Origin of the sequence: Vibrio sp. 10N.247.311.12, assembly GCF_041467515.1 — a bacterium.
GTDB classification, from domain to species: Bacteria; Pseudomonadota; Gammaproteobacteria; order Enterobacterales; family Vibrionaceae; genus Vibrio; species Vibrio crassostreae_C.
In genome coordinates this window covers 1-105,998 of record NZ_JBFSUV010000010.1, presented here as the reverse complement: position 1 = coordinate 105,998, position 105,998 = coordinate 1, and the positions used below count along the sequence as shown (strand labels likewise).

Annotated in this window: 94 protein-coding genes and 2 pseudogenes; 35 read left to right on the top strand and 61 right to left on the bottom strand. The window is 42.1% G+C overall.

The genetic code is table 11. The features are described 5' to 3' along the window. Positions 1–234 precede the first annotated feature (234 nt). Positions 235–780 carry an oligoribonuclease gene (orn, locus tag AB6E30_RS06815; protein ID WP_010434065.1) on the bottom strand — a complete coding sequence of 182 codons (546 nt, stop codon included), beginning with the start codon at positions 778–780 and terminating at the stop codon, positions 235–237. Between the two features lie 150 nt (positions 781–930). On the opposite strand from orn, the gene rsgA reads away from it, so the two are divergent. From rsgA to AB6E30_RS06790, 5 genes are all read left to right on the top strand, one after another. Beyond that, a complete protein-coding gene (gene rsgA / locus AB6E30_RS06810) occupies positions 931–1,986 on the top strand; it encodes a small ribosomal subunit biogenesis GTPase RsgA (RefSeq protein ID WP_017061306.1) in 1,056 nt (351 codons plus the stop codon). 125 nt (positions 1,987–2,111) lie between these two features. Further along, positions 2,112–3,032 (top strand): archaetidylserine decarboxylase, encoded by a 921-nt coding sequence (asd, locus tag AB6E30_RS06805; RefSeq protein ID WP_372103040.1) that lies wholly within the window; start codon positions 2,112–2,114, stop codon positions 3,030–3,032. A gap of 308 nt (positions 3,033–3,340) precedes the next feature. Continuing rightward, complete coding sequence (locus AB6E30_RS06800) at positions 3,341–4,756, top strand: DASS family sodium-coupled anion symporter (protein WP_017061303.1); 1,416 nt, start codon at positions 3,341–3,343, stop codon at positions 4,754–4,756. A 292-nt stretch (positions 4,757–5,048) separates the two neighbouring features. Then, complete coding sequence (locus tag AB6E30_RS06795) at positions 5,049–6,929, top strand: methyl-accepting chemotaxis protein (protein WP_372103038.1); 1,881 nt, start codon at positions 5,049–5,051, stop codon at positions 6,927–6,929. Positions 6,930–7,090: 161 nt separating this feature from the next. Then, entirely contained in the window at positions 7,091–7,978 is an 888-nt protein-coding gene (locus AB6E30_RS06790; RefSeq protein ID WP_017071213.1) for a DMT family transporter, read from the top strand. Positions 7,979–8,063: 85 nt separating this feature from the next. Here AB6E30_RS06790 and epmA read toward each other — a convergent pair whose 3' ends face one another. Continuing rightward, positions 8,064–9,035, bottom strand: coding sequence for an elongation factor P--(R)-beta-lysine ligase (gene epmA, locus AB6E30_RS06785; protein ID WP_372103036.1), 972 nt, complete (start codon positions 9,033–9,035; stop codon positions 8,064–8,066). A gap of 451 nt (positions 9,036–9,486) precedes the next feature. Here epmA and frdA point away from each other — a divergent pair, with 451 nt between their 5' ends. The 9 genes from frdA to AB6E30_RS06740 all read left to right on the top strand — a co-directional run bounded on the left by frdA (position 9,487) and on the right by AB6E30_RS06740 (position 19,577). Further along, entirely contained in the window at positions 9,487–11,310 is a 1,824-nt protein-coding gene (frdA, locus tag AB6E30_RS06780; protein ID WP_372103035.1) for a fumarate reductase (quinol) flavoprotein subunit, read from the top strand. Next, complete coding sequence (locus AB6E30_RS06775) at positions 11,310–12,074, top strand: succinate dehydrogenase/fumarate reductase iron-sulfur subunit (RefSeq protein ID WP_009847917.1); 765 nt, start codon at positions 11,310–11,312, stop codon at positions 12,072–12,074. The genes frdA and AB6E30_RS06775 overlap by 1 nt, the downstream gene beginning before the upstream one ends. A 1-nt stretch (position 12,075) precedes the next feature. Further along, a complete protein-coding gene (gene frdC, locus AB6E30_RS06770; RefSeq protein WP_017061300.1) occupies positions 12,076–12,459 on the top strand; it encodes a fumarate reductase subunit FrdC in 384 nt (127 codons plus the stop codon). 12 nt (positions 12,460–12,471) lie between these two features. Then, entirely contained in the window at positions 12,472–12,858 is a 387-nt protein-coding gene (gene frdD / locus AB6E30_RS06765; protein WP_102332658.1) for a fumarate reductase subunit FrdD, read from the top strand. 522 nt (positions 12,859–13,380) lie between these two features. Beyond that, a complete protein-coding gene (locus AB6E30_RS06760; protein WP_133151369.1) occupies positions 13,381–13,800 on the top strand; it encodes a hypothetical protein in 420 nt (139 codons plus the stop codon). Next, complete coding sequence (locus AB6E30_RS06755; protein WP_102320029.1) at positions 13,787–15,328, top strand: OmpA family protein; 1,542 nt, start codon at positions 13,787–13,789, stop codon at positions 15,326–15,328. The genes AB6E30_RS06760 and AB6E30_RS06755 overlap by 14 nt, the downstream gene beginning before the upstream one ends. Positions 15,329–15,330: 2 nt before the next feature. Next, entirely contained in the window at positions 15,331–16,935 is a 1,605-nt protein-coding gene (locus AB6E30_RS06750; RefSeq protein ID WP_241910576.1) for a hypothetical protein, read from the top strand. A gap of 10 nt (positions 16,936–16,945) precedes the next feature. After that, positions 16,946–17,782, top strand: a complete 837-nt coding sequence (locus AB6E30_RS06745; protein WP_102320028.1) for a hypothetical protein — start codon at positions 16,946–16,948, stop codon at positions 17,780–17,782. Positions 17,783–17,840: 58 nt separating this feature from the next. Then, positions 17,841–19,577: a hypothetical protein gene (locus AB6E30_RS06740; protein ID WP_102320027.1), complete on the top strand. Its 1,737-nt coding sequence runs from the start codon at positions 17,841–17,843 to the stop codon at positions 19,575–19,577. 234 nt (positions 19,578–19,811) lie between these two features. On the opposite strand, the gene efp is transcribed toward AB6E30_RS06740, so the two are convergent. After that, complete coding sequence (efp, locus tag AB6E30_RS06735) at positions 19,812–20,378, bottom strand: elongation factor P (RefSeq protein ID WP_372051577.1); 567 nt, start codon at positions 20,376–20,378, stop codon at positions 19,812–19,814. A 33-nt stretch (positions 20,379–20,411) separates the two neighbouring features. Here efp and epmB point away from each other — a divergent pair, with 33 nt between their 5' ends. The 3 genes from epmB to AB6E30_RS06720 all read left to right on the top strand — a co-directional run bounded on the left by epmB (position 20,412) and on the right by AB6E30_RS06720 (position 22,587). Continuing rightward, on the top strand, positions 20,412–21,434 hold the full coding sequence (gene epmB, locus AB6E30_RS06730; RefSeq protein WP_136987099.1) for an EF-P beta-lysylation protein EpmB: 1,023 nt from the start codon (positions 20,412–20,414) through the stop codon (positions 21,432–21,434). A gap of 13 nt (positions 21,435–21,447) precedes the next feature. After that, positions 21,448–21,993: a prepilin-type N-terminal cleavage/methylation domain-containing protein gene (locus AB6E30_RS06725; RefSeq protein ID WP_372103033.1), complete on the top strand. Its 546-nt coding sequence runs from the start codon at positions 21,448–21,450 to the stop codon at positions 21,991–21,993. Positions 21,994–22,098: 105 nt separating this feature from the next. After that, positions 22,099–22,587: an MgtC/SapB family protein gene (locus AB6E30_RS06720; RefSeq protein ID WP_004733333.1), complete on the top strand. Its 489-nt coding sequence runs from the start codon at positions 22,099–22,101 to the stop codon at positions 22,585–22,587. Positions 22,588–22,652: 65 nt separating this feature from the next. Here AB6E30_RS06720 and AB6E30_RS06715 read toward each other — a convergent pair whose 3' ends face one another. Continuing rightward, positions 22,653–24,131: a diguanylate cyclase gene (locus AB6E30_RS06715; protein ID WP_136999139.1), complete on the bottom strand. Its 1,479-nt coding sequence runs from the start codon at positions 24,129–24,131 to the stop codon at positions 22,653–22,655. 255 nt (positions 24,132–24,386) lie between these two features. Further along, positions 24,387–24,944 carry a VC2662 family protein gene (locus tag AB6E30_RS06710; protein ID WP_017068001.1) on the bottom strand — a complete coding sequence of 186 codons (558 nt, stop codon included), beginning with the start codon at positions 24,942–24,944 and terminating at the stop codon, positions 24,387–24,389. A gap of 441 nt (positions 24,945–25,385) precedes the next feature. Here AB6E30_RS06710 and AB6E30_RS06705 point away from each other — a divergent pair, with 441 nt between their 5' ends. Beyond that, positions 25,386–27,806 (top strand): ATP-binding protein, encoded by a 2,421-nt coding sequence (locus tag AB6E30_RS06705; RefSeq protein ID WP_136975773.1) that lies wholly within the window; start codon positions 25,386–25,388, stop codon positions 27,804–27,806. 153 nt (positions 27,807–27,959) lie between these two features. Here AB6E30_RS06705 and groL read toward each other — a convergent pair whose 3' ends face one another. Then, positions 27,960–29,606, bottom strand: a complete 1,647-nt coding sequence (gene groL, locus AB6E30_RS06700; protein WP_017061290.1) for a chaperonin GroEL — start codon at positions 29,604–29,606, stop codon at positions 27,960–27,962. 206 nt (positions 29,607–29,812) lie between these two features. Continuing rightward, positions 29,813–30,103 carry a co-chaperone GroES gene (locus AB6E30_RS06695; RefSeq protein WP_010433998.1) on the bottom strand — a complete coding sequence of 97 codons (291 nt, stop codon included), beginning with the start codon at positions 30,101–30,103 and terminating at the stop codon, positions 29,813–29,815. Positions 30,104–30,321: 218 nt separating this feature from the next. Here AB6E30_RS06695 and AB6E30_RS06690 point away from each other — a divergent pair, with 218 nt between their 5' ends. Continuing rightward, positions 30,322–31,671, top strand: coding sequence for an MATE family efflux transporter (locus tag AB6E30_RS06690; protein ID WP_102393334.1), 1,350 nt, complete (start codon positions 30,322–30,324; stop codon positions 31,669–31,671). Positions 31,672–31,733: 62 nt separating this feature from the next. On the opposite strand, the gene AB6E30_RS06685 is transcribed toward AB6E30_RS06690, so the two are convergent. Both AB6E30_RS06685 and AB6E30_RS06680 read right to left on the bottom strand, forming a co-directional pair. Then, complete coding sequence (locus AB6E30_RS06685; protein ID WP_017067998.1) at positions 31,734–32,030, bottom strand: HigA family addiction module antitoxin; 297 nt, start codon at positions 32,028–32,030, stop codon at positions 31,734–31,736. Further along, the gene (locus tag AB6E30_RS06680; RefSeq protein WP_136982271.1) at positions 32,030–32,308 is read right to left on the bottom strand and encodes a type II toxin-antitoxin system RelE/ParE family toxin; all 279 of its coding nucleotides are present in this window, start codon (positions 32,306–32,308) and stop codon (positions 32,030–32,032) included. Before AB6E30_RS06680 ends, AB6E30_RS06685 begins: the two co-directional genes overlap by 1 nt. A 148-nt stretch (positions 32,309–32,456) precedes the next feature. On the opposite strand from AB6E30_RS06680, the gene AB6E30_RS06675 reads away from it, so the two are divergent. Both AB6E30_RS06675 and AB6E30_RS06670 read left to right on the top strand, forming a co-directional pair. Continuing rightward, positions 32,457–32,942 (top strand): methylated-DNA--[protein]-cysteine S-methyltransferase, encoded by a 486-nt coding sequence (locus tag AB6E30_RS06675; protein ID WP_372103031.1) that lies wholly within the window; start codon positions 32,457–32,459, stop codon positions 32,940–32,942. A gap of 171 nt (positions 32,943–33,113) precedes the next feature. Then, positions 33,114–33,239 carry a hypothetical protein gene (locus AB6E30_RS06670; protein ID WP_260302023.1) on the top strand — a complete coding sequence of 42 codons (126 nt, stop codon included), beginning with the start codon at positions 33,114–33,116 and terminating at the stop codon, positions 33,237–33,239. 15 nt (positions 33,240–33,254) lie between these two features. Here the strand turns inward: AB6E30_RS06670 and AB6E30_RS06665 are convergent, their stop codons facing one another. The 29 genes and pseudogenes from AB6E30_RS06665 to AB6E30_RS06525 form a co-directional block, all read right to left on the bottom strand. Further along, the gene (locus tag AB6E30_RS06665; protein WP_102320021.1) at positions 33,255–33,578 is read right to left on the bottom strand and encodes a nucleotidyltransferase family protein; all 324 of its coding nucleotides are present in this window, start codon (positions 33,576–33,578) and stop codon (positions 33,255–33,257) included. Beyond that, positions 33,568–34,014, bottom strand: coding sequence for an HI0074 family nucleotidyltransferase substrate-binding subunit (locus tag AB6E30_RS06660; RefSeq protein ID WP_102320020.1), 447 nt, complete (start codon positions 34,012–34,014; stop codon positions 33,568–33,570). The genes AB6E30_RS06665 and AB6E30_RS06660 overlap by 11 nt, the downstream gene beginning before the upstream one ends. A 348-nt stretch (positions 34,015–34,362) precedes the next feature. Beyond that, positions 34,363–35,895, bottom strand: coding sequence for a 2,3-bisphosphoglycerate-independent phosphoglycerate mutase (gpmM, locus tag AB6E30_RS06655; protein ID WP_136982268.1), 1,533 nt, complete (start codon positions 35,893–35,895; stop codon positions 34,363–34,365). Positions 35,896–36,121: 226 nt separating this feature from the next. After that, on the bottom strand, positions 36,122–36,304 hold the full coding sequence (locus AB6E30_RS06650; RefSeq protein WP_017063154.1) for a hypothetical protein: 183 nt from the start codon (positions 36,302–36,304) through the stop codon (positions 36,122–36,124). A gap of 144 nt (positions 36,305–36,448) precedes the next feature. Next, positions 36,449–38,392, bottom strand: a complete 1,944-nt coding sequence (locus AB6E30_RS06645; RefSeq protein WP_372103029.1) for a polysaccharide biosynthesis protein — start codon at positions 38,390–38,392, stop codon at positions 36,449–36,451. A gap of 306 nt (positions 38,393–38,698) precedes the next feature. Continuing rightward, complete coding sequence (locus AB6E30_RS06640) at positions 38,699–39,247, bottom strand: sugar transferase (protein ID WP_372103027.1); 549 nt, start codon at positions 39,245–39,247, stop codon at positions 38,699–38,701. 1 nt (position 39,248) lies between these two features. Continuing rightward, positions 39,249–40,202, bottom strand: a complete 954-nt coding sequence (locus AB6E30_RS06635) for a UDP-glucose 4-epimerase family protein (protein WP_372103025.1) — start codon at positions 40,200–40,202, stop codon at positions 39,249–39,251. A gap of 5 nt (positions 40,203–40,207) precedes the next feature. Further along, complete coding sequence (locus tag AB6E30_RS06630) at positions 40,208–41,368, bottom strand: glycosyltransferase family 4 protein (protein ID WP_372103023.1); 1,161 nt, start codon at positions 41,366–41,368, stop codon at positions 40,208–40,210. Beyond that, entirely contained in the window at positions 41,365–42,849 is a 1,485-nt protein-coding gene (locus tag AB6E30_RS06625; protein ID WP_372103021.1) for a heparinase II/III family protein, read from the bottom strand. Before AB6E30_RS06625 ends, AB6E30_RS06630 begins: the two co-directional genes overlap by 4 nt. A 142-nt stretch (positions 42,850–42,991) precedes the next feature. Beyond that, positions 42,992–44,230, bottom strand: coding sequence for a hypothetical protein (locus AB6E30_RS06620; protein WP_372103019.1), 1,239 nt, complete (start codon positions 44,228–44,230; stop codon positions 42,992–42,994). 16 nt (positions 44,231–44,246) lie between these two features. Then, complete coding sequence (locus AB6E30_RS06615; RefSeq protein ID WP_372103017.1) at positions 44,247–45,962, bottom strand: hypothetical protein; 1,716 nt, start codon at positions 45,960–45,962, stop codon at positions 44,247–44,249. Then, on the bottom strand, positions 45,955–47,223 hold the full coding sequence (locus AB6E30_RS06610; protein ID WP_372103015.1) for an oligosaccharide flippase family protein: 1,269 nt from the start codon (positions 47,221–47,223) through the stop codon (positions 45,955–45,957). Before AB6E30_RS06610 ends, AB6E30_RS06615 begins: the two co-directional genes overlap by 8 nt. Continuing rightward, a complete protein-coding gene (locus tag AB6E30_RS06605) occupies positions 47,220–47,879 on the bottom strand; it encodes a hypothetical protein (protein ID WP_372103013.1) in 660 nt (219 codons plus the stop codon). Before AB6E30_RS06605 ends, AB6E30_RS06610 begins: the two co-directional genes overlap by 4 nt. Before the next feature lie 643 nt (positions 47,880–48,522). After that, a pseudogene (locus AB6E30_RS06600) lies at positions 48,523–49,556 on the bottom strand (ISAs1 family transposase). 196 nt (positions 49,557–49,752) lie between these two features. Further along, positions 49,753–50,691, bottom strand: a complete 939-nt coding sequence (locus AB6E30_RS06595; RefSeq protein ID WP_372103011.1) for a Gfo/Idh/MocA family protein — start codon at positions 50,689–50,691, stop codon at positions 49,753–49,755. Between the two features lie 9 nt (positions 50,692–50,700). Beyond that, positions 50,701–51,681, bottom strand: a complete 981-nt coding sequence (locus tag AB6E30_RS06590) for a Gfo/Idh/MocA family oxidoreductase (RefSeq protein ID WP_372103009.1) — start codon at positions 51,679–51,681, stop codon at positions 50,701–50,703. A 42-nt stretch (positions 51,682–51,723) separates the two neighbouring features. Then, the gene (locus AB6E30_RS06585) at positions 51,724–52,497 is read right to left on the bottom strand and encodes an oxidoreductase (protein ID WP_372103007.1); all 774 of its coding nucleotides are present in this window, start codon (positions 52,495–52,497) and stop codon (positions 51,724–51,726) included. Further along, positions 52,498–53,187 (bottom strand): cytidylyltransferase domain-containing protein, encoded by a 690-nt coding sequence (locus AB6E30_RS06580; protein WP_372103006.1) that lies wholly within the window; start codon positions 53,185–53,187, stop codon positions 52,498–52,500. Positions 53,188–53,211: 24 nt separating this feature from the next. Continuing rightward, the gene (locus tag AB6E30_RS06575) at positions 53,212–54,174 is read right to left on the bottom strand and encodes a Gfo/Idh/MocA family protein (RefSeq protein ID WP_372103004.1); all 963 of its coding nucleotides are present in this window, start codon (positions 54,172–54,174) and stop codon (positions 53,212–53,214) included. A gap of 3 nt (positions 54,175–54,177) precedes the next feature. Continuing rightward, positions 54,178–55,239: a nucleotidyltransferase family protein gene (locus tag AB6E30_RS06570; RefSeq protein ID WP_372103002.1), complete on the bottom strand. Its 1,062-nt coding sequence runs from the start codon at positions 55,237–55,239 to the stop codon at positions 54,178–54,180. Further along, entirely contained in the window at positions 55,229–55,864 is a 636-nt protein-coding gene (locus AB6E30_RS06565) for an acetyltransferase (protein ID WP_372103042.1), read from the bottom strand. The genes AB6E30_RS06570 and AB6E30_RS06565 overlap by 11 nt, the downstream gene beginning before the upstream one ends. Positions 55,865–55,886: 22 nt before the next feature. Next, positions 55,887–56,960: an N-acetylneuraminate synthase gene (neuB, locus tag AB6E30_RS06560; RefSeq protein WP_372103000.1), complete on the bottom strand. Its 1,074-nt coding sequence runs from the start codon at positions 56,958–56,960 to the stop codon at positions 55,887–55,889. Positions 56,961–56,967: 7 nt separating this feature from the next. After that, positions 56,968–58,158, bottom strand: coding sequence for a UDP-N-acetylglucosamine 2-epimerase (gene neuC / locus AB6E30_RS06555; protein ID WP_372102998.1), 1,191 nt, complete (start codon positions 58,156–58,158; stop codon positions 56,968–56,970). Between the two features lie 16 nt (positions 58,159–58,174). Then, positions 58,175–59,326 carry a LegC family aminotransferase gene (locus AB6E30_RS06550; protein WP_372102996.1) on the bottom strand — a complete coding sequence of 384 codons (1,152 nt, stop codon included), beginning with the start codon at positions 59,324–59,326 and terminating at the stop codon, positions 58,175–58,177. 12 nt (positions 59,327–59,338) lie between these two features. After that, the gene (locus AB6E30_RS06545) at positions 59,339–60,529 is read right to left on the bottom strand and encodes a UDP-N-acetylglucosamine 4,6-dehydratase (protein WP_102320638.1); all 1,191 of its coding nucleotides are present in this window, start codon (positions 60,527–60,529) and stop codon (positions 59,339–59,341) included. Beyond that, a complete protein-coding gene (gene wecC, locus AB6E30_RS06540) occupies positions 60,529–61,794 on the bottom strand; it encodes a UDP-N-acetyl-D-mannosamine dehydrogenase (protein WP_102320639.1) in 1,266 nt (421 codons plus the stop codon). Before wecC ends, AB6E30_RS06545 begins: the two co-directional genes overlap by 1 nt. A gap of 17 nt (positions 61,795–61,811) precedes the next feature. Beyond that, positions 61,812–62,936 (bottom strand): non-hydrolyzing UDP-N-acetylglucosamine 2-epimerase, encoded by a 1,125-nt coding sequence (gene wecB / locus AB6E30_RS06535; RefSeq protein ID WP_102320640.1) that lies wholly within the window; start codon positions 62,934–62,936, stop codon positions 61,812–61,814. Positions 62,937–63,330: 394 nt separating this feature from the next. Further along, the gene (locus AB6E30_RS06530; RefSeq protein WP_102398552.1) at positions 63,331–63,651 is read right to left on the bottom strand and encodes a hypothetical protein; all 321 of its coding nucleotides are present in this window, start codon (positions 63,649–63,651) and stop codon (positions 63,331–63,333) included. Between the two features lie 163 nt (positions 63,652–63,814). Beyond that, a complete protein-coding gene (locus AB6E30_RS06525; protein WP_372102994.1) occupies positions 63,815–64,894 on the bottom strand; it encodes a helix-turn-helix domain-containing protein in 1,080 nt (359 codons plus the stop codon). Positions 64,895–65,180: 286 nt separating this feature from the next. Between AB6E30_RS06525 and AB6E30_RS06520 the strand changes: the two genes are divergently transcribed. From AB6E30_RS06520 to AB6E30_RS06510, 3 genes are all read left to right on the top strand, one after another. After that, positions 65,181–65,654 (top strand): hypothetical protein, encoded by a 474-nt coding sequence (locus tag AB6E30_RS06520; protein WP_372102992.1) that lies wholly within the window; start codon positions 65,181–65,183, stop codon positions 65,652–65,654. Continuing rightward, positions 65,606–66,211 (top strand): N-acetylmuramoyl-L-alanine amidase, encoded by a 606-nt coding sequence (locus tag AB6E30_RS06515; protein WP_372102991.1) that lies wholly within the window; start codon positions 65,606–65,608, stop codon positions 66,209–66,211. Before AB6E30_RS06520 ends, AB6E30_RS06515 begins: the two co-directional genes overlap by 49 nt. A gap of 524 nt (positions 66,212–66,735) precedes the next feature. Then, positions 66,736–67,071, top strand: coding sequence for a hypothetical protein (locus AB6E30_RS06510; RefSeq protein ID WP_004733275.1), 336 nt, complete (start codon positions 66,736–66,738; stop codon positions 67,069–67,071). 462 nt (positions 67,072–67,533) lie between these two features. Here the strand turns inward: AB6E30_RS06510 and AB6E30_RS06505 are convergent, their stop codons facing one another. From AB6E30_RS06505 to AB6E30_RS06470, 8 genes are all read right to left on the bottom strand, one after another. Next, entirely contained in the window at positions 67,534–69,705 is a 2,172-nt protein-coding gene (locus tag AB6E30_RS06505; protein ID WP_372102989.1) for a polysaccharide biosynthesis tyrosine autokinase, read from the bottom strand. A gap of 168 nt (positions 69,706–69,873) precedes the next feature. After that, entirely contained in the window at positions 69,874–70,314 is a 441-nt protein-coding gene (locus tag AB6E30_RS06500) for a low molecular weight protein-tyrosine-phosphatase (RefSeq protein ID WP_017069276.1), read from the bottom strand. A gap of 116 nt (positions 70,315–70,430) precedes the next feature. Then, positions 70,431–71,564, bottom strand: coding sequence for a polysaccharide export protein (locus AB6E30_RS06495; RefSeq protein WP_372102987.1), 1,134 nt, complete (start codon positions 71,562–71,564; stop codon positions 70,431–70,433). A gap of 717 nt (positions 71,565–72,281) precedes the next feature. Further along, the gene (locus AB6E30_RS06490; RefSeq protein WP_372102985.1) at positions 72,282–74,549 is read right to left on the bottom strand and encodes a YjbH domain-containing protein; all 2,268 of its coding nucleotides are present in this window, start codon (positions 74,547–74,549) and stop codon (positions 72,282–72,284) included. Next, positions 74,549–75,484 (bottom strand): capsule biosynthesis GfcC family protein, encoded by a 936-nt coding sequence (locus AB6E30_RS06485; RefSeq protein ID WP_372102984.1) that lies wholly within the window; start codon positions 75,482–75,484, stop codon positions 74,549–74,551. Before AB6E30_RS06485 ends, AB6E30_RS06490 begins: the two co-directional genes overlap by 1 nt. Before the next feature lie 21 nt (positions 75,485–75,505). Next, a complete protein-coding gene (locus AB6E30_RS06480) occupies positions 75,506–76,210 on the bottom strand; it encodes a YjbF family lipoprotein (protein WP_372102982.1) in 705 nt (234 codons plus the stop codon). A gap of 120 nt (positions 76,211–76,330) precedes the next feature. Then, positions 76,331–76,576: a hypothetical protein gene (locus tag AB6E30_RS06475; protein WP_017060480.1), complete on the bottom strand. Its 246-nt coding sequence runs from the start codon at positions 76,574–76,576 to the stop codon at positions 76,331–76,333. 457 nt (positions 76,577–77,033) lie between these two features. Next, positions 77,034–78,158 carry an LPS O-antigen chain length determinant protein WzzB gene (locus AB6E30_RS06470; protein ID WP_029235106.1) on the bottom strand — a complete coding sequence of 375 codons (1,125 nt, stop codon included), beginning with the start codon at positions 78,156–78,158 and terminating at the stop codon, positions 77,034–77,036. A 163-nt stretch (positions 78,159–78,321) separates the two neighbouring features. Between AB6E30_RS06470 and AB6E30_RS06465 the strand changes: the two are divergent. Next, positions 78,322–78,510 (top strand): annotated as a pseudogene (locus AB6E30_RS06465) (MATE family efflux transporter); the annotation flags it as partial. A 369-nt stretch (positions 78,511–78,879) separates the two neighbouring features. Continuing rightward, positions 78,880–79,941, top strand: a complete 1,062-nt coding sequence (gene wecA, locus AB6E30_RS06460) for a UDP-N-acetylglucosamine--undecaprenyl-phosphate N-acetylglucosaminephosphotransferase (protein WP_372102980.1) — start codon at positions 78,880–78,882, stop codon at positions 79,939–79,941. A 401-nt stretch (positions 79,942–80,342) separates the two neighbouring features. Here wecA and AB6E30_RS06455 read toward each other — a convergent pair whose 3' ends face one another. The 12 genes from AB6E30_RS06455 to tviB all read right to left on the bottom strand — a co-directional run bounded on the left by AB6E30_RS06455 (position 80,343) and on the right by tviB (position 93,936). Beyond that, positions 80,343–81,506 (bottom strand): O-antigen ligase, encoded by a 1,164-nt coding sequence (locus AB6E30_RS06455; RefSeq protein WP_102320651.1) that lies wholly within the window; start codon positions 81,504–81,506, stop codon positions 80,343–80,345. 389 nt (positions 81,507–81,895) lie between these two features. Further along, entirely contained in the window at positions 81,896–82,957 is a 1,062-nt protein-coding gene (locus tag AB6E30_RS06450; protein ID WP_017063119.1) for a DUF1972 domain-containing protein, read from the bottom strand. Next, on the bottom strand, positions 82,954–83,511 hold the full coding sequence (gene rfbC / locus AB6E30_RS06445) for a dTDP-4-dehydrorhamnose 3,5-epimerase (RefSeq protein WP_017063118.1): 558 nt from the start codon (positions 83,509–83,511) through the stop codon (positions 82,954–82,956). Before rfbC ends, AB6E30_RS06450 begins: the two co-directional genes overlap by 4 nt. Positions 83,512–83,515: 4 nt before the next feature. After that, a complete protein-coding gene (gene rfbD / locus AB6E30_RS06440; protein WP_017063117.1) occupies positions 83,516–84,397 on the bottom strand; it encodes a dTDP-4-dehydrorhamnose reductase in 882 nt (293 codons plus the stop codon). Further along, positions 84,397–85,284 carry a glucose-1-phosphate thymidylyltransferase RfbA gene (gene rfbA, locus AB6E30_RS06435; RefSeq protein ID WP_017063116.1) on the bottom strand — a complete coding sequence of 296 codons (888 nt, stop codon included), beginning with the start codon at positions 85,282–85,284 and terminating at the stop codon, positions 84,397–84,399. The genes rfbD and rfbA overlap by 1 nt, the downstream gene beginning before the upstream one ends. Further along, positions 85,284–86,381 (bottom strand): dTDP-glucose 4,6-dehydratase, encoded by a 1,098-nt coding sequence (gene rfbB, locus AB6E30_RS06430; protein WP_017063115.1) that lies wholly within the window; start codon positions 86,379–86,381, stop codon positions 85,284–85,286. Before rfbB ends, rfbA begins: the two co-directional genes overlap by 1 nt. A 7-nt stretch (positions 86,382–86,388) precedes the next feature. Beyond that, complete coding sequence (locus AB6E30_RS06425) at positions 86,389–87,552, bottom strand: glycosyltransferase family 4 protein (protein WP_017063114.1); 1,164 nt, start codon at positions 87,550–87,552, stop codon at positions 86,389–86,391. Further along, positions 87,545–88,633: a glycosyltransferase family 4 protein gene (locus AB6E30_RS06420; protein WP_017063113.1), complete on the bottom strand. Its 1,089-nt coding sequence runs from the start codon at positions 88,631–88,633 to the stop codon at positions 87,545–87,547. Before AB6E30_RS06420 ends, AB6E30_RS06425 begins: the two co-directional genes overlap by 8 nt. Then, positions 88,608–89,813 (bottom strand): hypothetical protein, encoded by a 1,206-nt coding sequence (locus AB6E30_RS06415; protein ID WP_017063112.1) that lies wholly within the window; start codon positions 89,811–89,813, stop codon positions 88,608–88,610. Before AB6E30_RS06415 ends, AB6E30_RS06420 begins: the two co-directional genes overlap by 26 nt. Beyond that, positions 89,788–91,071 (bottom strand): O-antigen polymerase, encoded by a 1,284-nt coding sequence (locus tag AB6E30_RS06410; protein ID WP_017063111.1) that lies wholly within the window; start codon positions 91,069–91,071, stop codon positions 89,788–89,790. The genes AB6E30_RS06415 and AB6E30_RS06410 overlap by 26 nt, the downstream gene beginning before the upstream one ends. A 437-nt stretch (positions 91,072–91,508) precedes the next feature. Then, positions 91,509–92,549: an NAD-dependent epimerase/dehydratase family protein gene (locus tag AB6E30_RS06405; protein ID WP_017063110.1), complete on the bottom strand. Its 1,041-nt coding sequence runs from the start codon at positions 92,547–92,549 to the stop codon at positions 91,509–91,511. Between the two features lie 106 nt (positions 92,550–92,655). Further along, a complete protein-coding gene (gene tviB / locus AB6E30_RS06400) occupies positions 92,656–93,936 on the bottom strand; it encodes a Vi polysaccharide biosynthesis UDP-N-acetylglucosamine C-6 dehydrogenase TviB (protein WP_017063109.1) in 1,281 nt (426 codons plus the stop codon). 503 nt (positions 93,937–94,439) lie between these two features. On the opposite strand from tviB, the gene AB6E30_RS06395 reads away from it, so the two are divergent. From AB6E30_RS06395 to AB6E30_RS06375, 5 genes are all read left to right on the top strand, one after another. Continuing rightward, positions 94,440–94,874: a rhodanese-like domain-containing protein gene (locus AB6E30_RS06395; protein WP_017063108.1), complete on the top strand. Its 435-nt coding sequence runs from the start codon at positions 94,440–94,442 to the stop codon at positions 94,872–94,874. A gap of 122 nt (positions 94,875–94,996) precedes the next feature. Continuing rightward, positions 94,997–95,464: a protein-export chaperone SecB gene (secB, locus tag AB6E30_RS06390; RefSeq protein ID WP_009847959.1), complete on the top strand. Its 468-nt coding sequence runs from the start codon at positions 94,997–94,999 to the stop codon at positions 95,462–95,464. Positions 95,465–95,641: 177 nt separating this feature from the next. Continuing rightward, complete coding sequence (gene gpsA / locus AB6E30_RS06385) at positions 95,642–96,706, top strand: NAD(P)H-dependent glycerol-3-phosphate dehydrogenase (RefSeq protein ID WP_372102978.1); 1,065 nt, start codon at positions 95,642–95,644, stop codon at positions 96,704–96,706. 47 nt (positions 96,707–96,753) lie between these two features. Further along, positions 96,754–97,575: a serine O-acetyltransferase gene (cysE, locus tag AB6E30_RS06380; protein ID WP_009847961.1), complete on the top strand. Its 822-nt coding sequence runs from the start codon at positions 96,754–96,756 to the stop codon at positions 97,573–97,575. Between the two features lie 90 nt (positions 97,576–97,665). Then, complete coding sequence (locus tag AB6E30_RS06375; protein WP_017066282.1) at positions 97,666–98,817, top strand: murein hydrolase activator EnvC; 1,152 nt, start codon at positions 97,666–97,668, stop codon at positions 98,815–98,817. A 62-nt stretch (positions 98,818–98,879) separates the two neighbouring features. On the opposite strand, the gene AB6E30_RS06370 is transcribed toward AB6E30_RS06375, so the two are convergent. Together AB6E30_RS06370 and AB6E30_RS06365 are read right to left on the bottom strand one after the other, a co-directional pair. After that, positions 98,880–99,518: a TetR/AcrR family transcriptional regulator gene (locus tag AB6E30_RS06370; protein ID WP_017063104.1), complete on the bottom strand. Its 639-nt coding sequence runs from the start codon at positions 99,516–99,518 to the stop codon at positions 98,880–98,882. A gap of 108 nt (positions 99,519–99,626) precedes the next feature. Continuing rightward, positions 99,627–100,790: a nucleotide sugar dehydrogenase gene (locus AB6E30_RS06365; protein WP_136977354.1), complete on the bottom strand. Its 1,164-nt coding sequence runs from the start codon at positions 100,788–100,790 to the stop codon at positions 99,627–99,629. A gap of 152 nt (positions 100,791–100,942) precedes the next feature. On the opposite strand from AB6E30_RS06365, the gene rfaD reads away from it, so the two are divergent. The 4 genes from rfaD to AB6E30_RS06345 all read left to right on the top strand — a co-directional run bounded on the left by rfaD (position 100,943) and on the right by AB6E30_RS06345 (position 104,919). Beyond that, positions 100,943–101,884 (top strand): ADP-glyceromanno-heptose 6-epimerase, encoded by a 942-nt coding sequence (rfaD, locus tag AB6E30_RS06360; protein ID WP_136977356.1) that lies wholly within the window; start codon positions 100,943–100,945, stop codon positions 101,882–101,884. A 134-nt stretch (positions 101,885–102,018) separates the two neighbouring features. Beyond that, on the top strand, positions 102,019–102,975 hold the full coding sequence (gene lpxM, locus AB6E30_RS06355; protein ID WP_372102976.1) for a lauroyl-Kdo(2)-lipid IV(A) myristoyltransferase: 957 nt from the start codon (positions 102,019–102,021) through the stop codon (positions 102,973–102,975). Positions 102,976–103,088: 113 nt separating this feature from the next. Next, a complete protein-coding gene (locus tag AB6E30_RS06350; protein WP_017063100.1) occupies positions 103,089–103,835 on the top strand; it encodes a glycosyltransferase family 25 protein in 747 nt (248 codons plus the stop codon). 4 nt (positions 103,836–103,839) lie between these two features. Beyond that, positions 103,840–104,919, top strand: a complete 1,080-nt coding sequence (locus AB6E30_RS06345) for a glycosyltransferase family 4 protein (RefSeq protein WP_371725386.1) — start codon at positions 103,840–103,842, stop codon at positions 104,917–104,919. A gap of 46 nt (positions 104,920–104,965) precedes the next feature. On the opposite strand, the gene AB6E30_RS06340 is transcribed toward AB6E30_RS06345, so the two are convergent. Then, positions 104,966–105,808 (bottom strand): polysaccharide pyruvyl transferase family protein, encoded by an 843-nt coding sequence (locus AB6E30_RS06340; protein WP_372102974.1) that lies wholly within the window; start codon positions 105,806–105,808, stop codon positions 104,966–104,968. Between the last annotated feature and the right edge of the window lie 190 nt (positions 105,809–105,998).

The following is a 105,998-nucleotide window of genomic DNA, read 5'->3' as shown; positions in this document are numbered from 1 at the left end:
ACCGATGACCTCAACCTTGGCAAGGTTGCGCTCTACCAACTGAGCTAGTATCGCAATCTGAAAACGTCTTTCTCCGTTCAGGGCTGCGAATTATAAGAGCATTTTTTTGTGATGCAAGTCCTTAATGCAAAATTACGAAACTTTTTACTCAACTGCTGTAAAAGCACACAGATTTGCAAAAAAAACGGCTCTTATGTCCCTGAAAAGTTAGATAAACGTGATCATTTTATTCGACTAGATGTTAATAATCGTTTTTCGGTAGTACTGCAGCTCGGCGATCGACTCTCGAATATCGTCTAACGCAAGGTGACTTCCCGACTTAGAAAAACCATCTAACACTTCAGGTTTCCAACGACGAGTCAGCTCTTTCAGAGTGCTTACGTCAACATAGCGGTAGTGGAAGTACTCTTCTAACTCTGGCATGTGCTTGTATAGGAAACGACGGTCTTGACCAATGCTGTTGCCACAAATTGGTGACTTACCTTTTGGTACCCATTTTTCAAGAAACTCAATGGTTTGTTGGATGGCATCTTGCTCTGAAACCGTGCTTTCTTGAATTCGCTTCACGAGGCCGCTGCCAGTGTGCGTCGTTGTACACCACTCGTCCATCTTGTCCAATTCACTCTGAGGTTGGTGAATAGCCAAAACAGGTCCTTCAGCCAGGATGTTAAGCTCACTATCAGTAACGATAGTAGCAATTTCAATGATTTTATGAGTTTCAGGATCAAGTCCTGTCATCTCTAGATCAACCCAAATAAGGTTCTGATCGCTAAAGGACATAAGGCGTCGCCTATTTGTTTATGTGTAAAAGAGGTACTATACCCAAATAACTATACTCAAACTAGCTTTAGGACCATCGAAATCACGTGGTACCAGCAACATCCTGTTTGAGTCCCCAATCATCAAGTTAGATGTGTTAAGTGAAAAATTGTGGCTAAAAAAAAGAAGTTAACCAAAGGTCAAGTACGTCGTGTACGTAGCAACCAGAACAAGCGACTCAAGAAAGAAGATTCTATCCAATGGGATGAGAACATGCTTGGCGGAACCAAAAGCGGACTCGTGATTACGCGCTTTGGCCAACATGCTGATATCGAAGATCTTGAAACTAACGAAGTTCATCGTTGTAACTTACGCCGTAGTATCGAGACTTTAGTTTCTGGTGACCGAGTGACTTGGCGCGCAGGCTTAGAATCAATGGCCGGTATTTCTGGCGTTGTGGAAGCGGTTGAGCCGAGAACTTCAATGCTGACTCGCCCTGATTACTACGATGGCCTAAAGCCAGTAGCTGCGAACGTCGACCAAATGGTTATCGTATCGGCTGTGCTACCAGAGCTATCACTTAATATTATCGACCGTTACCTAATTGCTTCAGAAACGGTAAACATCGCGCCGCTTGTTGTACTGAACAAGGTCGATCTACTGACTGATGAGCAGATTGCTGAATACCGTGAAACACTTAAAGAGTACGAGAAGATCGGCTATAAAGTGATGTTCGTGAGTAAAGAGTCTGGCTACGGCATCAAAGAGCTGGAAGCTGAACTCAAAGACCGTATCAACATCTTTGTTGGTCAATCGGGTGTGGGTAAATCAAGCCTAGTGAATGCATTAATGCCTACGCTAGACATTGAAGAAGGCGAAGTCTCTGAGAACTCAGGTCTTGGTCAGCACACAACCACAGCAGCTCGTTTATACCACTTCCCTTCTGGTGGTGATCTGATTGATTCACCAGGAGTGCGTGAATTCGGCCTATGGCACCTAGAGGCCGACGAAATCACTGAAGCCTTTATCGAGTTCAAGCCTTACCTTGGCGGTTGTAAGTTCCGTGACTGTAAACACATTGATGACCCAGGCTGCATCCTGCGCGAAGCGGTAGAAAACGGAAAGATCAGTCGATTACGTTTCGACAACTACCACCGCATCATTGAAAGCATGGCGAGTAACAAAGATAACCGTCAGTATTCACGCAACAAAAAAGCCGATCTCTAATCGCGTTTTTGTGAACAAATGTGTGCATTTACTGACAATTGGCGCGAATTTAAGTAACATCTCGCGCCCTAAACCGTCATCGACAGATTTAATTGAAAAACAATTAGCATTGGAAAATTAATACAATGGATAAGATTAAAGTTGGATTGCAGTACTGGATTCCACAACATGGATTAACTCGCCTAGTCGGCAAACTTGCGTCTGCTAAAGCGGGCGGCTTAACGACAGCGATCATCAACTGGTTCATCAAGCAATACAAAGTGAACATGGATGAAGCTCTGCATAGCGATCCAAAACACTTTAAAACATTCAATGAATTCTTCGTGCGTGAATTGAAAGAAGGCATGCGTCCCATCGCCGAAGGTGAATCTGTTATTGTTCACCCTGCAGATGCACGTGTGAGCCAATTTGGCCCAATTACTGACGGTCAACTGATTCAAGCGAAGGGCCACGACTACTCTGCACGTGAGCTGCTAGGTGGTGATGCCGGTCTTGCTGAAGAGTTTAAAGACGGTGAATTCGCAACGCTTTACCTATCTCCAAGTGATTACCACCGCGTACACATGCCATGTGACGGTACGCTGCGTCAGATGATCTACGTTCCAGGTGACCTTTTCTCTGTTAACCCATTAACAGCTGAGAATGTTCCAAACCTATTCGCACGTAACGAGCGCGTAGTGTGTATCTTTGATACTGAGTTTGGCCCAATGGCACAAGTGCTGGTTGGCGCAACTATCGTAGGTAGTATCGAGCAAGTATGGGCTGGCACGATTACTCCACCACGCGGTAACTCTGTGTACAAATGGGATTACCCAGCACAAGGCGATAAAGCAATCATCTTGAAGAAAGGCGAAGAAATGGGTCGCTTTAAGCTTGGTTCAACCGTTATCAACCTGTTCGCTAAAGATGCGATCAAGTTTGACGACACTATGCAAAATGGCGAGAAAACGGTTCTTGGTACACCTTTCGCGCACATTGCTGGCAAAGAAGCGCAAGCAAATGACGATGTTGTTACCGATTCTGCTGAGAACACTGACCAAGCTTAACAATTTGAGTTAACTCATTTAAGCTTTCAAGGCGCGTTACTTTTTCTATTTCAGAGAAGAACGCGCCTTTTTCTTAACTCTACCGATTCATTTGCTACTCAAGCTCTAACAACTCAATCTTTCAAACCCTGCCCAGCCACCTGCTGCTTCTCACTCTTGTCTCTAATTGCCCAGATAAAAGATTGACCAAAAACAAAACAACTGTCGAAACCTTAAACAACTTTTTGATTTTCCAACCCGTCTCCAAGTACCAGAAATCCAGATAACTTACTCTATTTGAAGATATTTTATTTATAGGGTCTTTGTACATGCCTAAACTCAATGTTGGCGTTCTGGTCAAGCTGTTGATTTGTTTTGCGATTCCCTTAGGCGTGTTATTCATGCCGATAGATTCAATACCAATCGATGATCTCACGCTGATTCAACACCGCCTGTTGGCGATATTCTTATTAGCAGCCCTGCTGTGGGTGCTTGAACCTGTTCCGGTATTCGCCACTTCCATTTTGATCATTGCGCTTGAACTGGTGATGATATCTGACAAAGGTTTACACCTATTTAGAAATCCACCAGCGGGGCACGATCTCGGTGAGTTAATCAAATATACCGACATCTTCGGTGCATTTTCATCGCCAATCATCATCCTTTTCATGGGTGGTTTTGCTCTTGCGATATCCGCATCCAAGTATGAACTCGATAACAACCTAGCTCGAGTGCTACTTAAACCATTTGGTACAGAACCGCGCTTCATTATGCTCGGATTAATGCTGATCACCGCCGTGTTCTCAATGTTCATGTCAAATACCGCAACGACGGTAATGATGCTTGCGCTGTTAGGCCCGATCGTCGCATCTGCACCAAAAGGCGATATGGGTATCAAAGCGCTCGTGTTGTGTATTCCAATTGCTGCCAATACTGGCGGTATCGCAACCCCAATCGGTACACCGCCCAATGCCATCGCGCTGCAATACCTAACGGGTGAAAATACCATCGACTTCCTCAGCTGGATGATGATGGGCTTACCCTTTGTGATCATCCAACTCACCATCGCTTGGTTTCTTCTACAAAAACTCTTCCCTTCTAAAGAAAGAAACATGGTGCTCAAGCTCGATGGACAATTTAGAAAGAGCTGGCGAGCGATTGTGGTTTACATCACCTTCGCTGCGACAATCTTATTGTGGATGACCACCAAACTGCATGGCATGAACACCTATGTCGTGTCTATCATTCCACTGGCTGTGTTTACGCTCACTGGCATCATGGGCAAAGAAGAACTCAAGCTGATTAACTGGGATGTGTTGTGGCTGGTCGCAGGTGGTATCGCGATTGGTATCGGCCTTGATAAAACAGGCTTAGCCGCTGCACTCGCACACGCAATTGACTATGAATCGCTGTCACCGGCGGCTGTGGTACTGACGTTATCTATTGTGTGTTGGTTAATGGCGAACTTCATGTCAAACACTGCGACGGCCAACTTGCTGATGCCGATAGCCGCTGCAATTGGTGCTTCCATGGAAAGCCTAGTTGCGATTGGTGGTCTGCAAGGCTTGCTGGTTGTGGTCGCCTTCTCTGCGTCACTTGGCATGATTCTGCCAGTATCGACACCACCAAACTCACTGGCCTACTCGACCGGGCTTATCGAAAGCAAAGACATGGCGAAGATGGGCATCATCTTAGGTATTGTGGGCTTGCTGATGGTTTACCTCGCCCTGTTTATCATCACCTAGTAAGCGTTAACGCTCCCCTTTAATCCTAACTAAAGCGCTGAATGTAAATTTGGCGCTTTTTTCGATCTATACCACTCCACCTCAAGCAATTAACTGACATTTCAATTAATAGGTAACTGTGATATTACTTCACTGTTTTACAAAAAGCAGAGTAAATATATTTAGAATTTATGATTTTAAACACAGTCATTCAACTTAAGACAGCGGCACTATACGCCAATCAAAGACACATCAATTCATTATTAAGTACGTCAACGTAGTTAGGTTTTGTCTAATCAGAGAGGAATGGACCTTGAGACATACTATTAAGTTTAAAATTCAGATCGCCATTGCGATCATTATCGCCGTCGTGAGTGGTACCCAAGCTTGGATATCAGTTACCCAGCTCACTCAAGAAACTGAAGTCGCGATCAACCAAGAAATGAGAAATGTCAGTGCTGGCACGACGAATTATATTGCCGATTGGCTCTCGACTCGCAGCGATATGATGCTTGCTAATGAACCGACCATTTCAAGCAACAGTAACTCTGACCGCGAGTTGCTAATCACCAAACAAGCTGGACAATTCTTGTCTGTTTATGCCGGATTCAGCGACGGCACTATCGCGTATGGCGACAAAGGTGAAGATTGGCCAGCAGGCTACGACCCACGCACCCGCCCTTGGTATAAAGATGCCAACGCAACATCAGACCTCGTCATTACTGAACCTTATCAAGACTTTGACGGCAGCATTGTCATCAGCTTTGCAAAAGCATTCAACGGTGAAAGACAAGGTGTCCTCGCGGCAGACCTAACTGTAACCAGCATTATCGACACCGTACTCAACGTGAAACTGGATAACGATGGCTTTGCGTTTTTAGTTGACGGTAACAACAACATCGTTGCCTACAGTGATGAAGAGCTAAGTCAGAAACCACTGACCAGTTTGAATCCGGAACTAACGGCCAACAAAGTGTCACAACTGATCCAAGACCAAATGATCACTACGCTAACTTGGCCTGGCCAAGAGGATAAAATGGTCTACATTGCCAATGTCCCGAATACCGATTGGTCACTGGGTATTGTTATCGATAAGGAAATGGCGTTTTCCGCAGTATCTGACGCGATTCAGTTCATCGCTCTTACTTCTTTGATTTTGTATATCGTCATTTCGATTGCGAGCACAGTGGTGATCAACCGCCTGCTTTCCCCACTACAAACCTTGTCTGACGCACTGACTCAGCTGGCTCAAGGCAGAGGTGACCTCACTCAACGCATTGATATCACACGCATGGATGAGATCGGTAAGCTTGCCGAGCTCGTAAACCAATTCTTGAGTCAGATGCAAAACATGCTGAAAGGCGTTATCGAGCACAGCCATGATTTAAATAATCACGCAGAAAAAGCCAACCAATTGGCCACTCAATCCTCCATTCGAGTGGAGAATCAACAAAACGATATCAACCAGATAGCGACCGCGATTCATGAGATGTCAGCGACTGCAGCAGAAGTGGCTAGCCACGCCGAGCTCACAGCCTCCGCTTCTCAAGCGTCAGCCACCGCTTGTAACGAAGGCCAAGAAGTAATCCAACAAAACCGCGATGCGATTACAGGCCTTGCAACTCAGGTTGAAGACGCAGCCAATGTTATTCGAGAATTAGAGAGCAATGCTCAAAGCATCAACCAGATACTATCCACCATTCAAGGCATTGCCGAACAAACCAACCTGTTGGCACTGAATGCCGCGATTGAAGCGGCGCGTGCGGGTGAACAAGGTCGTGGATTTGCGGTTGTTGCAGACGAGGTTCGAGTGCTAAGCCAAAGAACGCATGGCTCAACGGAAGAAATCCGCGTGATGATTGATACGCTGCAGAAGAATACCGAACATGCCGTTGAAAGCATGACCACCAGCACCCAACTGGCAGAGAATAGCGTTGGCTTCGCAGAGCAAGCTCATGGCAGCCTCTCTAAAATCACTCAAGCCATCACTGAAATCAACGACATGGCATTGCAAATAGCCAGTGCTGCAGAAGAGCAACGCGCGGTAAGCGAAGACATCAGCCGTAATACGCAAGGGATCAAAGATGCCTCTGACGACCTAGCACAGCAAGCTGAAAGCAGCCGTAATAGCTCCAATGAAATGAGTAGCGCTGCCGAGTCGATGCGCCGAGATGTGGAGCGCTTTAAGGTATAACTCACCTCAAGCAAAGTAAGTAAACCACACCACCGAGAGGCTGCTGACGTAAACCAATAGCTGAAACAAAGTGACTCTTTTCATAAGAATCACTTTGTTCTCAGTTCGGTTTAATGCATATTGATGAGCTAATTTATCCCAGACACAAGGATGTTATTCAGATGGGATTCGAATGGCTGGCTCTTGCTGCCGCTTTTCTTTGGGCCATCGCGAGCCTGATGTCAGTAAAGCCTGCTCAACACTTAGGTTCTTTCGCCTATAGCCGTTGGCGCATGGGTTGTACCGCTATCATCTTATCGAGCATGGCTTGGTTTACTGGTGGCTGGTCAACGGTCGAAGCTGACCTCGTCACGCCGATGATGCTGTCTGGGCTAATTGGCATCTTCATTGGTGATACCGCCCTATTTGCCTGTTTGAATCGAATGGGACCGCGCCAAGCAGGTTTGCTGTTCTCTTGTCATGCCGTGTTCTCGGCGATTCTTGGTTACTTCCTGTTTAGCGAAAGCATGACTTCGGTTGAGCTGATTGGCTCAGCGTTGGTGTTCAGTGGCGTTTTAACCGCGATATTCTTTGGTCGTCGAGGACAAGCCAACAACCAACTCGAAACCATCAAGGGCACCGTGTGGATTGGTGTAGCTCTCGGAATCACAGCGGCTATCTGCCAAGCATTAGGTGGGATCATCGCAAAACCCGTGATGCAAACCAGCATAGACCCTGTTGCCGCTTCAGCAATTCGTATGATCACCGCTTTTGTTGCTCACTCCGCATTTCGCTTAACGGGTGCCAAGCTCTCACGCGCAATTAACCCGATGAATGGTCAAATATTCGCGATTACCGCAGTGAACGGCTTTCTTGCTATGGCGGTGGGAATGACGCTGATCTTGTATGCACTGCAAGAAGGAAATGTCGGCATGGTTGCTCTGTTGTCTTCAACCACACCTATCATGTTGTTACCAATACTTTGGCTGTACACCAAACAGAGACCAAATGCCTACGCTTGGATCGGTGCCATTGTTGCCGTAGTGGGTACTGGTATTCTAGTCAGCTAGCTAGTGAAGTTAATTGGCAGCTGATTGGAAACTGAGAGTGAATAGCTAATGACTATTCACTCTCAGTAAAAACAAAAGCAAAAAGTTAAGAACGTGGGAAAGGAAAAGCCGTCACATCATCGATGTGGTCATAACCTAACGCCAGCATGATCAGACGATCAATACCTAAAGCAACACCCGCACAGTCTGGTAAGCCCGCTTTTAATGCCTCAATCAAGTGATGGTCAATCGGTTGAGGCGATAAGCCCATCTCAATACGTTTGGCATTGTCATCTTCAAAGCGCTTGAGCTGCTCTTGTGGTTTATCTAGCTCATGGAAGCCGTTTGCTAACTCGATGCCTTTGAAATACACCTCAAAGCGATCCGCCACTCGCGAATCCTCAGGATTAATCTTAGCCAATGCCGCTTGTGAAGCCGGAAAGTCATAAACAAACGCAGGGACTTGTTGCCCTATTTTGGCTTCAACCCCAATACTAAACAGCAACTGCAGCAAGGTATCACGATCTTCTTCAGGGTCAGCTATATCGCTGAGCCCAAGTTTTGCTGCGGCTTGCTTTAGCGTAGCCATCGAATCTTCCAGGGGACACACACCTAACACGTCAATAAAGGCTTGTTGGTAAGTCATTCGCTCTGCTGAGCCCGATTTAAGTACCTGCTGTAACAGCAAATCCATTTCATCCATCAGGTCATGGTGATCAAAGCCAACGCGATACCACTCCAACATGATGAACTCAGGGTTGTGGTAACGGCCATTTTCTTCGTTACGGAAAGACTTACAAATTTGGTAAATACAGCCACTGCCCGCCGCTAATAGACGTTTCATATGAAACTCAGGGCTAGTCATAAAGAACAGAGGCTGACCGTGCGCATAACCCGGCCCTACGAATTCAGTTTTGAAAGTATGCAAATGCACGTCCGTCACCGTGGCGTGGCTCATCGCAGGCGTATCCACTTCCATCACGTTTCGCTCAGCAAAGAACTGACGAATTTGATTAAGGATATCAGCACGTTGCTTTAACTGTTTAATGGTTGCGGCCGGTTGCCATGTAGAGTGCATTATTGAGTTCCATATTACTGAATTCTAGGCGACGAAAATTACCACCTTTCATCGCTTTTGTAAGCTTCTATCTTTCTATTCGTGAAAGCAAAATGTTGTTTTAATGAAGCCAGAAAATTACGTTCTACAATACAATTATCAATACAGATTTCACATCAACATTGATAACAAAAATCATACTCAACAAGCCGTTAACACCCGTCCTGTGGGTTAATCGTTATCAACAATTCATTGCCGTGATTGCAGTCACATAACCTATAATTTCTATGCCTCCATATGCATTACCGACCTAAAAACCCAAATGCATCAACTTTTCGAATACCGTCCTCTCTTACACTGAACCTACCACTTAAGGCTTAGGGGCGCTAAATGGTTCCTACGATTTAGAACCTCCTAAATAGGCTTTTTATAATTACAAGCGGAATACTCCGCATCACACTGGAGAATAACTGTGAAGACAATTACCACAGATATCGCAGTCATCGGCGCAGGCGGCGCTGGTCTTCGTACAGCTATTGCTGCGGCTGAAGCTAATCCTGAACTGGAAGTAGCACTGATTTCTAAAGTTTACCCAATGCGTTCGCACACGGTAGCGGCAGAAGGCGGTTCAGCAGCAGTAATTAAAGACGAAGATAGCTTAGATAACCACTTCAACGATACTGTTGGTGGTGGCGACTGGCTATGTGAACAGGATGTTGTTGAATACTTTGTTGAAAACTCGACTCGCGAAATGATCCAAATGGAACAATGGGGCTGCCCATGGAGTCGTAAAGAAAACGGTGAAGTAAACGTACGCCGATTCGGCGGTATGAAGGTAGAGAGAACGTGGTTCGCAGCGGATAAGACTGGCTTCCACATGCTTCATACTCTGTTCCAGACTTCGATGAAGTACGACACCATCAAACGATTTGATGAGTACTTTGTGGTGGATTTGATCGTTGAAGAAGGCGAAGTACAAGGCCTTATCGCGATTCATATGTCTGAAGGTGAGCTTGTTACCATTAAAGCGAAATCTGTTGTTCTAGCAACCGGTGGCGCGGGTCGTGTTTACCACTGTAACACCAACGGCGGCATCGTAACGGGCGACGGTATGGCAATGGCTTATCGCCACGGTGTGCCACTGCGTGATATGGAGTTCGTTCAATACCACCCAACAGGCCTACCGGGCACTGGCATCTTGATGACCGAAGGTTGTCGTGGTGAAGGCGGTATCATCGTCAACAAGAACGGCTACCGTTACCTGCAAGATTACGGCATGGGCCCTGAAACTCCAGTGGGCGAGCCGAAAAACAAATACATGGAACTGGGTCCTCGTGACAAAGTTTCTCAAGCATTCTGGCACGAGCAGCAGAAAGGCAACACCATCAAGCACCCACTTGGTGATGTCGTACACCTTGACCTTCGCCACCTTGGTGAAGAGTACCTGCAAGAGCGTCTACCGTTCATCTGTGAGCTAGCAAAAGCGTACGTAAACGTAGACCCAGCAAAAGAGCCAATCCCAATTCGTCCAACCGTTCACTACACCATGGGTGGTATTGAGACTAACGGTACCTGTGAAACTCGTATTAAAGGCCTATTCGCCGTTGGTGAATGTGCTTCAGTTGGCCTACACGGTGCAAACCGCCTAGGTTCTAACTCTCTGGCTGAGTTCGTAGTATTTGGCCGCGTTGCTGGTGAAGAAGCAGTGAAACGCGCTGCTGAATTCAAAGGCTGGAACGAAGAGTCTATCGCTAAGCAAGTGAAAGCGGTTGAAGATCGCATCGCAGGCATCTTGGCTCAAGAAGGCGACGAGAACTGGGCTGATATCCGTACTGAAATGGGTCACACCATGGAAGCGGGTTGTGGTATCTACCGTCAAGAAGACTTGATGCAAAAGACCATCGACAAACTCACTGAACTGAAAGCTCGCTACAAGAAGATCAGCATTAAAGACAAAGGCAAAGTATTCAACACTGACCTACTTTACGCTATCGAAGTGGGTTACGGTCTTGAAGTTGCAGAAGCGATGGTTCACTCAGCGATCCTTCGTAAAGAGTCTCGCGGTGCACACCAACGTCTAGACGACAACTGCACAGAACGTGATGACGTGAACTTCCTGAAACACTCTCTATCTTTCTACAACGAAGATGCAGCACCAACCATCGACTACAGCGGCGTTAAGATCACCAAATCTCAACCTAAAGCTCGTCTGTACGGTGAAGCTGCAGAGAAAGCCGCTGCCGCTGAAAAAGCAGCAGAAGAGAATGCTAAGAAGAGCGAAGAGGAGCAAGCATAATGTCAGCGAATCGAATCCAAAAAATTGAAATCCTGCGTTATGACCCTGAGCACGATGCAGAACCTCACTTTCAAACCTTTGAAGTTCCGTTTGATGAAACCATGTCAGTACTTGATGCGATCGGTTACATCAAAGACAACCTAGATAAAGACCTGTCTTACCGTTGGTCTTGTCGTATGGCGATTTGTGGTTCTTGCGGCATCATGGTTGATGGCGTGCCAAAACTGGCGTGTAAGAGCTTCTTACGTGACTACCCGAATGGCTTCAAGATTGAGCCTTTAGCTAACTTCCCAATCGAAAAAGATTTGATTGTCGACATGACGCCGTTCATCGAGCGCCTTGAAGCGATCAAGCCTTACATCATTGGTAACGACCGTAAGCCAGAAGACGGCACGAACATCCAAACTCCAGAGCAAATGGCGAAATACAAACAGTTCGCTGGCTGCATCAACTGTGGTTTGTGTTACGCAGCATGTCCTCAGTTTGGTCTAAACCCTGAGTTCATTGGCCCTGCGGCACTTGCTCTTGCTCACCGCTACAACCTAGATAGCCGTGACAATGGTAAAGCTGAGCGCATGAAGCTTATCAATGGCGACAACGGCGCTTGGGGCTGTACGTTTGTAGGTTACTGTTCTGACGTTTGTCCGAAGAAAGTAGACCCAGCGGCTGCAGTAAACCAAGGCAAAGTTGAGTCTTCAATGGACTTCGTTATCTCGATGTTCAAGCCTGATGGATCGCAAGTAAAAACAGCAGAGGAGGCATAATATGAGCAATCGTAAGCCTTATGTTCGTGAGATGAAGAGAACGTGGTGGAGCAACCATCCGTTCTACCGCTTCTACATGCTACGTGAAGCGACTGTACTGCCTTTGATTTTATTCACTCTGTTCCTAACCTTCGGTTTGGGTGCACTAGTGAAAGGCCCTGAAGCTTGGGCTGGTTGGTTGAGCTTTATGGCTAACCCTATCGTCGTTGGTATCAACATCGTGGCACTGCTAGGCAGCTTGCTGCACGCTCAAACCTTCTTCAGCATGATGCCTCAAGTAATGCCAATCCGTCTTAAAGGCAAATTGGTTGATAAAAAAATCATCGTACTGACCCAGTGGGCAGCGGTGGCTTTTATTTCTTTAATCGTTCTTGTTGTGGTGTAAGGAGCTTTCGTTATGAACACAAATTACAAAGTAAAACCTGTTAACCACAACCCACAACGCTCTGATGAGCCAATCTGGTGGGGCCTATTTGGCGCTGGCGGTACTTGGTTTGCGATGATCACACCAATCACGGTTCTAGTGTTAGGTATCTTAGTGCCAATGGGCATCATCGATGCGGACGCAATGAGCTACGAGCGTGTGTCTGAATTTGCTACCAGCATTATCGGTGCGCTATTCATCATCGGTACGCTAGCACTGCCAATGTGGCATGCAATGCACCGTCTTCACCACGGCATGCACGACCTTAAGTTCCACGTCGGCGTTGCGGGTAAAGTGGGTTGCTACTTCTTCGCAGGCCTAATCAGCGCACTGTCTATTATCTTCATTTTTATGATTTAACAGTTAAGAGCAGATTCGGGATTCAAGTTATAGAGCACCGAAGAGCTTAAGAGCGAAAAGACTAAAAGCAGAACAAGAACTCCTTGTTCTGCTTTTTTTGTTGCTTGTTATATCTCTTACTCTCAATTTCTCTAAGAACCCATCCGAAAAACCACTCACAAGAAAATCAACCTATTCAATAAAAAGCCAAATTAAACCTATTATTTTGTGAACCCCCTTCAAAAAAATAAATTCTTGCCATAATTAAACCAATCATTTGCAACCTAACGCTTAAATACTCAACCTCGCACAGTGTCTTTAGTTGATGCAAATCACAGTCCATAACAAATAACTAAACTTTATGGTTAAGCATTCTTGATTCGCAGCGTGCATATTGGTAATAATTCCTTATAAAAAACAAATATTAATAACAATAATATCAGTATGCAGGTTTATCTATGGACGGCTTAAAATCAATCTACTTTCCGCGACACACTTCCCCCCCAATGGCTAGTCGATATTAATTCTATTTAGTCATTCAAAATGAATCTAAAAAAGATTGTGTTTTCGATAGCTGTTTTTTCTGCAGTTGTCATTGGGTATACCTTTTTTTCATCTTTTCCCTCTCCTGAATGTCGTCAGTATTCAGGTGAACTACGTATGGGAGAAGAAATTACAACCTTCACTTTTTCGCTTCTTTCTAAAACCGTCGAACTAAAGACAACATTTAACCAGCCTCTACAAAAGCTCGGTATACCAAATGAAATACATTACCAGTTTCAAATCCTTGCAGTCACACAGCAAAATAAGACTTGGCGCTACCGATTAAAAGAACTAAACAGTGGTTTTCTGCAAGAGCTCGAAATTAAGTCAAATGGTGATCGTTATTCGATTCGTTGGATCAACGACCGAGCAAACAACATAATTTACAAATGCACGGAAGTAGATAATGCAAAACTTTAAAAAAGCAGCAATCGCGGTAAGCCTATCCTTAGCGGTTTCTAGTTGTTCAAGTACAGGTAATTATGGTGGCATTAGCACTACCACTCTAATTGGCTGTGCTGGAGGGATGATAGTCGGTGGTCTTGCTGGCAAAGCTCTTGGTGGAAAGGAAGGAGCGTGGATCGGCGCAGGTGTTGGCGCATTAGTCGGTTGCTCCGTTGGCTATTACTGGGCGCAACGTGAAGCAAAACTAACAGAAGCGGCAAAAGAACAGAATGTAGACGTCGAGTTTGAACGTATTGGCTCTCAGGATGACAACGAAGTCGACGGCATGGTCGTAGTCCAATCAAAGGCGATTATTAAAGCTGAACAAACGGGTAATACAGAGCAAATTGAAAATGTGGTGGGCAACTCCGAAGTAGTTGGCCTTTCTGCAACAGTTAAAGGCGATATATTCCGAACAGGCCAAACCGATGTATCGAGTGCGAAACATAAACGCTTCTTTAAAACTTATTCAGACACCGTTAAACCAAGTGGTAGCGCAGTACTGGTCGTAGGGCACACAGATAACACCGGTTCGGCAAAAGTTAATGCCGAGGTTTCACTTAAACGAGCTCGTAGTGTTGCTCGTGAATTAATCCTCAACGGGATCCCAAAAGAAAACATCTATATTTACGGGGCTGGAGAATCTCAACCAATTACCTCCAATAACTCGACTCAAGGCCGTGCTGAAAATCGACGTATTGAAGTCGTTACTCTGGATAACAAACCTGAATACATTACCAACTATGTTCGATACAAAGCGACAGAACCTAGCTACGCGAAACTAAGAACCACAGATAACATTGCCAAACGCAGTAAAACTGTTAGCCAGCAAGTCACGAAAGGACAAGCGACTTCTGTACAAAGCACGACAGCTGTAAAAGATCTAATCGATAAAAACAACCGTCGTAGTATAAATAATCGTTCTTATGTCGACTTCGGTGGGGAAAGCTATCAAGGGGCAGGAAATAACCTTTTTGCCTACATTGGCGCGCGCGAGAGCAATAATTTCTCAATTATCGGACAGGCTGTGGCCAATACACTTGAAGAATCATCATGTGTCTACGACGAACCAAGTGTAACGACCCCATTATTTAAGATAAGTGATAATAGTCGTCGAACAACAGATTACCTACCAGGGATGAACCGCACAGCATGGGGGGCCGAAGTAAATGAGCACCTTGTCGCTCTAGCACCACTAGCAGTGGACCGAAGCTCGTTAGAGGCAACCGAAAGCCCTTCTATTTATGTTTACGAGGGTTACGCTTTAAACAAGAAAGTTAAACCTCAAAAGACGCATAAAGTCGTTGATGTCAATATCTACAATGGATCTGAAGGGGTTATTTATCGCGCCTTCGTACAAGACAAAAACTACCCAATTAAGTGTGTAGATATTGCTGTGAACAAAAAACACGATAAAGGCGTGTTTAGTGCATTTGCTGGCAGTATCTACTACCAAGGTCCTAAAGGCCTGATGATTGCAGAATACAAACCAGGGAAAATTTAATCATGAGTGAATTAACAACTTGGCTATTACTCAACCGCATGCTTGTGGTAGGTATCAGCTCAATTATTATAGCTATAATCGTTTATCTTAGTAATCGCGATACCATCAATCTATATTTAAAGGCGATGTATTATCGCCTACCCGTCATAGGTAAAAACGCTCGGCTGGCAAAAAGGCTGGGATTAGATGACCAACGCTGGTTTAACTCAGAGCGTGAAGTATGTAATAGTTTTTTACCATTCTACGACCAGTATAATGCTGATGAATATCATTACGACCAATCAAGTCGTTACCTAAACAAAGTTGGAGATACCGGCATCTCCCCGATGAAATGGTACACTTGGCTTGGCTTGTCTATCATGGTTCTAATTGAAGCTGCTGGCTTTGCTTATGTCCTTGCTGGTTTCACCATTCAAGATGGTAGTGAATCAATTCAAGTCCAAGCCGCTGTCGGTATTGCATTATTGATCAGTGTACTTTTGGTCGGATTTACTCATGCGATGGGTGGTGAGCTATACCGAAACCAACAGATAGGTAAAATTCGTCTGCACTGGAACCATGATCCACAAAAGCCAGGAGTCATTGCACCTGATCTGAACATTGGCTTGAAATCCAAAACGAATGCTCTCGATGACAACCAACCAAGTTGGCGCCAAATGGCAAACCGTTTAGCCAAAGCGAATGCCGGTTTCACTAAGTCTTGGATGATGAGCATCGTTACTATTGCCTTCATTTCCATTGTTGCCGTCGGTGCAACCTACGTTCGTGGACAAGTGCTTGAAAAAATTGCAATAGAAGAAATTAGTGGTCACGAACAAGAAGGGATGGGAAGCGCCTTTGATATTCAAGACCCATTCGCTGAAAGTGCACCTGCAGAGCTAAGTGCATACAATAATGAAGCAGAAAATAAAGCATTTATCGATGCTATAGATGCCCACAAACGCGGCGGGTGGATGACGTTTATCATGCTAGCCGTTATCTTTGCGGCAATGCAGGCATATAGTATTTACCTTGGCTTCAAAAGCACATTCTCAGGAAAAGAATCCCCCGTCGCTTATAATGCAACTTATAAGTTCTCTAACGTCAATGCATACATTGAACACTATGCAGCACTGCAAGCCAATGTTGAACGTGTTGCGCAAAGCGTACTTTCGCACTTGCAAAGTAAAATTGCGATTAATGCCCAAAGAAGCGCAGGCGAACAACATATTATTTATGCCGCAAACAACCCTTCTAGTCGTAACTTCTTAAATTATTACAAGCTACGAGCTTTGAAGAGCGCAGAAACACCTGAGCTTATCAAATCAAAACAACCTGACTATCAGCCAGCTCAAACAATTGAACCACAGCCCGTAGTCCAACCAACAACTCAACCAATTGAAGAATCAATCCACCAAACGACACCAGCCCCACAATCACACGTAACACCAACTGCAGAATCATTCCTCACCGACCTGGATATTATCAACAAAGTGAAGAGTAACAACTTTGATGGTTTAACAGATGAACAAATCGTTGCAGCACTTAAGACTATAAATAACGAGCCTAAGCCAGAAACTACAGAAGAACGCCTCGCTCGACTACAAAAACAAGCGATGGTTTCTTAAAGGTATGAACATGAAAAAAACATCCTTAGTTATATGCGCAACAGTTGCTCTTATTTCTCAAATCACTAATGCAGCCACCTTGCGTAACGATGTCCCAAGCTGCACTAGTGAAGTACCTGCGGAATATTACCAACTACCAAATGATCGAGAGCTGGTTATCTTGCTGGATAAAACGATGGCTCACTCCCTTGACCAAGGTATCAAGTCAGAGCTTTATCAAAGTGTAAAACGATTCATTCAACCAGGTGACAAAGTGCAGCTGGTCGAGTTTTCATCGTTTGCTCAAGACAGTTACACAAAAGTGACATTTAACGGTCAACTGGATACTCAACTCAGTGATGAACATCGTAGCTATGTGAAAAAATCCGTTCTTAAGTCGCTGGATAAGTGTCTCGATAAACAACATAACTTTATGTTAAACAAAGTTGGTATATCGCTAAAAACGGCATTTCAACCTCAAGAAAAGCCTACAAACACTGAGTTGGTTGGCGCTTTGAGTGACATAAGCAGTCAGGTACTCACTCAATCAACCGCTAAACGTAAAGTCGTTTTACTTATCAGTGACATGCTTGAGAACTCAGACATCACCTCCTTCTACAAGAACAACAAAACTCGAGTTATCAATCCACAACAAGAATTGAAGCGAGTGTCTGCATCGCAAATGTTTGCCAATTTTAACCAAGCTGATATTTATGTAATTGGTACCGGTGTTATACCTGGTAATCAACAGTACATATCGGCACAAAAAATGAGCAAATTAGAATCTTTTTGGAAAGACTACTTCAAGCAAAGTAATGCAACATTGCTCGGTTTTGGTAAGCCGATGCTACTTGGAGATATTCGCTAATTTTACCCATATCAGGGCAACTTTAGTTGCCCATTTTTAATTAAAACAAGGATGTAGCATGAGTCATTGTCACAGCACAATATTTCATGGCGATAATTTCTGTCCGGATTGTGGAGAAACTTTAACCACAACACCACAAAAGTATAGCGTTGAAGAAGTCTTTCCAACAATTTTAGATGACGTAAGAAAATATTATACAGAAGCAGAAGCTAAGACAGGCCGAGTACTTGAATCCAGGCTCTACAAACGTTTATCTAAAACGTCTTCGCAAAATCTAGAGTACTCATATTGGTGGCTCAGACTAGAAACCAATGATGGGACAATTATCGAGACCTCGATTTCCGCGGAGCACAAATATACATCTTCCATTGGTCGTGGCGACATTCTTACTCTCTATTACCCTACAACAATGAACCTGTTATACAAAAAAAGTCGCGATGCAAAGAAATTTGTCAAAGACAACCAATCCGTACCATGTGTCGTTGTTCACGGTGACAAGGGACAATGTTATACGGTAGAAAACCTTTATCCAAAGCCTGAAAAAAAGTCCCCGTGGCTCTGGATTGTGGCAGGCGTATTAGCAGCTATCCTGATGTTTAATGCATCTCACACCACAACAGGCTCTGTATGGTTTACGAGCTTAGTCGTCGCGATAGTCGTTCTATTGCTAGAAAACAATCGCAACAAAAAGAAATTTGCATTTGAGGAGTCCAAAGATGAAGCTCTAAACGCTTCATTTAAAAAACTCCTCAAAGTAACCAAAGAGCAATTAGGTTACAGCAACATTGAACGAAATAAAAAATCATCGGATATCATTTGTATTCAGTGCAACGCTCGTTTACCCGAAGACATTGGATACTGTACCTGTTGTGGTAACGCAAATACTACAAAATATCCACCAGACACCTCTCTACAAAATGTTAACTCCAAGTTTAACCAAATGAACCCTGCCCCTCCGACGTTGGAAGCAAACGGTTTATACCAAGAGAACGTTGCACAAGAACTCTCAAAAGTTCACTCATCGCCATCATCAGTATCTGTTAGTGACATTCAGCAACGCCTCCACGAGGTTTATTCATATCACTCGCTTGATAACTATACTCACCACTATGCGCTGAAGGATGCACGACAAGGTAAATTGTCCAACGAATTTATTTTAGCTCGCGTTAGCTCTCTTTCTCTCAAGGCAGATGTATCAGACGTTACACACCAAACGACTACCACAACAGAAACCAAGCACTATCGCGGTAACAACTATCAGTACTCGACATATGATACTCAAAGTTCAAGTCACCGAAATCGTTCATCAACTCTTAAAGGTAAAGTGTTACTAGAATATGTTTCGGGTAAGACAGTTACCTTTACGCTGTCTGAAGACGTTTTAGGTGATATCGATGTCGATGACTGGATCGCCATCGCTGATAGCTATGTCGAGTTTGAAGACCAAAGTAAATATTACTTCGAATACGCTTACAATATCACCAAAGATAAAGAATATTTTGATTCATCATTTGCCAACTATTCGGATATTCGTGGTGGAAACATCTGGTGGGGCTGGAACATACTGTTTGTTGTAGGCGGTATTACTGCTGCGTTCACCAATAATGACGCCTTAGTCCCCTTATGTTTCACCGGTATTGTATTGTTTAACTTCTATGCACTTTGTAAATCGCTAAGCTCTTCAGCTAAGAATAAGCGTCAGCGTAAAGCACTACTTAAGCCCTTGCAGGAAAGAGTGTCCGTCTTCAAAGAATCCTTGGAACCACTAAAAAAACAACTGAACGTTATTGGATAGTCTTCAAAAGCCAGCAGCATGGTATGCTGGCTTAGATTTCCTTAATCGGTTTGTTGTGGCGTAAGAAGCTATAATTGTAAACAAAAACTATAAAGTTAAGATTGTTAATCACACCCAATCTTCTTATCGCATATTCCAACTTGATATGACTCATCGCCAGATACAAAAAAGGCCGCTCATGAGCGACCTTTTCTATTTCACTGAGCCATCCTAAACAAGATGGACACAATCAAATTACTTCACACGACCAACGTATTCGCCAGTACGAGTATCAACTTTAACAACTTCACCGATTGCGATGAATAGAGGTACGCGAACTACCGCGCCAGTTGCTAGAGTTGCAGGCTTACCGCCAGTACCTTGTGTGTCGCCTTTAAGGCCAGGATCGGTTTCTGTTACTGCGATCTCAACAAAGTTTGGTGGAGTTACTGTGATAGGGTTATCATTCCACAACGTTAGAGTACATACGTCGTTTTCAACTAACCATTTAGAAGTCTCGCCTACTGCTTTTGTATCAGCAGCGATTTGCTCGAATGTTTCGTTGTTCATGAAGTGGTAGAATTCGCCATCGCTGTATAGGTAGCCTAGTTCAACGTCTACAACGTCCGCTAGTTCTACTGTATCGCCTGACTTAAATGTTTTCTCTAACACTTTGCCTGACAGCAGTTTACGAAGTTTAACACGGTTAAACGCTTGGCCTTTACCTGGCTTAACGTATTCATTTTCGATAATTGAGCAAGGCTCGTTATCCATCATGAATTTTAAACCGCCTTTGAATTCATTGGTGCTTACTGACGCCATGATTTTCTCTTCCACATCTTTGAGTTAATTTCAATGCCGCATATCATAACCCGAAAAGTCGAATCTGTTGAGCAAAACTGGCTCAAACAACTATCGAATGCGATCTCTGACCCGACAAAACTGCTTGAGGCATTGGAAATAGACCCAACACCGTGGCAAGCAGGCTTCGCTGCTCGTGAGTTATTTGCACTTCGGGTACCTCTTAGCTTTGTCGAACGAATGGAAAAAGGCAACCCACACGATCCATTGCTACGACAAATTTTACCGCTAAGCGAAGAGTTTGAGGTACACCAAGGCTATTCCGCTGATCCACTGGAAGAGCAAGACAACGCCATTCCTGGGCTACTGCACAAATACAAGAACCGTGCACTGATGATTGTAAAAGGCGGTTGTGCGATTAACTGCCGCTACTGCTTCCGTCGTCACTTCCCTTACCAAGATAACAAGGGCTCGAAGTCTGTTTGGCAAACCAGTCTCGACTATGTGGCTGCTCACCCAGAGATCAACGAAGTTATCTTGTCGGGTGGCGATCCACTGATGGCAAAAGACAGCGAACTAGAGTGGCTAATTCATGCTATCGCACAAATTCCACATGTGAAAACCGTTCGAATTCATAGCCGATTACCGGTTGTGATTCCCGCTCGAGTAACGGATGAACTGTGCCAATTGTTAGCTCAAACTCGCCTTAATGTGGTGATGGTGAGCCATATTAACCATGCCAACGAAATTAACTTAGAGCTCAAACAAGCTTTCCACAAGCTTAAGTTAAGTGGTGCTACTCTGCTCAACCAAGGCGTGATGCTTAAAGGCGTAAACAACAGCGCTAACTCATTGAAAGAATTAAGCGAAAAGCTATTCGACGCCGGTATTTTACCTTACTATATGCATGTACTTGATAAGGTTCAGGGCGCAGCGCACTTCTATATTTCAGATGAAGAGGCGAAGCATCACTTTAAAGGATTAATCTCTGAGGTTTCTGGCTACCTAGTACCTAAGTTAACCCGTGAGATTGGCGGACGCAGCAGCAAGACACCGCTCGACCTACACATTGAATAGAGAAGTTGTATCAATGAAACACAATACCTCAGTTGCTCCACCAGCAACCACATCTCAACCAGCGCTTAGGTTCAGCTCAAGAGGTTTCACCATCATCGAGCTGGTCGTGGTGATCGTGATTCTAGGTATTGTGTCGGTCACTGCAGCTTCTAAATTCCTCAACCTGCAAACTGATGCGCGTATCTCGACATTAAATGGCCTGAAAGGCGGAATGGAGGGTGCAAGTGCTATGCTTTATGGTAAGACATCAGCACTAGGCTTGGATAAGGCTGTCAGCGCATCGATTAATGTTGAGGGTGACAATATCTCAGTGGTCTATGGTTATCCTGCAGCGATGAACGATCAAACTTGGTCACAGCTCATCGAATCAACCTTTCTAGATGCTGTTTGGGATACGGGTCGAGCTGACTGGTTCTTTACCAACACAGATGCGAATGATGGCATTATTCTTTATGCGCCTTCTAGCCGAAAAAAACAGGCTGATAACTGTTATCTTGAATACCAAGAAGCGACAGAGACCACGACACCAGCCTTCACCTTAACAACAAGCGGCTGCTAGGTTTTAAGTAATCTTTATCAATCGTTAAGACAAAAAGTTTTTGTTCGATCGTCCGGTCTATTATTAGCATACTCGGCTCTATTCTAAATTTTTAGGAGGGGTGATATGTCACAATTTATAGAACAAACTCTCAACCTTGCCCCCTTTAGCTGGGCAGGCCTCGCTGCATGCATGCTGTGTGGTTCTTTAATCGGAATCGAAAGGCAAACACGCGGTAAACCCGTCGGAATCCGAACGTCGATTCTGATCATCAGTGGTACCTATTTCTTCCTCACCATGGCGATCAGCCTATCCCCCAACACACTCGATCAAGCTCGTGTGCTTGGTCAGATAATTACGGGTGTTGGATTTCTTGGGGCTGGTGTAATGATGACACTGGATGGCAAGATTCATGGCGTGACTTCAGCCGCAATTATCTGGGTACTCGCAGCATTAGGTATGATGATCGCACTAGGGCATCTTTCCCAATCGGTCATTATCACGCTAATGGCGCTAGTGATTCTGCTTGGTGTCGATAAAGTGGAAAACAGCTTCCAGAGCCTGCGTCGTGGTGTGCATCAGAAGTGGATGAGAAAAGGCCGCGTGAAGAAATAACCTCAACCTGAAACAGACATTAAAAAGGCCTAGTCACACGACTAGGCCTTTGTGTATCCAACTAATTAATACACCTGAATACACACCTGATTCTTACCCGCAGCCTTGGCCTTATAGAGCTGCTCATCAGACGAACGAATACTCTGGTTTTCCCACAAGTGCCCTACGCTGTCGAACTTATACAAAGAGTAAAGCGTCGCGCCACCAGACACTGAGATACTAATCTTGTCACCTGTTGGGCATCGATAACTTTGCAGGCTAATATCATTTTGAATTCGCTCAAAGATCGACGAAAGCAACTCAGAAGATTCACCCGTGATCGCGACAACAAACTCTTCGCCACCAAACCGTGCCACGATATCTTGCTGTCTAACGCTATTCAGCATCACCTGAGCAACATGGCAAATCACCTCGTCCCCCACTTTATGGCCATGCTGATCATTAACGACTTTGAAATCATCAATATCAAACACGCCAACACCAATAATCGGCTCCTCATCCAGCGCCAGCAATCGAGCTTCAAAGCCACGTCGATTCAGTAAGCCCGTTAGTGGGTCGCGCATTGCAAGATCATTTAGACGCTGGTGCTCTTGTCTTGTATAGAAGCGCCATAGCCATAAAACCGAGAGCAAGTACAAAACCAACAGTATCGAAAGCTGAATCTTCTCCATCTCTAAGACATGCAGAAAGTGCTCGCTCTTATCTTCTTCAATACTCAGATATAGCTGGGTGTCAATGTCATCAACGTACAGAGGCTTGGAATAGCTAAAATCCATAAACCCATATTTGTTTGCGCCTCTCGTACTGGTGACTTTGTAGCCATGGGTAGGATTCGATACTAGGTTAGAGACATAACCATCGACACCCAACACCCCTTTAAACTCACCATTAACGTAGATTCCTTTGGTTAAGGTCACCACTTTCTGACCTGTCAGGTAGTCATCATATTGGCCGGTATACACCACTTGGTCTTGCCCTTGAGCTAAGCCAAAGCGAATCGTGTTCACCCAATAAGGCCTGCTATTCACAACCGAATCAAAGGTGTCGCCCTTAATGTAACTGGCAAAATCAGAAGGCGAAGAGATAATGAATTTCTCTTTTGAAATGAAATAAATCGCAGAGATGGTATCAATGGTATTGGCAAAATAAGCCATGGTCGGCGCGATGAACAGGCGCTTACCCGCTTCGGTATAAAGGTCCGATTCCGGGTTGCACATCTCGCGAGGGCCAGAGAACATAAAATCAAAACGAGGGGCATGTTGCTCCTCACTGGTGAAGTAACACGTCTCACCCTCGATCTTTTTGTCATGCGAGAATACGTAGGTATCCCCATGCAGTGGATAAAGCGCAGTGATGTTGTACTCAAGCGCATTTATGATCTGTGTGAGCTCCGCTAAAGAGCGTGTTACGCCTTGGTTTTCCATTCCATACTGTTTATCTGATTCTTCCGCTGAATCAACGAGCAACAAGCTCAAAACTACTAAAAAACTGGCGGTCAGGCCTAAGAAAGCCTTTTTAAAATCGACGGTATGGTGGTTAATCAAAGCATATAAATCATCATTGGGGATTTATCGCACATTGTACCTATAAATTCAAACATCGCAACAACAAATATAAAACAACATGCTTATTGGGTAATTTGAGAAGTTTATCGTGGAAGTAGAATTGAATGTAATAACGCCCAAACAAGGGTTTAGGCGTTGATAGGCTTAGTCTTTAATCGCGTATGCGTAACTAAAAGCTAATGCACTAACTGAACGTTGCTCGCCAATGGGAGAACCAAAGGCTAAACGACAGCGCTATTTAGCAAAGTTTACAATCGGGAAGCACGGGAAGAAACCGTTGTCAGCACAGTTGATCAGACCAACTTGTACGCCTTCGATTTTGTTGGTTTTGTTGAAGATACCAACCTGAACCGTAGACACTTCTGAAAGGTTCGCAGCGCCAACATCAACCATAGTGTTACCTTCTGAGTAGTTGACGAAACTCACGTTCGCGCCTTTCACATCATTAGTAATGTTCACAGCACCAAGGTTAACACCCGTTGTTTTACCCGTGTTCCAGTTGAAGAAACCTAGAGATGCACCGGTCATTTCTTGGTTCACTTTTGATGCACCAAAAATACCAAGGTTCACACCTGTGGTCGTTTGCGTCTCAGACATACCAACAACGGCAAGATCGACACCTTTAAGGTCGTTCACTTGTCCGTGAAGTAAAGCCAAGCGCACACCGCCAACAGCATCTGAGTCAGGTGCGTTGAAGCCATTGATCGTTGAAAACATAACAGGCGAAGAGGCAAATGCCGCCGGTGCCATTACTGCTGCAGACACAGCAAGTACTGAAAGTAGTTTTTTCATTGGGGAGTCTCCACTGACTTATTGTTCACTTGATTAATCCATTTTTAATCAAGCATTTATTGTCCTTTATTCAACAGCTACCCATGTTAAATCAATGTAATAACTGTACTGTTGAATATAAGCCGCTAAATCATAAAGAGCAATGGTTAAGAGCAGATGCGGGATTCGAGTGAACGAGATGCGAAAAGCAAAAAAAACAGAGACCGAAACCTCCGCTCTAACGCTTATTATTCCAAACAAAAATCTAGGCGAGAAAATCAACATGTTTCACAAGCTTATAGCCCACACACTTATTGCCGCATCTAAAGCGATGTCATCCTAAAAAATTTATTGATAAAAGCTCAACAGACCTCAGGTATTCAAAAACTAATGTTCGTAAAATTCTGAAAATAAACTAAATTCTAATATAGGAATAGAACGATATGAAACAGCGGGAATAGCATGATTAAGGAACCTACGAATAAACAGACCATTAAAGCGATTATTTCGCGTGGTTTTTTGGCTATCGTGTTATTTTTAGGCCTCTATATCTATGTTAGCCATGCTCTGAAGAACAAAGAGCAGGACATGATTAATCTCCAGCTCAGTCTTTCTGAAGCTTATAGCGTTATGCTCTCTGTCAGACGACAAGAGCAGCAGTTTGTTTCCACAAGGCAACCAGAGATTCAAGAACAACTCAATATAAAGCGAAGTCAGCTGATCGAAAAACTGGCTGAGATCGATGGGAAAATCGTACGAAGCGACCTCAATATTTCTTTTAATTATGCCAAAGTTGTCGAGTATCTCGACGAGTACCACACCGCCTTTACATTATTAGCCCTTGAGTTAGTCAGCATACATGGCAAGAGGGACCAAATTGGGCTCATTGAGAAACTAAAAAATGCAGCGTTGACACTTGAGCGCTTCGTACATGAATCCAATAATGTGCAGCTTGAAGAATTGACTTTAGAAACACAAGATCTCATGTATCAGTTCTTTACCGATTTTGATCAGACAACATTAGATAAGATTGTCGATTCATTGTTCAAAATCCAAGATGAAATAGAACAGAATTCCCGAACGATCAGTGCATTAGCTTCGTTTAATAATTTTAAACGCCACTTTTGGCGATTGCAGCGAGGGTTAAAGAGTGTCGGGTACAGCTCTGATAGCGGCCTCAAAGGAGAACTCACCAGCAGTATTTATCATGTTGAAGATGAGCTCAACTTACTTTTCACCGAAACACCCAAGCAGATCGCAGAGAGCCTGACGCAGATAAAGTCGTACAGCTACTTATCGACAGCCGCATTAGGAGGGGTGACGTTACTGGTGCTGCTTTATGTTGTGTGGCGTGCCAGTCAACTTGAAACTCAATTGATTGTTTCACAAGAGAAAGCACGACAAGCAAACCGTGCAAAAAGTGCCTTTCTTGCCAATATGTCTCATGAGATACGGACACCGCTTAATGGCGTGATTGGTATGTCAGAAATACTGGCAGAAACCAAACTATCCGCAGAACAGAAAGACTGCCTTGGGACTATCTATACCTCTTCTCAAACCTTACTTATGTTGATCAACGATGTTCTCGATCTGTCCAAAATTGAATCGGGTAAACTGGAAATTAATCCACATACGACAGACTTAAGAGAGCTGCTGTTTGATAGCGTGACTCTGATTTCTTCTAAAGCTTATCAAAAGCAGATTAAGTTGGAAGTTGAAATTGATGGCGAGCTCCCAGAGTACATTCATGTTGATGGGAATAAAATTCGCCAAGTGTTGATGAATTTAGCCTCAAATGCGATCAAATTTACAGAACAAGGCTCTATCGTATTCACCGCTAAACGGCTTCCATCATTGGAAACAGAGTGTGTGGTCGAGTTTTCTGTTCGAGATACGGGTATTGGTATCGCAGCAGACCAACAAGAGCACATTTTCAAAGCGTTTTGCCAAGAAGATACCAACATCACCTCCAATATTGCGGGGACCGGATTAGGGCTTAGTATTTCGTCACGTATGGTGGAAATGATGGGAGGCTCGATAAACGTTGAGTCAGAGAAGGACGTGGGCAGTTGCTTTCATTTCCAATTAACCGTAGTGCCATCAGATCATTCTGAACATAAAAATCGTAAACAAACCGTTGTCTATTATTCAGATGCGCCATCGAAACTTTTACTCGATGACTTGTTCCGCCTTGGTTACTCACCACAACTAAAATCAATCGAAACAAACTTGGCGGCAACTGACCTCCCAGAGATCGCTTTGATGGAAGATATTAACCAAGCCAAAACACTGCATCGCTTAGCACCAGAGGTGAAAATCATCATAGTGAAAGATAATCTTAGTGATCCTATGAGTGAGTGTCATTTTATCTCAGGCTATGTGACTCTTCCTATGCTCGGTTCCCGCTTAAGTAGCATGTTGAACTCCGTGCTTGAAAGGTCACAGCCACAACCCCCTCAACATCAACCTGAGCCGATAGAAGCGACTGTACGTCAAAAAGTCCTCATAGTTGAAGATAACCGCGTAAATCAGAAGGTGGTATGTATCAATTTAGATAAGTTAGGGATTGACTATTTGATTGCCAATGATGGACAAGAAGCGATTGATTTATATCGAGAGCATCATCAAGACATCGGCCTTGTTTTGATGGACTGCATGATGCCGAATGTAGATGGCTTTGAGGCAACAGAGCGAATCAGGCGCTATGAAGAAAACCTGCAACTTCAGGCAACACATATCCTCGCTTTAACGGCATCCGTGCTCGATGATGATATTAAACGTTGCTTCGAGTGTGGAATGAACGATTATCTTCCAAAACCATTTAAGCGTGACATGATGCTGCAAAAAATTGATGAACAACAGTTTACGCACAAGGCAGGCTGACCAAGGAGCTTTGGAAAAAAAGAGTGATGGTGAAGCTGAAATACAGATACGGGATGCGAATAAATAAGGCTTAAGAGCAAAAAAACGGAGACCGAAGTCTCCGTTTTCTAAAGCTTATGTGTGACTTTCTCTGCTATAGAGAAAGGGGGATGATTACATCATGCCGCCCATGCCACCCATACCGCCCATGCCACCCATATCAGGCATTGCAGGGCCAGAATCTTGTGGCTTATCAGTGATCATCGCTTCTGTTGTGATCATAAGACCAGCAACTGACGCTGCGAACTGAAGTGCAGAGCGAGTTACCTTAGTTGGATCTAGGATACCCATTGCAATCATGTCGCCGTATTCGCCAGTCGCCGCGTTGTAACCGTAGTTACCTTCGCCAGCACGAACGTTGTTAGCAACAACAGATTCTTCATCACCTGCGTTCTTCGTGATTTGACGGATAGGCGCTTCCATTGCACGTAGTGCAACACGGATACCGACGTTTTGCTCTTCGTTGTCGCCTTCAAGGCCAGCAACTTTAGATGCAGCGCGGATAAGTGCAACACCACCACCAGCAACCACACCTTCTTCAACGGCAGCGCGAGTTGCGTGAAGTGCATCTTCAACGCGGTCTTTCTTCTCTTTCATCTCAACTTCAGTTGCAGCGCCTACTTTGATTACTGCAACACCGCCAGCTAGCTTAGCTACGCGCTCTTGAAGTTTCTCTTTGTCGTAGTCAGACGTTGCATCTTCGATTTGTTGACGGATTTGAGAAACACGACCTTGGATCATTGTTTCTTCGCCCGCGCCATCGATGATGGTTGAGTTTTCTTTAGTGATAGTTACACGCTTAGCTTGACCTAGGTCTTCTAGCGTTACTTTCTCTAGGTCTAGGCCGATCTCTTCAGAGATAACCGTACCGCCAGTTAGGATAGCGATGTCTTGCAGCATAGACTTACGACGGTCACCGAAACCAGGCGCTTTAACAGCAGCCACTTTAACGATGCCACGCATGTTGTTCACAACTAGAGTTGCAAGCGCTTCGCCTTCTACATCTTCAGCGATGATAAGAAGTGGACGAGATGCCTTAGCAACTGCTTCTAGAGTCGGAAGAAGTTCACGGATGTTCGAAACTTTCTTGTCGATAAGAAGAATGAATGGGCTTTCTAGATCAACAGAACCCGCTTCTTGGTTGTTGATGAAGTAAGGAGATAGGTAACCACGGTCGAACTGCATACCTTCAACTACGTCTAGCTCGTCTTGTAGAGCCTGACCTTCTTCAACCGTGATTACGCCATCACGACCTACTTTTTCCATCGCTTCAGCAATGATGTTACCTACTGTCGAATCAGAGTTCGCAGAGATAGTACCTACTTGCGCGATAGCTTTTGTATCTGCACATGGAACAGAAAGGCCTTTTAGCTCTTCAACTGCAGCGATAACTGCTTTGTCGATACCGCGCTTAAGATCCATTGGGTTCATGCCAGCAGCAACGGCTTTTAAGCCTTCAGTGATGATTGCTTGAGCAAGAACTGTTGCTGTAGTCGTACCGTCGCCCGCCGCGTCATTCGCTTGCGAAGCCACTTCTTTAACCATTTGCGCGCCCATGTTTTGGAACTTGTCTTCAAGTTCGATTTCACGTGCAACTGAAACACCATCTTTAGTGATAGTCGGTGCGCCAAATGATTTGTCTAAAACAACGTTACGGCCTTTAGGACCTAGTGTTACTTTTACTGCGTCAGCCAGAACGTTTACACCTTCTAGCATTTTAATACGTGCGTCATTACCAAATTTAACGTCTTTAGCAGCCATCTTAATTTCCTTTCAAATTCTTTGTTTCGGGGCGTCTCAGCGTTATCGCGTCATTCTGAACAGTGAGGGACGAACGTGATTCAGAATCTACTCAAATCGCACTCTGTTTAGATTCCAGATAATTCGTTCCTCATTTCTGGAATGACGATATGAATCATCCAATACTGGCTCTGATAACTTTTACTGAGAGTTAAATGAAAAATAGATTACTCGACGATCGCCATGATGTCGTTTTCAGACATAATCAGAACTTCTTTGCCGTCGATTTTTTCAGTTTTCGTGCCGTAACCTTCAGCAAAGATAACGGTATCGCCAACTTTTACGTCCAACGGTTGCACTGAACCGTTTTCTAGAATGCGGCCTTTGCCGACAGCTAGAATGATACCGCGAGTCGATTTTTCTGCGGCAGAACCAGTTAGAACGATGCCACCAGCAGATTTAGATTCAACTTCTTGGCGCTCAACGATAACTCGGTCATGTAGAGGACGGATATTCATCGGTCTTATCTCCTGATAATTTCCATTTAAATTTTGATAGTTGCCACGATTAGCGTGGGTCAAACAATATGTTGGGGGCGATGTGAAAGATCCCAAGGGGGGAACGAAAAAATTGTGAGCTAAAGTGCAGATTCTCACCCCTCATCTTTCCCTGCTTTTCGTTTACTCGTATCCCGCATCTGTTTATCCTACGCTTTTGGTTTCTATCGGCGTTTTGCATGCAAGATAAGCACGGGCTATTAACTGCCCCAATTGAGAGTACATTGCGTACCATGACCATACCGACCATATTCGGTATGGTGGCGATCTTGATGTTTAACTTGGTCGATACCTTCTTTATCTCACTGCTCGGCACACAAGCACTTGCAGCAGTGAGCTTTACCTTTCCAGTCACCTTTGCCATCAACTGCATCACCATGGGGATTGGTATTGGCTTATCGACATGTATCGGTCGATTGCTTGGCCAAGGCAGCGCACAAAATGCAGCACGCTTTACCTGCCATGGATTATTACTCGCGCTACTTCTGGTCTGCTGCGCTTCCGCTGTTGGCATTATCTCACTCGACCCCTTATTTACTTTATTGGGTGCCGAAGCGGAGTTACTGCCTCTGATCTCTGAGTACATGCTGATCTGGTATATCACCATTCCCCTATTAGTGATCCCAATGGCAGGCAACAGCGCTATTCGTGCCAGTGGCGATACCAAAACGCCTGCTAAAATCATGATGCTGGCAGGGTTAATCAACGGCGTTCTCGACCCTTTGCTTATTTTTGGATACGGCCCCTTCCCTGAACTAGGGATTCAAGGTGCTGCAATTGCAAGTGGTTTCAGTTGGTTTGGCGCTTTGTGTTGCTCGCTGTACATCTTGATTAAACGAGAAAAGCTTCTGGCTTTACCGAATATCAAAAACATCCTTAGCGATTGGTATCAAATACTGACTATCGGCACTCCTGCGGCACTGTCCAATGCGCTCAATCCATTAGCGGGTGCCATCATAATGATGATGTTGGCCAAACAGGGAACCGAAGCCGTTGCTGCTTATGGTGCTGCTCAGCGTATTGAATCCATTCTTATCATTGTGTTGATGTCTCTTACTTCGGCGCTTACGCCTTTCATGGCGCAGAACTTTGGCGCAAACAACCCACAACGCAGTTTTAAGGCACTGTTCCTGAGTATGCGTTTTGCTGTGATGTTCCAAGGTTTGATTTTCTTAATGATGGTGCCGTTGAGCATCCCCTTAGCTGCCCTGTTCTCTCAAGAAGAATCCGTACGAGGCATTTTGTGGCATTACTTGTTGGTCGTCCCCTTTAGCTATGGATTCCAAGGTATTGTGATGATGCTGATCAGTGGAATGAATGCCATGCATCAACCACTCAAAGCCTTTCAATGGAGCTTCATGCGTTTGTTTGTGTTTACCTTGCCCTTTGCGTGGATAGGCAGCCAAATTGATGGTGTCGAAGGGTTGTTTATTGGTTTAGCCTTGGGGAACATCATGGGTGGTATTTCAGGGTATTGCTTTGCACTTCGTGTGAGGGCTAAAGCAGATGCGGGATACGAAGAGGGATAGTACAAACCAAAAACTGAAAGACAAACGCTGACTACGCAGCGCTTAGTCCATCTTCGTTATATTTATGTCGCTAGAGCAAAGTTGATCGTATTTACCTTCGCTAGATTAACGTTCTGTTTTGCTTGCCACAGATCATAGTGATCCTGCATTGTTAACCAACTCTCCGGGGTTCTACCCAGTGACTTAGAAAGACGTAAAGCCATTTCAGGAGAAACTGCACTTTGGCCTTTAAGAACACGATTCAGCGTAGAAGGGGATACATCAAGCTGCTTTGCAACAAAACGACAGCTATAACCAAACGGTTCCATATATAGGTCATAAATAAACTCACCTGGGTGAGGAGGGTTGTGCATACTCATTAGTGATAATCCTCATAATTTAAAATATAGGCATTACCATCAATAAATTCGAAAGTAATACGCCAATTACCATTTACTGTGATTGACCAAATACCATCTCTATCCCCTTTTAATGGGTGAAGCTTAAAGCCAGGTAGATCAACATCATCAATAATGGTTGCAGTATCTATAGCTGCCAACTGCATCCTAAGCTTACGCTCATGCTTAGCTTGAATACCGGCTTCACTGCCAGTCTCAAAAAACTTTTTGAGACCTTTATGCTTGAATGTTTTAATCATACAGAGAGTGTAGCGTATTGCGCATCATGAATCAAATTTCAAGCAGCTTAAGAGCAGATTCGGGTAAACGGGATGCGAAGAGCCTCAAAAACAGATACGAGATTCGAAGAGCTTGAGAGCAGAAAAAGACTAAAAGAAGGAAGATGACATGGAAGACACCACTTACAAAATGCTTTATGACGCACCAATTGGCAAGATGATCATTGTGAGCAATGGTGTGTCGCTTATTGAAATTGACCATGTAAATCACGAAGAGCTAATGATTAGCAATCCAGATGACCTTTGCCAACTGGCAGCGAAACAGTTAGATGAGTACTTCGCAGGTCAACGAATAGAATTCGATTTGCCATTAAGAGCGATAAAAGGCACTGAGTTTCAAAAAGTAGCTTGGCAGGCTTTAACAACCATTCCTTATGGCGAAACCATCAGTTACGGTGAACAAGCAAAGAGAATGGACAACCCAAAAGCAGTAAGAGCTGTGGGTGGTGCAAATGGCAAGAACCCATTTAGTATTGTTGTACCTTGCCATCGAGTCATCGGCGCAAATGGCACATTAACCGGCTACACCGGCGGCATGAACCGCAAAGAGTGGTTACTGGATTTTGAGCGTTCGGTTGTAGATAGAACGCAATAAGCCTTACCTCGCTAGATCAATAATATAAAGTTTCACCATCAAGAAGCGCCATTATCACCAGACAACATATAGTCTATATTTAAAATTTCATACAAAGAGGTGATGGTAATGTCCACTGATACGATTGAATCTTATGAAGATCGAAAGCGTAGAGATGGAGCTATAGCGCTAATGAAACTATTATCGTTTTCTATTGATGATAAAAAACATGACCGAGTCAATTCAGGTACTCAGATTCGAGATAAACTGGCAAAACGTAAACAATCGGTTCAAGAATCAACATCACCGTTACGCTGATAATAATACGTTCGGTTACTTTAGTTTAATCCCATAAGTGTCAATATGGGCAAGTAGCTCATTCGATGTAATTCTATGTTTAACGAGCAAGTCAACCTTGAACGGAAGTGACGATTGTTCTAAACGATCTTGCAAGCCTGCGACGACACTTAACGAAATACCGTGCCCCTCGATAACAATATCGATGTCGGAGTTATCTTTATAAGTTCCAAGGGCTCTAGAACCGAATACCCAGGCATGAATGACTGAGACATGGTTCAAAACAATATCCTCAATCAGCTGATACTGATGAGGCTTAAGGCCGACCGAGTCTGGTTTACCCAAATAACTATCGATCACATTTAACCTCTTGTTCGCATTGACCCTCTTGATCACATTTAAGCTTTAAATAGAGTGTGACTTGCCCTATCACTGGTGAAAATGACTCTAAGATCAGTGACTGAGCTTCAAGGACATTTTCCTCATCATAGGTGTAGGACAATAAATTTCGTTTTATGAGTGCTTCAAGCATAATCTCACACTGCTCCGAAGACAGGTGCTTAGCTTCTAAGGCCGTACGAAAAACGCTCCTCGGCGAAGCCACATCAAACCCTTCAAACTCAAGTAAGTCTTTAAGGGTCTTCCATGTCAGTTCGAAAGAAAATTCAAAAGTTTGTACTAACCCAGCGAGCTCTAACTCATTGTAGCTATCTTGTGAGCACGCTCTCTCAAGCCTTTGCTGCGCTTTCATTAAGTTTTGCAGTCGTTGCTTCCAACGGTCTGGGTTTGAGTTCATATAAACAGCCTAAATATAAGGTAAAAGACAAGTATAGTATGAGCCTTAAGCTACCTAATCATTCAAGAAATGTCACTCTTTCGATATTCATCAAGACTGTTCTTTTCGTCTTTTGTTTAAGGTCGTGCCCTTATGTTCTCCCCTGCATGTTTTTCTTACCCAATACCTGTCCTTAAGCTCTTCGCTACTCGTTTACCCGTATCTCACATCACGCATCCGTTCTTAAGCTCTTCTCATCTCGCTTACTCGTATCTCACATCTATAAAAAAGCCCGCACTTTGAAGTGCGGGCTTTCAAAATCGTTAAAGCTCAGTGAACCGCTGAGCCAAACAACTATTTAACTACTGACTATTTAACGATCACATCACCTGACATTTCTGCCGGGATTGCGATACCAGATAAAGAAAGCATCGTTGGTGCTAAGTCAGACAGCTTACCGCCCTCTTTGAACTCAACGTCTTTGCTGCCCACATAGATAAGTGGAACAGGTAGGTTAGTGTGCGCTGTGTGGATGCCGCCCGTTTCTGGGTTAACCATCATTTCTGCGTTACCGTGGTCCGCTGTGATTAGCAGTTGGCCGTCAGCTTCTTTGATTGCTTCAACCACTTTACCAAGACATTCGTCTAGCGACTCTACCGCTTTAACTGCTGCATCGTAAACGCCAGTGTGGCCAACCATGTCACAGTTAGGGAAGTTACAAACGATCGCGTCGTATTTGCCGCCTTTGATCGCTGCAACTAACTTTTCAGTTAGCTCTGGTGCGCTCATTTCTGGCTGTAGGTCGTACGTCGCGACTTTTGGAGAAGCAACAAGCTGACGCTCTTCGCCTTCAAACTCGTCTTCTTTACCGCCGTTGAAGAAGAAAGTAACGTGCGCGTATTTCTCTGTTTCAGAGATACGTAGCTGCGTCTTACCTTCCTTCGATAGCCACTCACCGTAAGTGTTCTCTAGAGAAGCAGGTGGGAATGCACATAGAAGTGGGATGTCTGCTGCGTATTGAGTCAGCATCACGAAATCGATCGCTGGGAATACGTTACGAGCAAAACCGTCGAAATCAGGAACGAATGCACGTGTAATTTCACGAGCACGGTCGGCACGGTAGTTCATGAAGATAACCGCATCGCCATCAACGATAGCGGCAGACTCTTCGCCTTCTGCTTTGATTTCAGTCGCTTTTACAAACTCATCGTTTTCATCACGAGCGTAAGCCGCTTCTAGGCCAGCTACTGCAGTGTCGAATGTGAACTCTGCTTTTGCTTGAGTCAGCAGGTCGTAAGATTCTTGAACGCGATCCCAGTTGTTATCACGGTCCATTGCGTAGTAACGACCAATAAGCGAAGCCACACGGCCTTTGCCTAGCTTAGCGAACAGTTCTTGGAAACGTGCCAGTGTGTTTTCTGCGCTACGTGGCGGCGTATCACGGCCGTCTAGGAATGCGTGTAGGTAGATTTTCTCTGCGCCACGTTCTGCTGCCATTTCAACAGCTGCGTAGATGTGATCTTCATGAGAGTGAACGCCACCTGGAGACATAAGGCCCATGATGTGAACCGCTTTCTCAGCTTTCACCGCTTTATCGATAGCGTTCACTAGCGTTTCAGTTTGGCCGAATTCGCCGTCTGAAATTGACTTAGTGATACGAGTAAGATCTTGGTATACCACGCGACCCGCACCGATGTTGGTGTGACCCACTTCAGAGTTACCCATTTGGCCATCAGGTAGGCCTACATCTAAGCCAGAAGCCGAGATTAGCGTGTTAGGTTGGTTAGCAATAAGACCGTCTAATACTGGTGTCTTAGCGTTCGCGATAGCGTTGTCTTGGTTGTCTTCACGGTAACCGTAACCGTCAAGGATCACTAGAGCCATTGGCTTCTTAGCTGACATAGGACTGACCTCGTTCAATTCAAAATAAATCGGTATAAAAACAAATTAGCGTAATTTTACTACAGTTTACAGTCAAAACTGTAGCGGAAGATCAAGAAAGGGCGCAGGTAGGATGATCGAATGTGAAAAAAAGCGTCATTTTAGAAGGGAGTAAAGTAGGGATATGAATACTTATATCCCCACCATCCATATTGAAAAAGCGGAACAACGGTAGCCTCACGGCTCTTCAGTTTAGAAGATTAATCTCAGTGTCATGCTCTTCATCATCGTCCTGTGATTTTAGATCATGCACTGCTGGTTGCTCTATCACTGTGGTTTTGTTGGTAACATATTGAAAGCTAAAATCATCCCACAATATTTGATCCAAACTTTCTTCAATTTCTTGATTAGATGAAATATCTATTATCATGATTACTGCCTCATATCGCTATTAAAGCTCATAGTAATTATGGACAATAAACAGAACACCTTCGAAAGAATTGTGTAAAAAACACGCTAACGGAAGGTCATAATTCAAATAACCGAACCCAATATCGGTTCTAGGTTCTAGGCTCTAGGCTCTAGGCTCTAGAAGGAGCTCTTCTTGGTTCTGAGCAGCATTCCAAACCAAATCCCCTATCCCATCTGTCGGCTTAAACCCGGTTGGTGCATCGAGAAGAAGCTGGCGAATCGCATCATGTTGTAGGTTATGACAATCAAAATCCAAAGATTCAAGTAGCGTGTCATATTCATTAATCGGTAAGAACACTTCTTGTGCCGTCATGATTCGCTCATGAGCGGTTGGGGATACATTATCGCCAATCAACAACTCTTCATACAACTTCTCACCAGGGCGCAGGCCGGAGAATTGGATCTCAATATCACCATGAGGGTTCTCTTCATTCTTAACAGAAAGCCCTGAAAGGTTAATCAAGTTTGCTGCCAGGTCGGTGATTTTGACCGATTCACCCATATCAAGAACGAAAACATCGCCGCCTTTACCCATAGCGCCCGCCTGAATAACCAATTGTGCCGCTTCAGGGATGGTCATAAAGAAACGGGTAATATCACGGTGGGTAACAGTGAGTGGGCCGCCGGCTTTAATCTGCCTTTTAAACAGAGGAATAACCGAGCCAGAAGAGCCAAGCACATTGCCAAAACGAACCATACAGAAACGTGTGCCGTGCTCTTTTTGATTCTCTTGCTCAGCCAAAGCTTGCAGGCCTAGTTCCGCCATACGCTTGGTGGTGCCCATCACGTTAGTTGGACGCACCGCTTTGTCTGTCGAGATCAGTACAAATGATTCAACACCTGCTTCAATAGCGGCTTTAGCCGTATAGTAAGTGCCGTAAACATTATTACGCACGCCTTCCACTACGTTGTACTCTACAAGCGGGACATGCTTATAAGCCGCAGCGTGATAAACCGTTTGTACACCAAAAGACTGCATTGAGGTTAATAAGCGATGCGAGCGCTGAACAGAGCCTAACAGTGGAACGATTTCAACATCATAACCTTTGGTTTCTTTAACTAAAGAAAGCTCACGATCAATTTGGTACAAGCCAAACTCAGAGACTTCAAACAACACTAATGTTTTAGGTTGTTGTTTGAGGATTTGACGACAAAGTTCAGAACCAATAGAGCCGCCAGCACCGGTCACCATCACCACTTTATCTTTGATGTTGGCTTCCATCAGAGCTTGCTGAGGCGCAACCGCATCACGACCGAGCAAATCTTCAATAGGTACATCGGTAAGCTCATCAATCTTTGCTTTACCTGACACAATATCCGCCATTTCAGGAACGGTTTGAATCTCAACGGGCAGCTGCGCCAGCAAATCCAATACTTGCTTACGGCGAGCACGAGAAGCGCTGGGTATCGCGAGTAGGACTTTAGAAACGTCGTGCTTTTCAATCAACCTTTCCGCTTTGCCTAATACAATAACGGGCAAACCCAAAATCATCGTATTGGTGAGCGTTTTATCTTCATCAATAAACGCACGTACTCGATAATCTTCGGAAGCACGAAGTGCGACCGCAAGCTGCCGACCACCAGAGCCTGCACCATAAATCAACACTTCTTGACGTGAGTCTTTCGAAGGTGACGTAGTGGCAACAAGGTTACGAACAACAAGACGAGAGCCACCACACAATAGCGCTAAGTAAGCACCATAGATGATAGGCACCGTACGAGGGATAGGCTCTTGCAGGTAATAGGCGAATACGGCCAAAGATACTGCCGATAATATCGCACCAGCCATCACCACAAACAGTGCTTGAAAAGTTAGGTATCTGAGTACGGCACGATACAGTCCAACTTTTGTAAAAATGAGGACAGTTGTTATTACCGTTAAGCCCATCAGTAACAAGCTATCGCCGTCATTCAAAAGTGTTACATCACCTAACCTTGTCCACAAAGCAATATGCAGAGCAATTAAGATAAGCAAAGTGTCGATAAGGACACTCACCACCCGCTTATGTAAGCGAGAAAGTTGCCAGATAAAATTGAGACGTTGCATAATAATATTCTTATTTATTTAAATTTAATAAGCCACAGAGACTGCACAAGTGGAAAGTACTAAATATGGTTGAAGTTCGCCAGAAGAGCTTACAAACGACAACCCGAAATTTACTTCGATCTTAAATTTGTTATTGGTAAAAAAGCCCCAATTGTTTAAAAAACTTTAGCCTATTGGGGTATTTTCGACCAACAAAGAAGAGAGTGTACACGAACAACGCTCTCATGCCTGAGACTCTCAAACCACTAAGCCAATGATTATAAGAACAAAGGAAGAAAAGAGAAAGATTCGTTTTAAGAACGAGCACTATTTAACTGCATCACCAGAGCCACTACCAGTCGCTGTCATTAAGATATATTTGAAGTAATCTTTCAAGGTCAGCGTCTCAATCATTTGCTTATCCGTTTTAGCCAATAACTCTGGTGTAGACATATCAATATTCTGGACTTGAGCTAATCCAGTAACCCCAGGCAAAACATCATACACGCCTTGTGCGTCACGTTCTTTGATCAATTCTTCTTGGTTAAACAAGTTCGGGCGCGGGCCAACTAAGCTCATTTCTCCTTTCAAAACATTGATTAATTGCGGTAGCTCATCAATTTTAGTTTTACGCAAAAAGCCACCAAGCCTTGTGATTGAAGCATCGCTCGCTAAATGACTTGCCACCGATTTTGTTTCAACACTCATAGTACGAAACTTTATAAGCTTAAATGGTTTTTTGTTGCGCCCTACACGTTCTTGAACAAAGATTGGTGAACCTGTATCAAACATGCCGATAATGGTTACAACAACAAGAACTGGCCATAGGAACAATAAACCAAAGAAAGAAGCTAGAAAGTCGATTAAACGGATCATGTTACTTATTACCTTGTTTATTTAAAATGTAGTCTGCTGTTTCTTTAAAACCATCTTGTAAAGACTGAGGTGGTGTCCAATCTAATGTTTTTTTTGTATGGGATATGTCTACTTGTAAAGAACCAATAAGACGATCAACTACATCTTCTTTTTTAAGCAACTTACCAACAAACTTGTAACACCAAGCAGGGATAGGTAATTGAAAATTTGTCTTACCACAAGCAACTGACATTTGTCGTACCATTTCAGATGTAGAAACATCGTGATCATCTGAAACTAGAAACACTTGATTCTTAGCTTTAGGATGATCGATACAGGTAACAATTAAGTCAACTAGATTGGTTACAGACACTAAGCTACGTTTATTTGAATTGATCAAACCAAATGGCAAAGGAAAACCTTTAGAAATTAAATTCATTAAGAAAGCAAAATTAGCTTTAACACCATCACCATATACTAACGGAGGGCGAATGATAACAATTTCCATTCCAACCTTTTTGCTTAAGGCAAACAAAAGCTCTTCAGCCTCAGCTTTGGATATGCCATATGCGTCCTTTGGACTTGGTTTATCCAAAGCATTATAAACTTGTTTTTCGGTTGTGCTCTCGCCATTTACTTTAATAGAGCTCACAAAAACAAAGCGCTTTACACCAGCTGCCGCAGCTTGCTTCGCTAGATTAAGGGTTCCAGCTGTATTTACTAGCCTAAATTCTTCGAGCGGGTTTTCTGCGGCATCACACATAACATGTACACGGGCAGCTATGTGCACAACAGCATCAACGTTCTGCAGCACCGATGAATAATCTGAATGAGGGTCAATATTTGCTTTTAAGTTCCTATGACACTTTGGAGGAGTGGAGCGTCCAAGTAAATTAACATTTTCCAATGTGCCTAGCGAATTAAGTAAGTGATCCCCCACAAACCCTGAATAACCAGTAATTAAAATCTTACTCATAATAACTACCCTAACTCAATGATCGAGTTACTCATATCCTTCATTATGTTCGCTCTAGTATATTTATCAATGAAAACACTTCTATCTGTGTGCACAAGTTCTAATTTATTCAATGCTTCCACTGCTCCTTTGTGATCTCCAGGATAAAAAACTTCTGCATTAGATACTTCTGATTTTATAAACTCAGCAGCATACCCAGAAACACCAGCTAAAATTGGCTTACCCGTGGCGGCATACTCAAATATCTTGGAAGGAAGCACTTTCTCAAATGCGGGGTAATCATTTAAGTGTAAAAAGAGAATATCTGCACCTAAGTACTCTTCAATTAACTTCTGCCTGTTTACCGGCGGCAACAGTTCTAAGTTTACTAAGCCAGATGCACTATCAACTAATTGCTGCTTTCGACTACCATCTCCAATAACACTAATTTGAATGTCTTTATTTACTGATTTGGCAAACTCAGGGAGAACCGTGTGCAACCCCTGCCCTTCTCCAATATTCCCAGCGTATACAAGGCGCTTAGAACCTTCAAAAGGAGCAGCTTCATTGTCGGCAATAGCTAAATTCAAAAACTCACGATCAATACCATTTGTAAACCAAGAATAGTTCGCCTTTGAATATCGCGCTTTAAAATACCCAGCAAACCCTTTGGAAACGAGATTAATATGTTTTGCCGAAGAAAACGTGTACTTTTCAATTGCAGAGAGTATTGGTTTCAGCACCAAAACAACCTTGGGAGGCAACACATCTTTAATGGTATCGACAAAAATATCGCGTATATCTAGATACAAAGGAGCCTTCTTACTTTTAGCCACTCGTGCACCTAAGAACGCAGTAAACAACCGCGAACTCGTTGCAAAAACCAAATCATAATCTTCTCTCTTCACCAACTTTTGCACCTGTTGATAAAATGTTTTGAAAGATTTAATTTGGTCTAACATACCACTTTCATGTGATGGAAGATCAATGCGTCGTATCCTAACGTTACCGTCAACTTCTTCCCTTTTGGCACCTTCATTAAAACTGGCATACCGATTGGGCATTGTTGTAACAACATCAACCTCAACGCCTGCTTGCTGCTTCAATTGCTCAACCAAAGCAGTTGTTCTAAACGAACCAGCACACAGGTCTGGTTTAAAGTAAAATGATAAAACCAGTATTTTCACGAATCCCTCTTAATCTGTTTGATTTCTGTTCTCAAGTGACCACTAGCAAACGCTATTTCAATTTTCTTATTTTCGATAGTTTTGCCAAATTCAGGGTGCCAAGAGCTGTCTTTAATTACTATGGGCTCGGAGCTAATAAATACACAGAGTAATTCGTTACCATGCATTATTTTAAGTTCACTCTCTGAAAGTCTTATAACATCCACCTCAGGATGGAGGTGCAGATGAAAACAAGCAGGAGCCTCTTTTGACAACGTATCATTGATCACCAAGCTATCGGGGGCAAAATCTAAGGCTCTAGTATGTGTAACCTTTGGGTTTTGCTGCATGTAACCGTTATGGCTGGCTACAAGGTGAACATGCTGCCCCGCGTTGCTGACTTTATCTAGATCCGCATAAGCACGCTTTGCCACTCTGAATCCAGACCAAACCTGTGATGAATCTATACCAGCGACCGAAACCGTATTGTGAGCCGCTGTTTGTCGCTGCCTGACGCGTTCCACGCTGGTACCATATAAGGAAGTGCCAGAGTTTACGAAAACCCGCTGCTTGCCCATGGATAACTCAAAACTCAGAGTATCAGCATGTGCGTGACCGGGCAAATAATCAGGTCCTACATTTGCGTGGTCGAAAATAACTGCATAGGCTGGAAACGAGATACGACTGTAACCGCTGCTTTGATTTGTGATTAATCGTTGTTCTAGCTCAGCGAATTTTAACCCTAATGATTGTGCATAAAAAAATATCTGTTGTGGCGCCCTTGCTATGCCAATAGCAGCATCATTAAAAAAGCTCACTTCTCCATCACCGTGAATCATAGAAGACAACCAAAATAAAGCTTTTTCCGCGATTTTTATCCAATATGGCAGGCATGCTATCAACTCATTCCGCTTACTGGTATTGGCTAGATCAATCAGTTCAAGTAAGTCCCACAACAAGATTTCGTGATACATAGGAGAGAGTTCAAAATGTGCACCGTCCTCCAAGAACTGCTCAGCTAGCTCTTCGTTAAGTAATCTGATACCGAGAGCAAGCAATTGCGAAGAGTTTTCTCCTCGCAAGTATGCTCCGACAAAAGTCAACGCTTTTGCATTGGCAAACAAATGGTTGCCAAGAATATGGTACTCCAACTGCTGAGTCAGTACATTTGCTTGCTCGAGCATACTCTTGAGATACTTTGGTGGTACTTCAGTTTGAACGCTACACCACTTAACCCAATTCACCAATCGCAGTGAAATCGGGTATGGCTCCCAACCATTTCCATGGCAAGGTGGATTGTCTTCAATCCATTTCTCAATAAACTGATGATGCAGATAACATCTAGTAATGCCATCTTGAGAACTTAAATCATCAAAATAATGCAGATTATATAGCCATAACTTAGGTTTGCTGTCGCAATTCCAATCAGCAGAGCATTTAACATTGCCCTTTTGATTTAAAAAGAAAACTTCAGTATCGTTAAAGATGCTTTGCTGGTTCAATAATGGGCCAGACCATTCCCACAAGGAGGTAATAGGTTGAACACATGGGCTAAGTTTAGGCTTCCGAAATCTATAATAAACTCTGTAGAAAACTTGCTTAAGCTTAAGGTGCCTTACAGTATTGAATATTAAAAAAAAATTTTTAAATAACCTCACCACCCCTCCGAAGATTTAATACAGTACAATATGTATAAATTAATAGAAAAATAGGGAGAGGTTTAGCGGGCGCACCATCTTGAAAAAGGATTAAAAATAAAGCAAACAATAGCCATCCCCCCAAATTACTACTCTGACCATTAACAAAAACCCTAAGCTTTAACGCAGAACACATCAATAATAATACGCAAGCCAATATAGGAATAGAGAAAACCCCAAACTTTAATGTATATTCGAACACACCACCATATAAACGCCCAAACACATTATAATACAGTTCTCCTAAAGGTGTGGAAAATGAAGTGTAAATTGAAAAATCACTATCCCCTGCGCCATAGGGCCCAAAAAAACTCAGGTTGTAAAATGTAAGAGGTATATTCATAACCCGCCTAAAGGCACCGAAATCTAATAATCTCTGAGGCTCATTCAACATATAATTTAATATATTAACAAATCGCACATCACTATCAATGAACGATAATGAAGCCCCCCAAACTAATAATATAGACACAAAAGAAACCAAGATAACCAAAGACAACTTCGGCCTAAAAAAAACAATCAAAAAATAAAAAACCAAAGCATGATTAAATATTGAATAGAACGATCTAGGAACCAACACATTAATAAGAAGAAGGAATAAAGACACTGATAAAATGTAATTAACATCATATGTGTTAAACTTCATTCCTTTTTCTTTAGCGTAGGTTAAAACAAAAAAAACATTTATTATTGTTATAATTTTCCCAAAATGCGCTGGCTCGCCTGTTAGAGATCTTACTCCCCTACCAGACTCAGAAAATGAAAGAGCCGCATCAACACTTCGAGTAACCAAAAAGGAAAGAAAATCAGGCTTTATAAATTGACACACCCCAACAAATGAATATATAAATACAACAATGAGTAAAAACCTAGTTGATAAATTTAAACAGCCAGAAACATTTAATATAAAAATCGCATAAGCTATAAATACTGGAGCTAGGTATGTTAAGGCCGTTTTCAAAGTTATATTATCCACGTGGAACAAAAAAGCAGCAAGTAATGAGCACGTTAATATAAACAAAACGGACAAAGGGACGGCAGATACGACTAGTCGACTAATAATAAAAGGAAATAAAATCAAACATAACAAAATAAAATTTGGTTGTGTATCAATACCAGGAAAAAATCCGACTGCCTGGAAAAAAATGCTAAATAAAAGGATTCTATCTAAATAAGAATTGACCATATTTTACACAAACCCTTTATATAAGATAGCGTGAAAGTGATTCTATATCTTTATTTTCAAACATAGAGTACCTAATTGCATGTGTTAGTCTTACAAGCTCCTTATAGCTTTCAAGTTTCAACTCAAACTGTTCGATATCATCTATATTAAGGGAGTTATTTCTAAAGCAATCTAGAACAGGAAAAGTGAGGGTTTTATCATATTCAGACAATGTTACTGTTAAGGTAGGAATGCCACTCGATATACACTCAACAGCTACAGCTGAAGTCTTAGTAATACAAATATCAGCAATTTCGAAAGCATCACTATTTGATAATCCATCTATGAAATTCAGCATTGGAAGTATATGTAAATTATAATTAGATCGACTATCTCTTGGATGTAATTTAATCCACAAATCTATTTCATTTCTCAAACAATACTCGTGTAGACTACTTAGTATGGTCTCAGTAACTTCAAACTCATATGGTTGTGTAAAGAAAACAATAGATTTTATTGCATAAAAAGAACTATTTACATCCTTTAATTCAAAAATTGTACCTTCAAACATTAAATCTCCAGATGATTTAAAACCATTATTTAACCCAAGGCAAGATAATTTACTATCACAAAAGAAATTTGACACTGGAAATTCGTAAGCTAGATCAGGAACAATATTTATTGTTTGAATTGTTTCTACGCTACACCTTAATTGAGTAGATATGTCTCTATCTAAATGAGCAAAACGACCTTTTATCGCAAAATTAAACAACTTAATAACATTTTTGTTTTGAAGAGAGTTAACAGTACAATATTTATATAGCTCATCAGTTTCAAAACAACTCACTTCTTGGAGTAACAGCTTTAGATCAAAGCGTATCTTATTGGCAGAAATTACCCTGGAGTACTTTACAGTATTTTTTTCTGACAAGTAAAAACGAGCAACATCAATAATAGATGGTAATAAAATATTACATTCTTTACTATTTCCAATGGAGTTAATAATACCCTTAACACCAAAACTTCTGACTTGAGGAAATAGATAAATTGCTCCCAAACTAGTATTATTCTTTTCAAAATTAATTAATTTCAAAGCGTAATCAAGTTGGTTTTTAGTCCGACAAAGAAAGTACTTGTTTTCGGAAGTAACTGAAATACTCTCCTTTCTTGGAAAAAAAATAAAATACAATTTAAAGATCATTAACTTAAAAATTACATTTAGAAAACCAAAAAACTCAATTAGTCGCATAAAAGTAAGTCTGAACGTTCTTCTACAGAGAAAGTCACCTTTAACATTTATGAATCGAATACCATTATGATAATTATCTCTTAAAACATTAGCTATAATGGCGCCTAGTAACTTGCTAGAACCCAAATTGACCTCGTGGCTTTTGTATCCAAAAAGGGGGAGTTGGTTCTCTTCAGTTAGAGACGCATAAACATCAATACTAAATCCACTTTCTAACCATTGTTCACAAACCTTTAAGCACTGATAAACATTAACTAAAGCTCCACTTGACAATGAATCAAGATGACCAAAAACACTACAATTGCCTGAATACTCAATCTCAAATTCAGAAAAAAATTGGTATATGTCATCTATTGGCACAGGTACTCTCTTTGAAATCAATGACGCATTCTTCACCTTTCCTTCAATATTAGAAAAGTCCAAACAGACTATGTCATCATACATACCCCAATCAAAATCAGATTTTATTGGAATAGAAAGAACTAAAGCAACTTTTTTACTCATAAAAGAAACACACCAACAACACGAATAATAATGAAATTACCATATATTTTGACAATACTAAAACCTTACAACTAACTTTATTAAGATAAAGATAAGATAAAGAAACCGACATCAATAAAATATGAGAAACTAATAGTACTGCTAACGCCCCTTTTATACCATAGGACTCTATAAAAATATAGTTCATACCTGTTGCTATTCCAGCGATAGAAACATATATTAGCATTTGTTGTTTTGTTTTTTCTAGGAAATTCATCGTAAGCCCAACACCTAATGTTGTTGTAGCAGAGATAAAAGAAACCCCCAGAGATATTAAAAGAATATAATTAAAATCCTCAATTGGGATCTCCAACCAAACATTTAAATAAACTCTAATCACGTAATAAACAGGAATCAAAAATATAAAACTACAAACAATCATTAGTAATTGCTCATAGAACGCATCATCCAAAAACCTCCTTTTATTCAAAGTAGTATAATATCTAGGAGTAAAATAAATTGACAACCCTTGAAATAGAAGAAAATACACTGAAGCATATTTTATAACTAATGAATAAACTCCCAAATCATATTCAGCAACATACTTCCCCAGGAAAATTCTATTTGACCAAGTAAGAACCCATGCGGACAACACTGTTGGAACAAAAGGTATAGAATATCTGATTATTCTATACACCTCTTGATTTGATATTTCACCTCCAGATTTAGAGTATGACAATGCTATATATGCAAATATTATAACCGAAGATATGCATAAACTATATATATAAGACTCATAACCTACAGAAAAAAGCACAACGAACATTAACACCGAGAAAAATAACGGCACTGTTTTCAACAATGAGGCAAAAAGGTACTTAATAGGCTTTGATTGATATTGATTTCTAATTTGGCAAATAGTTAGCATAGAGAAGCTAACTGATGAGAAATATACAATACTATAAGTTAAAAAATCAATATTCCAAAAACCAAAATAATAAGGAATGAACGTAAGTGGTAAATAAAGTAGAAATGAAATCTTAATTGAAAGCCTGAGGGCAATTTCAACTATGCTCTCTCCCATCTCTTTATAATATCTTGTGACACCCTTTTCTATCGATATTGAAACCACGGCTTGAATTAACATTTGATAGGTTTCAATGAGCGATATTTTACCATAATCAACTACAGATAGGTTTTCTGACAACAAAAACACTGTCAAAAAAGTAAATATCTGCGGAATAAAAACCGCTAATCCAAATGTAACTACGGATAGATTCACGCTAAATCACCAAGCAGCTTTTTATACGTATACGCATGCCCATAATCACTAAAATGATGATTATCAGAAACATATGCCTTTTCCGCATCTAAATCATCAAAAAAACTTACATCGCACTGCTCACCCACCACTTTAGATAGTATTGAATTATATTTTGATATATTTAACTCTACTAAAGGGTTTATGTTACAATATTTTTTATTAGGCGGTGCTATAGGCAAGAAAATCACTTGTGAATTACAAAAAAATGACTTAATGTCTCTTATATTATTTTCAAAAGTACCTTCATCAACATAATTAATTTTCCTTAGATTTATGATTTCTTTATAATATTTTTTGATCAACATCTTAAAAAAAGAGTTTAATATAGGTATTCGTGATATAACTTGCAACTCTATTTTGCTTAACGCTCTTGGATAGCAATCCACTATACCAACTTGTATAATGATCACCTCAGCTTGATATGCAGCAAAATGAGGCAACAAGTTATCTACAATTTCACTCGTGGTTCTCCCAGTCTTTATGTCAAAAAAAAAGTTATATTTTCCCTTGAGTTTCCTGGCTAGCCTATATGTCCATACATTGCTGGCTGATGGAGAACCAACAGACATTCTTGGGTAACCTAAAGAATCAGTTAACAATAAAATATTCTTCATCAATCACACTCTTATTAAATTCAAGCAACTCTCGATACCTACATCAATAGGTAATTTCTCTATATTTAGATAAATAAGTTGGAGATTCATCATTCTTAGTAGGAACATTTCCTTACTATACCGATTAGTTTCTCGTCAAAGACCGTTATAGGAATAACCATACCAATAATGTGAAAGGTATAGACTATAAACCAGTTTAATTTCATTGTCTTGGCTTTGTAAAGACCATCAAACACATATATCTATTCGATCAACTCTATCTACACCGCCACTGTTAGTTGCAATGAGGGATACGGAAAAATCATGAACTTCCCCGTCAATAAAGGCTTGCCAGAACCTTTAAAAGGTACTTACAATTCATCGCACACATTGCTCTTCTGTGTTTAATACTCGCTTTAAGTGTCGTTTCACTCTTCAGCATGTTTAAGTACATCTGCCTGATCCTTGCGAAGCTTTCTGTACCTTCTTCTGCTCGTTTTTGGCTGGCATCTTCAAAAAGCGGTGTCTAACGACCAGTGCATCGACTCAACCAACCCAATATGAATGCGTGGTATTTAACAATTCTTTAGCAACCTCTTCTTTTGTGGTAAAGAAACAACGATACCCATTGTTTTTAGCTCTGGCCATTCCAGTCAGGACAAGATTACGAAGCCCCTTGCCCTGCAAGGATTTTCGAAAGGTAGCTATTGCTACGGTTTGCTTCTTTCTTTTGATCCCTGCTTTGAAGCTGATTTCTTCCGACAGCAGGTTTAAGGCTATATGCCTTATAACTGCTAAATTCTCACCAACTTGCTCTCGACGTATCCGACATTCATTTTCTTTAAAACCTACGTCTAATCGCCAGTGCATCTAATTTTCGATGCTCTAATGTACTCGCGGGCTCTCTAGTAAAGCTTTAGCCGTCAGTTCTGATGAGCTTATGTAGTGCTTGATTTGCATTGTTTCTGTTGGCTTATTACCTTTCTTGACGAATTAAAACAACCATACTCAAACGTGTTTCTGTACGACCATGTCCTTTCTATTGAGTGACGTATTTATCACCTTCAAAACTATTAAGCATACTAGAATTAAACACTTGGCTAATCGCTTGCTCCAATCGTTTTTGATTACCTTTTACCGCTAAGAGGTAATCTGCATCCTGGCCGACTATCTTTTCAGTTATATCCTTCTGGCATCCCATAGCATCAATCGTCACTAAACAACCTCGTAAGGAAAGCATTTCAAGCAGCTCAGGGATCGCTTTGATTTCATTGCTTTTGTCTGCAGTTTTAACCTGTACTAAACGCACTAACCATATGGATTGCACCACAACGCTTGTCTTTGTTGTATGTGCCTCTGAGAGTTTTGCCGTCGATAGCAATCACTTCACCCTCAGTCACCTCATGGCAGTCTTTCACCCACGCAGTAAAGCATCTTTGTAGCTGCTTAACGGAGATAAGATTAATAATCTCTAGCAATGGTATCATGTACTGGTATGCCTTGTTTGAAATCACCATACTGTCTAAGCCATTCCAAGTTACCTTAACCAAAATCTTCAATATCCTCCCAACCTTCAGCACCAGCAATCATTGCTGCAATTGTTAAGGAGATAATGTCGGTTAGTGTGTGCTCTATTTTCCAAGCTTGGCGAGGGTCTCGAATAACTGAAATATGCTCCAAAAGGCTTAATCCGTTCATTAGGGTAAATATCACATCACGTCCCCCTTATTCAATAAGGGGGGACGTGATCTGGCCCTGCCCATGCTATTTGTTACCTCTTGTTTGTGGTGAATAAGAGAATTACTGCTAACATGAACCTGTTTTCGAGTAATAGCCCCTAGGAACAGTTACCATAGTCAAAAGCGGTGGTTTAGGGATGACAATAAAAACAGTCTCAATAGCCAGCCATACGACTGTACAACTCAATATGTTTCTTCTGATCGTCTAGAGAGCATAGGTTGCTAGTGTCAGCATTTAAGAATGATTCCGTCTGTTTATACAAACCTGGCTTGTACTGAACATCTAATGAATCATCCACTTCAACGTGCTCGATCGCAACGCTACCCAACTTCTGGATTTGAAGTTTTTCCATTGGACGGAAAATCAAGCGATGCGCTGAAGTCAGTACTTCCACACTCCAACGACCAGGAGCGCCCCAGTTACCGTGGTAAGCAAAGAGCGCCCCCGATTCTGATACACCAGCGCCAGAGAAGTTGTATGAGCGCTCATGCCACTCTTCGCTACCGCTGAAGAAACAACTTAGCTGCTCAGGGAAACCACCAAGGTGGAATGCCATGTCAGTTACGTGAGTGGTGTTCGCTAGGAACCAGTTCTCTTTAACGCCTTCCGCTTTTTCTAGTTTCGCGATCACATGCCCCCACTCCGTCAGTTCGAAGTTAAAGCTCTGAACACCACCATCTTGCTCAATGATGTCCTTCGCTGCGAGTAGCGATGAGAAGAATCGGCGATTGTAAGCAACGTAAACCTTAGCGTCGTTACTTAACGCGTAGTCAGCAAGCTCTGCGATTTCTTGCGCATCAAGACCTGCTGGCTTTTCTACCAAGATGTTTTTCACACCGAGCTCAATCAACTTGATGGTTGTCGGCGCTAACTGCTCAACACCTGTAGTTACAATACCAAACTCAAACGGCTGAAGGTCTTCAGATTCACAAAACTTATCCAAACCACCAATAAAAGGGTTAACGCCAGTCGCTTCTTGAAATTTAGCCGCCGAAGCTTCACTGCGTCCTACTACAACAAAATCACGCTCTAAGCCGTTAAGAACTTTCACGTACTCTTGTGCCATCGGTCCGGCACCAATCATTAATATCATTTTGAAACCTTATGTAATTGGGACTAACTGTTCTAGTTCGTCGCGTGCGCTAGGGTCGAAAATTGGGACAGCTTTACGTAAGAACTCTTCATGCAACATGTTTGAGGTTGCCAATGCCGTCAACTCACAGTCTTGTTTGTTGATTAAATCCAACACGACTTTGTTAGATAACTGGCTTTGGAAAAAAATTTGTAATGGCGACTCTTTTACCGTTTCACCGTCTTGCTCAAGCCAACGTACCGCACCTTCACGCTCAGAGAGTTCAATGTGCTCACCGTCAATGACGACCGAAATGTCGACCATCACCTGGCCACTTTCTGTCTGGTCACACCGAAGACATAGCTTGTGCTGATCTGCTCGAGCGGAAAGCCCACCAACGAGCTCTTTGTAGCCTGAGCGCTTGCTATCAATAACACTAACGTCAGCTTGGAAGTCCAAATCGTAGTTCGAGAAGCCCGCAAGGTAGTTCCACAAATCAATAAAGTGGATAGCATTACATCCTAGACCCCAGTTGCTCCCCGTCACTTCTAGAGCAACAGATTTAGCGCCTTGATACTGCTGTGCTAACGCCTGGTATGCTGGAAATTGTCTTCTCGGGCAATTAACCCAAGTCTTCACGCCTGCGTCTGCTAATAATTTCTCTGCCTCTATAAGCTGTGCTATTGATTGGAAAAGTACTTTTTCCAGAACCAGGTACTTAACGGTTAGCTTTTCTACCAACTGTTTAACGATACCTAGGCGTACAGCTGCGTTTGTCGCCACAATTGCGACTTCTACGCTCAGTCCAGCTATCGATTCCATGTCAGTAACGTACGTCACCCCAGGAGAAGCTTCCTGAGCAACCTCTTGGTAACGCTGTTTAGCAACGTCGAGTGATTGCTCGGACGGGTCTAGAACATAGATGCTGAACTTGTCATCCAATTGCGCGAGTGCTTGAAGGTGTCGACTGCCCAACTGACCTGCACCAATAATAAGTAAATTGTCTTTCATGTAATTAATACCAATCTAAGTTTTTAAAGTCTGGGTTGCCATTTATAGGCTAAAGCCATCATCAACCACGATGTTCTGACCTGTGATGTACTTTGATTGCTCTGATAGTAGGAACAACACCGCTCCAATCACGTCATCAACATCTAACATGCCTGCGCCATGGGTTTTCTTTTTATAGGCTTGTAAGAAGACTTCAGGTTGATGATCGAAAATGCCACCAGGGCTGACGCTGTTGATGCGGAACTGGCTGTGATTCACATAAGCAACCACATACTTGTTGAGATGTTGAATCGCCGCCTTAATCGCTGCGTACTCCACAGGCATGGTCATCGGTGTGTTGTCATAGATTTCGAACTTTGGTGCAACGACACCATAGATAGAAGATATGTTAACGAGTGAGAATTCTCTGGTATTACGCTGAAAATAAGACGCTGCTTGTTGAGAGAATAAAAAAGCACTGCCTAAGTGTAGTGATAGATTCTCATTGAAGCTTTCAAGGCTTACATCGAAGAAGTGCTTGCCGTAAGTCGTGTTTCTTGGGTACGTCGCGTTGACAGCTCCATCAACATACTCATCCAACAGGGCGAAGAACTGCTTAACATCGCTTTCATTCGTCACATCAAGTGTATGAAATGAAACGGCTTCAGCGTTAATATCACAGCCTAGGTTTTCAATACGCGCTTTCATGCTGTCGACATTAATATCCGCAGCAATCACTCGCGCGCCTTGTGCAATCACTTTGGTTACGAGCTTAGAGCCCAATAGACCGCCAGCACCAGCGATGAAAATCACTTTATCTTTTAATAAATTATCCACTTAACGACCGCCTTCTACGATGGCTTCTGCCAGTTTAAAATCATAAATATCGTCAATGTCGACTGCTCGCTCTTTTGGCACTTCGATACTTGTCACTCGTCCTGCGAACAGGCTTTGGTTTTGTAAGATATAACTTGGTGAGGTGACATAAACAACCGTAGTGATGTCAAAGGCGACAGGGGCATCTTGACGACGAGCAACGCCACCTTCGATAAGGTTCATCAGTTGCACATCACCGGCTTCATCTCTTCGAACCATGTTGAAGTATGGGCTACGATTTGCAGGTGTGATACCGATACAAACATCCGCATCACTATCCGCAATCTGCGAAATCGCACCTTCTACATCATCAACGCTACGCAGAGGGCTGGTTGCCGGCAGGCTGACACAGCGGTCAAATGGACCATACTTATCAGTAACCCATTCAACCGCGTGCATCCACGAAAGCCATTCAGGGCTGGTATCTGACGCGAGTTCAGCTGGCCTTTCAATTAAAATTGCATCATTTGCCAGAGCAACCTCAGCGATCGCCGCATCATCCGTTGATACAAAAACTTTGTCTATCGATGAACATGCTTTCGCAACATCTATGGAGTATTGCAGCAGGGGTTTACCGGCTAAGTGTTTAATGTTCTTGCCAGGTAACCCTTTTGAGCCGCCTCTGGCAAAAATAAAAGCATGGTTTTTCATTGTGACGCCTTTAATAACGATAATTTAGTGACTGGCTGCTCTGATTTTCTGGATCAGATCAACACTCTGCTTAGCCTCTGTGATATCAATGCAGGAATGCTCTCGCCCTTCAATTTTAGAGATAAAATCGGTCAGCATATTCAAATACATTTGGTTCTTATCCCAATCCGGTTCACTATAAAGCACTTCATCACCTTTAGCGCTGGCGAGGGTAATTCCGTTTCTTATCAGATCCCACTCTAAGGTACCTAAACTACCGATAACTCGACATTTTCGGAATGGTTTTCTCTGTAGGAAGTCTAAGTGGATATTAACCACCGCACTTTGACATACAGCAACGATGTCAGCGCAATCTTCCACATCGAGCGACAATTCATCACCAGAGCGTAAGATCGCATGCTTCACATCAAGTGAACCAAATAACCACTGCACATAATCGAGCTCATGGCTCAACTCTAGGAGTGCGCCACCACCAAGCTCAGCATTGGCAGAAACGCTACTGCGATAATCCTTGTTCGGGCGCCAATCCGGCAAATACTGCCCAACTTCAACATTTACGTTATAAATGTGCCCTACCGTCTGTTGCGCCAATAACTTCTTAAACGCAATCGTCGATGATAAGTAGCGTAGACAGTAACCTATCGCAACAGGCGTACCATGTTGTTCAGCCGTTTGCTGCACAAGCTCGCTATCAGCAAAGCTTACTGAGAGTGGTTTTTCTATGAGGACAGGAATGTTCGCCTCAATCAAAGGCAGGGCATGCTTGGCATGAAATGGTGCTGGAGAAGCAACAACAGCGAGCTCGACTTCATGGGTGATAAGTTCATTGACCTCACCCACGACAACATCGCAATCAGAGACGGCTTCCTGAGGGATTCTTCCACTCGCAGACATGGCAACTAGCTTGCTATCAGGAAACAGTTGCTTGAGGTTTTTACGATGACGAGTGGCAATATTTCCTAGACCAATAACAGCAACACATTTCATCAGCTAGCCCATCCCTAAAGTGTGAATATCAGCTTGCGCACGGTTGAAATCGTCCATGCGACCGATGTCTAACCAGTATTCATGGACTGGGAACATTAGAACGTTATCGCGTTCTTCCATGTGACGTTCAAGCAGCGTTGGCATATCGATACGGTAGTTTTTTGGTACCGAGTTGATGACTCTTGGTGACACAACATAGATGCCCGCATTCACAAAAAATCGCTGAATTGGCTTTTCAACCATGCTGGTAATTTTGTTGCCTTCACCGTTAATTACACCATAAGGGATCTGATATTCGTACTCACGTACACACATTGTCGCGTCCGCCTGGTACTCCTGATGGAAGTTGAGCAAACGCTGGAAATCAACCTTGGTTAACACATCACCGTTCATCAGAATCAGAGGTAAATCTGCAGGCAAAGACTCAGGTAAAAGCCCCAAAGCACCACCAGTACCTAAAGGCTCATCTTCATGAACATAAGTGATCTTAATACCTAATTCAGAACCATCACCGAAGTGGTTGATGATCTGTTCTGGCATGTAGTGTGTCGAGATATAAAAATTCACAAAGCCGGCTTTCACAAAACTGCGGATCACCGTTTCAAGAATAGGTTTGTTGCCAATCTTGAGCATTGGCTTCGGGCAAGAGTCCGTCAGTGGTCTTAATCGTGTACCAAAGCCACCCGCCATAATAAACACGGGATTTTCATAGCTTGGTTTGTCCACCAGCGCGCCGTGGAGCGTTTCTAAACCGGTAAGTTTACCGTCGCCAATCAACGGGATAAATAAGATATCAAGCTTGTTCATCAGCTCTATCAGTTCTTCTTGAGAGCTCGAAGCTTCTGCCGTAATTGGGTTAGAGTTCATCACCTCTAACACCGGGCTATCCAACCCTTTACCCATTAATAAGCCTCGACGTACATCACCATCGGTCACCACACCTAACAGGCGGTTATCATCGTCAACCACTAGCGCTACCCGCAGAGCTTCAGAATCGATAATCTCTAACGCGGTTTTAATGGTTTTCGATGGCGATAAGATCGTTCTTTTCCAACTATTTATCATATTTGATCAACTTGGTTTTTTGATTTAATTTAGAAAAAGTTATCGTGTTTGGCTGTACGTCCGATAAGACGACTGACCCCGCTCCAACAATACAACCAGCAGCTAAAGTGATGCCTTGAATAACCGTCGCACCTGCACCAACATAAGCGAATTCGCCAACGTTGACTTGCCCACAGAGCGTCGCACGGGGTGCGATATGGCAATGTTCGCCAATACTGACGTCATGTTCAATAAGCGCCGTACTGTTAATCACACTGTGCTTACCCAGCACCGCACCTGCTTGAATTATAGCTGAGTGTAAGATCTGACAACCTGCGCCTATTTTGGCAAACGGAGAGACTGATGCGCTGGTCGCGATAACCGTCTCAAACTGATAACCCAAAGAGAGAAAGTGTTGATTCACTTTTCGCTTGAGTTTGGACTTCGGCATCACACCGATACCGTTCACTAAGCGCACTTGATTTGGAGAAAAGTGGAGGACATCATCATCACATTTTAGATGAGATATACCATCAAACACCGGTCTTTGGCTGACATTTTCAGGGCTAACAACAGCGAGGATATCTCTGCCTTGCTGACGCAAAATATCGGTAAGAACGGATGCATGCCCCCCCCCACCTATCATTACAATTGGCAATGCGCCTTTGTCACTCAACGATCAACTCTCCGGCTTTGTAATCCTTAGATGCGCGGCTGCCAATAAGCTCCCAATAACGGTATGGTGATAAGCCGGTACCTGGTCGCTTTATGGTTAGGTTATGCTCTGTAATTTCTTCGCCCACTTTAATATTTATCGCTACTACCAGGCTTTTACGAGCTACCGCTTTATTTTTTACTTCAGAAACCGTAGGTGTTTTCACTCTTGAGCCAAGTGCCACTTCAATTTGACGAATGGCAGTAACCATAGCTTCAAGCTCTTGAGGCTCTAGAGAAGCTTTATGGTCAGGACCTTCCATGTTCTTATCAAGCGTAAAGTGTTTTTCTATCAACACCGCGCCGCGAGCAACCGCAGCAATAGGAATGGTGATCCCTTCACTATGGTCTGAGTAACCAGCCGAAAGCTCAAAGGCTTGCTCTAGAGTGTCCATCGCTCTAAGGTTTATCTCATCCATTGGTGCTGGGTATTCGGTTGTGCAGTGAAGGATCGTCACTTTTTCTTTCAGTGCTTTTTGTCCCGCTTCTGACGCGTAAGCTTCTTGGAAGCGTTGAATAGAAGGCACTGCGCCCGCCTCCGCGGTATAGCCAAAAGCAATAACGCCAAGCGCGGTCTCAATCTCGGACAATGTCGCCATACCCGTTGAAACAATCAGGTCACATCCAGTGCGAGCATGAGCAAGAACCAAAGGTGCATTGGTTAATTCACCTGAAGGCAGCTTTAGTCGTATTAAGCCTAAATCGTTGACAAGGAAATCTAAGCTCTCTAAGTCGAACGCTGTAGAGAGAAACTCAATACCCAATGACTCACAGTACTTCACAAGCTCGTGGTGCACATCGTATGACAGCTCTAATCGGCTTAACATCGCGAGCTGTGATTCTTGCTTTTGAGTATTGGTGACCTGGTATTCCGCTTGTTTTGCTTCTTCAGTCACTAGGTTTTGGGCTTTGAAGGTTTGGAATTTAACAATGTCAGCCCCGGCTTTGTGAGCAGCATCAATCAAAGCAAATGCTAATTCTTCTTGACCGTTATGGTTTACACCCGCTTCGGCAATAATCAATGTCATTACAATCTCACTCTACTTTCTTACTTAAGGCAGGTTCAATATTTACGTCAAAAAATGCTTTGCAAGGTTCAAAGCTTAAACCTTTAATCATTTCTATTGCTTGCTTGCTACTGTCACCCTGCCCGTACGGGTTTTCAATAACTTCACAATCAGTTTTATACCTTCGACTCACTGCAAGGCTAATCGCGTTACTGATGGATTCCTTCGTAGCAACTGCATTCAGAACACTTTTGGCCGCTAGGCGCCCTTTTTGTCTTGAACCAATATTGACCGTTGGAACATCAAAAGCCGGCACTTCAATAATACCACTCGACGAGTTTCCAATGACTGCCGCTGCGTGCTTGACTGAACTTAGGTAACGTATTTGTCCAAGAGAGGGGATTGCCAGTACGCGCTTTGGTTGATTTGCTGCATAAGACTCTAGCATGGGAATGATTCGACGACCGCCATCATCCGCATTAGGGTAAGTCAGTATAATTTGGTGATTAGGGTATTCATCCAATGCGTCTAACAAAGCTTGAAAGCTATCCTCAGGCGATTCATCTCCGAGAGTGACAGGATGGTAGGTCACAACGAAATAAGGGCTTGTAAGGTCGAAGCTCAGCGATTCACCCAACTCTGAAATCGTCATAAAAGAGCCTCGATTCAAGTGATCTAAGCCAATCGCACCAATGTTTTTTACTCGCTCTGGCAATTCACCTAATTGAATCACTCGATTTCTATATTCGTTTGTTGACGTGCCATGCAAGTAGCTTAGTTTGGTAATGGCATGACGAATCGCATCATCGTAGGCACCTTCTGTTATTTCCCCACCATGCAAATGAATAATTGGAATACGAAGTATCATGGCAGTTTGCGCTGCAGCTAGAGCTTCAAAACGGTCTCCAAGAATGACAAGGACATCGGGTGCTAATCGCGACAATGCATCAGCAAAACCTAGAACGCCCAATCCCATACTTTTTGCCGTTCCTACAGCGGAATCAGACGATAACAAAATCTCTATTTTTTCATCAATCTGAAAACCATCTCTTTCTATTTGCTTATAAGTATCACCAAACTCTGGAGATAAGTGCATACCAGAAACGAGCAATTGTAATGTTAGATCTGGGTCGCTTTGTATGTCTTTTAAAAGCCAAAAGAGCAGACCATACTCCGCTCTGGTACCAGTAAAGACCGCGACCTTTTTATGTGTCTGCATCGTGTATTAAACCTACTTAGCTTTTAATTTCCACCGGTGTACTTGGAAGGTTAATTAAGTGCGCTTCGATAAATTCAGAGTAAGTTAGATCACCGCGCATTGCATCTTCAAACATTGGTAACCTGTGCATGAGCTGCCAAATTGGGCGAGTCATCACACCTGCACTATTTGTTCCCGCAAGGATTTCTTCTCTACTTTTTTTATCTGGGCAAATAATGGCATTTAACCAGTAATTCGACTCGGCATAATCTGGCTCAGTAACAAACTGAAAATCAGTCCCACTGAAAAGATTTTCATAGCATTTTGCCAGTTGTCTTTTTTGCTTTAAGTACTGCTCAATGACTTCCATCTGTGCGCAACCCAATGCCGCGTTTAGATTCGGCATACGGTAGTTAAACCCCGGTTCATCATGAAAAAACTCGTAGGGGTGAGGCACTTTCGCTGTCGTAGTGACATGCTTGGTTCGTGCTCCTAGCTCCTCGGTTTTACATAAGACCATACCGCCACCACCGGTGGTGATGATTTTATTGCCATTGAAGCTGACCGCACTCACGTCACCAATCGTACCGGTGTGCTTACCCTTATAAAAAGAACCTAGACTTTCTGCAGCATCTTCGACTAAAACAAGGTTCCATTTGAGGCAAACAGCAACCAGCTCATCGAGCTCCACAGGATGACCAAAGGTGTGCATAGGAACAACCGCTTTAATTCGCTTTCCTGTATTCCTGTGAATACAACCCGCTTCGGTTATCTCGGCATGTTCACTTAAGAATACATCCACCGCTTTAGGGCATAGCCCCAAGCTTACAGGTGAAACATCCACAAAAATCGGCTCGGCGCCCATATGATACAGTGCATTACAAGTTGCAACGAATGTCAGAGCTTGTGTTATAACGAGATCACCTCGTTGAACATCAGCCATGTACAAAGCCGCATGTAATGCCGCAGTACCATTGACGGTTGCTACCGCTTTAGCGGTACCTGTATACGCCTCAACCTTTCGCTCAAAATCATCAACAAACTTGCCAACGCTAGAAACAAAGGTACTGTCAATCGTTTCCATTACGTAGGCTTTTTCGTTGCCATTAAACGTTGGTGCGTGCAGCGGAATGAATTCGTCCGTTTTGTAGGTATCTCTAACAAATTCAACAACAGCTGTTGCTTTCATTACTTACTCCGCTTACATCTTGCTATCGAGGTATTTACCAGTTTCTTTGTGCCCAAAATCAGGAATCATTGTAAAAAAGAGTTTTACAATTTCTTCCTTGGTCCAAGCTCGCTCGTCTTTCATCTCTGAAATACTGTTTTCAAACAAAGAAAGTAGCTCTTGCTCATAAAGAGGGTCATTTTTAATAATGCCTAGATTTGTAAATCGAGACATATCCAATTCTTCTTTATCCGTGAAAAACTCTTCAAAATCTTTCTCGCCCGTTGTATCACTCGCAGTAAACAAACATGGCCATTTTCCTTGTTCAGGAAGTGTATGAGCTAATTGACGAGCTTCTTCTTCTGTTTTACAAAGATAAGGTTCATAGCCAAGTTGCTCTAGGTATTTCACTGCAATATCAGCAAACGAAATCAGATGAAGAGCTTCGCTCAACTTAGGGAAGAAAATGTCACGATTCTCACCAAAAATGCATGACATTAGGCAAAGTTCACCTGACTCTTGAGGTGTCACGAAGTAACGCTTGATATCGTTTGGAGCGACGATAGGCTGGCGTTTTTGAATACGTTGATTGAATCCATGCAACAATGAACCGTCCGAAAACGCAACATTGGCAAAACGGGCTGTTGAGATCGCCATCTGTTCACTTTTTCGCATTAGGAACATTTCCATAATACGTTTAGAAGCGCCCATCATATTGACCGGGTTTGCCGCTTTATCTGTCGATACACAGAAGTACTTCTTAGCGCCAGCATCAATAGATTGTTGAATGGTTTTATCTGTATTAAATACGTTTACATCGATCATTCGCATCAATGTATAAGGATCTTTCTCGCTTCTAACATGCTTAAGTGCGGATAAGTTCAACACATAATCAAACTTGCCATCTGCTTTGATGAACGCATCGTACTCTAAAGAGCCGATATCTAAAGCAAATGTTTGAAAATCACCATCAATGTAACCGAATGAACTGCGGACATCTCGAACTAGTTCAACCATGTTATTTTCACTAATATCAACAACATGTAACTTCTTAGGATTACGCTTGAAAATCTCTTTAGTTACGGCTTGTCCGATTGAGCCTGCGCCTCCTAAAACAAGGAAATTTGACTCAGAAACAATGCGTGATAACTCTGCCTCATGGTTATCAATATCTTGCGTGAATAAGGCTTCGGTGCGACCGATCAACGGTAAAGTAGCGTTCATTACCAAATCCCCTTGGTATCGACTAAATATGGTGAGTTTAGTGACTCAGCTTTAAATTCTTTATGATCAACGAGCATAACATGAATATCAGCGGTCAAACTGGCAACGTCAAAACTCTCAAGCTCAACTTGATTCAACGAACTTGGTAATTGGTGAATATTGGGTTCAACTGCAATTACATTCCCTGAGTGAAAAGAAGCAATTTCTTTTACAATCTGCATTGCAGGACTTTCACGTAAGTCATCAATATCAGGCTTAAAAGCTAAACCGTAACACGCAATAGTAACCTCTTTGGCAGCTTTATCAGCATTCTCTTGCAAGAAATCTGAAATAGCTATTTTAGTTTTACTGACAACCCAACCAGGCTTACTGTCATTAACTTTACGTGCAGTATGAATAATTCGGGCTTCATCTGGTGTCTTTGAAACAATGAACCATGGGTCAACAGCGATACAATGACCACCAACACCAGGGCCTGGTTGTAAAATGTTAATACGAGGATGTCGGTTTGCCAACGATATCAACTCCCAAACATTGATATCTAACTTATCACAAATTACCGAGAGCTCATTTGCAAATGCTATCTGTACATCTCGACAACTATTTTCAGTTAACTTTGCCATTTCCGCTGTACGTGCATTTGTAATAACACAATCACCGAGTACAAACGTTTTATATAGCTCTACGCTACGTTCTGAACACTTTTTGGTTAACCCGCCAATAACACGGTCATTTTCCACCAACTCACGAACAACGTGACCAGGTAATACCCGTTCTGGACAATGCGCAATATTGATATCAGCACTTTCACCTGAGTTCTGAGGGAAAGTTAAATCACTTCTTGCTTCAGCCAACCACTTAGCCATTTGCTCAGTTGCACCAACAGGAGAAGTAGACTCTAAAATCACTAAATCTCCCTTCTTAAGAACAGGGGCGATTGCCTTACTCGCCGCTTCAATAAACCTCAAATCTGGCTCTGGAATTTCACCGTCAGCGCACTCTTTGAAAGGAGTAGGCACTGCAATCAAAAAAGCATCGGCAGGTTCTGGAGTAATTACAGCTTTTAAATAACCTTCTGTTACTGCTGCATGTACGATCATATCAAGATCCGGTTCTACGATATGAATCTCACCGCGGTTAATCGTATCTATTGCATTTTGATTGACATCGACACCAATCACTTTTTTCTTGCGTGATGCAAACATCGCTGCCGTCGGTAGCCCGATGTAACCTAAGCCGACAACTGAAATTGTTTCAAAAGACATAGTTTATATTCCAATTTTTAATTTTCTAATTCGTTCAAAATTCGTTTGCAAGCTTGACCATCACCGTATGGGTTGTGTGCAAAACTCATCGCTTGATAAGCGCTTTCATCCGTTAATAGCTGACTTAAACTCTCAACGATCATGTCAACGTCGGTGCCGACTAACTTAACCGTGCCGGCTTCAACCGCTTCTGGTCGCTCGGTCGTATCGCGCATCACTAAAACAGGTTTTCCTAACGACGGGGCTTCTTCTTGAATGCCACCAGAATCAGTCAAAATGATGTGCGCACGGCTCATTAAGTAGATAAATGGTAAGTATTGTTGAGGCTCAATGAGGTGGATGTTATCAATGCCTGCAAGAATACGATTAACAGGTTCACGTACATTTGGATTAAGATGCATTGGGTACAAAATTTGCGTATCTGGATATGCTTTTGCGGTAATTGCCAGCGACTCACAAATACGCTCAAAACCACCACCAAAACTTTCACGGCGATGCCCTGTTACTAAAATGAGTTTTTTGTTTTCATCTAAGAAAGGGAACTGAGCAGAAAGCGTAGCGTTCAAATCACTGTCAGATTCAATTTTGTCTTTCACCATCAGTAACGCATCAATTACGGTATTACCCGTTACTGAAATATCTTTCGGATTAAAGCTTTCTTTCAGCAGGTTTTCTTTTGACGTTGTCGTCGGCGCAAAGTGATATTTGGTTAACGCCCCCGTTAAACGGCGATTACCTTCTTCAGGCCACGGCGAGTAAATATTGCCCGTTCGAAGGCCTGCTTCTACGTGACCTACAGCGATTTGCTCATAGTAAGCTGCTAAGCTTGCAGCAAATGTTGTCGCCGTGTCACCGTGAACTAAAACCACATCAGGTTTGAATTCTTCTAGTACTGGTTTAAGCTCTAACAAAATACGCGCCGTCACTTCATTGAGTGTTTGACCAGCTTTCATTAGATTCAAATCGTAGTCGGGCGTGATTTCAAATAACTCTAATACTTGATCAAGCATTTCTCGGTGCTGAGCCGTCACGCAGCATTTTGCTTCAAAGCGCTCATCGGCTGCTAGAGCATGAACCAGAGGTGCCATTTTGATGGCTTCTGGACGCGTGCCAAAAACCGTAAGGATTTTTTTCTTAGTCATTTTATGAAGTTTCCAACCGACAGGTGAAATGAAAGAGGTGATTTTTTGTTACTTTTGATCTCAGCATTAAAAACACACTGAGACACTTTTTATTCATTTTGAAACAGTCAATTCTCGACAATCCCTTGTAAAACCTAGATATTGATGACTTTTTTAAAACCGTCCCAATAGGCCGCCAAAAGCAGCCTTTCAGTAGCTTGTCGCGCTTTTGAATTGCTATACTTGCTAACAAGCTAAATCTGGGTACGCTACCGCCCTTAGGTTTGGCTCCTAAAGGCAATAGTCACAATTTGTTCGCTTTATGCGGTTTTCATACGGTTTTAAATATGCGGAGCATTCTAGCAAAGTAAGTGCATATTAACCAGTTTGAAATTGACTCTGGCATGACAAACACTCACCACGCATTCAGCCAGCGAGAGCATTGTACGTCTTGTAGATACTGAGTCCCTATGTGGTACCTGTTTTCTTGTGCTGCGTCGCAGTAGCGTTTTTCTATATCAATGAAAATATTGCCGTTGCGGTATAGCGACACGAAGCTTGGGTTGTTGTTTACCGCCAATAACGCTTTAATCTCGGTGCGTGTTAGCCCTTGTGGGTAATGGGTAACAAGCAGTTTCAAGAACTCGCCAATACGCCCTTCCACTCGCGCTATCTCTTTTTCTAAAATGGTGACTTTTTCTTCCGTTGTCAGTTTTTTTAGGCTGATATCGTCCATTTGCCCTCTCCCTAATTCTACTTTTGTATCTTGACGTTTTTTGTCTGTATTCGCGCTTGGTCTTCCCTAGCCTTTTGGTTTCCTAAGATCTTGGTTTTCTAAGCTATTTTTTTAATAGCTTTGGCTGTGTGAACAAGCGCTTCGTCTGTGAAAAATTGAATGGTCACTTTTTAGAATCCGTGCCGGGCGATTTGGATTGAACTAGGGCCTTGATACGTGCTTCGAACGGATTGGTGGTGCTTTTGGCTTGGTAATCCGCTAGGGCCTGAGAGACGGGCGTGGGTTGTTTGTGAACCATGGGCTTGGCTGCCGGTTGGGTTTTAGCTTCCTTGGTCGATGTAGAAGCAGAAGCCCTTGCTGGTTTAGCCGCTTTTGTTTGCTTAGCCGCTCTAGCCTGCTTAAAGACTGGCGATGAGTCTCGCTTCGCTTTGGCTTGGGCGCTTCTTCTTAGCCAGCCATTCACAAAGTGGCCAATGTGCTCAAAGGGTTTGCGCTTATCGGGGTTGATGTACAGCCAGGCTTGCATGGCATGCAGTTCTTGCAGCACATCTAACTTTGGGTAGGTGCGTTCTAATATGGTGGTGAACTCATGATAAATCGGCGCGCAGCCCTCTTTGGTGAGCAGGTGAATCACGACTTCATTCTGTTGGCTTATTGGAGTAGTGGTGGCTTGAGGTGTCGATACCTCATGTTGTTCAGAACCGCTTTGGGGATCAAGAACATCGGTGTCATCCAAGAGGCCGTTTTTCAAGATCAACTCTGTTTTATGTTCTTTATGAAAGATTATGTGTGCCAGGTGATCACTCTCCGTGGTGGATCTTGAGTCACCCAGGGGAGTGTCTGAATGGTCGGTTTTCTTCGCATGTTCTGTCTTCTGTGGATATTCCGACGAAGCTGACGGTAAACCTGTTTGTTCTACATTCGTGTTCTCTTGATTCGCTTGGTCTAGATCGATCTGTTGAATGTGGCTGTCGCTGGGAAGGCGCAGCTGATATATGTTGCTGCGCTGGCGTCCTGAATCATCAAAGCGCTTTATCCGCTTCACAAAACCTTTTTTTTCGAGCTCGTTAACGTGTCGTTTCACGGTTCTTACCGACACTTCGCAATATTGCGCTAAGTAATTTAAGGATGGGAAACACACGCCGCGCGCGTCTGCGTTATCGGCTAATTTCAATAGCACTAACTTGCTTATTGGCGAGCCAGTTTTTAATGGGATGAAAGAAAGAATTAGAGAAACACACATGGTTAACGCTCCTTGTTAATTAGTCATTCGTATAGAAATCCATTGATATACAGAGCATTAACAACACTTTTTGGCGCTTTAGGGGCGAAAGGCCCATGAGATAAGTTGTAAGAAAAGATGTTTGGTTAATCGCCTCGGATAGATATGCAACATCAACCTTATTAAGCAATGGCTTTTCGAAGCACCTCTCATTTTTCTGTATTCCTCTGTTTTCGTGTTATTCCCGCCAACCCCAATCAAGAGTCTTGAAGTACATTGCCCTCCCCATGCAGCAATAAGGTGCTTAATGAAGGCGATAGTTTCTCTTTTTATTTCAGCGTATCAACCCGGAATGGCGAGCATCGAGTGCCGTGCTAACTCCCTCACTCAATCACGTCAGCCGTTATTTTTTAGTGATAGTGATGGGTTTGGCCAAGTACTGAGCTATGAAGTTAACGGTTATAAAGAAAGCCATTTAGAAGGTTGTTATTTTAATGAGGATGAATGCGGTGGCGCCCCCAGCTATGACGATATTTGCTGGATGATCAGCCGATCGCGGCGTGAATCGCCTCTGGGTTATTACGTGATGTATTTACGTTATGTCAGCCACCACCCCGGCTATGAAAAAACCGTAGCCACCAGTCTGCGACAACACATCGCATTGCACCCTGATTTAAATGAATCGCTATCAACGTCTTTAATCGCCTATTTACAACAACACGAGGATTTATTTTGTCAAACACTCCACCAGCAACTGATCGAGTTCCAAATCAGCTGTTAGAAGCGTCTGTTTTACAAGAGCGGGCTGACACCAAAGAACGAATTGATTCGGAAGAGCAGGCTAGCAAGATGGAGCTTATCCCTTCGTTAGAGCCTTGTTTACCTTCAGCATCCTATTCATTCAGCCTGGTTTCGGTTTTACTCCGCTTACCTCATTGCCCGCCATATTCCTTTATTACTGTGCATTGCAGCGCCACGCCGCCACAGCAAGATGTAGGCGTAGCCGAGATTCGCCAATGGCATAAAAAGAGAGGCTGGCGCGATGTGGGGTATCACTTTGTTATTCGTCGCAATGGGGATGTCCAATTGGGCAGGCCGCTGTCGCAAACTGGCGCGCATGTGAAAGGACACAACAAGGGCAATATTGGGGTTTGTTTGGTTGGCGGTTGTAATGCCGAGCTGCAACCAGAAGATAACTTCACACTTGCGCAGCGCAAGGCACTGTTTGGTTTGATGGCTGCACTGCAAGAGCAGTTCTTGATTTCAGATGAGAATGTTAAGGGGCATAAAGATTGGGGCGTGAATAAAGCGTGTCCTGTTTTGAAGATAAAAGCTTAAGAGCAGATGCGGGATTCGAAAAGTGAGGAAAATAAAGTGAGAGTGGTGCTTTTAGCTCCTCCCCTTTATCACGACTGTTACTTGGCAAAAAATATCCTATACAAGGGGAGGCTGGGAGGGGTTGGTTAGGCATTAGCTAGCAACCCCCTCTAACTCCCCCTTTTATTAACATCACCACTCACAATAGTCCGGTGTTCAAGGGGGAGGACCAAAAGCTAAGTCTTCGAATAATTTGAAGAGCAGTTGCGGGATGCGAGTAAGCGAGATGCGAGAGACTAAAAGCGGATTCCAGATACTTCGTTCCTCGCCTCTAAAGCAACAGAATGGCGGAATGACGGAGTCGTGAGATTATTAACTTAATAAAAGTAGTCGTCATTCCCTACAGTGAGGGACGAACGTGATAGGGAATCTAATTCAACGGATAAATGGCGGAGCAGAGGGCTCGCTAAGGTTGTCGAACCATAAGGTTATACAGTCAAAGGTTATACATGCGGTCAAAGCCAATCAATAAACCAAGGAGCAGTATGACATTGTTCGGAAGAATATTCGGGAGCCAGTCTTCGATTAGCAAGGGGTTAGATGCACTCACTAACACAGGAGATGCGATGTTTTTTACTGATGAAGAAAAAGCGAAGCACAAGCTGGCACTGCTTAAAGCGTATGAACCTTTTAAGTTGGTACAGCGCTACATTGTGTTGTTGTTCACCATTCCTTATGTGGCACTGCATGTGATGGTTATTTTAGGCTGCATGCACGGCTACGATTGGAAACCATTAGGGGAAATGACCAATGAAGCGTTTGGTTATCCGGTGCTAGCGGCGATTGGATTGTATTTAACGGGTGGCGTGGTGAAGAAGTAGAAAAGCAGATTCGAGTAGCGGGTAAACGAGATGCGGAGAGATTAAGAGCGAGGACAAGAATATGATAGTGGTGCTTTTAGCTCCTCCCCTTTATCACGACTGTTACTTGGCAGAAAATATCAATATAAGGGGAGGCTGGGAGGGGTTGATTAGGCATCGCTAGCAACCCCCTCTAACTCCCCCTTCTATTAACACCATCACTCACAATAGTCCGGTGTTCAAGGGGGAGAACCAAAAGCTAAGTCTTCGAATAATTTGAAGATTGGATAAAGAATAGATACGGGTGGCGGGTAGACGGGATTCGAAGAGCTAAAAGAGCAGATTCGAGCAGCGGGTAAACGAGTAACAAGAGATGAAGAACGGATTCGAGATGCGCTTTTCGTATCTCGCCACTCGCATCCCGTTACTGTCTTTAGCTCTTCGTTTACCCGGTTACTCGCATCTCGTTACTGCTCTTTAACTTTATTTCTTGTCGCTCGAATATGCGTAATTATAGTAACCGTAGCCGTATGAGCTTGATGCTTTCTTCTCGATGGCGTTGAAGATAACGCCTTTCACTTCGATGCCCGATTGTTCGAAGCGGTTGCGAGCTACATCGATCTCTTTAATGGTGTTTTGACCGTAACGCGCGACCATTAATGTGGTGCCAGCGAAGGCGCCGACAATGCTTGGGTCGGTTACCGCAAGTACGGGCGGGGTATCAACAATCACCAAATCATACTCTTTCGATGCCCATTCCATTAGTTCTGCAAAGCGTGGGCGCATCAGCAGCTCTGATGGGTTCGGTGGCACTTGGCCGCGAGTAATAATATCTAGGTTCTCTACCGGTGTGGTTTTCACTGATTGAGCGAACTCTTGCTTGCCGCTCAGCACATCAGAAAGACCATTGTCCCAGTTCACACCAAAGCTTTGTTGTAGGTAACCTTTTCGCATATCGGCATCAATCAACAATACTTTCTGGCCTGTTTTTGCGGCTACTGCGGCAAAGTTAGTCGAGATGAATGATTTACCAATGCCTGGCGCAGGGCCAGAGATCATCAAGATGTTATTTTTCGCTTCTAGCATTGCGAAGTGCAAACTGGTGCGAAGGCCACGCAGCGCTTCAACCGAAAGATCGGCAGGGTTCGATTCGGCAAGTAGTGCTTGTGTACCCTCAGTTTGCTTTTTCTTCGATTTAAAACGGTTGGTTAGCTCAATTTGTAAATCAGATTTTGGTACCGCTGCGTAAACCGGCAGGCCGATTTGTTCAATTTGGTCTGGGCTTTCAACACCACGGTGGAACGCCGCTTTCACTAATACAAATGCGACACTTAACATGCCACCCAGTAGCGTCGCTAATACAACAATCAATGGCTTCTTAGGTTTAACGGCACGAGCATAAGCTTGCGCGTCATCTAAGATACGAACGTTACCGACCGTACCGGCTTTAATAATGCTCAGTTCTTGAACCTTGTTTAAAAGCTGGATGTAGATCTGTTGGTTTACTTCAACATCACGTGTCATACGCAGTACTTCACGTTGTGTTTTTGGCAGCTTTTGCACTTGCTTGTTCAGGCGCTCTCGCTCGCCCAACAACGTTTTACGCTTATCAATCAGTGACTTATACGCCGGGTGATCTTTAGTGAAACGCTGACTGATATCACTCTCTTTAAACGTCAGTTCATTCAATTGCGCTTCAAGCTCTACCATTACCTTCAGGGTTGATTGTGCTTCTAAACCCAAATCGATCGATTCGTTCTTTTGACGATAGTTGTTTAGCGTGTCTTCATAGCCCGTTAGCTCAGATTTAATGCCCGGAAGGTGGCTCTCTAAGAACTGTAAGCTCTTCTCTGCTTCTGCTGAATTGCGTTTCACGTTTTGTAAGAAGTAAGTCTGACTAATATGATTAAGAATTTCAGAAATCTGCTGCTTGTTTTCCCCTTCGAAACTTAGCTTCAAAATACCGGTTTGCTTTCCTTGCTCAGAAAGAGACAAAGAAGATTTCAGCCATTCGATCGCTTGCAATCGGCTACGTTGGCCAATCGAGAATTCAAAACCGTTATGAGATTCGAAACCTGCCACAAACAAGCTGTAGTCGTCGGCTGTGGCTAGCTCACCCACTTTGCCTTTTAGGATAACGCGCTCATCGTCGCGAACTAATTGGTAAGTGCCCTGCTCGACATCGAGAATTTGAATCGTGTGCCCGTAGTCGCTCGCATAGCTTGGCATGTTGAAACGGCTAACCGCAATGTGGTTGATGTCACCGGTTAAGCGCGCAAAGCCCTTACCAACGATAGGTGCATAGTTAGGAGATGTCACAGTCGTTAAGTTAAACTTATCAACCGTTTCACCCAAGATCATACGAGATTTGATGATCTCGACTTCGGTTGTAGCTGAAGATTCTTGAGAGAACAATTCACCCATATCACCAACCATAGAAGAGATGCCACCAGAGCTTTTCTCTTCAATTTGGATCAGGGCATCCGCTTTGTATATCGGCGTCGAAAGCAAAGCAAACGCAATACCAAACACAGCAAAAACGAATGTGGTGAGCATGATTAGCCATTTAGCATCTAATAAGATGCCAAGCAGTTTTCCTAAATCTATCTCATCAGAGTTATCTGTATGCGATTGCTGAGAGGGTTGTGTTGTCATTTGTTTGCTACTTCCTAAAGTATTGCTATTTAAGAGACTATATACGCTCCGCGTACTTCTCTTTTATATTATTCCGTTGGTGGCTTTGCCATGCCTACATTTAGAGCATGACATTTAAAAAGCTGTCTATTTAAAACCTACTGCATCTAAAATCTATTGCATTTAAACCTACAGTTTTTTTGCCCAAGCTTGCGCCGCTTCGTCAATCAGCTTATAAGCGTGTTCAAACGCCTCACGACTTTGACGATAAGGGTCAGGAATGTCTTTCTGGCCAATCCACTGACCAAACAGCATCGTTTTTCCGCGAGCCTCCGGCGATATTTGAGTAAGCGCTTCTAAATGGCCCTTCTCCATCACCAAGATCAAGTCATACTGAGCACAAAGCTGTGGCGTAACTTGCTGAGACTGATGGTTTTCAACATCAACCCCATTTTCAGCGGCGATTAAAATGGCAGTGTCGTCTGCAGGCTTACCAATTAAACGGCTTTTCTCGGCCGCGATACCGGCAGAGGCCACTTCTTTGTTGGGCAGCAAGTTTTGTAAAACTCGCTCTCCCGTCGGGGAACGACAAATGTTGCCCACGCAGACGACTAAAATTTTATTAAACATAATGGTCTCTAATTGTATTGGGCCTATAAGCTGGGTTTACTTTTAGATGTAAAAATCAGGTTACACGCACAATGCAACCTGATGATTAATTAGGGTTTATTACAAACTAGGGCTTATTACCAATTACGGACGCGCAACATACCTTCGGTCAGCTCGTTAAAGCCAGAAATGGTAGGCACAAGCTGTCCAATTACACGGTTCCAGCGGCTGATGGGTGCTGCCGTTACGTAAACAATATCATAAGGCTTTAAATCAAACTCGGTGCCAATCACTAAAGCTGATGCATCTTCCATATTCAGTTGGTAGATGTCTGCCATGCGTTCTGATTTATCATCAGAAGTTCGGATCACAAACACACCCGTTGCATCTGCCGTCAGCTGGTTAATACCACCTACGTTGCTGAGTGCTTCGGTTAGGCTCATCCCAACGCGATCAATCTTAAGTAGTTGAGGATCGTTCACTTCACCCATCACGAACACTTTCTGGTTGTCATTACGCGGTACGTGAACAATATCACCGGCTTGCAGTAAGCGGTTTTGGGTTAGGTCACCACGTTGCATTAAACCGTAAAGTGAAAGGTTCTCTTCCACGCCATTGCGGGTTAATGAAACATTACGCCAATCAGCATCTTCAGACAAACCGCCAGAACGGTTCACGGCATCCAATAACGTTAAGGGGATATTAGTAATCGCTTGTTGGCCAGGGTTTGAAACCTCACCGGTAATGTAGGTTTTCTTAGATCGGAAAGCCGCTACGTTTACATCAACTTGAGGGCTTTCGATGTATTTCGCCAAACGTTCCGCTATATCAGAACGAATTTCACGAACCGTTTTTCCTGCCACTTCGACTGTACCAATGTATGGGTAGAAGATAGTGCCGTCAGCATGAACCCAGTTACCCGCTTCAGTACTACTACGGTAAGAACCCGCAGGAATCGTCAGTTCAGGGTGATCCCAGATCGTAATATTTAAGATATCGCCCACACCGACTTTGTATTCATACTTTGCGATGTCTACGTCGAGTTCAGGGTTGGCTTGTGACACCGACAATGTACCCGTTTGGTAAGTCGATACTGATTGAGCTGTCAGTGGGTAAAGGTTAACCACATCAGAGATATCAGATTCTTGCTGTTCCTCTGAAGGCTGAATCACATTCTTGTTGCCAGTAGAAAGGTGAGTTCCTGGAGTAGTACACCCTGCAAGCAATACAGGAAGGAGCGCTAAAAGGAGACGATTTTTATTAATCTTCATGTTAACCAAGTCATAGAAACGGAATGTGTCGTGATATCCCAAAGGACACCCAAAGAAGTTAGAACAAACAATTTTATCAGCTACGCAGTATTTAATAGAGTTAAGGAGGGCTATTACTGTGATATCGCTCCCACTTAATATCAAAGATAGGAACGCTACCGCCCTTTGATATTCCGCGACATCACACTGCGTAGTTAATCTGCCTCTATCTATCTGGAATTGAGATAGAGGTTTTTTGTCATAAACCGAGCCAAAGATCGGACTTTCACACGGTTATTTTATTGCGTATGCATTATCCACAATTTGTGTTTATTATCAACCTAGTTGAATGGTTAAAGAGCAGATACGGGATTCGAGTGAACGAGTGGCGAAGAGCTAAAGAGCAGATGAGAGTAGCGAGATACGAGTAAACGAAGAGCCTAAAGCCGTGTCGGGATGCTTTTAGCTCCTCCCCTTTATCACAACTGTTGCTTGGCAGAAAATACCAACATAAGGGGAGGCTGGGAGGGGTTGGTAACACATAGATTAATATCCCCCTCTAACTCCCCCTTTGATGAACATCACCGATCAAAAACGAACGGCGTTCAAGGGGGAGAACCAAAAGCTAGACCCAATGAATATCACGATATCTTAAGCTATTCGTTATTCGATTATTCGAGACTGCTCTTTCCCCGCTCTTCGTATCCCGCTTACTCGTCACCCGTATCTGCTTTCGATCTACTTAACGCTACTCGGCCTTTGGAACCAAGGTGAGCGAGCATCGGTTTGATCGAACAAGTTGTATTGCTTGTTCAGCACTTGGCCGCCGTCACGCGTGATCGGTAACCAGGTAAAACCTGCGCGGCTTGAGCTTGGTTTCACAGTAACAAGATCGAACGGAATCGATACATAGAAGCCTTTGGTGTAGCTGCCTTCACCGTATTCTTCGGTTGTCATGTCGGTTAAGCTAACAAACGCACCAGCAATCACGCCGCTCTTGAACTGCTTAGAGAAGTCGACACGAGTCCCGACATCACCCGCAAGAAATTTACCGACCCCCACTTTAAACAAGGTATCGCTCAAGAAGTCCCATTGTGGGGTGTAGTAACCGGTGATGAAGCCCGTCGTGCCCTTATCGATCACTTTGTACGTTCGGCTACTGTCATCTGGGTTAACTTGAATCTCTTGATCAAATGTGCCGAACCAACTTTCAGGATCGCGCTGGCTTATTGCAGTCATGTCTGCACCAATGGCCCAGTTTTGGTTGAATGGTCGATACAGGATTTCGCCACCCACACCCGCAAACATGCTTTCAAGGTACCCCCCGTAAGCTTGGGTGTAGACACCGCTGCCGTAGTCTTCAAACCACGTCAGTTGTAAGCGATCTAAGCGAACCGGATCATCAACATAAGAGCGGAACAAGGTTCTTACCCTTGGCGTTTGGTCAGTGCCGTCTGATGGGACGGTATAGTTAAACTTGTCGTAGTTATCGACTAAGTTAACGTACAAAGAGCCCGACAGTTCAACATTGTTTAACGCCCAGAACGAAGCGTTGGTGTATAAACCCAAACTGTATAAATAGAAGTTTTCAGCCGAACCGAACGATTGAGCTAGGTTTGGTGAAATCGACACATCGAATCGCTCACGCCCATCATGATAAATAACGGATTTCTTACGCTCTAACTCGTGAGTATCGGTTGCATCACTGGTTTGAGCATTGAGATAACTGTTATTAGCCGCCGCTTTGAACGCTTGTGCATCTACCGTTGTCTCAGTGAGTTCCATCGATTTATCATTTTCGATGATTTTATAAGTATCGATGTAACTCGGCACCGCGTTGGCAATCACGGTCGCACCACGCTCAAGGGCGATATCTCTGTCTCGGTATTTAACCTGAGTACCCTTTACCACAATACTATTATCGTCGACCAAGATTTGCGCTTGTTCATAGCCCGCGATCGTTTCAAGTTCTTCTGCAAGGGCCGCCATATCAATATCGTCAACCGTATCGACACCACTTGGGCGCAATTCTGCTGTTTCAGTATCTCGCCACACAGAATACATTTCATTGAAGTTGGTAGAAAGATCGAAGCCAAGGGTTAAAGTATCGCCTCGCTCATAGCTGACTTTCGCCGAACCCCAATCAGTGAAATGGTACACAGCACCCACGTTCCATGGCGTGTGCTGTGTCATGTCGACACCACCACGTACTACAGGGAAGTCTTGAGAGTAATCGTTGCCATCGTATTCAAGCTTTAAGGTTAACGGCTTATAAGGGGTTTGGTATTCAAAGCCGCCATAAATTGCAGCATCGCCTTTAAACCAACGCTCAAAGTCAACACTGCCGCCATTGCCTTTAAAATCAGACGGGCGTTCACAATACTTGTCACTGGCTTTGCACAGTGGGTTAGTGAAATTGCCACTGGTGCCCATGTATCCCCAAGCCATGCCCAAAGTGAAATCAACGGGGCCAAAACGCTTGGTTGCCGCGACAAATTCGCCATCAAACAAGCCAGTACCACCGAAGTCACGCACGCCTACTGACACTTCTGGTAAGTAGTACCCTTCTTCGATTAAACGCAGTTTAAAGTCGATGCCTTTATCTGTGTATTTAGTACAGCCACTGAATGAGTTTTGAGAGCAATCTTGATTGCCACCACCGCTATAAAAGAGATCTTGTACTTGTGTATAACGAATGGTGGTTTCAAGCCAAGGCATCACCTGCAGGCTGACGTTATAAAAGTAGTATTCGTTATTAAACGAGGCGCTAAAGTTGAACTCACCTTCTGGTGCCATTCGGCCTGTTGGCATTTGCATTAAGCCAACACCACCAAAGTTCATTTGCGACGTTCTGTATTCTGTGTCGTCGAATGGGGATTTTTCTGCTCGAATTGAAGAGGAATCAATGATTGTTTCTGCTCTAGTCGACATGCTATTGGTCATTAATAAAGCACAGGTAACCGATGCACACACTGCCGATAGAGGGAATGATTTCTGTTTCAGCATTACAGGCCAACCTTATGACGTAGCAAATCGACAATATCTTGGTTCAACGTTGAGTATTCCGATGGCAAAGAGTAGAACGCCATAAATACGATGGCACCTGGTGCTAAGTAAACCGGCTGTTCGTTCCAGTATGCGTATTGAATGGTTTGCACCACGCCATCTGGCTGAACAACATACGCCACACTTTTATCTGCAGATTCACCAATAAAGCCATTCGGTAATGCATCGAGGTAATCATTCAACGTACCATGCTCAATCAGATTCATTGTTACCGACTCTTTCATTGCACCCATCAACTGAATGGACGTTGGTCGTTGTGGTAAGTACAGAGAAAAGGCTTGAGTTTGACTGTCTGACGGCTTGTTAGTATGAGAACTTGAAACAAGCAGTGGGTTCTTATCTGATTGAGAGATAACGGCATTACGGTCTAACTCAATAAAAACTCGATTGAGGTATTGGAAAGAGGCTAACTGTTGACGCACTAAGTTTGCTTCTGGTTCTTCTACCGAGAAAGCATCAAGTTGGTTAAATACATTGCGCTTTTTGGCTTCGATAGCTTTGTTAGATTCGTTAGATTCGCTAGCTTGAGTATTGGTTTTATCAAACAGTTGAGCCGAAAGGGGGAAGTAACCAATACTGCCGCTAGCATTTTCGTTAGAGCTAGCATTCGCATTAAAGCTAGCGTTAGCGTCGTCTAACACCTGAAGCAATCTAACGTTAGCTTTATACTCAAGCGTGACACCTTGAAGAGGAAGCTCGATTGTTGTTTTAATCGACGAAGAGCGTTCAGGCGTAACAAGATCAGAAGCCGAAGAAGCGGAGCTCAAAGCAAACAAAGCGCTGATCATTAACAGAGCTCTCATCGTTAATAAAGTTCTCACCAATGGCAACCGACGTCCCGTCATTTTTGATGTATGACTCATATAATTCATCATTTTAGTTCATTACCCTGTTCGTTAATTGCTTTGATAATGCTTAAGGACGGTTAACTCAAGCCTTGTCATATCAGGGCCTAAATACTGTATGGTTTTTACCACTTTGCCTTCGCTGTCGACCCAATATTCGTTGGTGATGTCTTGTTCTAATATTGGGAATTGAATTTTTTCTTGGAATTTCTTGGTATCGATAGACGCTAACGGAGTTTCAACCGTGTCATTTCCCACATACGTTCGGGTGATGTTCGCTTTATAGCCGAATCGATAGTTAGGTTGCCAGTCGTAAACCGCTTGCCACTTTTGGGCACCGGGGTTAGCTGACACATCAAACGCATAAGCAGAGTCTGGCGACGAGCTGTTTGCAGAAGAGAATGTATTTAACGGTTGGAATGCCAAACCAGATAGGTTTTCGTAAGGAAGCAATAGCGTTTGTACGACACGTCCATTTTCAGTGACGATCATCGCTTTGTCAGAAGACATCCACTTTAACTGCTCTGCGCCCGTTTGCGGGTTTTCACCGACGTACGCTAAGACCATGAAGATCTTACCTTGGTCATTCACTTCGGCATAAATGCTGGAATAAGGTAACGTTTGAATGTATTCCTTGGATAGCTCAACATCGGAGCTTCCAAAAAAGGCTTCATCAAAAGTAGAGTTAACGTCTTGAAACTGCTGAGAACAACCAGCAAGAAAAAGACCAAGAGATATGATTAGAGGTTTAAGCATGACGAGTTCTGCTTCCTAGCAATCTGGTTGCTGATGTCCAATATGGAAAATTAATCAATTAGATATAAAAAAACCACTTTATGCTTTCACATAAAATGGTTTTAAACGCCTACTCAAAAATTATCGAGTCGTTGTTGTCGTTGTTGCACCGCTTTCGTTAGAAGCAACCGCTACTGCTGCTGCTGCCGCTACTGCTGCTGTCGCTACTGCTACTGTTGTAGCCGTACCAGTTGCAGCTGCAGATGCACCAGCGCCTGCTGCTGTACCAGTACCTGAACCAGTACCCGCCGCTGCTGTTTCTTCAGCTGCAAATGCAGCACCTGAGAAGCTAACTGCTAATGCAGCTGCTAGAGCCATCTTTTTCATAATGATTTCCATTAATATAAACGTTTATATGTAGAAGATGATTTTCACACCCTCAAACAGTTGCTCAGCTTAAACAACTGATTGATCATCATAGATAATAACCACAATCAAGTAAATGGATAAATCATAAGCAATACCTTATAAAGCATTATTTAGGAAATAGCGTCACATAAAGAGGACCTTCGAGGGTATTTATAGCACTATAAAACACATTGGTACAAGACAGAAACTAGAGCAGAGTAGAATGCCATACTAAAATAAACTAAGAGCATAAGTTCACTATTGAGCTTATAAAATAAACCGCAGCCAACTGTTTGCTATTAGTGAGTAACTAGACTCTGTAGCCAGAGCCTTTACCTAATACGGTTTGAGTAATGTTTGGAGGTCAGTCTGGCATTCTATGTGTAAAGGGTAGAAAAGATGGCTAGTGTATATAGACACCAGCCATTAAAGCTAATTAATCTTCTTTTCTAAATAAAAACCGAATTAAAACTACCGAAAAGCCCAACATACCACCGAATAATGTACCAAGAACAATAATCAAAGCACGCTTAGGTTTATCTCGAGTTATCGGCTGCTCAACATTTTCTAGGTAACGGAACGTTTGAAAATCAACAGAACGGTCAATTTCAAGGTTATTAAGCATATCCAACTTTGCGTCAATCTGCTGAAGACGAGGTTCAATGACACTCAGATTTTTAACAGATTCTAAAGCCTTGATTTTTGCATCTAAACCCTTAGCACCTAAATCAATACTAAACAGCTCCTTTTCATTACCGGTTTGGATTGGTCTATCGACGCCTGCAGACTTAGCAATTTGGGAAGCGTATTTTGCTCGCTCAGTTTCGACCAATAATTGATTGCTTGCCTGACTTTCTAAGATTCTTTTCTGTTGAATCAACTCATTTTTTTTGCCACTAACTACGGCATATAAATTATTGAACGCATCTTGATGCACTTTTGATTCTGTAGCCAAAACGTAATCTGTTAATAGATTGAAACTACTCTCTTTGGTTGTTGTTTGAAAAGTAATGATATACGGTGACCTAGGGTCATTCCTATCAACTTTAGAGGCGGAGACTCTATCGAACCATTTATTATATAACACTCTAGTTTCATCGGTACTACTCTCAGAGCTACTGCTAAATACAGAATCTTTAAACTCTTGGAATTCGGTACTTTCATCTAAGAAAGCTTTCTTATTGTTAGTTGAGTTAAATGCATTTACAAAGCGTTGGAATAACACCTCTGAACTCACTAAACGATTAAGTTCGTTGCTAACAAGGACCGTGCCATCTTCTTGATAGAGATCAAAAACAGGTTGAAACTGCTTCACTTGGCGTTGATACGCAGCCAAATTTTGAGGTTGAGGCTCTGTGATCTTTGCATTAGAAGACCACCATTCTTGAGACAGAAAAGCCAAACCAATACTACTAACAAAAAATAAAGCAGTAACCAATATCACAATTAATTTTCCGTCCCACAGGGCTCCAAACAGCTCCCTCATATTAACGTCATCATTCGTTGCGTACATTGGTGAATTTTGCGGGGAGTACGATTGTGGTTGCGTCTGCTGCTTCACTGTAAGTCTCTCAAAACATCTGAATTTAATAACGGCAGGATGCTATCACACCGTATGCTTTTAATCTTGTGTGGTTTGTAAACGTTATGAAAACGGTTTTCAGACTACTCACAATTGACTGTATTCTAATTCAATCGGCACTTTGCATGCAAGATAGCCACAGGCTGTTAACTTAACTTTCCCAGTAACCTTCGCCATCAACTGTATCTGTATGGGCATCAGTTTAGGGTTTTCTACGTATATTAGGCGGTTGCTCGCCTAGGGTAGTGGACAAGATGCCGATCGTTTTACTCTCCATGGATTACTGCTTGCGGTGATGCTTGTTGGTTTTGCATCAACACTCGGGCTGATTTTTAGCAATACCGCGGCTTGTTATACCAATGGTAAGTAGCAGTGCCATTCGAAGGATTGTTGAACGACTTCCTAGCTAGCATAATACTGAACTCGTTCAATTCAAAAAAACGGTGTTAAAAAATTCGCGCAATATTTGCTCCAGTTTACAGTCAAAACTGGAATTCAAGATCAAGAAACGTCCTAGATGAAAGGAGCGAGTATGAAAAATACGGTTTACATTCACCTCATAAAAAGGCTTACCAGTTATGGGGGGAGTTCCAATTAGAGCTTAACTGCGATAGAGAAAGATCACGTAGATCATTCCCCCTTCTTTTATCTAGCAGCCAAATACACTAAAATAGTTCCAAATACATTATTAGGCTGAATCGTGCTCATTTCATTTATTGACCTCTCTTTCCTGTTTTTCTTTTCCCTTGCAACAACTTTTACAATGCGTAAATTTGCAAAAAAAATAGGGTTAGTCGACAAGCCAAATGCTCGTAAGTTGCACAATGGTGCTATTCCCTTAGTTGGTGGGCTATCCATTTGTATCTCTATACTTTATTTCTTATTCAATAACCCAACCATTCTACCGTATACCGAGCTATACGCCGCGTGTATCTTCATACTTGTTAGCGTTGGAGTTTTGGATGATAAATACGACATCAGCTTTAAATTAAGGTTTGCAGTGCAAGCAGGTCTTTCTATCGTTATGATGATTGTTGGCGGTATTGAACTTAGTACTATAGGAGATGTATTTGGTAGCGGTGATGTCATTACACTAGGTTGGTTTGGTTACTTTGTAACCATGATTGCGGTCGTGGGAGCGATCAATGCATTCAATATGGTCGACGGAATTGATGGCCTGCTGGGCGGGTTATCTATCGTAACCTTTGGTGGGTTAGGAATAATGCTTAACCATGATGGTCAATCGAGTTTTGCCTACATTTGTTTAGTATTGGTCGTTGTGATTATTCCGTATATCCTGTTAAACCTTGGTGCCTTTGGCCGAAAAAGAAAGGTGTTTATGGGGGACGCTGGGAGTATGTTGATTGGTTTTACTGTTATCTGGCTATTGCTGCTATCTAGTCAAAATGGAAGCACTCCACCACTGCGTCCAGTTACCGCGTTATGGCTAATTGCAGTGCCGTTGATGGACATGGCTGCTATTATGATTCGTAGAATAAGAAGAGGAGACTCTCCTTTTAAGCCTGATCGTGAACATTTACATCACATTTTCCAACGTCTAGGTTTAAGCTCAACACAAACACTTATCGTTATTTGTAGTATTGCAACTCTCTACGCGGCAGTCGGAATTTCTGGTGAAATACTAAACATCCCAGAATATGTCATGTTCTACGCTTTTGTAATTTGCTTTACAATCTATCTTGCGCTTCTAAGTAATGTCTGGAAGATTCTATCCTATCTTAGAACGAAATGTGCCAAATGACAATTGCTCCTAATTCAAGTTACTGCTGTTTAGTATTTATCTAAAATAATATCGAAATGCATATTATTGCCCAAGGGTTAATATGCATATAGTTACCTCTTGGACAATGATATATTCTAAAAAACTCATTTTAATCGAGTTAATTCATGCCTAGGCATGCAGCTAGGTTCCCTCCTGGTTTTTATCGTACAGAACCCTTTATAAACCAAAGTGATTAGCACTTAAACAAACCAAAGAACTGAAATTTTGAAACTAATAAGTCTCAATCCACATCCTCCCAAGAAAAGCAGATAGATGACAAGCGTGTTTTAGCTGGTTTTACTTTCGGAAAATAATATAAAAAACCGTTAATTGGCTTCATTTTCAGCCTAGAACAAATTTTTCAGAATAGGTAACTCGAACTATTTGAAACATCTACATCGGTAAAGCAAACCAATTACAACCAAATATACAATAAGCGTTTGACCATGATACATAGGAATATCTGTTAATCCTGATACAATATATATAATCGGTATACTAATGAGTAAGTCCTTTCCTAATAAAGATAAATCTTTGAAAAAAAACACTGGGAACAACATGAAGCTCAGATATATCAAAACTCCTCCCCCTCCTTGTTGAACAAGTTTGTTTAATATTTCATTGTGTGGATGAGGAGCCGTAATTACATTTTTTGTCAACTCACCTTTATCGTATAACTTTTTCAATTCAGACTTATAGTCTTTAACCCCCAAGATAGGGCTACCATCAGCTATAGTTATAGCGGTGTTCCATAATTGTAGTCGAACACCAATAGAGGTACTTAGGTTACCTTGTTCGATTGCAGAGAATTCAGACATGGTTCTTTGATATCGTTCATATACAAAACCCTTACTAAACAATGCAATAACAGAAACAACAATAACCATTAATACAATATTTTTACTGAACTTTATTCTCTTTATATTCCTTATAGAGACTACCATTACAGCAAAAGCCAGAGCAAGCCACACACCACGACTCTCACTCAACAAAACACTTGAAGTTGCAAAAGCAAATCCACTAAAAAGGAGTAGTGCTTTATTTTTACTCTGCTCATATATAGCTAATATAAAAGCTGTTATAGCAAATGAGGCTCCGAGTGTTGCATAAGGTATAGGGTTAACTGGCAGTGACATTCGAGATTTACCCAAGTAAACTTGATAGTAAACTGAAACACCCAGTATACAAACAGAACCTAAAATCACTAAAGCCTGTAAGTGTAGAGTCTTTAACTTATCATAAGGCAAAAAAAGTATGATAAAAAATGCTCCAATCGCAGCGCGAGACTCTCGCCCACTAAAGTCCCCCTTATATATATAACTTACACCAATAAAAAACAAATATAGTACAATTAAATATAACCACCAATTATTACTAAAGTTAGATCGAATTATAGTAGCACGATAAACAAAAAAAGAAGCAACTGTAGCGACAAGTATAATTACTGAAAGAACTTTATCACCATTCTCAAAGATAAATAACCCACTAAAAACCCAAATAAATGGTAGATAAATAAATATATTTAAAGCCTGTTTCTTAATCATAACTAAACCTTGAAAGAAAAACCTAGGACTGTACCAATTTGATATTCGATACCAACTACCTTTTGTAGTTAAGGATAATATCGTTAATAAAACCACTCGGGCTACAATGTCTTTATCTCAGGAATATATTTGAGATTTTCTAACCAATCGTTACTGCTAACTAAAAAAAATACAGGGTGCGGATAATTTAATTTCACTTCCTACTCACTCCCAAAAATTGCTTTAATCATTATTTCCATCTTAAAATGGCTAGTGTGGATGATGTATCGAAGAGAAAACAGGCAACTCATCTTACTATTTAATACAAACCTCTCATCAAACTTATCGTAAGCGATACATAAGACGAAAGGCTTTATTTAGCTATATATTACTTCCAAGTAGTCGGTCGACTAAATGTAGGTACTTTCATATTGCTGTGAGACTTTATCCCAAGTATAACGCTTAAGCGCTATCGCCTTCATTGCTTCACCATTCCCCTCTAATCCACCCAACCCGTTAGTGTTCAAAATAAGGTTAAGTAGACTATCACTATTACTGAAATACAATGCACTATCTTCAGTGCTGTAACGATTAAAGCTACAGTCGAATGCGAAAACAGGCACACCAAAATGCATCATCTCAACTAACGAGGGGTTAGTGCCACCTGCCGAATGACCATGAAGATACAAAGAACAACCTTGACGAAGCTTATATAGTTCATCAATATCATAAATAGGATCCAGTAGTTCAACATTAGTAAATTTGGCGTACTCAAGTCTAATTTTACGTCCGTATTCGCTTGCATCCCAATTGCCAACAAATTTTATTGGTAATGAAGTTCTTGAATAGGCCTCAAGAATCATCTCAACGTTATTTTCTGGTTCTATACGACACAACCCTAAAGCATAACTTTGAGAGTTAATAGATTGAGTTGGGGTTTCTGGTTTTGCGTGATCACCACCGTAAGCTATTGTTTCCGAATTTAACCCATATTCTTTATAGACGTAATCCGTAATAGCCTGGTTATCAGTAACAACAACATCAGAATACCTGACAGCCATTGATTCAGAGAACTTTAAGAAACGTTTCACGAGCCCTCCCCACTTCTCCCGCTTCCACTCTAAACCATCAATATTTGTCACTATTTTCGCTTTGGAGAATAGCTTAAAAATAGGAAGGAAAATACAACCAGAAACGCCCAAAATAAGAACCACATCAGGTTTTATTTTCCAAGATTTGATCAGCGATAGTATATCATAGAAGATGCTTTGAGCGCCGTTAGCCCTTAGTGGTAAATAATGCAACTGGGCTTGGTTATACTCTTGCATATGTGTCTGATAGCTTTTTGACGAACAAAAAACAATGTACTGAGTTCCACTGTCTTTATTTAAAGTCAAGTTCTCAACAAGCGACTCAAAGCCACCATAACACGCTGGGATTCCAACAGTGCCAACAACTATTACTCGCTTCATTTTAGTTTAGTAACCTCACTCAATAAGAGTCCATTCATATCCTTATTAGAAAGTAATGGTGTGCTATTAGACGGTATTAAAGGCCACGATATATTAACTAGCTGATCGTCCCATGCTAATGATTGCTCAGCGCTAGGGTTATAATAGTCCGTACATTTATAAACAAACTCCGCCTCATCACTCGTCACATAGAACCCATGAGCAAACCCTTCTGGCACCCACAATTGACGTTTGTTTTCAGCTGATAAATATTCACCGACCCATTGACCAAACGTTGGTGAGTCTTTGCGAATATCAACTGCAACATCAAACACTTCACCTGAAACAACGCGTACTAACTTCCCTTGAGTATTCTCTGTTTGGTAATGCAGGCCTCGTAAGATACCTTTCTTCGATTTAGAGTGATTATCTTGTACAAATTGAGTCGGCTTTCCCGTTACTAGTTTTTCAAATTTCTTTTGATTCCAGGTTTCCATAAAGAAACCACGCTCATCACCAAACACACTTGGTTCTATGATTTTCACATCAGGAATACGAGTATCGATTACTTTCATTTTGTTATTCCGTATACGCTTGAATATTGTTTAACGCAGCCTTCCAGTCACTCGCTTTAACCGAGAAACCTAGCGTTATTTTTTCGGTACCTAATCGAGAATTGCTTGGGCGCTTAGCTGGTGTTGGGTATTGGTCAGTGGTAATACTCGTTAAACTTGGTTTATTTGCAAGAACTCCTTGCCCAACGGCAATACCAAAAATGGCATCAGCAAAGTCAAACCAACTCACATGAGGCAAACCCGAGTAATGGTAAACACCGTAATCCACTGCGTCCCCCTGAGTAATGTACTTCGCGATTTGAATCAATGTACCCGCTATATCGCCCGCATATGTCGGTCCGCCAAACTGATCACCCACAATACTTAATGCGTCTCTATTTTCTCCTAAACGCAGCATTGTTTTCACGAAATTATTGCCGTTCTCACCAAATACCCATGCAGTACGAAGGATAATATGTTTATCACACGCCTCGGCAACGGCGATTTCACCGGCGAGCTTACTTTTACCGTAAACCCCTTGCGGGTTTGTAGCATCCGTTTCCACATACTCGCCAACTTTATCGCCTTCAAAGACATAATCGGTCGAGATATGCAGCATTGCAGCACCAACACTCTGAGCGGCTTGCGCTAAGTATTTAGGACCATCACGGTTTATTGCATAAGAAAGGTCGACTTCCTCTTCAGCCTTGTCAACAGCAGTATGAGCTGCGGCATTGATAATGATGGTTGGTTGAAATTCGGTAACAGCAGAATAGACTGCCTCTTGATTAGTAATATCAAGATGCTCTCTATCGAGCGCTAACACTTCAGCATTCTCATGGTTCGCTAACTGCTCAGTTAGACTCGAACCAACTTGGCCATGGCAACCTGTAATTAAAATACGCATTAGCTGACGGTCCTTTTTTGAGCTTCATTCACTAAACGGGTCAGGTACTGCCCATATTCGTTTTTCATCATCGGTTTCGCTAAAGTCAGAACTTGCTCATCACTCAGCCAACCATTGCGCCACGCAATTTCTTCTAAACAAGCCACTTTCAAACCTTGAACATTTTCAATCGTTTGAACGAAAGAAGACGCTTCGTGCAAGCTCTCATGCGTACCAGTATCTAACCACGCAAAGCCACGACCAAGTAGTTCTACGTTTAATGATCCGTCATTTAAATACATTTCATTGAGTGTCGTAATTTCTAACTCGCCACGGTGTGATGGCTTAACCTGCTTGGCCATTTCCACCACACGATTATCGTAGAAATACAAACCTGTTACGGCATAGTTGGACTTTGGTGTTTCCGGCTTTTCTTCAATTGAAACAGCCTTCATCTCTTCATCAAATTCGACCACACCGAAACGCTCAGGATCTTTCACTTGGTAACCAAACACGGTTGCACCCGATTCTCTTGAAGCGGCACTTTGTAGCATTTTAGAAAAAGATTGACCATAGAAGATGTTATCGCCAAGTACTAAACAAACGCTGTCATCACCAATGAACTCTTCACCAATAATAAACGCTTGTGCTAAGCCATCTGGGCTTGGTTGAATAGCGTACTCAAGGTTGATACCAAAATCAGAGCCATCACCCAACAGGCGCTTAAAACCGGCATTATCTTCTGGTGTCGTGATTATTAAAATATCTTTAATACCAGCGAGCATTAAAGTCGAAACTGGGTAAAATACCATCGGCTTATCGTAGATAGGCAATAGCTGCTTTGATACGCCGCGAGTCAATGGGTATAAACGTGTGCCGGAACCACCCGCTAATACAATACCTTTCATTAGTTACCTTCCTTTGATTCAACGGTTTCTACACCCAAACGCTCACGTTGGTAGCTACCATCTTGCACGTTTTGACACCATGTTGAGTTGTCTAGGTACCATTGCACTGTTTTACGAAGACCTGTTTCAAACGTCTCTTCTGGCATCCAATCTAGTTCACGTTGCATTTTAGATGAGTCAATGGCGTAACGGCGGTCATGACCAGGACGATCTTGAACGTACGTGATCTGCTCTGCATACGCTGACTCTTTCGGTACTAGCGTATCTAGGATGTTGCAAATCGTATTCACGACCTCAAGGTTTTTCTTCTCGTTGTGACCACCGATGTTGTAAGTCTCGCCTACTTTACCTTCAGTCACTACTTTGTATAGTGCACGAGCATGGTCTTCCACAAACAGCCAATCACGAATTTGATCGCCTTTTCCGTAGATAGGAAGATCTTTTCCTTCCAGAGCATTTAAAATGACAAGTGGGATCAGTTTTTCAGGAAAGTGATATGGGCCGTAGTTATTTGAGCAGTTAGTAACGATAGTTGGCAGGCCGTAAGTACGTAACCATGCACGAACTAAATGATCACTTGATGCTTTTGAAGCAGAGTAGGGGCTAGATGGTTCATAAGGTGTCGTCTCTAAGAACATCGGCAGGTCTGTACCTTCTGGAACATCATCAGGATGTGGAAGGTCACCATACACTTCATCCGTCGAGATATGATGAAAACGGAACTCTGTTTTTGCTTTGTCTGACAGCGTATTCCAGTACTCTCGAGTAGCTTCCAGTAAGGTGTATGTGCCAACGACATTCGTTTCAATAAACGCAGCAGGGCCAGTGATAGAGCGATCAACATGCGATTCAGCTGCAAGGTGCATTACCGCATCAGGTTTATATTGCTCAAAAACACGGGCAAGCTCTGAACGATTACAGATGTCCACTTTCTCGAATCCATAACGTTCGTTCGAATCGACTTCAACAAGAGACTCTAAGTTACCAGCGTAGGTTAGGCAATCAACATTAACAACTTCATCATGAGTGTTCTCTATTATATGTCTAATAACAGCACTTCCTATAAATCCAGCACCGCCTGTTACTAATATTTTCATTAATCAATTACTCACAGTCAAAATAGCAACCCAATGTTTGCTTTACAATATGTTTAGAATGATACTTTCTATCAAAAATAAGCTTCGAACGCCCTTTATTTCTATCAATCAAAGCGCTGTCTATATTAATAATAGCTGAGGCTAATGAAATAGACGATTTAGGCTTAATAAGATCGCCATTCCAACGGTCAACAACAGTTTCATTACAACCAGGAGCATCTGTAGTCACGATATATTTGTCGTAATATAGAGCCTCGATTATCGCGCGGGGAGTCCCTTCTCTATAAGAAGGGAGTACCACTACATCACTCAATTGGATATATTGAAAGATATTAGGTTTGTGTTCAAAAAAAATCGCATTTCTTAATTTCGTGTTGGAAATTTTTGTTTTTGTCATACCTGATGCTTCATCTAATGATGGAGAACCTATATGTAGAAAAACGAAATCATCTCTTACCAGATTGATGCGCTCAATGGCCTCTATATACTCGTTGATACCTTTTTCAAACAATGCTCTGCTAGGATATAAAACGAGTAACTCATGTCCCAAAAATCCATGCTGCTTTAAAAATTCCACCTTATTTATAGGTTTAACCTTATTGCTTGGAATCATGCTTGGATCAAATCCTGAACCATTAGTTACTAAAACCTTATCTGACTTCAGTAGTCCCTTAGATAGAAAGTAGTTTGCATCATCATGGTTCTGAAAGAATATATTATTAGATCTCCTACCCAAAATACGATAAATCCAATTAACTAATAATCGGCCAAACCAATAGCTAACTTTATCATAGGAATAGAGGAGTCCCATCCCCGTTACTGATAGGTATAATCTATTTTTATTATTAGAGAGTATACTAGCAAGCCCACCAACAACATTAGCTTTATGTGTAAAACAATGAATAATATCTGGTTTAACTTCTAATATTTTATTTAATATAAAAACAAACAATTTTATAATTGATACTAACCCAATAGACCTTCCAGAAAAGTCTGCAGTATGCGTTACAACACCCATACGTTTCAAGTCACCAATAAAGCTTCCTTCCGGACTAGATGCAGTAGAAATACTATGCACTTCATGTCCTTGCTCAATTAAGGCCTTGATAATTGGATAACGAAATTTGTATAAAGCGCCATCAGAGTTGCAGATTAATAGACATTTAGCCATTAAAATCACCTTCAATAAAATCTAAGTATTTATCGCATTGTGACTCAAGGGTATACCCTTCCCTTACCACACGATTACCTTCAAGTCCTATTTTCAATCTGAGTTTTTCATCATTGATAAGTTTAAAAAGCATTTCATACCATTCATCATCATCGTGAGCGTATAACCCCGACTCACCATTCTTAACTAAAACACTATTCTCGCCCACAGGACTGCAAACCACGGGTTTAGACATTGCCATATATTGAATCAATTTAAAAGCACACTTACCTTTTTCAAATCGAGAATCATTCAAAGGCATAATACCTATATCAATATAACTTAGTTCCAATATTTCATGCTCTTCCGACCATTGAATTACTTTATTTCTAAAACGCAAATTTTCACAAAACTCTTTATCTGCACCAATCAAGTGAACTTCGACGTCTAAATTCTCCTGCAAGCGACTAATCGCGCTCTCCACACTTAGCAGATATTGGGATGAAGTTGGGGAACCAATCCAACCAATAACAATTTTATTGTCACTTCTGGAGCGTTTACATTTTTCCTTATTATACCTTTGGTAGTCAATCACAGTTGGTATTTTTACCACTCTTCGAGCTCCCACTGACTTAGCAAATCTTAGTATATATTCACTTCCAGCATTAACTCCGCTTGCCCATTGGATAATTCGACGATGCTTGTTATACAGAAAAGAAAAGAAGTAACTCTCTTTAAACTTATCATAATTATGCCAAACAGCATCGTCATAATCTAAAATATAATTACGCCCAGTCACTTTGAACATCCATTCAAAGATCGGAGGAAAGTACGGAACCACCTCTTTTTCAATTATTAAAATAGATTTATTGTCCAATAACAAATATAAAGAAACCGCCAGTCTTTTTAATATTGCCCATATTGCGAGAAAGTAATACAGCTTATTACCTGAATATTTAAGAATCAAATAATCATCACAAAAAAGGGGGGCGTGAACAACCTTATATCCTTTCCCAATAAGAAAAGGAAAATATTGTAGACTGCGATATCTACTGCTAGCACCTAAACTTTGATGCTTAGTTAGATAAAATATCTTTTTCATTGTTAATTTTCTCTCGAATATGATAGAAACAATACATGATAGAAACAAGTTCCATAATAACACTTGCAATTAAGATCGAGTATTCATTAAAAATCCCGGCCAATGTTATTATTAAAATGAAATTAACACATAATGATATAATGCTAATTTTAAAAACATGGGAAACAAGGTTAAACTTAAATAGCAAGAAAGACTGAATTGAAGTGAACATTGAAAGTGTAGCTGATATAAAAAAGAACATAAAGAATATTGGCTTCATATCATACAAATAATAAGCAAGCATGCAAACAAATACAACAGATAAATAAACAAATCGAGAACTATAAAACAAATATTCTTTCATCACACGAAAGAATGATACAGCATTATTGATTGATGATTTAGCTATCTTATCAACATAGTAACTGCTTGAAATATACGTTGTGACAAAAATAAAAATAGAAACCATCAACATATAGTTACCTATTATCACTATATCTTTCTCTAAGAGTAGTATTGGCATCAATAGTGCGTAAACTCTTCCTCCCAATATTGATAGACAATTTTGCATGTAGAAATATTTACCGTCGAGTATATTTAGATCACACGAAAAACCATGTGAAGCATTGTCTTTACGGGAGACATTAACTCGCCAACTTGAATAATAAACAACGCATTCAATAAGCCTATATGCAAGAACTAAATATAGAACCCAACTATAATAAGGAAAAAATATTAGTATAGGAAAAATAGAAAACAAAAAAACAGGGAAAGAAAGTATATAACTATACTCTTTATTAACAAAGTAAAATGAACTATATGAAACATTAATCGAAGAAAGCAAACAAATAAATTGCATCGATAATATTATATTTACTTCCATATCAAAGAAAAAATATAATATAGCTGAAATGAGCGTAGAAAAAGGAATGGCCACCAAAATTTTATAGTATAAAATTTTGGTTACCCCCCCAGTAAAGCTATCACTTTTAGAAGATAGCTTCGATAACATGTACTTTAGTGGGAATATATCGACTAGAGTCAAAAATATTACACAAATAGGAATTAAAATAACAACCTTTGAGTAATTATATTCATCCATCACAATACTAGAGATAAACATCAAGCCTATGTATAGGCCTGAGTTAGCAGCTCGAAAAGAGAATCTTCCTACGCTATTCCATATTGATTTGTTTAACATAGAGCAAAGCAACCCTCTTAAATAATGCGCATACTAACAGCAAAAAAGATAAGTAAAGGATAGTGTCATTAAACTTATAAGCAACTAATGACAAAACACAAACAGGTAAAAATGATGCATACAAAAAGGTTATTGTGAAGTTTCTCTTTATTTTAGAAAAATAGTCTACAGCTGACAATACAAAACCTAAAACAATAGATGATAGAAAAGCACCCCATAGAGATAACTCATTTATAATAGCAAGATGCATAGTATAGACATTTGTAACAACCCCTCCTACCTCGATAAAATCTAGCACAGAGGAATTAACTGAAATATATTCAAAGCCTAAGACCTTATTAACAATTAAATAAAACTTATTCAGTATTGTAGGTAGATAAGGTTCAAATATTACATTGTTGTATGTAAATAATTTTCCGTCTAAAGCATAAAGTGCGCCTATTGCATAGTCGTAGGGATAAAGAAGAACATTTGTAGTCAAACTAGATAGATCATTCAGACTATTCAAACTTCCCACATCATTGTCTATAGCTTTCCCGGTAAAAACAGAAAATAAGATAATGAACAAGTAAAATAATACAACTGCGATAATACTAAAATAAATCAATCTTATATCATTAGTGTTTGTCCGTCGATACTTCACACCGAACATCATTATTATACATGTGATGAAGTTAATTTTAGCCCCAGTAAAAAGCAGGCTAAGCAATACCAAAGCAATTCCAATGTATTCGACCTTATACAATTTGGTAAAACATGACTTATAGACAGCAAGGCAACAACTTAAAGAACCAAATATATAATAATAAATCAGAACTCCCGTATCGTTATTAATTTTATTAATATTTGATCTTGCTTGACCACTAAACAGAAAGTTTAAAAGACCAATTTCTTTTTCAATAGTTACTATAAAAACTAAAAAAAGAGAAAACCATATTAGCCAGGATAACTTTGTTAGTGATGCTATATTTTTTAAATTTTCAAAATCATTGTTCTCATGATAATCTAGACTAGAGTCACCTTCAAAAGATAAGTAAGAAATAACATACGATAAATTAAAAGCTAACAAATAACATAGCAAATATAGCCGAATCTCAACACTAAGCTCTCCAAAGGAAGATAGATCGAGTTGAGCTAGAAAAATTGCAAACAGCCAAGTCATATTGAAAACAAGATAAAGACTAAGCCCCCCATTATCTAACCTAGCTTTTAAAGCAATGACCGTAAAAATCATTAAGAACAAAAATATTATAAACATAAAATAATCATTTCAACCTAAATAATCAGAGTAACATCATTAAAAACTATATGGTCGCTAAGCTTTTATAATATTTAATTTCAATATAGAAATGAACATATCTCTATCAAAGATCACATAAACCACTTAATCAGAATTCCGACAAGCTATCTTAAACTAATATAAATTATAGAGGTTCATAACTCTGATTGACTCCAACATCAAACTACTCCAGCTAAAAAACTCTATTCGAGAAAGTGAAGAGTTACACAGAGTCTTGCTAGCAAGATAATATCCATTAATAAATAACCTAACCTTATTATGGGTTAAAATATCACCTGCTACTCTAGAAAATATCGACAACTCTTCAAGTGAAAATTTCAATTAGCTTTTCTATGAAAAATATTCACTTATTCTTTATACTGGTAGCTTATACTTCAAAGAAAATATCCATCGCACTATTTAGAATCATATTTCTTCACATACCAGGATACGGCATGCTTAATGGCTTTGTCTATTCTATGGGTTGGCTCATAACCTAATTTCAATTTAGCTTTTTGTATACTAGCTTGGGAGTGTCTAACATCACCCACACGGAAGTCTCTATAGGATGGTAATGTAGACAAATTGAAGTTCAATTCATTTAGTGAATTCTGTATCGAGCTATAAAGCTCATTTAAACTAGTCCTATCGCCAAGAGCAACATTGTATACTTCATCTTTAGCTTCATCAGGAGCTAAAGCAGCTAGAATGTTCATCTGTATTGTATTATCAATAAAGCAAAAATCTCTACTCGTTTCACCATCACCATTAATAAACACTTCTTCTTTCTTAATCATTGATGCTGTCCACTTTGGTATAACAGCCGCATAAGCACCATTGGGATCCTGTCTAGGCCCAAACACATTGAAATAACGTAGGCCAATAGTTTTAAAGCCGTAAGTACGTGCATAGACTCCAGCATAAAGCTCATTTACATATTTAGTAACAGCGTAAGGCGATAGTGGACTGCCAATATTTTCTTCTACTTTTGGTAACGCTGGATGGTCACCATAGGTTGAGCTGCTCGCAGCGTAGGTAAAACTACTCACTTGAGCTTCTTTTGCTGCCGTCAACATATTTACGAAACCAGTAATGTTTGCAGCATTGGTTGTGACAGGATCTGCAATTGACCTTGGCACACTGCCCAGAGCTGCTTGATGGAGGACATAGTCGACCGCAACTTCACCTAGACCAATAGCTTTCTCACAATCGGCGTAATTTCGAATATCACCTTCAATAAAAGAAAAACGCTTCCATTGCTCCTCAGTTACAAGCGAACGCACTTCATCCAAATTGTGCTGATGCCCTGTAGCAAAGTTATCTAGTCCAACCACTTTTTGATTTAATTTCAAGAGCGTCTCGAGTAGGTTGGAACCGATAAAACCTGCTACTCCTGTAATTAACCACTTTTGGGGAGATTCCGTTAATTGCTTTTTTATTTGATCATATTGAGTCATATCGGCCACTTGTTTAAGCTTAATGATTAAGGGGAAATAAAAGTACTATTTTGAGATAACGTGCTAATTTTCGCAGCACGTTATTTTAGGTTTGAGAGCATTAGCATTAGAGACGCATGTCTACATCGCTTTTTTCTAAGACATATTTTAAGTCATACAAGACATGTGTTTCTTTACCGAACTCTCTAATTTTTTCTGCACCTAACTGCTTGAATTCATCATGTGATACCGCTAAAACAATACCATCATAATGATTCAACTGTGCTTCTTTGATGACCGATAAACCATACTCGTGCTGTGCTTCCTCGTTTGAACACCAAGGGTCAAGAACATCAACGTTAATGTTGTATTCTTTAAGTTCAGAAACAATATCGATCACTTTAGTATTCCTAAGATCTGGGCAGTTTTCTTTAAACGTTAAGCCCATAACAAGTACATTAGCGCCTTCAACATGAATACGCTTTTTAAGCATACTTTTAACCAACGTAGAAACTACATACCCCCCCATACCATCATTCAAACGACGACCGGCTAGAATCATCTCCGGGTGATACCCTACTGTTTGAGCTTTATGTGTTAAGTAGTATGGGTCCACACCAATACAGTGACCGCCAACAAGACCAGGACGAAATGGTAAGAAGTTCCATTTAGTACCTGCCGCTTCTAATACTTCAAGAGTATCAATATTCAACTTATTAAATATAATTGAAAGCTCATTGATTAATGCAATATTCACATCTCGCTGAGTATTTTCAATGACTTTTGCCGCTTCTGCTACCTTAATGCTTGATGCTTTGTGTGTACCTGCGGTTATTATCGTTTTATACAATTGGTCTACAAATTCAGCCACTTCATCAGTAGAACCACTAGTCACTTTCAAAATATTAGTTACACGGTGCTCTTTATCGCCAGGGTTTATACGCTCAGGTGAGTATCCAGCAAAAAAATCTTTATTAAATGTTAAACTCGCTACATTCTCAACAACAGGAATACATACCTCTTCAGTCGCGCCAGGGTAAACTGTTGACTCATAGATGATAACATCACCTTTAGAAATAACAGAACCTAGTGCTTCCGACGCTTTAATCAACGGTGTCAAGTCCGGTTGTTTATACTCATCAATAGGGGTAGGAACGGTAACAATATAAACGTTACACTCTTTTAGCTCTTCAAGCGAAGCTGTATAAGTAAGATGAATAGCTTCTGCTAACTCATCACTCCCACATTCTAAGGTACTATCAATACCTTTAGCTAATTCATCAATACGACTTTGGTTAATATCAAAACCGATGGTTGCTTGCTTTTTACCGAATTCAACGGCTAGAGGTAGCCCAACATAACCTAATCCAATAATACCAATGTTCGCTTTCTCTAACGAAAAGTTCATATAATTTCACCTGATAGATATAAAAAATTTATCCACCTCAGTCATTCCTTCCCTACTAACTCTGCGAACTCACTTGTTAACACCTTGTTGCATAGACTTACATTTGGGAACGCTACCGCCCTTAGGTTTAGCTCCCAAAGGCGGTCAGTAGATAAAGGCTTACCGAGGTAAGCACAGTCATTTTAAATAGGCAGGATTGTAGCAAATAGCATGTGCATACTCTACGTTTATATTGATATCCCTTACTAAACGTCGCCATTGCAGATGACCTAAAAGAACATTTTATATACCGCAAAATTTTGTATCTTAAAAAATACGAGATTCGAAACAAAAAAACAGCATAACGAGACACAAGCAGACACCCAGAATATCAACGACTAACATTAGCAGGTTCACCTCAATAGTATTTGCCCAACAACATGCTCCCTCTGTATTCTCCCATCCTTTATCGCTATACTCCTGATCTATAGTTTTTCGCCCAATAACGAATAAGAGTTCAAGATATGCAAGAGTTAGTTCCATTTGTTCAAGAGAATATGATTTTAGCCATCGTATGGATCGGCTTAGTTGTTGCCATCATTGCGAACGTTATCAAAACATCAAACGCAGCCTACAAAGAGATCACGGCAGCGCAAACTACACAACTGATCAACCGTGAAAACGGCGTTGTGGTTGATATTCGTACTAAAGATGAGTTCAAAAAGGGCCATATTACGGACGCAGTTCACATTTTGCCGTCAGATATCAAAGCAAATAGCTTTGGTAGCCTTGAAAGCCACAAAGCAGACCCAATCATCGTAGTATGCAAGACAGGTCAAACCGCTCAAGAAAGCGCGAACTTGCTGGTTAAAGCAGGTTTCGAAAACGTAAGCGTACTGAAAAGCGGCTTAGTGGCTTGGAGCGAAGCTAACTTACCTTTGGTTAAAGGTAAGAAGTAGTTAAAGGTGAAAAACTTTTAAAGACAAGCAGTAAGCTGACCCGATTACACGAATATAACTTTAAGGTTTTGTTCGGCAGATATAACGAACAAAACCTAATTTAAATTTTTAAGGACAAGAAAATGGCTGAAGCAGCACAACAAGACGCACAACAAAACTTCGCAATCCAACGCATCTTCCTAAAAGATGTATCTTTCGAAGCGCCAAACTCTCCAGACATGTTTCAAAAAGAGTGGAACCCAGATGTAAAACTGGACCTAGACACTCAAAGCCGTGAACTTGGCGAAGGCGTTTACGAAGTAATCCTACGTCTAACTGTTACAGTTAAGAACGCAGAAGACACTGCATTCCTTTGTGAAGTTCAACAAGGCGGTATCTTCTCTGCAAGCGAAATGGAAGCTGGTCAACTGGCTCATTGCCTTGGTGCATTCTGCCCGAACATCCTGTTCCCATACGCTCGTGAAACGATTTCTAGCCTAGTGGTTAAAGGTACGTTCCCACAACTGAACCTAGCACCTGTAAACTTCGATGCTTTGTTCATGAACTACCTACAGAACCAAGCTCAGCAAGCTGAAGGCGAACAGGCTTAAGTCTCAAAGTAGAACTTAACTCTAACGATTCAAGCGCTAGTTCGCTTTTAAATGCACATCGCAACTTCTGCGATGTGCATTTTTTATTTACACTGTACTTTGGTAGAGCGCTTTTTCTTCTTAGTAAAGGGTTTCTCCAAAACTCTTCGATTTCCCTCATTATTTTTAGGTGGAAGCATGACAGACACAACTCGCCCGACTAATACGGCAGACGCTTACGGTAAAGACAGCGCTTACGGCAAAGAGATCGCCATGACTGTCATTGGTGCAGGTTCTTACGGAACCTCTTTAGCTATCTCTCTAGCGCGTAACGGTGCAAACGTTGTTCTTTGGGGGCATGACCCTGCTCATATGGCTCGCCTTGAATCTGAGCGTGCTAATAATGAGTTCCTGCCAAATATCGACTTTCCAGAAAGCCTAATCATCGAATCCGATCTTGAGAAAGCAGTAACAGCAAGTCGTGACCTTCTCGTTGTTGTGCCTAGCCACGTGTTTGGTATTGTTCTAAACAGCCTGAAACCTTACTTAGGTAGGGATTCTCGCATCTGTTGGGCGACCAAAGGCCTAGAGCCAGAAACAGGCCGCTTACTTAAAGATGTCGCGCACGATGTGCTGGGTGATGGGTACTCGCTAGCGGTTCTATCAGGGCCTACTTTTGCCAAAGAGTTAGCGATGGGCATGCCAACGGCTATCTCTGTCGCTTCACCAGATGAAGTATTCTTAGAAGAGCTGCAAGAGAAGATCCACTGCGGTAAAACATTCCGCGTATACGCAAACTCAGATTTCATCGGCATGCAACTTGGCGGCGCGGTGAAAAATGTTATCGCAATTGGCGCAGGCATGTCGGATGGCATTGGTTTTGGTGCCAATGCTCGTACTGCACTGATCACGCGTGGTTTAGCTGAAATGAGTCGCTTAGGCGCTGCACTGGGTGCACAACCCGAAACCTTTATGGGTATGGCAGGGCTGGGCGATCTAGTACTAACCTGTACTGATAACCAATCACGTAACCGTCGTTTTGGATTGGCTTTAGGTTCAGGTAAAGACGTCGATACTGCACAAGAAGAGATCGGCCAAGTGGTCGAAGGCTATCGCAACACTAAAGAAGTTTGGTTACTATCCGAACGTATGGGCGTTGAGATGCCAATTGTTGAACAAATCTATCAAGTGCTGTATCAAGGGAAAGATGCCCACTTAGCGGCACAAGATCTGCTTGCTCGAGACAAGAAGTCAGAGCGATAACATCGCTTATTAAGTCGTGGAATGAAATAGATAAAATGGATGGAAAAATGAAACACTGTGAACAGCAAAAGGTTTGGCAATGCATTGTGAAGGAAGCTCGACAGCAGTCAGAGCAAGAACCTATGCTTGCGAGTTTTTACCATGCCACCATTATCAACCACGAAAGCTTAGGCGCTGCATTAAGTTATATCCTAGCCAATAAGCTAAAGACGGCTTCAATGCCCGCAATGGCGGTGCGTGAGGTGGTTGAACAAGCATTCAAGCAAGATCAATCGATTATTGATGCGGCTGCTTGTGATATCTGTGCGACGGTAAATCGAGATCCTGCGGTCGAGATGTACTCGATGCCTCTGCTTTATCTGAAAGGCTACCACGCTTTGCAAGGTTACCGAGTGGCTAACTGGCTATGGAAGCAAGGGCGTATTGCACTTGCTACTTACCTACAGAACCAAATTTCGGTTGCTTGCCAAGTGGATATTCACCCAGCCGCTCGTATCGGTAAAGCGATCATGCTCGACCACGCCACCGGTATCGTGATTGGCGAAACAGCCGTAGTTGAAAATGATGTATCTATCCTTCAAGACGTGACTTTAGGTGGTACGGGTAAAGAAGGTGGCGATCGTCACCCTAAAATCCGAGAAGGTGTAATGATCGGTGCCGGCGCTAAAATACTTGGCAATATTGAAGTGGGTGAAGGCGCGAAAATTGGTTCTTGCTCAGTGGTTCTTCAAGCCGTTCCGCCTCATACGACTGTCGCTGGTGTTCCTGCAAAAATTGTTGGAAAGCCGAAAACTGATAAGCCATCTTTAGACATGGATCAGGGGTTTAACGGTCGCTCTCAGAACTTCATCCATGGTGATGGGATTTAAGAGCAGATTCGGGATCCGACGAATAGCCGATAGCCGATAGCCGAGATGCGAAAAGACTCGCAGCAGATGCTGATTATTAATAAGAGCAAAATGACGATAATGATGAAACCCGTTCAATCAATGAGCACTGTTCTTTTGATATCTGCCAGCCTTGGTGTTGCTCTTTTGTCTTCATCATCATTTGCTGCATCTCAAGGTGAACTGAAAGGCGTATCAAGCGAAATCTCTCGTCAACAGAAAGCGCTCTCTTCCCAGCAAAAGAAACTCGATAGCCTACAGGCAAACCTCAAGAAGCAGGAGCTGTCCATCGCTTCACTTGAAAAAGCGATTCTAGACAGTAAAAAGCAGCTCAATACTGCTAATGCTAATATTGCTAATTTAGACACAAAGATTAAAGCGCTCACTGCACAGAAAAAAGTCCAGACAGACAAGTTAGAGCAGCTCATTCAGACTTACTACATGACGAGTCGAGCTAAGGCTTCTTCTCACATTCTCAACACCGGTGTAGAAGAAGATCGCATCAGTCATTATTACCAGCACCTTGCCAAAGCTCGCTCCGCAACCATTAAAACGATTGAACAGACGCAACTTGAATTAGAAGAAAGCCACAAACAGCGTCAACTTGAGCAAGAACAGATAGCAACACTGCTAAAACAGCAAACCACCAAGCGCGATACGTTAGCCAAAACTCAAACGCAGCGTAAGAAAACGGTTGGCAGCATCAAGAAAAACATCTCGGGTGACAAGAATTACCTAGCAGAGCTTCAGCGAAATGAAACACGCCTCAAAGCTGAAATAGCGAAAGCAGAAAAAGCGGCTCGAGAACGACGTAATGCAGTCCCGATGGATGGGTTAGCCAAACGCAAAGGTAAACTGCCTTGGCCAATCAAAGACAAAGTTCTGCATAACTACGGCTCACGCCAAACGGGTCAAATTAACTGGAAAGGCATGGTGATAAACGCCAAGTACGGTCAGCAGGTAAAATCGGTTTACTCTGGCACGGTGGTATTTGCAGAGTATCTGCGAGGCTATGGTTTAGTGGTTCTTCTCGATCATGGTAAAGGTGATATGACGCTCTATGGCTTTAACCAAGCACTACTGAAGAAAGAAGGTGACAAGGTTAAAGCGGGTGAAGCCATCGCGCTTGCAGGTGACACTGGCGGCCAAACACGCCCATCATTGTACTTTGAAATTCGTAGAAACAGCCAAGCTCAGAATCCAAAGAGCTGGTTGGTTCGATAAAGAGCAGATACGGGATGCGAGTATCTTTCTTCGAATCCCGTATACCGCTTACTCGTCTCTTTCTATTTAGAGTTCAACGCCCTTACACCATCTTCTAATAATGTCAGCTGTTCAAAACCTTGCGCGGTCGCAATTGGTTTAACGGTCGCTATCATCTGCAGCATTCCTTGATGAACGACTTGCTCGGTAATTTGGGCTTTTGGAGACATCGCAGACTGATACGCCAACCAACCCGATGCGATCAAGTGAAGAGAAGTGACCATCGATTTCATTTCCGTATCCGTTGCTTTGAGCAGGTTCAACTCAACGAAGGCTCGCATGATATCGACAAGATTCGTTTGCAGCTTTTCTTGTACGGCCATGTAATCAAGGTGGAGTTTTTCATCACGTGACAATATTTCAGGCAGATTCGCATAGAAGAATCGGTACTTCCACATCAGTGTGAAGATAGAATCTAAGTAAGTCTTTAGTAACGTCAGGCTTTCTTGTTGGCCTTGAATCGGTGTGAACCTTTCAAGTAACTCTGTCGAATAGAGAGTAAAGATGTCACGGACAATTTCTTGCTTGTTGCGGAAATGGTAGTAGAGGTTACCAGGGCTAATCTCGATATGCTCAGCAATATGATTGGTCGTAATACTACGCTCACCGTGCTCATTAAAAAGCTCTAGAGCAGCGTAAACAATCTTGTCACGTGTTTTCATTAGTTATTAGTATCCCTATCCGTTTAGAGGTTCAGTATATCGCCACTAAACGGATAGATCGAGCTGTTAACATCTGGTCTAATTAGCATTAGCTAAAATAAAACCAGATCAATCACTGCCAAAGAGGTCTCGCGTGTAAACCTTATCTGCAACGTCTGCGATCTCTTCTACCATTCGATTAGAAACAATCACATCGGACACCGCTTTGAACTCAGCAAGATCAGAATAGACTTTCGAGTTAAAGAAGTGCTCTTCTTTCAATACCGGTTCAAACACGACGACTTCGATGCCTTTGGCTTTTAAACGCTTCATGATCCCTTGGATGGAAGAAGCACGGAAATTGTCAGAGCCCGCCTTCATGATCAAACGATAAATACCGACAATTTTAGGCGAGCGCTTAATAATTGAATCCGCAATGAAGTCCTTACGAGTACGGTTAGCATCGACAATGGCACCGACAATGTTGTTTGGTACATCTTGGTAGTTCGCTAATAGCTGTTTGGTATCTTTGGGTAAGCAGTAGCCACCGTAGCCAAACGAAGGGTTGTTGTAGTGACTGCCAATTCGAGGGTCTAAGCCAACACCTTCGATGATCTGACGAGAATCCAAGCCATGCGCTTCCGCGTAAGAATCAAGCTCATTGAAATAAGAAACTCGCATCGCTAGGTAGGTATTTGAGAACAGTTTTACTGCTTCTGCTTCTGTTGAGTTAGTAAACAAAACATCGATGCTTTCTTTTTCTGCGCCTTCAACCAGCAGATTCGCAAACACTTTAGCGCGTTCAGAACATTCACCAACGATAATACGTGATGGGTGTAGATTATCGTACAGGGCCTTGCCTTCACGCAAAAACTCCGGTGAGAACATGACGTTTTCGCAGTTCAGCTCTTGCTTAATACGCTCGGTATAGCCAACCGGCACCGTTGATTTAATAACCATCACCGCATCAGGATTGATCTCCATGACGTCTTTGATGACAGATTCTACAGAGCTGGTATCAAAATAATTGTTTTTAGGGTCATAATCGGTAGGTGTAGCAATGATGACAAATTCAGCATTTTTGTAAGCGGCTTTATCCGTTGTTGCCATGAAGTTCAGCGTCTTATTTGATAGAAAGTGCTCAATCTCATTATCTACAATCGGTGACTGCTTATTATTCAGCATTGTCACTTTTTCATCGATGATATCTACCGCGACTACTTCATGATGTTGTGCTAACAGCATTGCGTTTGATAGACCCACATACCCAGTACCGGCTACTGCAATCTTCATGATAATACCTATAGTTTTGAGTAATTAACTCAACATAATTTATAACTTAGCTTGCCGTATCATACTCTGGTTGGGGAATTATTCCACTAGCCCGCTTTATCCATTCCTTGCTATACTCGTGACAGTTTTGTATTCAAAAGAGTTAGAAAATTATGATTATCGTAACGGGTGGTGCTGGCATGATTGGCAGCAATATTGTTAAGGCGCTTAATGAAGCGGGCCACAACGATATTCTAGTCGTCGACAACTTAAAAGATGGTAAGAAATTTAAGAACCTTGTAGACCTAGACATCACGGATTACATGGATCGTGATGACTTCCTAACTCAAGTCATGGCCGGTGATGATTTTGGTCATATTGAAGCTGTTTTCCATGAAGGAGCATGCTCTGCTACCACTGAGTGGGATGGCAAATACATGATGCTCAACAACTATGAATACTCAAAAGAGCTACTTCATTACTGTGTTGAACGTGAAATTCCTTTCTTGTATGCCTCTTCAGCTGCAACTTACGGTGAAACCGACACTTTCATTGAAGAACGAGAGTACGAAGGTGCATTGAATGTCTACGGCTATTCAAAACAACAATTTGATAACTACGTTCGCCGCTTAACCGCGGATGCAGCAGCACACAACGAAAAGCTTTCGCAAATCGTAGGGTTTCGTTACTTCAATGTTTATGGTCCACGCGAGCAACACAAAGGCAGCATGGCCTCTGTCGCTTTCCACCTAAACAACCAAATGAATTCCGGTGAAAACCCGAAATTGTTCGCAGGTAGCGAAACCTTTAAGCGTGATTTTGTGTATGTCGGTGATGTTGCAGCAGTAAACCTGTGGTTCTTAGAAAATGGTGTTTCTGGCATCTTTAACCTAGGCACCGGCAATGCTGAGTCGTTTGAAGAAGTCGCCAAGGCAGTTATCAAGCACCATGGTAAAGGCGAAATCGAAACGATTCCTTTCCCTGAGCATTTAAAAGGTGCTTACCAAGAATTCACTCAAGCAGACCTAACGAAGCTTCGCGGTACAGGTTGCGATATCGAGTTTAAAGCAGTAGCCGATGGCGTTGCTGAGTACATGAAGATCGTAAACGCTTAACGGTATATTTCAGATTAGGACCAATAATACACCCTACTTTTAGCGTGTATTATTGGGAATGTCTAACGAATATAATCATTCCCAGAGTGACAGATATTAAGTTAACTCTCTGATTTAAATAATGTAGTGAATGAATGACCACACAACGCAATGATTTTGATCCAAAAGCTTACAATCCTGAGTTTGAATGGGGTTTTCTAGCACCTAAATACTGGGGAACTTGGATTGCTGTTTTGTTATCGTCTTTAGTCTGCTTCTTACCTAATAGCATTCGTTTAGCATTAGCTAAGTTTATGGCTAAGCAAGCTGTAAAAATTAAGAATAAGGCTAACCGCCGGGCTCGAGTGAATCTTGAGATGTGTTTCCCTGAGCAATCTATCGAAGAGCGCGAAGAAACTCTCTATCAGTCATACGTTACTTCCATCTCATTTTTGATGGGATTTGCTTCACTGACACTCAAGAGTAAAACTTGGCTAGAGAATAACACTGCGATAAACGGCCTGAGCAACCTAACCGATATTACAGACAGTGGCGAGAATGTGATCTTGCTGGTGCCACACACATGGGCTATCGATATCCCAGCGGTATTATTAGCTTCACGCAATTTACCTGTATCTGCGATGGCGAAAGCACAAAAAAACAAACTCAGTGACTGGCTAATGCACCGACAGCGCGTGCAATACGGCGGTCGTGTTTATGATCGCAGCGGTGGTATCAAACCTTTCATCAAGTCGGTACGTGATGGGTACCTGGGTTACTACCTCCCTGATGAAGATCTTGGCCGTGAGCACAGTGTCTTCGTTGACTTTTTCGCGACTCAAAAAGCAACTATCTCAGGCCTTGGTCGCCTATCAAAACTCAGTAAAGCTAAAATTGTGCCCTTGTTTGCTCAATACGATAGCAGTACAGGCCAATACGCCCTGGACTTCTACCCTGCTCTACCCTTCCCAACAGGAGGCGAAGAAGAGGACGCGCGTATGATGAATCAATGTATTGAAGACTACGTAAGCAAAAAGCCTGAGCAATATATGTGGATCTTAAGACTGCTTAAGACTCGTCCGGAAAGTAATGACAACCCGTATCACAGATAAACATAAACCTGAGATATTATAGATGAGAAATCATACAACTAGAGCATTCACGCTCCACAAAGATCCTATCATTGTTATTATTACCCGATCGCTTAAGATGTAAGAGAATTACCATGACTAAAATTTTTGTCATAAACTTAGAATCTTCGACAGAGAGAAAAGAGAACATTAGTCGTCAACTAGATGAACTATCTCTTCCTTTTGAGTTTTTTTCTGCGATAGATGGCCGAATGTCTCCTCCTCATCCGCTACTGAAACTTTATAACGATGATTTAAGCCAAACATACAGAGCAAAGACATTGAGTGCAGGACAGCTAGGATGCTATGCAAGCCACTTTTTATTATGGGAAAAGTGTGTTGAACTCAATCAGTCAATAATCGTAATTGAAGATGATGCTCTTCTATATAAAGAAGAATTCCTCAACTTCATTCGAGATATTAGTGATATACCAGAAAATGTAGAGTGTGTGAGATTATTCAAAAATAAACGCCGTAAATATGATTCTTACGAAGTGTTCGAAGCTAATTCCACTAGTATTCATAAGTTCACTAAAGGGCATATGAGTGCAACAGCCTATTTCTTGAGGCCTTCAGGGGCGAATAAATTCCTTGAACATTCAAAAGAGTGGTATATGGCCGTAGATATTTATATGGACCGATTCTGGCAAAACGATGTTGAATGCTATGGAACTGCTGTTCCTTGTTTAACAAACGACCCTAAGTTTGATTCTGATATCGGGTATGAAAAACGCACTAGCACTAGAAGCTTATTCAAGAAATGTAAGCGTGAGTGGTTCAATTTAAACGAAACAATTCAACGTAATTTACATAATATAAAATTCAAATACTCGAAGCGGTAATCCAATGAAAATTCTTATTGCTAGTTCCTACTATCATGCTCGAAATAGTGTACGTCCTGAAGCCGAAATGTTTATAGAAATGGTAAAGCAAGGTCATGAGGTCACAGTTCTTACCCAAGGCGATGCAGAATACGCTCAACGGTTTCAAGAAAATGGCGTAAGAGTTGTTGATGCCTACCCAAATAAAAAGATTTGTTTAAAGACTATCAAAGCTTATAGGGCTGAACTGAACAGCAAAGCCTATGACATTTTTTATGCATTTAATTCTAAGACGATACCAAACGCTGCGTTTGCTTGTATTGGTAAGAAAACAAAATTAATCACATATCGCGGGACTACAGGTGGCCTGTATCGCCATGATCCTTCAGCCTACCTCACTCACCTGCACCCAAAAGTCAGTGGTGTTGTATGCGTATCAAAAGCTGTCGCCAATGACGTTAAAAAGAGAGTTTGGTGCAATAAAGATAATGTAGTTACCATCTACAAAGGTCACGAACTAGACTGGTATACTGTTCAGGAAAATAAGCCAGAAGAGTTTGGCTTAGACTCCAATAATGTCATTGCTGTGTGTGCTGCTCATGTTAGGCCCAGCAAGGGAATTGATGTTCTAATCAGAGCTACACACTTTGTTGATAACCCAAACTTTCATCTTCTTTTAATTGGCAGTGGTTACGAACCTTATTTTGATATGGCGAAAGATAGCCCTATGTCAGAGAGAATACACTTCATTGGTCACAGAAAAGATGTTCCATCCATTATGGCTATGGCTGATTTTCAAATTCAACCATCAATCAGTGGAGAGGGGCTCCCAAGAACGATTGTTGAAGCTATGGCAAATGGGACACCGTCAATAGTGACAACAACTGGAGGCTCCCCAGAACTTATTGAAGAAAACGAAACTGGCCACATTGTTCCCGTAAAAAACGCTCAGTTATTAGGTGAATCTATAAACAATATGGCGAAGAATAAAGAACATTGCGCGGAGATGGGACGTAAAGCAAAAATCAGACTTCAACGCTACTTTTCGTCATCAGAAACAGTAAAACAGCATATTAACTTTTTTGAAAAACTAACTAAGAAATAATTTGATACTAACAGGGCAGGAAAATGATTTAGCCTGCCCTAACGATTTAGTTTTGATCTTTGATAATTTTATTTATCACTTCCTTTTGAATCTCGACTATCGCATTGAGTTGCTCCAAAGAGCTCAACTGGTAATTGCTCTTGTCATTGGCTAAAACTTTAAGCTTCAATTGTAAATTTTTCATATCGCCATTAGAGGCCAGTTTGTAAACAGTCACGAGTGACAGCCACTTTCTCGATGAAGATTTAAATAATTTAGCTACATTTCTCTTACACGTATTTTCTAACAATTTACCAATGGGCATTTTACTAACACTCATAAAAGGTAAGTCGTGTAAGGTTAGCTCTACACCCATAGATTCAGCAAAGTCATACCACTTTTCATCGTCAAATGCAGGAGAGAAACGAACTCCTTTCCAAGGGATGCGAAGTGCGTCCGCAATAATTGCACCGTGCATGGCCTCAGTCACAACGGACTCACACTCTTGAAGAGCCAACAAAAAAGTCTCGACCGGTTGTTTTGCTGTAATGTATGTTAAACCTATCTTCTGGCAAACTTTATCCCAATCGATAAAATCTTCACTACGATGATGAGGTATAAATCCAATCTTCCCTTTTTGTATTTCCGCTTTAGGGAAGTCAACTTCACGAAGGAGATAAGCACCATCTCCAACCACCAGTTCGGGTTTTAACCCTAATTTTTTTGCCGTCCTAGGCCCTCTTACACCATAAACAGTACACTTGTCAGATAACTTGGGGACGTTCCACTCCCATGCACCTGATGAGAAAATAATAACTTCGTCCGCACCTGAAAGAGTTTTATTTAATCGCTTCTCCGTCAAAATCGTCCCTATGCCTAAAAAATAACGAGAGCTATCTTCTACAATCAAGTCACCAAACAGTTGTGGCCATAGCCAAGGGTTAAGATCATCCCCTACATTGTAAGTATCTGACAGGCAGTACTCTAATTTAAAAGGTTCATCGCGGATTAGCGGGAACTAAAAACAAAAACGGTAGTAAGTGATATGGTTTAGTCGCCAAACAAAAATCATACACAAACTACCGTTTTCATGCCGAATC

Bases quoted from the DNA above. Each gene is read 5' to 3' on its own strand.
- efp (WP_372051577.1), bottom strand. From the start codon at position 20,378: ATGGCGTCAGTAAGCACCAATGAATTCAAAGGCGGTTTAAAATTCATG.
- AB6E30_RS06680 (WP_136982271.1), bottom strand. From the start codon at position 32,308: ATGATTAAAACATTCAAGCATAAAGGTCTCAAAAAGTTTTTTGAGACT.
- AB6E30_RS06580 (WP_372103006.1), bottom strand. From the start codon at position 53,187: ATGAAAAACCATGCTTTTATTTTTGCCAGAGGCGGCTCAAAAGGGTTA.
- AB6E30_RS06710 (WP_017068001.1), bottom strand. From the start codon at position 24,944: ATGAAAAAACTACTTTCAGTACTTGCTGTGTCTGCAGCAGTAATGGCA.
- wecC (WP_102320639.1), bottom strand. From the start codon at position 61,794: ATGTCTTTTGAAACAATTTCAGTTGTCGGCTTAGGTTACATCGGGCTA.
- AB6E30_RS06405 (WP_017063110.1), bottom strand. From the start codon at position 92,549: ATGACTCAATATGATCAAATAAAAAAGCAATTAACGGAATCTCCCCAA.
- AB6E30_RS06490 (WP_372102985.1), bottom strand. From the start codon at position 74,549: ATGCTGAAACAGAAATCATTCCCTCTATCGGCAGTGTGTGCATCGGTT.
- AB6E30_RS06590 (WP_372103009.1), bottom strand. From the start codon at position 51,681: ATGAAAGACAATTTACTTATTATTGGTGCAGGTCAGTTGGGCAGTCGA.
- AB6E30_RS06565 (WP_372103042.1), bottom strand. From the start codon at position 55,864: ATGATAGGTGGGGGGGGGCATGCATCCGTTCTTACCGATATTTTGCGT.
- AB6E30_RS06620 (WP_372103019.1), bottom strand. From the start codon at position 44,230: ATGGTCAATTCTTATTTAGATAGAATCCTTTTATTTAGCATTTTTTTC.
- AB6E30_RS06705 (WP_136975773.1), top strand. From the start codon at position 25,386: ATGATTAAGGAACCTACGAATAAACAGACCATTAAAGCGATTATTTCG.
- AB6E30_RS06645 (WP_372103029.1), bottom strand. From the start codon at position 38,392: ATGCAACGTCTCAATTTTATCTGGCAACTTTCTCGCTTACATAAGCGG.
- rfbB (WP_017063115.1), bottom strand. From the start codon at position 86,381: ATGAAAATATTAGTAACAGGCGGTGCTGGATTTATAGGAAGTGCTGTT.
- AB6E30_RS06800 (WP_017061303.1), top strand. From the start codon at position 3,341: ATGCCTAAACTCAATGTTGGCGTTCTGGTCAAGCTGTTGATTTGTTTT.
- AB6E30_RS06495 (WP_372102987.1), bottom strand. From the start codon at position 71,564: ATGAAGATTAATAAAAATCGTCTCCTTTTAGCGCTCCTTCCTGTATTG.
- AB6E30_RS06395 (WP_017063108.1), top strand. From the start codon at position 94,440: ATGCAAGAGTTAGTTCCATTTGTTCAAGAGAATATGATTTTAGCCATC.
- neuC (WP_372102998.1), bottom strand. From the start codon at position 58,158: ATGCAGACACATAAAAAGGTCGCGGTCTTTACTGGTACCAGAGCGGAG.
- AB6E30_RS06510 (WP_004733275.1), top strand. From the start codon at position 66,736: ATGACATTGTTCGGAAGAATATTCGGGAGCCAGTCTTCGATTAGCAAG.
- AB6E30_RS06410 (WP_017063111.1), bottom strand. From the start codon at position 91,071: ATGTTTATAATATTTTTGTTCTTAATGATTTTTACGGTCATTGCTTTA.
- AB6E30_RS06745 (WP_102320028.1), top strand. From the start codon at position 16,946: ATGAAAAAAACATCCTTAGTTATATGCGCAACAGTTGCTCTTATTTCT.
- frdC (WP_017061300.1), top strand. From the start codon at position 12,076: ATGAGCAATCGTAAGCCTTATGTTCGTGAGATGAAGAGAACGTGGTGG.
- AB6E30_RS06750 (WP_241910576.1), top strand. From the start codon at position 15,331: ATGAGTGAATTAACAACTTGGCTATTACTCAACCGCATGCTTGTGGTA.
- rfbD (WP_017063117.1), bottom strand. From the start codon at position 84,397: ATGCGTATTTTAATTACAGGTTGCCATGGCCAAGTTGGTTCGAGTCTA.
- AB6E30_RS06650 (WP_017063154.1), bottom strand. From the start codon at position 36,304: ATGATAATAGATATTTCATCTAATCAAGAAATTGAAGAAAGTTTGGAT.
- AB6E30_RS06670 (WP_260302023.1), top strand. From the start codon at position 33,114: ATGAAACTATTATCGTTTTCTATTGATGATAAAAAACATGACCGAGTC.
- wecB (WP_102320640.1), bottom strand. From the start codon at position 62,936: ATGACTAAGAAAAAAATCCTTACGGTTTTTGGCACGCGTCCAGAAGCC.
- AB6E30_RS06690 (WP_102393334.1), top strand. From the start codon at position 30,322: ATGCAAGATAAGCACGGGCTATTAACTGCCCCAATTGAGAGTACATTG.
- AB6E30_RS06530 (WP_102398552.1), bottom strand. From the start codon at position 63,651: ATGGACGATATCAGCCTAAAAAAACTGACAACGGAAGAAAAAGTCACC.
- tviB (WP_017063109.1), bottom strand. From the start codon at position 93,936: ATGAACTTTTCGTTAGAGAAAGCGAACATTGGTATTATTGGATTAGGT.
- AB6E30_RS06575 (WP_372103004.1), bottom strand. From the start codon at position 54,174: ATGAAATGTGTTGCTGTTATTGGTCTAGGAAATATTGCCACTCGTCAT.
- AB6E30_RS06775 (WP_009847917.1), top strand. From the start codon at position 11,310: ATGTCAGCGAATCGAATCCAAAAAATTGAAATCCTGCGTTATGACCCT.
- rfaD (WP_136977356.1), top strand. From the start codon at position 100,943: ATGATTATCGTAACGGGTGGTGCTGGCATGATTGGCAGCAATATTGTT.
- secB (WP_009847959.1), top strand. From the start codon at position 94,997: ATGGCTGAAGCAGCACAACAAGACGCACAACAAAACTTCGCAATCCAA.
- AB6E30_RS06420 (WP_017063113.1), bottom strand. From the start codon at position 88,633: ATGAAAAAGATATTTTATCTAACTAAGCATCAAAGTTTAGGTGCTAGC.
- AB6E30_RS06640 (WP_372103027.1), bottom strand. From the start codon at position 39,247: ATGATCCGTTTAATCGACTTTCTAGCTTCTTTCTTTGGTTTATTGTTC.
- AB6E30_RS06595 (WP_372103011.1), bottom strand. From the start codon at position 50,691: ATGATATTAATGATTGGTGCCGGACCGATGGCACAAGAGTACGTGAAA.
- AB6E30_RS06350 (WP_017063100.1), top strand. From the start codon at position 103,089: ATGACTAAAATTTTTGTCATAAACTTAGAATCTTCGACAGAGAGAAAA.
- AB6E30_RS06370 (WP_017063104.1), bottom strand. From the start codon at position 99,518: ATGAAAACACGTGACAAGATTGTTTACGCTGCTCTAGAGCTTTTTAAT.
- AB6E30_RS06450 (WP_017063119.1), bottom strand. From the start codon at position 82,957: ATGAAGCGAGTAATAGTTGTTGGCACTGTTGGAATCCCAGCGTGTTAT.
- AB6E30_RS06480 (WP_372102982.1), bottom strand. From the start codon at position 76,210: ATGCTTAAACCTCTAATCATATCTCTTGGTCTTTTTCTTGCTGGTTGT.
- AB6E30_RS06365 (WP_136977354.1), bottom strand. From the start codon at position 100,790: ATGAAGATTGCAGTAGCCGGTACTGGGTATGTGGGTCTATCAAACGCA.
- AB6E30_RS06675 (WP_372103031.1), top strand. From the start codon at position 32,457: ATGGAAGACACCACTTACAAAATGCTTTATGACGCACCAATTGGCAAG.
- gpmM (WP_136982268.1), bottom strand. From the start codon at position 35,895: ATGTCAGCTAAGAAGCCAATGGCTCTAGTGATCCTTGACGGTTACGGT.
- AB6E30_RS06550 (WP_372102996.1), bottom strand. From the start codon at position 59,326: ATGAAAGCAACAGCTGTTGTTGAATTTGTTAGAGATACCTACAAAACG.
- AB6E30_RS06660 (WP_102320020.1), bottom strand. From the start codon at position 34,014: ATGAACTCAAACCCAGACCGTTGGAAGCAACGACTGCAAAACTTAATG.
- AB6E30_RS06545 (WP_102320638.1), bottom strand. From the start codon at position 60,529: ATGAACGCTACTTTACCGTTGATCGGTCGCACCGAAGCCTTATTCACG.
- AB6E30_RS06635 (WP_372103025.1), bottom strand. From the start codon at position 40,202: ATGAGTAAGATTTTAATTACTGGTTATTCAGGGTTTGTGGGGGATCAC.
- AB6E30_RS06720 (WP_004733333.1), top strand. From the start codon at position 22,099: ATGTCACAATTTATAGAACAAACTCTCAACCTTGCCCCCTTTAGCTGG.
- AB6E30_RS06345 (WP_371725386.1), top strand. From the start codon at position 103,840: ATGAAAATTCTTATTGCTAGTTCCTACTATCATGCTCGAAATAGTGTA.
- AB6E30_RS06455 (WP_102320651.1), bottom strand. From the start codon at position 81,506: ATGATTAAGAAACAGGCTTTAAATATATTTATTTATCTACCATTTATT.
- AB6E30_RS06475 (WP_017060480.1), bottom strand. From the start codon at position 76,576: ATGAAAAAGATGGCTCTAGCAGCTGCATTAGCAGTTAGCTTCTCAGGT.
- epmA (WP_372103036.1), bottom strand. From the start codon at position 9,035: ATGCACTCTACATGGCAACCGGCCGCAACCATTAAACAGTTAAAGCAA.
- AB6E30_RS06525 (WP_372102994.1), bottom strand. From the start codon at position 64,894: ATGTGTGTTTCTCTAATTCTTTCTTTCATCCCATTAAAAACTGGCTCG.
- gpsA (WP_372102978.1), top strand. From the start codon at position 95,642: ATGACAGACACAACTCGCCCGACTAATACGGCAGACGCTTACGGTAAA.
- AB6E30_RS06415 (WP_017063112.1), bottom strand. From the start codon at position 89,813: ATGTTAAACAAATCAATATGGAATAGCGTAGGAAGATTCTCTTTTCGA.
- asd (WP_372103040.1), top strand. From the start codon at position 2,112: ATGGATAAGATTAAAGTTGGATTGCAGTACTGGATTCCACAACATGGA.
- lpxM (WP_372102976.1), top strand. From the start codon at position 102,019: ATGACCACACAACGCAATGATTTTGATCCAAAAGCTTACAATCCTGAG.
- AB6E30_RS06790 (WP_017071213.1), top strand. From the start codon at position 7,091: ATGGGATTCGAATGGCTGGCTCTTGCTGCCGCTTTTCTTTGGGCCATC.
- groL (WP_017061290.1), bottom strand. From the start codon at position 29,606: ATGGCTGCTAAAGACGTTAAATTTGGTAATGACGCACGTATTAAAATG.
- epmB (WP_136987099.1), top strand. From the start codon at position 20,412: ATGCCGCATATCATAACCCGAAAAGTCGAATCTGTTGAGCAAAACTGG.
- AB6E30_RS06425 (WP_017063114.1), bottom strand. From the start codon at position 87,552: ATGGCTAAATGTCTATTAATCTGCAACTCTGATGGCGCTTTATACAAA.
- AB6E30_RS06520 (WP_372102992.1), top strand. From the start codon at position 65,181: ATGAAGGCGATAGTTTCTCTTTTTATTTCAGCGTATCAACCCGGAATG.
- rfbC (WP_017063118.1), bottom strand. From the start codon at position 83,511: ATGAAAGTAATCGATACTCGTATTCCTGATGTGAAAATCATAGAACCA.
- AB6E30_RS06740 (WP_102320027.1), top strand. From the start codon at position 17,841: ATGAGTCATTGTCACAGCACAATATTTCATGGCGATAATTTCTGTCCG.
- AB6E30_RS06685 (WP_017067998.1), bottom strand. From the start codon at position 32,030: ATGAGTATGCACAACCCTCCTCACCCAGGTGAGTTTATTTATGACCTA.
- AB6E30_RS06760 (WP_133151369.1), top strand. From the start codon at position 13,381: ATGAATCTAAAAAAGATTGTGTTTTCGATAGCTGTTTTTTCTGCAGTT.
- cysE (WP_009847961.1), top strand. From the start codon at position 96,754: ATGAAACACTGTGAACAGCAAAAGGTTTGGCAATGCATTGTGAAGGAA.
- AB6E30_RS06725 (WP_372103033.1), top strand. From the start codon at position 21,448: ATGAAACACAATACCTCAGTTGCTCCACCAGCAACCACATCTCAACCA.
- frdD (WP_102332658.1), top strand. From the start codon at position 12,472: ATGAACACAAATTACAAAGTAAAACCTGTTAACCACAACCCACAACGC.
- AB6E30_RS06695 (WP_010433998.1), bottom strand. From the start codon at position 30,103: ATGAATATCCGTCCTCTACATGACCGAGTTATCGTTGAGCGCCAAGAA.
- AB6E30_RS06505 (WP_372102989.1), bottom strand. From the start codon at position 69,705: ATGACAACACAACCCTCTCAGCAATCGCATACAGATAACTCTGATGAG.
- rfbA (WP_017063116.1), bottom strand. From the start codon at position 85,284: ATGAAAGGTATTGTATTAGCGGGTGGTTCCGGCACACGTTTATACCCA.
- AB6E30_RS06375 (WP_017066282.1), top strand. From the start codon at position 97,666: ATGACGATAATGATGAAACCCGTTCAATCAATGAGCACTGTTCTTTTG.
- AB6E30_RS06605 (WP_372103013.1), bottom strand. From the start codon at position 47,879: ATGAAGAATATTTTATTGTTAACTGATTCTTTAGGTTACCCAAGAATG.
- orn (WP_010434065.1), bottom strand. From the start codon at position 780: ATGTCCTTTAGCGATCAGAACCTTATTTGGGTTGATCTAGAGATGACA.
- AB6E30_RS06485 (WP_372102984.1), bottom strand. From the start codon at position 75,484: ATGATGAATTATATGAGTCATACATCAAAAATGACGGGACGTCGGTTG.
- neuB (WP_372103000.1), bottom strand. From the start codon at position 56,960: ATGACATTGATTATTGCCGAAGCGGGTGTAAACCATAACGGTCAAGAA.
- AB6E30_RS06570 (WP_372103002.1), bottom strand. From the start codon at position 55,239: ATGATAAATAGTTGGAAAAGAACGATCTTATCGCCATCGAAAACCATT.
- AB6E30_RS06500 (WP_017069276.1), bottom strand. From the start codon at position 70,314: ATGTTTAATAAAATTTTAGTCGTCTGCGTGGGCAACATTTGTCGTTCC.
- AB6E30_RS06755 (WP_102320029.1), top strand. From the start codon at position 13,787: ATGCAAAACTTTAAAAAAGCAGCAATCGCGGTAAGCCTATCCTTAGCG.
- AB6E30_RS06615 (WP_372103017.1), bottom strand. From the start codon at position 45,962: ATGAGTAAAAAAGTTGCTTTAGTTCTTTCTATTCCAATAAAATCTGAT.